At 68.8% G+C, this 115,343-nt stretch carries 98 protein-coding genes and 16 pseudogenes (2 of these 114 only partly in view); 64 read left to right on the top strand and 50 right to left on the bottom strand.

All coding sequences use genetic code 11. The features are described 5' to 3' along the window. Both OHB04_RS41080 and OHB04_RS41075 read right to left on the bottom strand, forming a co-directional pair. On the bottom strand, nt 1–454 hold the 5' portion of the coding sequence (locus tag OHB04_RS41080; protein ID WP_326693238.1) for an alpha/beta fold hydrolase. It extends 269 nt beyond the left edge of the window; 454 of the gene's 723 nt are visible here — the first part of the coding sequence; the start codon lies at nt 452–454; its stop codon lies beyond the left edge, outside the window. A gap of 603 nt (nt 455–1,057) precedes the next feature. Then, nucleotides 1,058–1,735, bottom strand: coding sequence for a GntR family transcriptional regulator (locus OHB04_RS41075; protein ID WP_326693239.1), 678 nt, complete (start codon nt 1,733–1,735; stop codon nt 1,058–1,060). Between the two features lie 122 nt (nt 1,736–1,857). Here OHB04_RS41075 and OHB04_RS41070 point away from each other — a divergent pair, with 122 nt between their 5' ends. Genes OHB04_RS41070 through OHB04_RS41050 form a run of 5 tightly spaced genes read left to right on the top strand, consistent with a single transcriptional unit; the run spans nt 1,858 to nt 6,903 of the window. Continuing rightward, nucleotides 1,858–2,625: a sulfite exporter TauE/SafE family protein gene (locus tag OHB04_RS41070; RefSeq protein ID WP_326693240.1), complete on the top strand. Its 768-nt coding sequence runs from the start codon at nt 1,858–1,860 to the stop codon at nt 2,623–2,625. Further along, nucleotides 2,615–4,009, top strand: a complete 1,395-nt coding sequence (locus tag OHB04_RS41065) for an amidohydrolase family protein (protein ID WP_326693241.1) — start codon at nt 2,615–2,617, stop codon at nt 4,007–4,009. Before OHB04_RS41070 ends, OHB04_RS41065 begins: the two co-directional genes overlap by 11 nt. Nucleotides 4,010–4,029: 20 nt before the next feature. Continuing rightward, the gene (locus OHB04_RS41060; RefSeq protein WP_326693242.1) at nt 4,030–5,274 is read left to right on the top strand and encodes an MFS transporter; all 1,245 of its coding nucleotides are present in this window, start codon (nt 4,030–4,032) and stop codon (nt 5,272–5,274) included. Further along, entirely contained in the window at nt 5,271–5,981 is a 711-nt protein-coding gene (locus OHB04_RS41055) for a fumarylacetoacetate hydrolase family protein (RefSeq protein WP_326693243.1), read from the top strand. The genes OHB04_RS41060 and OHB04_RS41055 overlap by 4 nt, the downstream gene beginning before the upstream one ends. Beyond that, nucleotides 5,971–6,903 carry a polysaccharide deacetylase family protein gene (locus OHB04_RS41050; RefSeq protein ID WP_326693244.1) on the top strand — a complete coding sequence of 311 codons (933 nt, stop codon included), beginning with the start codon at nt 5,971–5,973 and terminating at the stop codon, nt 6,901–6,903. The genes OHB04_RS41055 and OHB04_RS41050 overlap by 11 nt, the downstream gene beginning before the upstream one ends. Nucleotides 6,904–7,016: 113 nt before the next feature. On the opposite strand, the gene OHB04_RS41045 is transcribed toward OHB04_RS41050, so the two are convergent. From OHB04_RS41045 to OHB04_RS41030, 4 genes and pseudogenes are all read right to left on the bottom strand, one after another. Beyond that, nucleotides 7,017–7,178 (bottom strand): hypothetical protein, encoded by a 162-nt coding sequence (locus OHB04_RS41045; RefSeq protein WP_326693245.1) that lies wholly within the window; start codon nt 7,176–7,178, stop codon nt 7,017–7,019. 583 nt (nt 7,179–7,761) lie between these two features. Further along, nucleotides 7,762–8,619: a helix-turn-helix domain-containing protein gene (locus OHB04_RS41040; protein ID WP_326693246.1), complete on the bottom strand. Its 858-nt coding sequence runs from the start codon at nt 8,617–8,619 to the stop codon at nt 7,762–7,764. A gap of 331 nt (nt 8,620–8,950) precedes the next feature. Beyond that, nucleotides 8,951–9,109, bottom strand: a pseudogene (locus OHB04_RS42125) (IS701 family transposase); the annotation flags it as partial. Nucleotides 9,110–9,488: 379 nt separating this feature from the next. Then, the gene (locus OHB04_RS41030; RefSeq protein ID WP_326693247.1) at nt 9,489–10,949 is read right to left on the bottom strand and encodes an MFS transporter; all 1,461 of its coding nucleotides are present in this window, start codon (nt 10,947–10,949) and stop codon (nt 9,489–9,491) included. A gap of 156 nt (nt 10,950–11,105) precedes the next feature. Here OHB04_RS41030 and OHB04_RS41025 point away from each other — a divergent pair, with 156 nt between their 5' ends. Next, on the top strand, nt 11,106–11,375 hold the full coding sequence (locus tag OHB04_RS41025; RefSeq protein WP_326693398.1) for an ArsR/SmtB family transcription factor: 270 nt from the start codon (nt 11,106–11,108) through the stop codon (nt 11,373–11,375). A 9-nt stretch (nt 11,376–11,384) separates the two neighbouring features. On the opposite strand, the gene OHB04_RS41020 is transcribed toward OHB04_RS41025, so the two are convergent. Next, nucleotides 11,385–11,615, bottom strand: coding sequence for a hypothetical protein (locus tag OHB04_RS41020; protein ID WP_326693248.1), 231 nt, complete (start codon nt 11,613–11,615; stop codon nt 11,385–11,387). A gap of 374 nt (nt 11,616–11,989) precedes the next feature. Between OHB04_RS41020 and OHB04_RS41015 the strand changes: the two genes are divergently transcribed. Then, the gene (locus OHB04_RS41015) at nt 11,990–12,367 is read left to right on the top strand and encodes a hypothetical protein (RefSeq protein WP_326693249.1); all 378 of its coding nucleotides are present in this window, start codon (nt 11,990–11,992) and stop codon (nt 12,365–12,367) included. Between the two features lie 731 nt (nt 12,368–13,098). Here OHB04_RS41015 and OHB04_RS41010 read toward each other — a convergent pair. The 6 genes and pseudogenes from OHB04_RS41010 to OHB04_RS40980 all read right to left on the bottom strand — a co-directional run. Continuing rightward, nucleotides 13,099–13,608, bottom strand: coding sequence for a hypothetical protein (locus tag OHB04_RS41010; protein WP_326693250.1), 510 nt, complete (start codon nt 13,606–13,608; stop codon nt 13,099–13,101). A gap of 367 nt (nt 13,609–13,975) precedes the next feature. Next, nucleotides 13,976–14,455, bottom strand: a complete 480-nt coding sequence (locus OHB04_RS41005; RefSeq protein ID WP_326693251.1) for a hypothetical protein — start codon at nt 14,453–14,455, stop codon at nt 13,976–13,978. 815 nt (nt 14,456–15,270) lie between these two features. Then, complete coding sequence (gene cas7c / locus OHB04_RS40995; RefSeq protein ID WP_326693252.1) at nt 15,271–16,182, bottom strand: type I-C CRISPR-associated protein Cas7/Csd2; 912 nt, start codon at nt 16,180–16,182, stop codon at nt 15,271–15,273. A 44-nt stretch (nt 16,183–16,226) separates the two neighbouring features. Next, nucleotides 16,227–18,020, bottom strand: coding sequence for a type I-C CRISPR-associated protein Cas8c/Csd1 (gene cas8c, locus OHB04_RS40990; RefSeq protein WP_326693253.1), 1,794 nt, complete (start codon nt 18,018–18,020; stop codon nt 16,227–16,229). Between the two features lie 4 nt (nt 18,021–18,024). Continuing rightward, nucleotides 18,025–18,789 (bottom strand): type I-C CRISPR-associated protein Cas5c, encoded by a 765-nt coding sequence (gene cas5c / locus OHB04_RS40985; protein ID WP_326693254.1) that lies wholly within the window; start codon nt 18,787–18,789, stop codon nt 18,025–18,027. Nucleotides 18,790–18,944: 155 nt separating this feature from the next. Next, nucleotides 18,945–19,530 (bottom strand): annotated as a pseudogene (locus tag OHB04_RS40980) (transposase family protein); the annotation flags it as partial. 89 nt (nt 19,531–19,619) lie between these two features. Between OHB04_RS40980 and OHB04_RS40975 the strand changes: the two are divergent. Continuing rightward, nucleotides 19,620–19,796, top strand: a complete 177-nt coding sequence (locus tag OHB04_RS40975) for a hypothetical protein (RefSeq protein WP_326693255.1) — start codon at nt 19,620–19,622, stop codon at nt 19,794–19,796. Between the two features lie 442 nt (nt 19,797–20,238). Continuing rightward, nucleotides 20,239–21,363 (top strand): NAD(P)/FAD-dependent oxidoreductase, encoded by a 1,125-nt coding sequence (locus tag OHB04_RS40970; RefSeq protein ID WP_326809662.1) that lies wholly within the window; start codon nt 20,239–20,241, stop codon nt 21,361–21,363. Between the two features lie 571 nt (nt 21,364–21,934). Here OHB04_RS40970 and OHB04_RS40965 read toward each other — a convergent pair. The 3 genes from OHB04_RS40965 to OHB04_RS40955 form a co-directional block, all read right to left on the bottom strand. After that, the gene (locus tag OHB04_RS40965; protein ID WP_326693256.1) at nt 21,935–22,954 is read right to left on the bottom strand and encodes a DUF4331 family protein; all 1,020 of its coding nucleotides are present in this window, start codon (nt 22,952–22,954) and stop codon (nt 21,935–21,937) included. Between the two features lie 399 nt (nt 22,955–23,353). After that, a complete protein-coding gene (locus OHB04_RS40960; RefSeq protein WP_442815137.1) occupies nt 23,354–24,289 on the bottom strand; it encodes a ParB/RepB/Spo0J family partition protein in 936 nt (311 codons plus the stop codon). 155 nt (nt 24,290–24,444) lie between these two features. Further along, nucleotides 24,445–25,683 (bottom strand): ParA family protein, encoded by a 1,239-nt coding sequence (locus tag OHB04_RS40955; RefSeq protein WP_326693258.1) that lies wholly within the window; start codon nt 25,681–25,683, stop codon nt 24,445–24,447. Between the two features lie 233 nt (nt 25,684–25,916). On the opposite strand from OHB04_RS40955, the gene OHB04_RS40950 reads away from it, so the two are divergent. From OHB04_RS40950 to OHB04_RS40940, 3 genes are all read left to right on the top strand, one after another. Further along, on the top strand, nt 25,917–26,075 hold the full coding sequence (locus OHB04_RS40950; protein WP_326693259.1) for a DUF6207 family protein: 159 nt from the start codon (nt 25,917–25,919) through the stop codon (nt 26,073–26,075). 103 nt (nt 26,076–26,178) lie between these two features. Continuing rightward, on the top strand, nt 26,179–27,189 hold the full coding sequence (locus OHB04_RS40945) for an ArsR family transcriptional regulator (RefSeq protein WP_326693260.1): 1,011 nt from the start codon (nt 26,179–26,181) through the stop codon (nt 27,187–27,189). 144 nt (nt 27,190–27,333) lie between these two features. Further along, nucleotides 27,334–28,878, top strand: coding sequence for a DUF2637 domain-containing protein (locus OHB04_RS40940; protein ID WP_405807786.1), 1,545 nt, complete (start codon nt 27,334–27,336; stop codon nt 28,876–28,878). Between the two features lie 373 nt (nt 28,879–29,251). On the opposite strand, the gene OHB04_RS40935 is transcribed toward OHB04_RS40940, so the two are convergent. Beyond that, a complete protein-coding gene (locus tag OHB04_RS40935; protein ID WP_326693262.1) occupies nt 29,252–29,638 on the bottom strand; it encodes a hypothetical protein in 387 nt (128 codons plus the stop codon). Next, nucleotides 29,635–30,012 carry a winged helix-turn-helix domain-containing protein gene (locus OHB04_RS40930; protein ID WP_326693263.1) on the bottom strand — a complete coding sequence of 126 codons (378 nt, stop codon included), beginning with the start codon at nt 30,010–30,012 and terminating at the stop codon, nt 29,635–29,637. The genes OHB04_RS40935 and OHB04_RS40930 overlap by 4 nt, the downstream gene beginning before the upstream one ends. Before the next feature lie 2,691 nt (nt 30,013–32,703). Here OHB04_RS40930 and OHB04_RS40925 point away from each other — a divergent pair. The 3 genes from OHB04_RS40925 (at nt 32,704) to OHB04_RS40915 (ending at nt 34,800) form a co-directional block, all read left to right on the top strand. After that, nucleotides 32,704–33,051: a hypothetical protein gene (locus tag OHB04_RS40925; protein ID WP_326693264.1), complete on the top strand. Its 348-nt coding sequence runs from the start codon at nt 32,704–32,706 to the stop codon at nt 33,049–33,051. After that, nucleotides 33,048–33,881, top strand: a complete 834-nt coding sequence (locus OHB04_RS40920; RefSeq protein ID WP_326693265.1) for a relaxase/mobilization nuclease domain-containing protein — start codon at nt 33,048–33,050, stop codon at nt 33,879–33,881. The genes OHB04_RS40925 and OHB04_RS40920 overlap by 4 nt, the downstream gene beginning before the upstream one ends. A 106-nt stretch (nt 33,882–33,987) precedes the next feature. Then, on the top strand, nt 33,988–34,800 hold the full coding sequence (locus OHB04_RS40915; protein ID WP_326693266.1) for a hypothetical protein: 813 nt from the start codon (nt 33,988–33,990) through the stop codon (nt 34,798–34,800). A gap of 666 nt (nt 34,801–35,466) precedes the next feature. Here OHB04_RS40915 and OHB04_RS42120 read toward each other — a convergent pair. Both OHB04_RS42120 and OHB04_RS40905 read right to left on the bottom strand, forming a co-directional pair. Continuing rightward, complete coding sequence (locus OHB04_RS42120) at nt 35,467–35,592, bottom strand: hypothetical protein (RefSeq protein WP_405807784.1); 126 nt, start codon at nt 35,590–35,592, stop codon at nt 35,467–35,469. Between the two features lie 135 nt (nt 35,593–35,727). Next, a pseudogene (locus OHB04_RS40905) lies at nt 35,728–35,886 on the bottom strand (SAM-dependent methyltransferase); the annotation flags it as partial. A 1,572-nt stretch (nt 35,887–37,458) separates the two neighbouring features. On the opposite strand from OHB04_RS40905, the gene OHB04_RS40900 reads away from it, so the two are divergent. The 10 genes from OHB04_RS40900 to OHB04_RS40855 all read left to right on the top strand — a co-directional run bounded on the left by OHB04_RS40900 (nt 37,459) and on the right by OHB04_RS40855 (nt 49,569). Next, entirely contained in the window at nt 37,459–37,599 is a 141-nt protein-coding gene (locus tag OHB04_RS40900) for a hypothetical protein (protein ID WP_326693267.1), read from the top strand. Nucleotides 37,600–38,206: 607 nt separating this feature from the next. After that, entirely contained in the window at nt 38,207–38,638 is a 432-nt protein-coding gene (locus tag OHB04_RS40895) for an MFS transporter (protein ID WP_326693268.1), read from the top strand. 727 nt (nt 38,639–39,365) lie between these two features. After that, nucleotides 39,366–40,601: an MFS transporter gene (locus OHB04_RS40890; protein ID WP_326693269.1), complete on the top strand. Its 1,236-nt coding sequence runs from the start codon at nt 39,366–39,368 to the stop codon at nt 40,599–40,601. A 1,138-nt stretch (nt 40,602–41,739) separates the two neighbouring features. Then, nucleotides 41,740–43,011 (top strand): MFS transporter, encoded by a 1,272-nt coding sequence (locus OHB04_RS40885; protein WP_326693270.1) that lies wholly within the window; start codon nt 41,740–41,742, stop codon nt 43,009–43,011. Between the two features lie 834 nt (nt 43,012–43,845). Then, nucleotides 43,846–43,980, top strand: coding sequence for a hypothetical protein (locus OHB04_RS40880; protein ID WP_326809661.1), 135 nt, complete (start codon nt 43,846–43,848; stop codon nt 43,978–43,980). A 507-nt stretch (nt 43,981–44,487) separates the two neighbouring features. After that, complete coding sequence (locus OHB04_RS40875; protein ID WP_326693271.1) at nt 44,488–44,736, top strand: hypothetical protein; 249 nt, start codon at nt 44,488–44,490, stop codon at nt 44,734–44,736. A gap of 731 nt (nt 44,737–45,467) precedes the next feature. Then, the gene (locus tag OHB04_RS40870) at nt 45,468–46,757 is read left to right on the top strand and encodes an MFS transporter (RefSeq protein WP_326693272.1); all 1,290 of its coding nucleotides are present in this window, start codon (nt 45,468–45,470) and stop codon (nt 46,755–46,757) included. Nucleotides 46,758–47,651: 894 nt separating this feature from the next. After that, nucleotides 47,652–47,984: a hypothetical protein gene (locus OHB04_RS40865; protein ID WP_326693273.1), complete on the top strand. Its 333-nt coding sequence runs from the start codon at nt 47,652–47,654 to the stop codon at nt 47,982–47,984. 610 nt (nt 47,985–48,594) lie between these two features. Continuing rightward, nucleotides 48,595–48,771, top strand: coding sequence for a hypothetical protein (locus OHB04_RS40860; RefSeq protein ID WP_326693274.1), 177 nt, complete (start codon nt 48,595–48,597; stop codon nt 48,769–48,771). 645 nt (nt 48,772–49,416) lie between these two features. Further along, entirely contained in the window at nt 49,417–49,569 is a 153-nt protein-coding gene (locus tag OHB04_RS40855; protein WP_326693275.1) for a hypothetical protein, read from the top strand. Nucleotides 49,570–49,760: 191 nt separating this feature from the next. On the opposite strand, the gene OHB04_RS40850 is transcribed toward OHB04_RS40855, so the two are convergent. Then, on the bottom strand, nt 49,761–50,213 hold the full coding sequence (locus OHB04_RS40850) for a hypothetical protein (protein ID WP_326693276.1): 453 nt from the start codon (nt 50,211–50,213) through the stop codon (nt 49,761–49,763). Nucleotides 50,214–50,441: 228 nt separating this feature from the next. On the opposite strand from OHB04_RS40850, the gene mobF reads away from it, so the two are divergent. Then, nucleotides 50,442–55,538, top strand: a complete 5,097-nt coding sequence (gene mobF / locus OHB04_RS40845; protein ID WP_326809660.1) for a MobF family relaxase — start codon at nt 50,442–50,444, stop codon at nt 55,536–55,538. Between the two features lie 32 nt (nt 55,539–55,570). On the opposite strand, the gene OHB04_RS40840 is transcribed toward mobF, so the two are convergent. The 3 genes from OHB04_RS40840 to OHB04_RS40830 all read right to left on the bottom strand — a co-directional run bounded on the left by OHB04_RS40840 (nt 55,571) and on the right by OHB04_RS40830 (nt 57,412). Further along, nucleotides 55,571–56,737: a DUF5710 domain-containing protein gene (locus OHB04_RS40840; RefSeq protein WP_326693278.1), complete on the bottom strand. Its 1,167-nt coding sequence runs from the start codon at nt 56,735–56,737 to the stop codon at nt 55,571–55,573. Between the two features lie 145 nt (nt 56,738–56,882). Next, on the bottom strand, nt 56,883–57,203 hold the full coding sequence (locus OHB04_RS40835) for a type II toxin-antitoxin system PemK/MazF family toxin (RefSeq protein WP_326693279.1): 321 nt from the start codon (nt 57,201–57,203) through the stop codon (nt 56,883–56,885). Further along, nucleotides 57,200–57,412, bottom strand: a complete 213-nt coding sequence (locus tag OHB04_RS40830) for a type II toxin-antitoxin system CcdA family antitoxin (protein ID WP_326693280.1) — start codon at nt 57,410–57,412, stop codon at nt 57,200–57,202. Before OHB04_RS40830 ends, OHB04_RS40835 begins: the two co-directional genes overlap by 4 nt. Nucleotides 57,413–57,905: 493 nt before the next feature. Between OHB04_RS40830 and OHB04_RS40825 the strand changes: the two genes are divergently transcribed. Both OHB04_RS40825 and OHB04_RS40820 read left to right on the top strand, forming a co-directional pair. After that, entirely contained in the window at nt 57,906–58,457 is a 552-nt protein-coding gene (locus tag OHB04_RS40825) for a hypothetical protein (RefSeq protein ID WP_326693281.1), read from the top strand. A 3-nt stretch (nt 58,458–58,460) separates the two neighbouring features. Further along, a complete protein-coding gene (locus OHB04_RS40820; RefSeq protein ID WP_326693282.1) occupies nt 58,461–61,013 on the top strand; it encodes a hypothetical protein in 2,553 nt (850 codons plus the stop codon). 368 nt (nt 61,014–61,381) lie between these two features. On the opposite strand, the gene OHB04_RS40815 is transcribed toward OHB04_RS40820, so the two are convergent. The 9 genes from OHB04_RS40815 to OHB04_RS40775 are packed head-to-tail and all read right to left on the bottom strand — an operon-like array spanning nt 61,382 to nt 73,155. Beyond that, complete coding sequence (locus OHB04_RS40815) at nt 61,382–64,237, bottom strand: hypothetical protein (protein WP_326693283.1); 2,856 nt, start codon at nt 64,235–64,237, stop codon at nt 61,382–61,384. A gap of 36 nt (nt 64,238–64,273) precedes the next feature. Continuing rightward, nucleotides 64,274–64,837: a hypothetical protein gene (locus tag OHB04_RS40810; RefSeq protein WP_326693284.1), complete on the bottom strand. Its 564-nt coding sequence runs from the start codon at nt 64,835–64,837 to the stop codon at nt 64,274–64,276. After that, nucleotides 64,830–66,563: a type IV secretory system conjugative DNA transfer family protein gene (locus OHB04_RS40805; RefSeq protein WP_326693285.1), complete on the bottom strand. Its 1,734-nt coding sequence runs from the start codon at nt 66,561–66,563 to the stop codon at nt 64,830–64,832. Before OHB04_RS40805 ends, OHB04_RS40810 begins: the two co-directional genes overlap by 8 nt. Next, a complete protein-coding gene (locus OHB04_RS40800) occupies nt 66,563–68,116 on the bottom strand; it encodes a type VI secretion protein (protein WP_326693286.1) in 1,554 nt (517 codons plus the stop codon). The genes OHB04_RS40805 and OHB04_RS40800 overlap by 1 nt, the downstream gene beginning before the upstream one ends. After that, the gene (locus tag OHB04_RS40795) at nt 68,116–69,645 is read right to left on the bottom strand and encodes an SCO6880 family protein (protein ID WP_326693287.1); all 1,530 of its coding nucleotides are present in this window, start codon (nt 69,643–69,645) and stop codon (nt 68,116–68,118) included. The genes OHB04_RS40800 and OHB04_RS40795 overlap by 1 nt, the downstream gene beginning before the upstream one ends. 3 nt (nt 69,646–69,648) lie before the next feature. Next, on the bottom strand, nt 69,649–71,478 hold the full coding sequence (locus OHB04_RS40790; protein ID WP_326693288.1) for a hypothetical protein: 1,830 nt from the start codon (nt 71,476–71,478) through the stop codon (nt 69,649–69,651). Next, complete coding sequence (locus tag OHB04_RS40785; protein ID WP_326693289.1) at nt 71,471–72,229, bottom strand: hypothetical protein; 759 nt, start codon at nt 72,227–72,229, stop codon at nt 71,471–71,473. Before OHB04_RS40785 ends, OHB04_RS40790 begins: the two co-directional genes overlap by 8 nt. 6 nt (nt 72,230–72,235) lie before the next feature. After that, a complete protein-coding gene (locus OHB04_RS40780; protein WP_326693290.1) occupies nt 72,236–72,559 on the bottom strand; it encodes a hypothetical protein in 324 nt (107 codons plus the stop codon). After that, entirely contained in the window at nt 72,556–73,155 is a 600-nt protein-coding gene (locus OHB04_RS40775) for a hypothetical protein (RefSeq protein WP_326693291.1), read from the bottom strand. The genes OHB04_RS40780 and OHB04_RS40775 overlap by 4 nt, the downstream gene beginning before the upstream one ends. A gap of 605 nt (nt 73,156–73,760) precedes the next feature. On the opposite strand from OHB04_RS40775, the gene OHB04_RS40770 reads away from it, so the two are divergent. The 3 genes and pseudogenes from OHB04_RS40770 to OHB04_RS40760 form a co-directional block, all read left to right on the top strand. Further along, the gene (locus OHB04_RS40770) at nt 73,761–74,828 is read left to right on the top strand and encodes a peptidoglycan DD-metalloendopeptidase family protein (protein ID WP_326693292.1); all 1,068 of its coding nucleotides are present in this window, start codon (nt 73,761–73,763) and stop codon (nt 74,826–74,828) included. Beyond that, nucleotides 74,825–75,448 carry a hypothetical protein gene (locus OHB04_RS40765; protein WP_326693293.1) on the top strand — a complete coding sequence of 208 codons (624 nt, stop codon included), beginning with the start codon at nt 74,825–74,827 and terminating at the stop codon, nt 75,446–75,448. The genes OHB04_RS40770 and OHB04_RS40765 overlap by 4 nt, the downstream gene beginning before the upstream one ends. A gap of 254 nt (nt 75,449–75,702) precedes the next feature. After that, nucleotides 75,703–76,374: pseudogene (locus tag OHB04_RS40760) on the top strand (TetR/AcrR family transcriptional regulator); the annotation flags it as partial. A 590-nt stretch (nt 76,375–76,964) separates the two neighbouring features. On the opposite strand, the pseudogene OHB04_RS40755 reads toward OHB04_RS40760, so the two are convergent. Next, nucleotides 76,965–77,201 (bottom strand): annotated as a pseudogene (locus tag OHB04_RS40755) (response regulator transcription factor); the annotation flags it as partial. Between OHB04_RS40755 and OHB04_RS40750 the strand changes: the two are divergent. Then, nucleotides 77,192–78,599 (top strand): annotated as a pseudogene (locus OHB04_RS40750) (ISKra4 family transposase); the annotation flags it as partial. The pseudogenes OHB04_RS40755 and OHB04_RS40750 overlap by 10 nt on opposite strands. A 71-nt stretch (nt 78,600–78,670) precedes the next feature. Next, nucleotides 78,671–79,069, top strand: coding sequence for a DUF4440 domain-containing protein (locus OHB04_RS40745; RefSeq protein WP_326693294.1), 399 nt, complete (start codon nt 78,671–78,673; stop codon nt 79,067–79,069). A 45-nt stretch (nt 79,070–79,114) separates the two neighbouring features. Here the strand turns inward: OHB04_RS40745 and OHB04_RS40740 are convergent, their stop codons facing one another. From OHB04_RS40740 to OHB04_RS40730, 3 genes are all read right to left on the bottom strand, one after another. Then, a complete protein-coding gene (locus OHB04_RS40740) occupies nt 79,115–79,663 on the bottom strand; it encodes a GNAT family N-acetyltransferase (protein ID WP_326809659.1) in 549 nt (182 codons plus the stop codon). A gap of 504 nt (nt 79,664–80,167) precedes the next feature. Further along, nucleotides 80,168–80,545, bottom strand: coding sequence for a hypothetical protein (locus OHB04_RS40735; RefSeq protein WP_326693249.1), 378 nt, complete (start codon nt 80,543–80,545; stop codon nt 80,168–80,170). A 259-nt stretch (nt 80,546–80,804) separates the two neighbouring features. After that, the gene (locus OHB04_RS40730; RefSeq protein WP_326693296.1) at nt 80,805–81,383 is read right to left on the bottom strand and encodes a hypothetical protein; all 579 of its coding nucleotides are present in this window, start codon (nt 81,381–81,383) and stop codon (nt 80,805–80,807) included. Nucleotides 81,384–81,425: 42 nt separating this feature from the next. Between OHB04_RS40730 and OHB04_RS40725 the strand changes: the two genes are divergently transcribed. Continuing rightward, entirely contained in the window at nt 81,426–83,912 is a 2,487-nt protein-coding gene (locus OHB04_RS40725; protein ID WP_326693297.1) for a hypothetical protein, read from the top strand. An 86-nt stretch (nt 83,913–83,998) separates the two neighbouring features. After that, nucleotides 83,999–84,345 (top strand): annotated as a pseudogene (locus tag OHB04_RS40720) (IS701 family transposase); the annotation flags it as partial. A gap of 402 nt (nt 84,346–84,747) precedes the next feature. Here OHB04_RS40720 and OHB04_RS40715 read toward each other — a convergent pair. The 4 genes from OHB04_RS40715 to OHB04_RS40700 all read right to left on the bottom strand — a co-directional run bounded on the left by OHB04_RS40715 (nt 84,748) and on the right by OHB04_RS40700 (nt 87,721). Then, nucleotides 84,748–85,107: a peptidase inhibitor family I36 protein gene (locus OHB04_RS40715; protein ID WP_326809670.1), complete on the bottom strand. Its 360-nt coding sequence runs from the start codon at nt 85,105–85,107 to the stop codon at nt 84,748–84,750. A gap of 279 nt (nt 85,108–85,386) precedes the next feature. Next, a complete protein-coding gene (locus OHB04_RS40710; RefSeq protein WP_326693299.1) occupies nt 85,387–86,124 on the bottom strand; it encodes a hypothetical protein in 738 nt (245 codons plus the stop codon). 527 nt (nt 86,125–86,651) lie between these two features. Beyond that, nucleotides 86,652–87,197 (bottom strand): zeta toxin family protein, encoded by a 546-nt coding sequence (locus OHB04_RS40705; RefSeq protein ID WP_326693300.1) that lies wholly within the window; start codon nt 87,195–87,197, stop codon nt 86,652–86,654. Between the two features lie 143 nt (nt 87,198–87,340). Further along, nucleotides 87,341–87,721: a hypothetical protein gene (locus OHB04_RS40700; protein ID WP_326693301.1), complete on the bottom strand. Its 381-nt coding sequence runs from the start codon at nt 87,719–87,721 to the stop codon at nt 87,341–87,343. Between the two features lie 458 nt (nt 87,722–88,179). Between OHB04_RS40700 and OHB04_RS40695 the strand changes: the two genes are divergently transcribed. After that, nucleotides 88,180–88,548, top strand: a complete 369-nt coding sequence (locus tag OHB04_RS40695; protein ID WP_326693302.1) for a hypothetical protein — start codon at nt 88,180–88,182, stop codon at nt 88,546–88,548. A 184-nt stretch (nt 88,549–88,732) separates the two neighbouring features. Here the strand turns inward: OHB04_RS40695 and OHB04_RS40690 are convergent. Then, nucleotides 88,733–89,101 (bottom strand): annotated as a pseudogene (locus OHB04_RS40690) (TetR/AcrR family transcriptional regulator C-terminal domain-containing protein); the annotation flags it as partial. Here OHB04_RS40690 and OHB04_RS42115 point away from each other — a divergent pair. Continuing rightward, entirely contained in the window at nt 89,042–89,425 is a 384-nt protein-coding gene (locus tag OHB04_RS42115) for a WapI family immunity protein (protein WP_442815136.1), read from the top strand. The pseudogene OHB04_RS40690 and the gene OHB04_RS42115 overlap by 60 nt on opposite strands. Before the next feature lie 258 nt (nt 89,426–89,683). Then, the gene (locus OHB04_RS40680; RefSeq protein ID WP_326693304.1) at nt 89,684–90,850 is read left to right on the top strand and encodes a methyltransferase domain-containing protein; all 1,167 of its coding nucleotides are present in this window, start codon (nt 89,684–89,686) and stop codon (nt 90,848–90,850) included. A gap of 18 nt (nt 90,851–90,868) precedes the next feature. Here the strand turns inward: OHB04_RS40680 and OHB04_RS40675 are convergent, their stop codons facing one another. Then, nucleotides 90,869–91,234, bottom strand: coding sequence for a hypothetical protein (locus tag OHB04_RS40675; RefSeq protein WP_326693305.1), 366 nt, complete (start codon nt 91,232–91,234; stop codon nt 90,869–90,871). Between the two features lie 796 nt (nt 91,235–92,030). Here OHB04_RS40675 and OHB04_RS40670 point away from each other — a divergent pair. The 14 genes and pseudogenes from OHB04_RS40670 (at nt 92,031) to OHB04_RS40610 (ending at nt 103,894) form a co-directional block, all read left to right on the top strand. Beyond that, the gene (locus OHB04_RS40670; protein ID WP_326693306.1) at nt 92,031–92,345 is read left to right on the top strand and encodes a hypothetical protein; all 315 of its coding nucleotides are present in this window, start codon (nt 92,031–92,033) and stop codon (nt 92,343–92,345) included. 58 nt (nt 92,346–92,403) lie between these two features. After that, nucleotides 92,404–92,553, top strand: coding sequence for a hypothetical protein (locus OHB04_RS40665; protein ID WP_326693307.1), 150 nt, complete (start codon nt 92,404–92,406; stop codon nt 92,551–92,553). Next, nucleotides 92,550–93,275 carry a hypothetical protein gene (locus OHB04_RS40660; protein ID WP_326693308.1) on the top strand — a complete coding sequence of 242 codons (726 nt, stop codon included), beginning with the start codon at nt 92,550–92,552 and terminating at the stop codon, nt 93,273–93,275. The genes OHB04_RS40665 and OHB04_RS40660 overlap by 4 nt, the downstream gene beginning before the upstream one ends. A 99-nt stretch (nt 93,276–93,374) precedes the next feature. Beyond that, complete coding sequence (locus OHB04_RS40655; protein WP_326693309.1) at nt 93,375–93,575, top strand: hypothetical protein; 201 nt, start codon at nt 93,375–93,377, stop codon at nt 93,573–93,575. A gap of 200 nt (nt 93,576–93,775) precedes the next feature. Continuing rightward, nucleotides 93,776–94,126, top strand: coding sequence for a hypothetical protein (locus OHB04_RS40650; protein ID WP_326809658.1), 351 nt, complete (start codon nt 93,776–93,778; stop codon nt 94,124–94,126). Nucleotides 94,127–94,356: 230 nt separating this feature from the next. After that, a complete protein-coding gene (locus tag OHB04_RS40645; protein ID WP_326809657.1) occupies nt 94,357–95,523 on the top strand; it encodes a hypothetical protein in 1,167 nt (388 codons plus the stop codon). A gap of 239 nt (nt 95,524–95,762) precedes the next feature. Further along, nucleotides 95,763–96,401: a hypothetical protein gene (locus tag OHB04_RS40640; RefSeq protein WP_326693312.1), complete on the top strand. Its 639-nt coding sequence runs from the start codon at nt 95,763–95,765 to the stop codon at nt 96,399–96,401. 756 nt (nt 96,402–97,157) lie between these two features. Further along, nucleotides 97,158–97,580, top strand: a pseudogene (locus OHB04_RS42110) (WapI family immunity protein); the annotation flags it as partial. A gap of 9 nt (nt 97,581–97,589) precedes the next feature. Continuing rightward, nucleotides 97,590–97,781, top strand: a pseudogene (locus OHB04_RS40635) (integrase); the annotation flags it as partial. An 82-nt stretch (nt 97,782–97,863) separates the two neighbouring features. Next, entirely contained in the window at nt 97,864–98,625 is a 762-nt protein-coding gene (locus tag OHB04_RS40630; RefSeq protein WP_326693313.1) for a GNAT family N-acetyltransferase, read from the top strand. A gap of 102 nt (nt 98,626–98,727) precedes the next feature. Continuing rightward, nucleotides 98,728–99,732, top strand: a pseudogene (locus OHB04_RS40625) (Mu transposase C-terminal domain-containing protein); the annotation flags it as partial. 653 nt (nt 99,733–100,385) lie between these two features. Beyond that, entirely contained in the window at nt 100,386–101,597 is a 1,212-nt protein-coding gene (locus tag OHB04_RS40620; protein ID WP_326693401.1) for an IS110 family transposase, read from the top strand. 25 nt (nt 101,598–101,622) lie between these two features. Continuing rightward, nucleotides 101,623–102,213 (top strand): annotated as a pseudogene (locus tag OHB04_RS40615) (ATP/GTP-binding protein); the annotation flags it as partial. An 829-nt stretch (nt 102,214–103,042) separates the two neighbouring features. Further along, a complete protein-coding gene (locus OHB04_RS40610; protein ID WP_326693314.1) occupies nt 103,043–103,894 on the top strand; it encodes a class I SAM-dependent methyltransferase in 852 nt (283 codons plus the stop codon). 192 nt (nt 103,895–104,086) lie between these two features. On the opposite strand, the gene OHB04_RS40605 is transcribed toward OHB04_RS40610, so the two are convergent. The 5 genes and pseudogenes from OHB04_RS40605 to OHB04_RS40585 form a co-directional block, all read right to left on the bottom strand. Beyond that, a complete protein-coding gene (locus OHB04_RS40605) occupies nt 104,087–104,611 on the bottom strand; it encodes a GNAT family N-acetyltransferase (RefSeq protein WP_326693315.1) in 525 nt (174 codons plus the stop codon). Further along, nucleotides 104,605–105,090: a rhodanese-like domain-containing protein gene (locus OHB04_RS40600; protein ID WP_326687509.1), complete on the bottom strand. Its 486-nt coding sequence runs from the start codon at nt 105,088–105,090 to the stop codon at nt 104,605–104,607. The genes OHB04_RS40605 and OHB04_RS40600 overlap by 7 nt, the downstream gene beginning before the upstream one ends. A 160-nt stretch (nt 105,091–105,250) precedes the next feature. Further along, a pseudogene (locus OHB04_RS40595) lies at nt 105,251–106,060 on the bottom strand (helix-turn-helix domain-containing protein); the annotation flags it as partial. 302 nt (nt 106,061–106,362) lie between these two features. Then, nucleotides 106,363–106,536 carry a hypothetical protein gene (locus OHB04_RS40590; protein ID WP_326693317.1) on the bottom strand — a complete coding sequence of 58 codons (174 nt, stop codon included), beginning with the start codon at nt 106,534–106,536 and terminating at the stop codon, nt 106,363–106,365. Next, a complete protein-coding gene (locus tag OHB04_RS40585; protein ID WP_326693318.1) occupies nt 106,533–107,132 on the bottom strand; it encodes a TetR/AcrR family transcriptional regulator in 600 nt (199 codons plus the stop codon). Before OHB04_RS40585 ends, OHB04_RS40590 begins: the two co-directional genes overlap by 4 nt. Before the next feature lie 107 nt (nt 107,133–107,239). Here OHB04_RS40585 and OHB04_RS40580 point away from each other — a divergent pair, with 107 nt between their 5' ends. The 12 genes and pseudogenes from OHB04_RS40580 (at nt 107,240) to OHB04_RS40525 (ending at nt 112,851) form a co-directional block, all read left to right on the top strand. Further along, the gene (locus OHB04_RS40580) at nt 107,240–107,494 is read left to right on the top strand and encodes a hypothetical protein (RefSeq protein WP_326693319.1); all 255 of its coding nucleotides are present in this window, start codon (nt 107,240–107,242) and stop codon (nt 107,492–107,494) included. 73 nt (nt 107,495–107,567) lie between these two features. Continuing rightward, nucleotides 107,568–108,506: an alpha/beta fold hydrolase gene (locus OHB04_RS40575; RefSeq protein WP_331739483.1), complete on the top strand. Its 939-nt coding sequence runs from the start codon at nt 107,568–107,570 to the stop codon at nt 108,504–108,506. 330 nt (nt 108,507–108,836) lie between these two features. Continuing rightward, entirely contained in the window at nt 108,837–108,998 is a 162-nt protein-coding gene (locus OHB04_RS40570; RefSeq protein ID WP_326693321.1) for a transposase, read from the top strand. Between the two features lie 6 nt (nt 108,999–109,004). Continuing rightward, a complete protein-coding gene (locus OHB04_RS40565) occupies nt 109,005–109,136 on the top strand; it encodes a hypothetical protein (protein ID WP_326693322.1) in 132 nt (43 codons plus the stop codon). Next, on the top strand, nt 109,133–109,381 hold the full coding sequence (locus OHB04_RS40560) for a hypothetical protein (RefSeq protein ID WP_326693323.1): 249 nt from the start codon (nt 109,133–109,135) through the stop codon (nt 109,379–109,381). Before OHB04_RS40565 ends, OHB04_RS40560 begins: the two co-directional genes overlap by 4 nt. A gap of 112 nt (nt 109,382–109,493) precedes the next feature. Next, the gene (locus OHB04_RS40555; RefSeq protein WP_326693324.1) at nt 109,494–110,159 is read left to right on the top strand and encodes a hypothetical protein; all 666 of its coding nucleotides are present in this window, start codon (nt 109,494–109,496) and stop codon (nt 110,157–110,159) included. A 36-nt stretch (nt 110,160–110,195) separates the two neighbouring features. Next, the gene (locus OHB04_RS40550) at nt 110,196–110,816 is read left to right on the top strand and encodes a DUF2975 domain-containing protein (RefSeq protein ID WP_326693325.1); all 621 of its coding nucleotides are present in this window, start codon (nt 110,196–110,198) and stop codon (nt 110,814–110,816) included. Beyond that, a complete protein-coding gene (locus tag OHB04_RS40545; RefSeq protein WP_326693326.1) occupies nt 110,816–111,040 on the top strand; it encodes a helix-turn-helix domain-containing protein in 225 nt (74 codons plus the stop codon). Before OHB04_RS40550 ends, OHB04_RS40545 begins: the two co-directional genes overlap by 1 nt. Before the next feature lie 153 nt (nt 111,041–111,193). Next, nucleotides 111,194–111,637 (top strand): annotated as a pseudogene (locus tag OHB04_RS40540) (transposase family protein); the annotation flags it as partial. A 2-nt stretch (nt 111,638–111,639) separates the two neighbouring features. Beyond that, nucleotides 111,640–111,899: pseudogene (locus tag OHB04_RS40535) on the top strand (transposase); the annotation flags it as partial. Continuing rightward, nucleotides 111,882–112,016, top strand: coding sequence for a hypothetical protein (locus OHB04_RS40530; RefSeq protein WP_326809674.1), 135 nt, complete (start codon nt 111,882–111,884; stop codon nt 112,014–112,016). The pseudogene OHB04_RS40535 and the gene OHB04_RS40530, both read left to right, overlap by 18 nt. Further along, nucleotides 112,013–112,851 (top strand): annotated as a pseudogene (locus OHB04_RS40525) (ABC transporter permease). Before OHB04_RS40530 ends, OHB04_RS40525 begins: the two are co-directional and overlap by 4 nt. A gap of 1,041 nt (nt 112,852–113,892) precedes the next feature. On the opposite strand, the gene OHB04_RS40520 reads toward OHB04_RS40525, so the two are convergent. Continuing rightward, on the bottom strand, nt 113,893–114,792 hold the full coding sequence (locus OHB04_RS40520) for a dihydrodipicolinate synthase family protein (protein ID WP_326693329.1): 900 nt from the start codon (nt 114,790–114,792) through the stop codon (nt 113,893–113,895). A gap of 57 nt (nt 114,793–114,849) precedes the next feature. Next, on the bottom strand, nt 114,850–115,343 hold the 3' portion of the coding sequence (locus OHB04_RS40515; RefSeq protein WP_326693402.1) for a redoxin family protein. It continues 463 nt past the right edge of the window; only the last 494 of its 957 coding nucleotides appear in the window; its start codon lies beyond the right edge, outside the window; the stop codon is at nt 114,850–114,852.

The raw sequence follows: 115,343 nt of genomic DNA, 5'->3' as shown, positions 1-115,343 counted from the left end.
CCTCCGATGAGGCGGCGATCCCCTCGTGGCCGAAGCTGTCCAGGACCGCTGGGCTGAAGCCCTGCAGCGCGGCGAACTGCTTGAACAACGCGAAGTCGGCGATGGCCAGGTCGCGCCAGAATGCGAAGTTGAGCCGGGCGCGAGGGCCGGTCATATCGGCGATGCCGCCAACGAGAATGAGTCGGCGTATCAGCTCGGGATGCGCGGCTGCGGTGGCCGCCGCAACGGCGGCGCCCATGGAGAAGCCGAACAGATCCACCGGCCCTGGTACCTCGGCGCGAGTGGCTGCCATGACCTGCTCGACGAGCAACTCGATGCTGAGGTCGCCGCCTTGGTCGGTGGTCCGGCCGCTGCCGCTGAGGTTGGGGCGCACCACGGTGCGGTCGGTGGTGAAGCTGTCGACGACGTTAGCAAAGACCTTCTCGGCATCTCCGCCCACGCCGTGGACGAGCACCAGGCCAGGGCCGTCTCCCGCCACCTCGTAGTGGACCGTGCTCAGGGGGGTGGACGTGACTGGCATGACAGACCTCCGGTGGACTCGTGCTGCCAGAGCCGTCGGGCCTGGCTGAGTGAAGCCTGGAAGTAAAAAGGTTCCCCGACCAGTCCACTGCTGTGGGTACGCAACGGTTGAGCAGCCAGGCCGAGCTAGTGCCCCTCCCGGCAAGCTTTGCCCTGTCGCGTCGTCCGGCACGCACGCTCGCGGCGTTGGCCAAAAGCCCGGCACACCGCAGTACCACCAGGGGCAGCAGCTCACCGGACACCCCGGCACGCAGCGCCGCTTCGCGTACGCGCCCGTCGCTGTGGCAGAGCGCCACCGCGGCGTCCGCGGGGCGCTCGGGGACGCTGTCCGGATCCGGTATCCAGTACCTGTCGCGGCGAACGGCCAGGTCATACGCCACCCACGCGTACGCGGGGGCGTGCGGCGAGGGCAGGCAAGGGGCAGGGCTGATCATGCGGGCAGTGTGGTGAGGAGCCGGCACCGCGCCGTGCTGCCCTGGCCCGCCCTGAACCCCGTGTCAGCCCAACTGGCCGTGTCATGGCGCGGTTTGCGAAGGGCTCACTGGCTGTGGGCAGCGCTGTAGACGCGCATCGCCGACAGGACGTGGTTCTCCGCGGCACGGCGGGCGGCTTCCTCGTCACCGGCGACAATGGCCCGGCAGATGTCCCGATGCTGATCGAGTACCGTCTGCGCCCACTCGCTGTCGGAGAGGTTCGAGACGGTCGAGACCGCGATGCGGTCCCACACCCGATGCAGCGCGTCCGTCAGGAAGGCGTTGCCGGGTGCTTGCCCGAAGCACCGGTGGAACGCGAGGTTGGCCTGGGCGGAATGCTTCGGGTCGCTCTCGGCCACTGCTCGCTCCACCTCCCCGGCGGCGTTTTCAATGGCTCGGATCTCCGCGGGCGCGATCCGCCCGTCGGTCTGCAGACGTGCTGTCTGGGCAGCCGCGAGCCCTTCCAGCGCGGCGCGCAGTTCGTAGATCTGCTCCACTTCCGCGCGAGAGAGCGTCGCCACCGCGACGCCCCGTGCCATCGGTACGACAAGGCCGTCCGCTTGCAGGCGGCCCAACGCCTCCCGGACCGGAGTCCGGCTGACACCGAGCTCCCGGGCCAGTGCCGCCTCCGTGAGTCGCTCCGACGGTGCGAACTCGCCGTTGGCGAAGGACCGGCGCAGCGCCAGATATACGGCGTGGGCGCTGCTCAGGGCATTGCTGGGAAGTGCGCCTATGGGTTCCACGGCCACAGCATACAGAGCACACATTGCACACAAAGCCCTGAGGCGGCCTGCGGAATCTTCCGTTGACATGCTTTGCATGCAATGCATACGTTGAATGCCGATGGAGAGGAGGGAGACAGCGGATGGACGCGCTCGCACTGTGGCAGTACCTGGGACTGGCCGTGGTCGGCCTGCTGGCCGGCGCGGTGAACGCCGTGGCCGGCGGCGGGTCGATGCTCTCCTTTCCCGCACTGGTGGTCATGGGCGTCCCGCCGGTCACCGCCAACGTCACGAACTCGGTCGCGGCGCTGCCCGGATACCTCGGCGGATCGGTCGGGTACCGGGCCGAGCTGACCGGCCAGGGCCGCCGGATCGGCCGGCTGGCGCCGGTCAGCCTGCTCGGCGCGACCGGCGGAGCGCTGGCCCTGCTCGCGGTGAGCGCGGAGGTGTTCCGCGCCGTGGTGCCCTGGCTGGTCCTCGTGTCCGCCGTGCTGCTCGCCGCCCAGCCCCGCATCGCTTCCTGGGCCGCGCGGCACGGCGCCAGGTCGAGCCGGAGAGGGCTGCTTCTCTCGCAGTTCCTGGTCGCTTTCTACGGCGGGTTCTTCGTCGCCGGGCTCGGCATCGTGATGCTGGCGGCCCTCGGGGTGTTCCTGGCCGATACGACTCACCGGCTCAACGCGCTCAAGGGCGTGCTCTCACTCCTCGTGGGCTCGGTGTCCGCTCTCGTCTTCGTCCTTTTCACCTCGGTGGCCTGGGGCCCAGCCATCGTCCTGGCGGCGACCGGGCTGCTGGGTGGCCGCCTCGGAGTGATGGCCGCGCGGCGTATCTCCCCCTCGGCGCTGCGCGGGGCGGTCGCCGCCTGGGGTCTTGGTATCGCTATAGCACTGGAGGTAAGCCGACATGTTTCCTGAGCCCGACCTGTCCGCCCGTGATCCCCTGGTGATCACCAACGTCACCGCCGTCACGATGGACCCGCGGTTGGGTGACCTCCAGCAAGCGACCGTGACCGTGGACGACGGCGTGATCACGGCGGTCTCCACCGATGTCCCGGTGCCCCACCCGCCGGGGGCCAGGGTGATCGACGGCAGCGGGCTCCTCGCGCTCCCCGGCTTCGTCGACACCCACTGGCACCTGTGGAACAGCCTCCTGCGCGGCTCGGTCGGCGAAGCACCCGGCCACGACTACTTCACCGTCAAGCGCGCGCTGGGCCCCCATCACGCTCTGGAGGACTTCTACTGGTCCGCCCGGTTCGCTCTCGCCGAGGCGGTGACCGCCGGAATCTCCACGGTGCACAACTGGGACCACAACGTCCGCTCCCCCGAGGACGCCGACGTCAACGTGCGCGCTCAGCTCGACGCGGGCATCCGCGGCCGTTTCTCCTACGGGCCTCGCGACTCGACTCCCCCCGAGGAGACGATGGACCTTGAGGACCTGCGGCGCTTCGCCGCACGCTGGCCCGACGAGCGTCGCGACGGCCTCCTCCACTTCGGTGCGGCGCTGCGTGGTCCGTACCGGACCACGCAGCCGGTCTGCAGGCGTGAGTGGGACACCGCCCGCGAACTGAATCTGCCGATCACCACGCACTGTGACCGCTGCCTGCGCGAAGAAGGCTGCCGCTCCTGCGAACTCGTCCGGCACGCCGACGGGGACCTGCTCGGCCCCGACGTGCAGGTCGTCCACGCCGTCCACGCCTCCGCCGCCGACATCGAAGTGCTGGCCTCCACCGGCACCAGCGTGTCGCTCAGCCCGATCACCGAGCTGCGGACGATGGGCTTCCCCCTGGTCAGCGAGCTGCTTGAGGCAGGCGTATCGGTCTCGTTCTCGACCGACACCCTGGCCATGCCGACCGCTCCCGACGTACTGGGGACGCTGCGCGCGGTGGAGGCCATCGAAATCGCCCGCACCGGCAGGCAGTCGGTCGCACCCCGTCAGCTTCTGCGGATGGCGACCCTGGACGGCGCGCGCCAGCTCGGCCTCGGTGACGTGACCGGCTCGATCACCCCGGGCAAGCGGGCCGACCTGCTGCTGCTCGACCTCGGCGCCGCCAACCTCCAGCCGGCGGGAGACCCGGCCGAAGACCTGGTCAGGCAGGGCCACGCCGGCAACATCAGCACGGTCGTCGTCGACGGCCGGGTGCTGCTCGACAACGGCCGGCTGACACAGCCCTCGGCCCGGAACGCGATCTCCGGCGCGAGCGGTCGCCACGACGCGCTCCTCGAACGAGCCCGCGCCGAAGGCGACGGCCTCAACCCCCGCGCTCCCTCAGCCTTCCCACAGCCTTTCTCAGCCGAATGACGGACCTGGGCGGTAAACAGATGAGCACCAGCGCGATACCGGTCAAACCCCCGATCCAACGCGTCGCCGGAGCTCCCGCCGTCGCGATGTTCGGGCTGCTCCTGCTGGCGTACTCGGTGAACGCGATGGACCGGATGGTCTTCCCGGTCCTGCTGCCGGAGGTCCGGGCCGAGTACGGGTTCAGCCTCGACCAGTCGGGCCTGCAGTCCACGGTCTTCGCCCTCGGCATGGGCATCACGGGCATCCCCGCGGGGATCGCGCTCGCCCGTCTGAGCCGCAAACTCCTTGTCGTCGTCGGCACCACCGCCTTCTCCGCCGCGACGATCCTGACCATCGTCAGCACGGGCTTCGCCGACATGCTGGTCTGGCGGATCCTGTCGGGCGTCGGCGAGGCACTCCAGCTCGCGGCCATCCTCACCGTCGCTGCCGGAGCGTTTCCCCGGCACCGGGGCCTGGCCATCGGAGCGGTGAACATGGCCTTCGCCACCGGATCGGTGGTCGGGCCGGTCGTCGCAACCGCCCTGCTGGAGCAGCACGACACCTGGCGCTCGCCGATGGTCGTGTTCGGTGTGTTCGGTCTCCTGGTGACACTCGCGGTGATGGTCCTCGTATCGCGCCGGTTCACCGAAGCCACCAGTACCGAAGTACGGGCGCGAACCGTCGGCGGTTCCGACTCCGTACTGAGCTGGAACCCCCTCGTGCTGGCCGTCATCACCATGCTGTTCGGACTGGCCGACTTCGGCTACATCGGCCTCTACGCCACCTATCTGCGCGACGAGCTGGGATTCACCTCGGGCCAGGCCGGCCTCGCCGTCGGGCTGTCGGGGCTGGCCGCGTTCGCCTCACCTCTGAGCGGCTGGCTCACCGACCGGCTGGACCCGCGTGTCTGCCTCGGGTCCATGAACGCGGGGGCCGCCGCCGCGGCGGCGGCGCTGTTCCTCGGCCCGGCCGTCCCCGCCTGGCAGACCGCGTTCTCGTTCCTGTTCGGGCTCTTCGCCAGCGGAGGCGCCTATGTCGTCCTCGCGGGCCTGCTCGTGAAGTCCGTCCATCCCAGCATCGCCAGCCAAGGCTCAGGCATGTTCATCACCTGCGTCTACGTCGCCGCCGGTGCTTCGGGCTACCTCTTCAGCCGCTTCGTGGCCGGTCTCGGCTGGACAGGGGCCGGACTTGTGCAGATCACCGGCTTCTCCCTGGCCGGCGCTGCGCTCACTCTCCTCCTGCGCCCGGCCCTGTTCAGCACCCCCCGTCGATCGGAGTCGTCATGACCCTGCTGTTCACCCCGCCGACAGCGTCGGTGCCCATCGCCGGCAGTGACACGTTGTTCCCGGTACGCCGGATCTACTGCGTCGGCCGCAACTACGTCGACCACGTCCGCGAGATGCGCGAGGGCGACGAGCGGGACGACCCCTTCTTCTTCCAGAAGCCGTCCGACGCGATCGTCGCGGACGGCGCGCGAGTGCCCTACCCGCCCCGCACCGGCGACTTCCAGTTCGAGGGTGAGCTGGTCGCCGCGATCGGAACCGCGGGTACGAACGTCCCGCTTGAGCGGGCGCACGAACTGGTCCTGGGTTATGCCGTCGGAATCGATCTGACCCGCCGCGACCGTCAGAGGGACTGCCGCGAGAAGCGGATCTCCTGGGAAGCGGGCAAAGCGTTCGACGCCTCGGCGCCATGCGGTCCCCTCACGCCCCGTGAACTCGCGGGCGACCTCAGCACTGCCGAGCTGCGGCTGACGGTCAACGGAGAGATCCGGCAGCGCACTTCGCTCGGGCTGATGATCTGGAACGTCGCCGAGATCATCACCCATCTGTCCACCGACCACCAGCTCTGCCCAGGCGACCTCATCTACACCGGCACACCGGCCGGCGTCGGTGCGATCGTCCCCGGCGACCTCGTCCGCGCCGAAATCGATCACCTGCAGCCGCTGTCCGTCACCATCACCGAGAAAGGGAGCCAGAGCCATGGCTGTTAACGGCATGAAGCCCACCGAGCGCATCGACTACGACCCCATCGAAGGGCGCAGGCCGTTGCGGCTTCCGGGCGGGGCGAAGGTCGCCGTCTGGCTGATCGTCAACATCGAGGAGTGGTCGGACACCGAACCGATGCCACGCACCGTGCTCACCCCGCCGGCGGGCGGGGTGCCCTCCCCCGACGTACCGAACTGGTCCTGGCACGAGTACGGCAACCGGGCCGGATTCTGGCGGATGCTGCGGGTGATCGACCGCCACCGCATCCCCGCGGCCCTCGCCGTCAACGGCTCCGCCGTCGCCGCCTACCCGCAGATCACCGAGGCCGCCCTCAGCCGTCGGTGGGAGTTCCTGGGGCACGGCTTCTCGCAGAAGAACATGCAGAAGGTGCCGGACGAGCGCCGCGACATCCGCAGCACCGGCGACGCGATCGCCGCAGCCACCGGCAAAGCGCCCCGCGGCTGGCTCGGCCCCGGCCTCACGGAAACGTGGGAGACCCCCGACCTGCTCGTCGAAGAGGGTTACGAGTACGTCTGCGACTGGGTGCTGGACGACCAGCCGACACAACTGCGCACCCGCACCGACGCCATCGTCAACGTGCCCTACACCCAAGAGTGCAACGACGTGGCGATGATGCTCATCCAGCACCACACCGCCGACGAATACCGGCAGCGCGCCACCGACCAGTTCGACCAGCTCCTCGCCGACGCGCGTGCCGACGACTCCGCACGCGTCATGGCCTTGGTCGTACACCCCTACATCATGGGAGCCCCGCACCGGCTGAAGTACCTGGACCTGGCGCTGGAACACATCCGCGGTCACGACGAGGCGACCTTCTGCACGGGCGAACAGATCCACGACTGGTACACCGCCCAGTCCACGGCCCCGGCCACGGACCTCGGTTCGACCGCCCCCGTGAGCGGCTGAAGGGCGGTCGATACGCCGCTCCAGCCGCTCGGGACGGCGGCTCCCTCCAGCAGCACGAGTGCTCCCCCGGCCGCCGCCCCCTCAAGTCCGGGCTTCCGAACCGGTGGCCGGGGTCAGCCTGCCGAGAGGCCGAGGCCGGTCACGTACCAGCTCTTCCCGATGCGGGATGCCTCCAGCTGGACGTCGACCTGGCCCCTGTCCAGCCCTTCGGAGTTGGAGAGAACGACGGCGTTGAGGGCTGTCCGTCGACCGTCGAGACCGGTTTCGGGGTCCAAGTCGGCGGGGGTCAGTGAGCGCGCAGGACCGTCGCCGCCGTGGGTCAGCCCCTCCCGCCGGGCGACCCCGAGCAGCGCGGCACAGCCGCCCTCGTCCTCGCCTTCGCCCAGGAGATCCTGGGCGAAGGAGCCGAAACCACCAGGGCACGGCGGAGTAGACCTTGGGCAGGCGGGCGTGCCGGAACAGTCCGGAGACCGTCGCGGGGAGCGCACCGGGCGGCGGCTGTCCGACGAGCTGTCCCGGCTGCTCCATCCCTACCAGGACGCCGTCGGCCCACACGACCCTGAACCGGAATCCGTCGGGCAGGAGGTGGACCACATCTCCTACCTGGAAGTGGGCCTTCCGCTCCCACGAGGGCGGTTCATGAATGGGAAGGCCGTCTTGCGGCGGCGGAACACATGCGGGGTCTTCATGTGCTTGGTCCTCCTCATCGAATGCGTCAGTAATCAGGCTTGGCCGTCGATCTCGGCGTACTTCCTGCACCCCGACTACTCACGCCCGTGTATTTCCGCAGCCGCCCTAGCCTCGATCTTGCATGACCGTCCACCGACTCCGTCGGTGGACGGTCATGCAAGATCGAGGCTAGTAGGCGAGGTCGGCGCTGGCTTTGCGGTCGGTGGTCGAGATGAGGTAGTCGAGCGAGGCCTCCGAAGCGGAGCCCGGTTCGGCTACGAGGAGTTCCAGCTCGCTCAGGTCCTCGTCACCGGGGAGCAGCATCGTTTCGCCGGAGAGCTCCAGTACGCCGACCAGCGGATGCGTGAACACATATGCACGGTGGCTCCACAACTCCACTCCGTGCTCGTTCCACAGCCGTCGGAATTCCTCGCTCGCCTCCCGCATCACGGCGATGTGGGACTTCAGCTCTGCGTAGTGGGGATTGCGGGCGAGGAGCACCCGCAGGTAGGCGACATGCGAGCCGGCGAATTCCTGCCAGGCCGCACCGAGCATTTGCCGGTACTCATCGTTCAAGAAGACCTGATGCGACCACGTGCGCTGCGAATTCGGTACAGCCGCGAGATCGACGAGCACGGCAGCAGCCCGGTTCCAGGCGACGATGTTGGTGTAATGCCCGAGGACGAACACCGGGTTGGACACCATCGAATCCAGCAGCCGTTGCAAACTCACCCGAAGTCTCGGGCCCGGGGTCGGCTGCGCGTGTTTCGGCGGATGCGCCAATCGATGCAGGTACGCCGTCTCGTCCGCGTTGAGGTGGAGAGTGCGCGAGACCGCGTCGAGGACCTCCGCGGAGACATTCTCGCTGTGGCCCTGTTCCAGCCGGGTGTAGTGGGCCACGCTCACGCCGGCCAGCTGAGCGAGCTCCTCCCGGCGCAGCCCCGGCACTCGCCGCTGTCGGCCATGGTCCACTACGCCCACGTCCTCGGGCCCCAGCCGGGCGCGCCTCGATTTCAAAAATTGACTCAATTCAGCACGTACGTCCACATCACGCGACCTTAACAGCAGGTCGTGATCCCCACTCCGGTTAATACTCCAGTTGCAGTTTGCTATTCCTGCTGGTCGGAGGCTTGTTTTCGAGTGCAGCGGGCTGGCTGTGCGTCATGTGGCTGGAGTTCGTGATGGCGGGTGCGGCGTTCGTAGTGGCAGTGTTTGGCGGTGGCCTGGTGGCGCCGCCGGAAGCGGGACCATCTCCGGGCATGTTGCGTGTGCTGGCGGTGACCTGTTCCAGGGCGGCAAGCTGCCATGAGCTTGCGGATTTCTGCCAGGCTGAGCGGGATGAGGGCAGATCCGTTTCTGCGGCCCCCCTTTCAATGGCTTCGGCGGCGGCCATGGCGGCGAGGAAGGTGTGAGCGAGTATCGCGAGGGTGATGTGCCGGTACCAGCCCGGGTAGCGCCGGACTTCGTACTGGTCGAGGTCGCATTCGTTCTTCGCGCTCTGGAAGCAGGACTCGATCGCCCAGCGGCTGCCGGCGACGGTGTAACTGCCGGTGACGATCAGCCTGCCGTCGTCTGCGACGGAGAAGATGAAGTCGCCGGAGACAGCGACTCCCTTCACCCCGTTGGTGTGCAGGGGCAGGTCCCGGACCTGCTCGGCCCGTCCGTCGCTGGTCAGCCGCAGCACCACACCCTCGCCGGTATACGCACCGACGACCGCGTGCCGGGCGCCGTCGTGCTCGAAGGCCGCCGCGTCGATTGTGTCCCATGGTGTAAGACCCGTGGCGGACCCTCCAGGGGCCGGCGGGAGGCGTGACGGATGCGGCGCGGCATGCCGCGCACAGGTGCCCGGCCGGAGCGCTGTCGCCCTCCGGCCGGGCACCTGTCGCTACCGTCCGCGGGGGATCCGGGGGTCCCGGTCAGGCGGTCCGTCCCGCTTCTTTGTTAAGCGGATCGGTCTCGGTGGTGGTGTCCTCCTCGGCCGGATCGGCTTCCGGGGCGCCCCGCACCACGGTCCGAAGCCCCGCCCCGATGCCCAGCAGGGCCGCCAGTGCGGTGATGGTGAAGACGATGCCAAGGGCGCTGTGCCGCCCCCAGCTCTGGGCGGCCCCGAAGGCGCTGACGGCGGTGCCCAGGCCTGTCATCACGGCCACGGACAGGGTCTCGGACAGCTGGAGGTTGGAACTGGCCGCGCCCTCTTGGCCCTTGGGGGCCAGCGCCAGGACGATGGTGGTGACGGCGGGGTACACAAGCCCCATCCCGAAGCCGGCGATGGCCCAGCCGATGACGGCGAGCGCCACACTCCGCAGCTCGGTGCCGATGGACACGGCGATCAGCGCGTCACCAGCCAGCAGCAGCACGAAGCCGGCGACGACGCGGCTGTGCCGCCCCTGGCCGCCGCTGCGGGTGTCCAGCTTGGCCTGGACCCAAGCACCGCTGACCCAGGTGAGCGCCCCCGCGGAGAGCGCCAGGCCGGACTCCAGGGTGCTCAGCCCTAACACCTGGGTCATGCTCAGCGGAAAGAAGGACTCGGCGCCGTAGTAGGCGGTGCTGACGAGTCCGCGCACGATCATGCCGGCCGGCATACCGCGCCGGACGGTGAGCGTGCCGGACGGCAGCAGCTTGCGCAGCATCGGCAGCGCCAGTGCGGCACCCACCGCCACGAGCGGCAGGGTGAGCGCCAGATTGTGCTCCTCCAGCCCGGCCAGCACGGCGCCCGCGCCCACCACCAGGAGCAGGGTGAAGGGAATGCGGCGCTTGTCGGGGGCCGAGACCTCGGGCGGTCCCAGCTTGCGCAGTGCGGGCAGGGCCAGCACCACGCCGATCGGCACCAGCGGCACCAGGACGAGGAAGACCACCCGCCAGTTGCTGGCCTCGGCGATGGCGGCGGCGACGGCCGGCCCGAGCAGCGCGGGCAGCGTCCAGGCGGAGGCCACCAGCGCGAGCATCCGGGCGCGCAGCTCGTCCGGGTAGGCGCGGCCCACGGTCAGATAGGCAAGGGCCAGCACGCCACCGACACCGGCTCCCTGAAGCGTCCTGCCCAGCAGGAACACATACCAGTTGGCCGCGATGGCGGAGACCGCACAGCCGACGATGAAATAGAGGAATGCCCGGAGGTAGGGACGGGCCGGACCCGTCCGGTCCGCCCCCTGGCCGGCGAGAACGGTGCCGAAGATATTGGCCAGCATGAACGCGGTGAAAGCCCAGCCGAACAAGCCCAGCCCATCAAGTTCCCCGGCCACCGAGGGGAGCACCGTCGCGACGCCCAGCCAGAGGAACGCGACCAAGGTGACCGAGAGGATCAGTCCGATGGTGAGGGACCGATATCGGGGGGACCAGATGCCCTCTTCTGAGGCGCTCGTGCGAGCGGACTCGCTCATGAGCTCTCCAAACCTGTACAGCGCGGCTGCGCGATGGCTATGGGGCGCTCGTAGCCCGCCCCCGTTCATATAGGAGATTCCCTATACAGTAAAGCAACTATATAGAGAGTCCTTGATACCCTGTCAAGCGTGACAACCAACCAGTCAAGTGCCGCAATGCTGAAGTCCCTCGGCCATCCCGTGCGGCTGGGCATCGTGCGCGCGCTGGCCGCTCAACCGGAGACCTGCGCCTGCGACTTCACCGAGCTCTTCGCAGTGTCACAGCCGACCATCAGCCAGCATCTGAAGGTGCTGCGCGAGGCCGGCGTGGTGAGCACACGGCGCCGTGGTGTGCAGATCTGCTACTCGGTGCGGCCGGAGGCCATCGCAGAGCTGCGTGAGCTGATGGAGGGGCTCGCACCGGCAGCCCTGGCCGACGTGGGCTGAGCCGACACCTCAGCTCCGGGCTTCAAAGAGCACGATCGGCGGGTTCGCCAGGAAGTCCTGCCAGAAGTCATCGCCGAAGCGGCGCGCGGCGTCCTCCCCCACGGTCATCTCGACCCAGCGCAGCTCACTGAAGCCGGACGCCGCGAAGGCATGCGCGTACACCTCGGGCCGGATCAGACAGGTCTCGAAGCTGATCGGCGGCTGCAGTGCGGCCGTGGCCTGTATGCGCCGAGAGCGCACCCACTCCGCTGTTTAAGGAGGTTGAGGGAGCGTTTTGGTCAGTGAGGTCTCCCGCCCGACTTCGCCTCCTGAATCGCGGGCCTGGCCGGGGACAGTCGCACTATGCCGCCGCTGTCGCTCCGTTGGTGGCTTGCGTGCCGCCATCGGCCCTCCTCTCGTCCTGGCCGCAGTAGCCAGAGAGCTGCCTTGTGAGTTCCCGCTCTGGGCGAGGAGCTCGCGGGCCACCGCGCAGGTCGGACCGGAGGCGCTGTCGCGTCGCGCGGGTTCCAGGCCCACATCGAGCACACCGGGGCCTGGTGGTGTGGCGTGCCACACCGGCTTGTAGCCTTCCCGGGCTCTGTTTCCTTCTAGCAGATGATCTTTTGAGGAGAACCATGAGGAAGACAGCCCGGCGGGCCGCCGGCCTGCTGGTGGCGACTGCCGCCGCCGTGTCGGTCATGAGCGTCACGGCGCCGGGAGCGCAGGCATACGACTGGAACTGCAATGGCAAGAAGGTCAGCCGCTGCATCACCAAGTCCGGCGGCAAGTTCACCGTGAAGTTCAGGAACAACACGAACAAGAAGGTGAAGGGCAGCTTCGGCATCACCTGCGCCGGCAGCAAGGGACAGAAGCTCTACACCGTGCGGACGAACCTCGCCGCCAACTCGGGCTACATCCCCGCACTGCGAACCTGCCCCAAGGGCTACCGCTACAGCGCCGTTGGCTGGCAGGTCAGCGCCGACACGTACTACACGCCGTACATCCGCTTCTGACACCTGGCCCTGTGCGGAGCCTGCGCAGGGGCCCCGGCTTGAGGAATCGACGGACTGTGGACCAGCGGCAGACCACAGCACATGCCCAACAGCCTGCCAAGGGAGAAACCGCAGCTCAGAGCGCGTAGCGCAGCTTCGGTCACAGCGGTCTTGAAAACCCTCGTAGCAGCGATGTCACCGTGGATTCACATCCCACCGCCCCCGCGCCGGTAGAGAACATGCACGTCAGAAGGGGTAACCGGACATCCGGGTACCCCTTCTGACCTGGTCGCGTGTGCCGGCCTGTCCCACCTGATCCCAGCTTGGATCAGCCTGCGTGGCCAACCTGCGGCCAAGCGGTTCGGCGCGGCTGCGACTGCGGTACGTGCGAGGTGCTGGAGCACCGGTGCGTGCGACCGGCGGTCGTCGTGGAGTTCGAGCGCGACGTGGCCCGGGACAGCGGCCGATGGAGGCATCCAGCGCGGGTACGACGCCTGCGCCCGGACCTCTCCCCGACCACTTCCGTGAGCCGGTCGGGAACGAGCTGGCCGTCAGGGTTCCGGTGCGCCAGGGGTGATGCCGCGCAGTGGGCCGCCCTCACTGTGGCCTGCTTGTCAGCGCAAGCCGCGTTGGCAACGGCCCTGCCTGCGCCTGCACCGATGTGGAGAGCAACTTGACTTGGCATCGTAGGCAGCCGACGCGGGACGGGACGGCGTCCCCGCGCGGTTGAGAATGGAATGACGCCCCAACATCTACTTGATCTTCGCCGCGATGGTTCGTACGAATTCGGGCAGAACGTCGTCCCGCCAGACCCAAGGAGCCGGGGCATGCTCACCCTTGAACTTCGCCGTGGTCTGCCCTCCCAAACTGAAGAGGACGGAGCCCTTGCGGCAGAACCAGATTCCGTCGGCGGGCCCGGTGAGGGCACAGTGGTCCGCCCCCCGTGCACCCTGATTGGTATTGGTTCCTGACCCGACACGCTCCCCATAGCCTGTGATCAGCTTCGGAGCGGCCACGGCCTCGATGCGGATCCACAACTGGGTAGATTCGTAGGTCTCACCCGGAAGTTTCATGCTGTAAAGACACCGGCCCGACTCTGTCCTCTCGGTCTCTTTCCATGATGGGTCCCTCGCGAATTCCTTAATCGATGAACTGTAAACTCTCTGGCTCTCCTGCTGGATGTCCTTGGCTTCGGGAAGAATCGCCTTGATCTCCGCCTGGTCCACGAACGAGCAGGCGTCGGGCCACTCGTTGGTTGCCATGACCGAGTCGCCCTTGAGTCGGGGATCCCGGTGGGCGCGCCACGTGGGGCGGCCTTGCCTATCGTTACGCCACCCCCGAACGACGTGCTGTTGCTCCACAGAAACACCAGAAAGGCGGCATTCGAGATCAGAAGGAGGCCAATCGTGAGTATCAGACCCTTGTTTTTCGGCATGTTGGCTGATTCTGCCCATGAGCAAAGCTGATCGTCCACCGTGGCCGGCGAACCTCTCTGACAGTCTGAGAGCACGCCATATAGGCGCAGCCTCACTCCCGTCGGCGCTCCGTGGATACCGGCATGGCGCACGTCCTTCACCGCATGGATGCCCGCCCCAGGAGGAGGGCAGGGCATCCATGCAGTGAAGGGGATCAGCCGATGTGGTAGACGGTGACGGTCACCTTTCCGTCTGCACCGGGGATGGTGTACGTACCAGGGCCGTGGAAGGGCGCGCAGCCCCTGGCGAGGATGTCGTCGGCGTTGATGCCGGTGTCGTCCTCACCCACGAAGGCGCATACCTCGCTGATGGAGTGGTCGGCGAACCTGTGCGTGGGGCCGGACTCCGGGTAGCGCGGCAGGGTGGGGGTGTTGATGTCCAGGTCCGGGTGCTCCCACAGGGTGGTCTGCCGGAAGCCGTTATCCTTCACGAAGACTTGGCCGTAGGGCTCGGGCAGGTCATTGTTGTCGTTCTCCTGGGGGTTGGAGAACTCGATCGAGTAGGTGATGAGCCCCCCGGGATACCGTGCCTGAGCAGCGGACTGCGCCTGAGCCGATCCGGCACTCACCACGCCGGCCAGCAGCAGGGCTGTCGAGGCGAGGGTCGCCAGTCGACCCATGGCCATCGGATGCATCCCTCTCTCCTTTCACTTAAAGTAGCCGTGCGGTCACACTGTGAAGGTAGGTGAGGCATGAGGTCGATCGACGGGTACACCGGGTAAACCACTCGGGCGTATGGCGCTGAGGCTCTCTGGCCACGGTGAGTGCGCGGGGTGGCCAACCCCTGGCAGCAAAGAGAAGATCCTGATCATCAGCGGCTGAGAGTCGCAGGGCCCTGGTTGAGCAGTTGATCAGCCGTCGGCCGTCGCCGGCTTCCTCAGCCGGCTCGTCGAGGTGGCCCCGTTCCGGGCCAGGCGCCTGGTCATGAGGGTGATGGCGGCCCTCGTGAGCGAACGAGGGCTGGCCCACGACGGAACGATTGCACGCGAAGGCGCACTGGACCGAGTGCCGGAGGCATTCGTCCCCGTCGTCGATGCGGCCCGAGCTCAGATCATCGAGACGTTCGACAGTGTGCGGCTACACAACGAGGCATTCCTGTCCTCCCTGGTCGCCGCAGGAGACCCGCATGTTGCGATCCTCGGCCGCCCCGGAGGGCGGCCGCCACCTGTCGCTCATGTCCCGTTTGTAAACCGACTCGTGCAGGTTGCGATCCTCGGCCGCCCCGGAGGGCGGCCGCCATCAGAGGAGTGGCACCTCATGATCACACAGCGCCAGCCGCAGTTGCGATCCTGGGCCGCCGCGGGCAGGGGGCCGCCACCGCCGTACCAGAGGACGGGTTGATGTCCGACAAAAGAGGTCTCTAGAAGACGCATTGGCCGACGACACCGCCACCGTGCGCGGGACCCACATGGTGGCAGGATGAGCCCTGGAGGCGGGTGGGCGGGGTGGGTCACCCGATGAGCGTGGTCAGGGTGACGCCGCCGGGCAGGTTCTTGTCGCGGATCGCAATGTTCTGCTCGTAGTCGGCGAACCGGCGCGCTGTGGTGTCGCCCAGGGGGGCGACGGTGATGCGGTCGAAGAGGGTGTGTGCGGGGGTGCGTCCGAACGCGTCGTCGTGGCTGAAGACGTAGAGGCCGCGCAGGGCGAGTCCGGCGCGGGCTGCGGCGCGGTCGTGCTCGAACATGAGGGTGAGCGCGCGCCAGAAGATCTCGAGGTCTGTGGAGGTCACTCCGGTCTTCTGCGCCAGGGGGGCGCTGAAGTGGCCGGTGCCCTTGTAGAGGCCGTAGGGGATGAGGTGTTTGGAGCCCATCTCGGTCTCCTTTCCCCTGTTGGTGTCCTTGTCGTTGTCGGTCTGGGTGTTGTTCCAGGCGTCGACGTCCTCCTGGCGGGTGGGGGTGACGCGGGTGATGCCGATGTCGAGGGGGACGACCGGGTCGATGGAGCGGGAGAAGCCGATCTGTACTGGTCCCTGGACTCGGCCGGCTTGCTTGTCGCGCTTGCCGGTCGACATCACGGCGCCGAACATGCGGACGTCGAAGAAGGTCTTGCACATCCACTGCTGAGCGGTGTGCCGGTCGGTGACGGCGGCGTCCTGGTACGCCCGCTCATGCTGGGCGTTGAGGGCGACGCCGGCGTCGACGTAGATGTCGTACCCGCTCTTCTTCTCGACGGTGTTGAGCAGGTCGACGGTGTTGCGGAGCTTGCGTTTGATGGCAACGTCGGTGATCAGCCCCTGTCCGGTGGTCGGGTCGGTGCGGGGCAGGCCGCCGTTGTCGGGGTCACCGTTGGGGTTGGAGTCGGTGGCTTCGATGAGGAAGACGAAGTCGTGCTTGCGAGCCGGGTCGAGGTGGGCTTCGGTCATGGTGGTGGTCTCCTGAATGCCGTGGTGGTGGGCGGCGGAGGGGCTCACGCGGCGGTAGGACTGCCGTGGATGTCGGCGGCGTCGGTGTGGTGGGCTTCGGCCGCGGTGCGGGCTGCTGCGAGGTCCTCTGAGCGCTGGTGTGCGTAGCCGATGACGAAGCGGGCCTGCTGCAGCGGGGTCAGGTGGGTGGGTAGGTCCTGTTGGACCTTCGCGTAGAGGTCGACCAACTGCCTCTCCATCGCGCTGCCGGCCCCGGGCTTGTCCTTACGCAGGCGTTTGAGGTGGGCACCGGAATCGCTGAACAGCCGGGTCAAAGTGGCGGAGGGAGAGGTCGCCGCCGCCCGGAAGTACTTGTCGCGGACCGTGGCGTTGAGGTTCTTGCCCAGAGCGCGGCGCTGGATGTTCTCCATCACAGCGAACAGGCGGCCCGAGAGGTAGGCGGGCTCGTTGCTGTCCTGGTCGAGTTTCGGTGTCACGTGGTCCTCCGGGCGGGGAGAGCGATTCAGGATCAGCCTCAGCAGCGCCAGGCGGGGGCTGTCGGTCTTTTGGTCGGCGTGGATGCGTTGCAGGATGAGCGGCAGTACGCGGGCCGGCAGAGGAGTGCGGCGCAGGGCGGCGCGCAGCAGGTCGGCCTCCAGGCCGCGGGGCGCACTGCCGGGGGCGTAGCGCTCCCCTGTCCAGCGTCCGCAGCTGAGCGCAAGCAGCCATAGCGGCGAGTACCGGGTCTCGCCGGTCCAGCCGTCGTGAACACCGTGGTCCTCGTACCAGGCTCCGAGCGCGGCCTTGATCTCGGGAAGCGGAACGTCGATCCATTCACGTACGACCAGCCGGGCGTTGTTCAGCCCCAGGCCGAGGGCGCAGAAGGAACCGTCCTCGATACGGGAAGCGCTGTGCGGAGTAGGCGTGGTGTGCAGCACCTCGATGAGGTGGGCGACGCTGGCCGGGTCCGGATCGTCCTGGAGGACGTCGAACAGTTCCCTCTCGCCGTCTGCATGGCGGGCCCACCACAGCAGCACACCGTCGTCGCGGAAGCGGCGGCTGTGTTCCTTTGAAGCGATCAGATGGTTGAGCACGGCCATGGCGCGACGGCCGCACTGGATGCATACCGGGGTGTTGGCGAGCTGGGTGATGCCACCGCGCCCCTGCGCGGAGGTGTTGATGCTGATCAGCGCGCCCTCGTTGGTGCCGCCCGCGGAAGGTACGGAACCTTTCTTCACCGTCTCGGGGATCGTCGCGAGCAGGCTGCGCTGCTCACCGCAGACCAGGCACAGGCCCTCACCTCCGTCTCCGCCCTTGCGCTCGCGGACCACCTCGGCCCACAACTGCTGGACGGACGGCAAAGCGTGCAGCCAGCGGGTCCCGGCCATGACGGCGACCGTGTCGCCGGCTTCCACCTCGTCGAGCTGCTCAGCCGGAATCAGCGCGGGCCCGCCGCAGGAGAAGTAGGTACCCAGCGCCCGGGCCGACGCGTCGTCCGGCTCCCGCTCGACCCACCGCAGGGCCAGTTCCCGGTAGGCGCCGTGCCGCCGCTCGGCTTCACCGCGCGCCTTGTCCGTGACAGCCCCGTCTTTCCCCGCCTTCGGGATTCCGAGCGCGAACTCCGCTGTATCGACGATCAGGTTGGGCGGAACACGGATTCCCGACCGCTGGGCGTACGGCACCCTCTCCGAGCGCGCCTGCTCCCGCTTCCCGGCCGGCACCCGGTCGCCGATCAGGCGGGCCCTCTGCCCGCCCTCCCGGATATCGAGTACCCACGTGATCACCCTGTCCCGATAGAAGTCCGGCGGCAGATCCTCGGCGATCGCCTCGCCGTACTCGTTCAACCGCTGCAGCAGCATGCCCTCACCCCTCGGCCCCGTCGGAGCGCCACGGCCCGTGCGGCATGGCAACCGCGTCGTCCGCAAGGGGGTCCGTGACCTCCAGGACACCGCCATCCAGCGCCGCCCTAAACCACTGGTACCGCTCCCCCTGGCTGGTGTAGGCGATGGAGTGCAGCATCACGCCGAACTCCTCGCTGTGCGCGATCGGACGCCGCTCCACCTCGGCGGCGCCGAAGTGGGCGGTGAACTCCCGGCAGCCGAAGAAGGGCTGCGAGAAGCAAGCACCCCGTTCCACGCGCCGCCGCAGCTGGTCGCGGTACTTCTCCTCCGACGCCGCCGGATACTTCCCCGAGCCGGCGCGCGCCTTCGGGTCCACGACGATCTGCGCATGGATGCGGTACCGCACGTCCCGCAGGCCCATCGTGCTGCGCTGGTCCCGGTCCTCCTCCACGTCGTAGCGCTCGGCAGCGCCGGCGCGCAGCGCCTTGACCCGCTGCGGGCTGATCACCGACTGCACCTCGTTACGCCGCACCAGCATCCAGCGGATCGGCTCCAGCACCTCGATCCTGCGGATCACGTACTGGAACTGCGGCTTCCAGAAGATCGCACGCAACAGCCCCTCCGCAGCCGACGGGGTCATCACCTGGTAACTCACCCGCTCGGCCTTCAGCTCCGGCCTGGTGAAACACGCGAAATCCCCCCACGTCTCCACCACCAGGTCCGGGAACGACCAGCCATCGTTCCCACGCGCCGCGCGCCGGCGGGGCGCTGTTGATGCGGTTCGCACTCTGTTTCTCCCTCTCCAACGGAAACCGTCGATGAGGAACGACCCCGCAGCCCTGTTCTCCGGATACGGAAAACGCCAACTGGCGTGCGTGCCAGGCCGGATGGTCGTCCTCATGTCTGCCGCACACTAAAGGGGTCCACTGAGCCTTTCCAACCTCAGTTTGAGCAGGTCAGGTGCAGGGTGAGGACGGCCTTCACGAGGCTGGTGATCCGGGTGGTCGAGCAGCGCAGTTTGCGCAGGAGCCGCCAGGTCTTGAGGGTGTCCATGGCCTGCTCGACGAGCGCGCGGACCTTCGCGTGTGAACGGTTGACGGCTTGCTGGCCTGCGGAGAGCGTCTCCCAGCGCCCCCGGTAGGGCACCCGTATGGTGCCGCCGGCGCCTCGGTAGCCCTTGTCCGCCCAGCACTCCACGCCGGTCCAGGGCGTCGATGATGCCGTGGGTTCGCGCAGCCTTGATGTCGTGGACTGCTCCGGGCAGTGCGGGTGAGGCCCACAGCAGCCGCCCCGCCGGGTCGGCGATGATCTGCACGTTCATGCCGTGCTTCTTGTGTTTCCCGGAGTGGAAGGGCCGGTCGGCGGCGATGCGGTCGATCGGCAGTAGCGTGCCGTCCAGGATCACGAATGCCTTGGCGGAGGCGGTCTTCACCGCTTCGGTGAAGGTCGGCGCGTGGGAGGCCAGGATCTCGACGGCCTCGGTGATGTACCGGTGGACGGTGGTGGTGCCGATGCCGGCACCCGGAGCCCACACCGTCCAAGGAGACCCTGGCCTCGCCCTGGGAAAGCGACCGGTTCGCCAACCGCATCCGGGCCAGGCACGCCACCGTCCACGCGGTGCTGGCAGCCGGCCACAGCCGCCGCTCCATCGGCCGCCAACTCCACATGACCCACCGCACCGTCAAAAGCCTGGCTGACGCTGCCAAGCCGGAAGATCTCTTTCGCGGCCAGTGGCAGTACAACCGGACCTTCGCCTTGGATGAGTACAAGCCTTACCTGGACGAGTTGGGCTGAGGGCTGCACCAACGCCTGGAAGCCTGGGAGGAGATCATCCCGCTCGGCTACAAGGGCAGCTACGGCATTGTCAGCGCCTACATCAGGAAGAAGCGCACGTCACCTCGGCCGATCACCGCGCAACCCCCGGCAGCCCGCGTGGTGACCCGATGGATTCTCAGTCGCCCGGAATCGCTCACCGAGACCGAACATCTCCGCCTCAAAGTGAGCCAGAACCTTGAGACGGACTGCAGTTTTTCGTCTGAAATGATCCAGTTGACCCGGTTCTGACGCGGCGTTCGTAGAGCGTCGCCGCGCCGTGTTCGCCGATGCCGCTCCAACTTGAAACCGCTTGGCTGGGGTTGCGTCTGTGGACCGAGCCCGACATCGACGCTCGTCACCGAACGGGGCGAATGGCATGCTGGAAGCGGGAGTTGGCCCGCGGCGCTGAAAGGGGGCGTTCGTGAGCGCCGGGTGTGTGCAGCGGTCTGAACGTGTTGCTGTCATCGGAGTGGGCATTCTCGGAGCCTGCGTGGGATGGAACCTGTCGCGGCACGGGGCCGAGGTGGTCTTCATCGATGCGGGCCGGCCAGGCGAAGGGGTCACCAACTGGTCTTTCTCGTGGGTCAACGCCAGCAACAAGACCGAGCGCAGGTCCTACTTCGACCTGAACGTTGCGAGCATGGCGGCGTACCGTGAGCTTGCGGAGACCATCGGACCAGGCTCTTGGTGGCATCCCAGCGGCCACCTGCGCTGGGCTGATGATCCCGCAGCGGAGGCGAAGCTCCTGGAAACGGCCGAGCTGCTGGCTGGCTGGCACTACAGGGTCGAGGTGTGCACCGGGGCCGAGGTGCGCCGTCGTCTCGAACCTGCTCTCAGGGTGCCCGGCAAGACCTCGGTCCTGTTCTACCCCGACGAAGCATGGGTGCACGGACGGCATCTCGTCGGCCGCCTGGTCGGCCGAGCCGTTGAGTCCGGCGCCGAACACCGTTCCGGGACCGCGGTCTGCGACGTCGGCATCGGCTCCGATGGGAGCATCCGGACAGTGACTCTGTCGGACGGGAGCTGTCTCAACGTCGACGTCGTCGTGAACGCAGCAGGACCCAGCGCCTCCCAGGTCGCCGGGCTCATCGCACGGCACTTGCCGATGCGCCGAGAACCCGGCGTCGTCACCCGGATCGGCGGTGCTCAGGTCCCGGTTCACCGAGCCATGCACGCGCCCCACATCGAGATCCGTCCTGACGGAGATGCGTCAGTGGTCCTCCACAGCCGCGAGATCGACGCACTCATCGACACAGGTGAAGATCCAGCGGAACTCGCACGGCTGCTCCACGAATCGGCGCGGCACGTCGTTCCGGAACTCGGCAGCTCCCGCATCGCGCAGACACAGGTGGCCTACCGGCCCATCCCGGCCGACGGATTCCCCTCGGTGGGAGCGGTGCCTTCTGTGCCTGGCTACTACGAGGCTGTTTCCCACAGCGGCATCACGCTCGGGCCGGTGATCGGCAGGCTGCTTGCTTCAGAGATCCTCAGCGGGAAGAGGGACGAGATGCTTGCGGACTTCCGCCCGGAGCGTTTCCCCCCGTGACAGCGTGCGGAGACGCCGGTACCGAACACACAGATGCGTCTCCGGCGCCCGAATCAGGCTCGCGACCAGTGCCTCCGCTGATACCTTCTGGTCACGGTATTAGCTTGGGGGCGACCGGGCTTCAGTAGCGGTAGTAGGGGTAGAACGGGCTCCACCGTGTTTCGGCGACGGCTTCACCGGGCCGACGCGGTCGCGGGGCGGTTTCACGGGGGAAGAACGCATCGTAGATCCGCCTGCTTCGGTCAAAGCAGCGAACTTGCGGGTCGAGAAGTGCTGCTCAACCCATTGGATCAGGGGGTCCTTGCGGTCTTTAGGGACGTGGCCGAGAAGGATGTTGCGGGCCGTGACCTGCCTACCGACTCACCTGCTCCGCGGCCGACACCGTGGTCGCTCTCGGATCCGAGCCCGGCGAGGACGACGACTGGTCCCGTACAGGCTGGTACCAGGAGCTGACAGGCGCCCTGAACCGCTGGGACCGGTAGCCGGACCGGTTCAGGGCACCCGCGCGGGCGCCTTGGAGTGCAGTCGCTGCGGTGATCGAAGCAGTGACAGACCTGCCGCCCATCGGCCGTCAGGAGGTCGCTGCCGAGTGCGGTTCGCCGAGGTACGGGAACCTGTCAAGGGTGTCGGTGTGCGGCGCCAGGCCGGTGGGCGGCGCCTCGTTCTTGGTGAGGAATGCGACGCGGATGTCGATGACGTCTTCCGTGAACGTCCGGCCATTGGGGTACGCGGCGGGCTTGGAAGGGTCGAAGTGCAGCACGTCCGGCAGGATGCCGTGCTCGTCGAGCGCGGTGACCGCCGCTTCGCGTGTGTAGTCACCGGTGTGGCCCAGCAGGTGGACGAACTGGTCCGTCCACCTGGCCCGGTCGTTGACCGGCTCGCTGGCGTTGTACTCCTCCTTCGTGTCGTCGGTGTTGAAGAAGCTGCTCACCGACGGGTGCCCGGCCCGGTCCACGTGGACGAGTTCACCGTCGCGCAGGACGCTGCACCGGCCCCAGATGCGCAACTCGGGCTCGGGCGCCAGCTCCGCGGTCGGCAGCTCGATCGCCATGGAGAAGACGTTGGCCGTGCTGTTGGCGTCGACGCCGGTCCACGGGGACTGCCCGCCCAGATGGGGTGCGGTGAAATTCCGGCCGCCGCTGGTATCGAACAGCGCCTGGATGCCGTCGGCGTCGAAGAAGAAGGCGTCACTGCGGCTGCCGGCGGCCACCCGGTAGTCGCCGCTGCTGACCACGTTTGCCTGGGGACCGAACGAGACGGCGGCATCCGAAACGATCTTGGTGCCGACCGCCTCGGCCTTGCGGGCCTCCGCACCGGTTGCCATGAAGACGCTGTAGGTCTGGGAGCCGTCGGCTGCCGACGGGCTGAAGACCCAGCTGAAAGCGACATCGGTCAGATGGTCGCCGTCGTTGTCGATGTTCAGGCGGTACACGGCGTCGGGGTGCAGGGCATCGGCGTTGGGGTTGGCGTTGAGGATGAGAACGGTCCTGCTCGGATCGCTGGATACCCCGAAGGCGTACAGGTCGCACAGATCGAGGCGCTGGTCGCCGAGCGGCGGCCCAAGGCTGAGGCCGGTGAAGTGGTTGGACATGCCAGGCCCTTCCTCTGCTTGCCCGCTGGAAAACCGCCAGGACGCTCGGAGAGCCGTTCCACGGCTCGTGAGGTGCACCTGCGTCTGCTCGGGTACAGCCACGCTAGCCCGCCACGGCAGTCCGGCCGTCGAAGGAGAAAGCGCCGCCGCCAAGCAACCCTCGAATGGGTCACCGGCAGGTGACCAGCGCTCCCCCGGCTATGGCGAGGCTCTTGATGCCTGCTCTTCCTGCGGTCCCGCCCCCTGACGAATAGCGGTGTCACGGCGAAGCGACCACTCCCGGCGGCGGCGCTCTGTCGGTCCGCCCCAGGGGCATGCGTCTTCTACGGGCTCCTGCCCAAGAGCCCTGTGGGTTGGTTTACCGCGGTAAACCAACCCACAGGACGGGCCCCGGGCCGACTACAGCCAGGCGTTGAGCTTGACCGTAAGAGCGGCAAGCACGTCCCGCGGCAGGTTCTGGCCGAGCACGTCAGCGATATCGCCCGCATCCTGCTCGGTCGCTCTCATGATCGTGTGCACGGCCTGGGCGAGTGCCTCTCCCCCATCGGCCGGTGAGTCCTGCCGCTGCTCCCTGCTCCGGGGCTGGCCGGGTAGCGCCGGAGCACCGTCCTGCAGGGCATTGATCGGAGTGTCGCTCTGGTTTACCGCGGTAAACCCTGGTGTCCCGGAAGGGGAACCGGGCTGGTCGGAGCCCTGTTGCCGCGTTGTCTGCGCTGTGCCGGGTGCCGCTTCCTTCTTCTTTTTGCGGGGGCGCGGGGTCTCCTGTGCTTCGGTGCGTCGCCTGAGCTCCGCCTGCCAGGCCGCGGCCTGCTCGGCCGGAGGCCGCGCGGCGATCTCCCGGCCGACCCTCACCGGCATCGTGCCGTCGCTGATCAGGGCCTGCAGCTCGGGTGTCAGCTTCAGCAGGCTGCGCTGCTGGCTGACCCAGCCTTTGGTCTTGCCGTAGTGCTCGGCTACCGCGCCGGCACCGCCGAGCTCCTTGGTCATCGTGTCGATCCCGATGGCCCGCTCGATGGGGTCCAGGTCCTCGCGGTCGTTGTTTTCGGAGAGGACCGCGTCGAGGAAGTCCGCCCGCGAGCGCGCCAGCTCGTCATCGACGACGACCTCGAGTGTCGTCAGGCCGACCGTCTTCGAGCCGCGATACCGCCGCTCGCCGTTGGCGATGACGTAGGGGGCGCCACCGAGTCGCTGTTCCTCTTCGGGCCACAGGAGCAGATAGGCGTCGCGGGTGACGGCCGTCGCGGGCTGCAGTTGCTTCTTCTTCAGCTTCAGCCCGAACTCGTGGAGTTCCTCCTCCGTACCGAAGTTGAAGCGCGGGTTGAACCGGGTGGGCACCAGCTGGTCCAGCGGAAGGGTGCGCAGCCGGCTGTCGGGGGCGCCCGTGGTGGGGGCGCCGGTGGTCGCCGCGACCGCTTGACGGCGCGCGCTGACACCGCCACGTGTCCTGCCGAAGGAAGCGCCGGTACCGAGCTGCTCGGAGACACGGCCGCTCATGACAGCCCCCTCGCCAGAGCGCGCATCGTGACGGACTGTTCGCCGCGCGGCGCGAAGGACAGCAGGGGCTGCTTGACGCGGACGGCCTTGCGCTGGTCGGTGAGATCGCCGATGACGGCGACGACCTTCGGATCCTTGATGTCTATCCAGGCTTCCAGGGAAGAGGTGGCGATGAAGCCGCGGCGCGGGTCGTAGAGGTTGACGACGATGCCGAGGTAGTCGACCTCGACGTTCATGTCGCCGCGAAGGTCTTCAATCTGAGTGACGAGCAGGTCGTAGGCGTCGGCGCTGCTGTCCTCGGCCTGCACGACGATCACCGGCCCGGAGGCGCCCGGCTCTTCGTCCTCGCGGCGGCGCCCGTAGTAGATGGCGGTGTCCATACTCAGGCCCAGGCTGGGCGGGCAGTCCACGATGATCTCGTCGTAGAACGGTTCGAGCGGGGCCAGGGCCCGCTCCAGGGCTGCTTCACGGAACCGGACCTTGGAGAGGGCGACGTCCAGGAGGAAGCCGTCCTGGCAGCCGGGCAGGAGATCGAGCCTGCCGCCGTACCGGTCGTCACTGATGGGGACGATCAGGTCGCGAATGTTCCCCTTGGCCTCGCCCGTCATGTGTTTGCTGAGGCTCTCAACTTCAGCGGACATGGGGATCTCGCTGTGCCCCAGCTGGGTCGTGAGGTGGCGCTGAGGGTCGAAGTCGACCATCAGCGTGCGGCGCCCCAGCCCGGGGAGATCTTCGACTTCAAGGGCGTTGTTTCCCTCGATCTGCGCGGCGAAGTGCTTGGAGATCCGCACCGGGTGAAGAGAGCCGGGGTCCTCCGCGAGGGCTTCGCCGAGCCCGGCGGTCACTGCGGTCTTGCCCACGCCGCCCTTCTGGTTGCAGACGATGCGCCGGCGCGGGTGGGTGCGACGGGGGACGCTGGGCGCTGGATTCTTCTCCAGCCACAGGCGTACGGACTGGGCCAGCCCTTGGATGAGGGAGACACGCCGGTCGGCCGCCACCTGCCGGAACGTTTCCCACTGGCCCTGCGGCAGGAACGTCGAGAAGGAGTCGGCCCCGGAGGTGTCGACCGGGTCACCGGTGGAGGCAAGGGCGGCCCAGGCGTTGATGCCGTCCTCGACGGCTCCCTGGATCTCGACGCCGTGTTGGGCCGCCCGGATCTTCAGGTCCTGCCGGAGCTGGGCCGGCAGCTTGGAGACGACCTTTTCGCGGTCGCCCGATGTGGCTGGAGAACTCATGGGGGAACCTTACTAACGTCGAAGACCGAAAGTCGCATTGACACGTTAGCTATGGAGAGAAGATTGGGGTCTGTGGTTTACCGCGGTAAACCACAGACCCCAACTCTACTTCCGTGCAAGCCGCCCGGGGGGTGTCCGAGGCGGCCCCCGTCCGAGGGAAGAGGGCGCGCGGCCCGAGCTGTCGGGCTGGCCCGACCGTCGAGGCGGGTATGAAGCCGGTCAGGGAGGCGCCCTTGACGGAGTCCGGTCTGGCGGTCGTGGAGGTCGCAGCCGTGGACGAGTCGACGGCGTTCGCCGTTCGGGAGGCGCTGGCGGGGCCCGAGGGGCGACTGCCCTCGCGGACCATGCAACCCGAGAGCCGGGGCAGCCCGGGTTGTGCGGCTGCGCATTGAGTAGCGCGCTATGGCCAGTTCCGAGTGTCTGCGTCAGCGGGTGGACGTGAGTGTCCGGAGATGATTCGATCTTGCCTCAAAGTTGGACATGGAAGGCAGAGGTGTGATCACCATCCCGCTGAGCGCGAACCAGTTGGCGGCCACCCGTTTCGCGGTTTCCCCGCTGATGCAGGCAGCTGCTGTGCTGCACCCGCACCGGCCGCGGGTGATGGGCGACGGTTCCTTGTCATATGCCGAGGTCAGCCGTGTGCTGCAGGATCAGCGGCTTCAGTTGCTGGCCGCGATGCGTCAGTTGGTGCATGCCTTCGCTCCGGTCTTCTACGCCCCTGTCTTCCTGACGCCTCCGGCTCCCGCGGGTCGGACGCCGGAGCCGGAGGAGGATCTGCATCGTGTCGCTTCCGCTCCTAGTCGGCTGGTGGCCTCGCAGCTCGGCAGCCTTTTGGACGTGCAGCCCCAGCACAGTCACGCCGATTTCACGGCCCGACGGATCCTGCGCAGGGCCGCTGATCGTGGTGAGGTTGACTTCGCGGACCGGCTGGCCCGAGAACTGGACACATTCTGGCTTCGGGGTCTTTCCCGATCCTGGTCGGCAGTCGCGGCACGGGCGGCGGACGACATCGCGCTGCGCACCCAGTTGCTCGCGGAGCACGGTTTGGGGTACGCGCTCGGTTCGCTGCACGAAACCGTCCGCCACGGCAACGGCGCTCTGCGTCTGCTCGACCGGCACAGTGCCGAGGTCTCCGCCGGCGGGAACCTGGTCCTGTTTCCCTCGCCTTGGGCGCACACCTGGCTGTTGAGTGTCGACCCGCAGGGGCGGCGCCCCGTGTATCTCATCTACCCCACAAGCGCCGGCACCGCCTCCGCCCCGTCCGGGGCAGCGAACCGGTCACGGGGAGGCTCCACCACCCGCGATGTGCTGCTGGCCGACCTCAAGGTGCCGCGGACCACCACTCAGCTCGCGGCCATGCACGACCTCCACCCTTCGACCGTCTCCTACCACCTCGCCTTCCTCCACCGAGCAGGGCTGATCACACGCGTCCGAGACCGCAACTCCGTGTACTACCAGCATGCCAAGCCTCTTGACACGCTCGCATCGGCAGAGGGTACGCAGTGATCAGCGTGTCGGGACGTCTCAAAGAGACACATGCTGCACTCGGGCCGGCCCCGTGGAAGGCGCCTCAGCCAGCACGCTGAGACGAGTGAGACACTGACCCCTCATCCGGGACGACAGCGGGGAGCTCTGGTGCTGGAGGTGCGCATTGGCCGCGTGCACCGCATACTCATCGCTGTAGTGGTCACCGGTGCTGTGGTGATCGCGGCGATCGGCTTCGCGGGCTCGTTCTCGGCAGTCCGCGACCTGGCGGAGAAGAAGGGCTTCGGGTCCTTCTCCCCCTTCTTCCCCATCGGTGTGGACGCGGGCATCGTCGTACTCCTCGCTCTCGACCTGCTGCTGACCTGGATCCGCATCCCCTTCCCCCTGCTGCGCCAGACGGCCTGGCTGCTGACGGCGGCCACCATCGCGTTCAACGGCGCCGCGGCCTGGCCGGACCCGCTGGGGGTGGGAATGCACGCGGTGATTCCCGTTCTCTTCGTCGTCACCGTCGAGGCGGCCCGGCACGCCGTCGGGCGCGTGGCGGACATCACGGCCGACAAGCACATGGAGGGCGTCCGCCTCTCCCGCTGGCTCCTGGCCTTCCCCTCCACCTTCCGCCTGTGGCGCCGGATGAAGCTGTGGGAGCTGCGCTCCTACGACGAGGTGATCCGGATGGAGCAGGACCGCCTCGTCTACGAGACCCGGCTGCGCGCACGGTACGGACGAGCCTGGCGCCGCAAGGCACCCGTCGAGGCACTGATGCCGCTGCGGCTGGCCCGCTACGGCGTCCCGCTGACCAAGACCGCGCCCTCCGGACTGGCAGCCGTAGGGCTGCCTGCGGACTCCCTCACGCCGCTCGGAGATGACGCCCAGCGAAGTCACTCCAGCCAGGGGGAAGAGCCGCCGCGCTTTGCCGGCCCCGGCATCCCGAGGCCCCGCTCGGGCACGGAGGGCCACATCCCGGAGGAGACTCCGGCAGTCCGCCACGCACACGGAGCCGTTCCGGCGTCAGAAGCAGATGCCTCCCGCCCCGGCCCCGGGCCATCGGAGCAGGAGAAAATCCGAGCACCGCAGGCAATGCCGGCCGCCGGGCTGAAGAAGCTGTCCTCGGAGCGGAGACCGGTATCGGGGGAGCCCGGCGTGCCGGACAACGCCACGGCGCTTTCGCAACCGTCCGAGGCGGGTCCGCACCAGCCTCACCACGCGGCCGCCCTCTTGACCACGCAGACAGACGCAACGGCTCCGCCACCGGCCCAACAGGACGTCATGCACGGCAGGCAGCGAGGAGCGAAGGAGGCGAAGCAGCCTGAGCGCCCGGCGGGGGAGGGGAACCCGACACTCGTCGACCGCTACTACCAAGCATGGGCCGAGCTCACTGACAAGCTGGAAGTCGAGCCCACGGTGCAGGAACTGGCCGACCACCTCTGGGTGAGGGGGATGGCAGGCCGGGGCGGCGGCCAGATAAGCCCCAGCACGCTGCGCCGGTACCGGATGGGCTGGCGCATCTACCGAGTGTGGGCACAGCACCTCGAGGCCGAGGGCAGCGAACCTTCTCTCGGAGAGCTGGCGGAGCTGTGTGCTCAGCACGACATCCGCTCCAAGGGCGGCCATGGCAACCGCCTCGGCCAGGCCGGTCTCGCGGACTACCTCATCGACTTCCGGCGCCGTCACGCAGCCCTCGGTGGCCAGGAAGCCACTGCCACGAAGTGACGTCCGGCAGGCTACGCAGTGCTCGTTGTACGCAGCGACCGGCGTGAGGCCGAGCGGCGAGCAGCAAGGCATCCAACCTGGCCCGCATCCCCAGGCCCCGTCTCGTCGGGGTACCGGGCGTCCCTCGACCGCGACGGCGTCTCCATGGGCGGAACCCCGGTGGGATTACCTGGCACACGGGTGGAAGAAGCGGTCGGTATCGCCGCCGTATGCGGACGCGCGCCGGTCAGCCCCCAGCATCCCGTACCCCCGTGGTCCCGGAGCCGGCGGCAATGTCTCTTCGTATACGGCGTCGCCGGCCCCGGAAGGAGGGCCGGAGGGGCTTCGCGGCACTCGCTGTCAGGCTCGCGAGGCCCATCCGGCGCCGGCGCTCCTACTGGTCCTGGCCCCCGTATGCACATGGCAGGTAGCTGATGCTGGCGAGCGCCTGCTGCGAACCTTCCTCGGGCGGCTGGGCGGCCAGGGCGATGACTCTGGGACCTGCTCGGTAGAAGGTCACCCGGCCCATCCGGTAGGAGACCTCCAGCCAGCCGTCCTTAACCAGCCGGCGGGTGCTTTTGCCGGTGTTGGGGGGACTGAGCTGGAGGGCCTGAGAGATCTCCTTGAGCGTCTTGCGCACCGTCTCGCCCAGCGGCACTGCCGTCGCGTAGTAACTTAATACCCTGAAGTCGGCTCCGGGCGCGTCGGCGGTTCCCACGAGAAGCGCGTGCATGAGCTGCGGGGTGAAGAGCAGCTCGGACCGCTGCGCGGGAAACGTCATGAGATCTCCTTCTTCCTGGACACCGGTGCGGATTGTGGCGCTGGCACGACCGGGTAGCGGGCGTCCTGAACGGCTCGCACCTGCTCGGTCGCTGAACCGTCGAAGGCAGCCCGTGGGTTGATCCGGTAGAACTTCATCCGGCCCACCTTCTCGGCCTCCAGTAACAGCCCGCCGGCATGGAGCCTGCCCACCGACCGCGCCACCGTATCCGGCCGGATGCCCAGGGTCTGCGCGATCTCCTTGAAGGTCATGCGCAAGGGTTCGGTGCCCTCGGGGGAGTGCGCCACATAGAAACCGAAGATGTCCCGGTCGTTCTGGCGATACCCGCTGTCCTTGTGCCAGACCTTCTTCATCAGGGCCTTGCCGACGTTCACATGGCGGCCCGGATGGGGCTGCCAGTCGTACCTTGCTCCTGGCAGTACCCGGTTCTCCCCGGGGCCCTTCCGCCGGAACGTTTCTCCGTCCAGCAACTCGAGCTGCACGATCTCCCCCGTCCCACGGTTCACCGCGGGTAGCCGGGACGCGCTCGGCTCCCCCATGCCCCACCTCTCACCCGGGGGTATTTCCCATAGGCAATACGAATGCGAGGACTCTACACAGGAGGTGCCTCTAAGCACGTCACCAAGGTGTCACAGCCCCTTATGTTATCGAACATATTTCGAACGGGAATTGCCTATAAGCAATAGCAGTTCCCGGAAGCGCAATTCGAAACACGGATGAGAGCTGTTCCGTACAACTCTGACCTGCGGAAACACCAACTGCCTCTTACTACGTTCCCAGACACCGTGGGCGGAGTCCGATCCCTCTGAAGCGCGCGAAGGCACGCTCAGCGCGGGCCGCCCTGGTTCCGCATCACACAGGCGGCTTCGCCGCGAACCCCTGTAACGGCAGCGTGCACACCTGCACCGCAGTGCCCGCCCGGGCACGATGGCGGCTTCGCCGCGACTGGAAAAACCACGCCCCCCAACTGCGTGCCGCGATACGTGTACTGACTGGCAGCCAGGGCAGGACGGAAGCGCCTGGAAGGCACCGGACCTCCGTCCCCGAGGGGCAATGAGGTCCGGTCGCCGGACTCGATGAAGCCCTTACAGGCCCTGGGGGTGCCCATTCCCCCTCATAGTTGGCTTCAGTCCGACAGCTACCGTGCGGCAGCGCACACACAAGCCCTCGCTTCCAACCGCAGCGCGCCCGTCGGGACACCCCGAACCGTCCGAGCCGGGGCACCGGTCCACCCCCGGTGTGGCTTGCGCGGGAATCCCGGGCCCGCCCCGGTGGCCCCGGCGATGCGCACGTGCAGACAGACGAACCTGATCTCCGGGGCCGATCTCGCCTGCCGCCTGGGCGCGCCGGGCTTCCTCGAGAGCGGCCAGCCGCGCGGCCAGCGCTTGCCCGGCGGGGGCAGCTCCGGCTTCGGCGGCGTCCGCGTGGGCTCGCGCGACCACCGACTCCACCTCCGCGCGACTTTCAGCCGCTGAGGCGCCCGGCACCGCCTCCCAGTTCCGTACGGCCGAGTCAATCAGCGCAGCGGTTTCCTCGCGGACCGCCTCCGCCCTTCGCACACATCCTGCGCACGGTTCCGGGCCCGCGCCCAGCTCGGCGCCGCAGTACGGACACCGCGCCCAGGCTGCCTCCCGCGGCCGAGGCGCAGGTTCGACGTGCCGGTCCTTCTCGCGTTCTTCACAGGCCCGGCAGACCGCCCCATCCTCGAACCAACCGTCCTCGCACCGCGGGTTCGGGCACGGCCCTGCCTTGATCATGGCCACCGCCGCTCCCACCGGCCTCTTGAGCGTCCCCTCCGCCAGCAGACGGGCATACCCGTGCGAGATCCACCGCCGCCCCACCCGCTCGACCAGCCGATGCCGGCCCACCATGCGCAACTCCCGCTCAACGGCGGTGACCAGGGCCCTGGGCCGGTCCGTGTGCGCCGTGGCCCGCATCGCTTCACGCAAGCTCCCCGGAAATGCCAACAGCACCTGCTGCACCTCATGGCCGACAAGGAACCCCCCTTCGGCCGCCACCGCATGACGCCTCGACACCCCGCTGTCCCCGGTCGGCGTGGAATCCCCCGCGTCCCCACACGCGGCACCGTCCATAGCCGGTCCGCGGTGTTCAGCCGCGCCATACCCCGAAGGCGCGGTCACCGCCGGCGGCTGGGCACCGTGCAGCGACGCAGACCTGGCCGTATCCCCGGTGGAATACGTGACCGGTGCGCCACCGGTTCCTCCGGACTGTTCGCGCATCAGATAGCCGAAGTGCTCCAGCTCTTGCAGAGCGGCCCTGACCGCCGGCACCCCGTCGGGGGACCACTCCGCGATGCGCTCCGCAGTGACACCGGCGCCGTCCCGGTGCATGAGGATCAGCCCCAGGACGCCCTTCGCTTTCAAGCTCAGTCGCCTGTCCCGGAAGAAGACGTCGCACATCTGCCTGAAGGTGTCGGTCCCTGTCGGGCCGTGGCGGACGGGTGACCCGGGTGGGATCGCTCCGCGGAGTGCATAGGAAGCGGTCACGGCATCTTCTCCTCTACGCTGAACTGCAGCCGCGGAGGAACGACGTGGGGGAGTGCCGCCCGACGGACCGGAGACCCCTGGGGGAGGGTGCCCGCGGCCCGGGGCCCACGCCAGCACCTTGCGTACTGAGCTGTTTCTGTTGTGCCTGCAACTGCTCGGAGCGCGGTAGGTGCGAGGGCAGCCCTTCCGGCACTGCGCGACCCCGCTCGTCGGGCCTCACACTTTCCCGAAGCCCGGCGCCGGCGGGCGGACCACCGAGCCCCCCGTCCCCGGGCATCCCGGAGCGCTGTCGGGCTTACCGATCACTCCCCGGCGGCCTATCCGACCACACGCGCCATCACGGACGGACCGCCCGGGCCAGGTCCCTCCCCGGCGCCCTCAACACGGCCGCACCCGCCGTATCCTGCCTCCAGCCCCTTCGCCCACCTGCCCAAGAGCGCCTTCGAGTACGGGGATTACGGTTGGGGCCGCCGCATCACGCCAGTGATGCACCGGCAGACGAGCCAAGGGGTGGACGGCGTGGTGCGGGGAAATTCGGGAAGCAAGCGCACGCGCTGCGTGAGCGTGCGCCTGAACGCCGAAGAACTGGAGCGCTGGCAGCAGGCCCGCCAGAAGACCGAGCGCAAGGAACTCGGCGCCTGGGTACGGGCGGTCGTCGAGGAATCCCTCAACGGGCATCCCGGGGTGCCCGGTGACATCCCCCGCGTACCAGAGGTCAACGAGAACGCCTACGCACAGCTCGTACAGGCGGCAGAGAACCTGCGGGATCTGGTACGCCTCGCCCGGGAGAACGGCGGTGCCCTGCCCGAAGGCGCCGATGCGGCGATGGCCCAGCTCGGCAACGCCGCGCTCCATGTGCGCGGCCTGCCCGTGGCACCTGAGCGACCCACCGGGCAGCCGCGGTGATCGCGAAGATCACGAAGGGCCGCCGCGCGGACCGCGCCCTCCGCTACGACTTCGGTCCCGGCCGGGACGAGGAACACGTCAATCCCCGCCTGATAACAGGAAACGTCCCCGGCGCCGTCGACCAGCTGGCGCACCTCATCGACGCCCACACCGCCCGCCGCAGCGACGTGGCCCGCCCCATCTGGCGCTGTGCCCTGCGCACCGCCCCCGACGATCCCACCCTCACGGACGCGACCTGGGCCCGAATCGCCGAGCGCTACGTGACGCGGATGGGATACGGCAACTGCCCCTGGGTCGCCGTCCGCCACGGCGAAGACCACATCCATCTCACCATCAGCCGCGTCGACTGGACCGGCTGGCTGGTGCGGGACGCCTTCGACTACCACCGCTCCTGGCCCGTCGTCCGCGACATCGAACGGTCCTGGAAGCTCATCAACGCCGAAGACCGAAGCAACCGTATGGCTCCCCAGGTCACCCGCCCCGAACGCGCCGCCAGCGAGCACAGAGGAGCGCCCCGTCCTGAAAGGGAGGAACTGCGCGCGCGGATACGGGCAGCACGCGACGCCACCCGCGGTCACGGCAGAGACGCCTTCGAACGCGCCCTCACCAATGCCGGAGTGGAATGGCGCGTCCACCACACCACCTCCGGCGGAGGCATACGCGGCTATTCCTTCAGCCTTCCCACCTGGCGGGACCACGACGGCGCACAGATCTGGGTCGCCGCGTCCAAGGTCGCCAAGGACCTGCGCTGGCCTCACCTGCACGCCGTCCTCGTCCCTGCCCCCGTCTCCTCTCCCGCTCCCCATCAGCCGTCCATCAGCCCGAACTGAACAGCCGGCCCGGACCATTGTCAGTGGGCCAAGCGAAACTGGAAGAACGCTGTTCTGCGCCCTGCCGCCGCACCGCGCGGAACCACGCCCAGCGGAGGGGACCACCATGAGTCAAAACCGTGCCGATTTCGGCCCTGTGCAGCTCGCCCGCTGGCTGGGCATCGAGGAATCGCAGCTGCGCCGTGCCCAGAACCGAGGGCTGATCCCCCCGCCGGACATCGACGACAAGCGCTGGTCCTACACCCTCGCCAAGACCTTTCCCGACCGTGTCGACGACATCGTGGCCGCCCTCGCGCCGGAGCAGAAGCCCGCCGCTCGCGCCGACGTCCCCGATACCAGCGGACGGCCTGCTGCTCCCCGCGTGCGGGGGGCGCAGCGGCGCGAGACCTTCGGCCCGGTGCAGCTCAGCAGCTATCTGGGTCTGAAGACCTGGCAGTTGCAGCGTGCCCGGGAACGCGGCCTGATCCCGGAACCCGACACCGAGAAGCAGCGCTGGTCGAAGGAGCTGGCGAAGACACTTCCCGACCGGGTCGAGGAGATCATCGCCGCTGTCGGCGACCACCCCGGTCTCGGTTCCGAGAAGGCCGCCGAGCACCTCGCACAGCACACAGGTCTGGAGGTGGAGCGATCCGACATCCAGCTCCTGGCCGAGCGCGGCGTTCTGCGCCCGGCCGGTGCTTTCCGCGGCTGGCCGCTGTACGCCGTCGAGAGCCTGGACTCGCTCGACCCGGCGGACGTCACCGCTGCCATATCCGACCGCCACGCCTGGATCGAGGCGAGTCTCAGCAGCGCGGAGGCCGCACAACTGCTGGGGTGGCCTGCCGGAAAGTTCGAAGTGACGGCCGAACGCAACGGACTGACGCCCGGCCGCTTCGGCCGCTATGCCCGTACGGCAGTGGAGAGCCTCTCCGCACCGTAGCGGTTCCTGCGTCGGGTCGTGATCAGGACGCGGTCGTCGCTGTGGTCGCCGTCGTCGCTGTGGTCGGGGTGTGGCGCGTGCCGGGCGCCGGGCGGGGCCGTCACACTCCCCGCCGGCGACCGGAGCGCGTGGGCAGAGAGACAGGGGTGGTGAGGGGCGGTCTCCGTGGGCCGGCCCGCGGTGATCGGCGAGACGGGCGCCCGGTCACGCCGCCGGGCCCGACCTGCCGACGGCTCACTCGTTCCGCGAGGCGGGTCATCGCGCGGGACCACTCGGACCGCCGTGCCGAACGGACGATCGCCGGACCGTGCCCCGGGACGCGGACCCGGACACCGCCGGGTCAGCGCCACCCTGGTGCCGCCGCCATCCCGATGACCAGGAACCGGCTCTGTAGCCAGCACCGGCCCGGACCGGCCTGACGAGGCCGCACAGGTGTGCGCGGAAGCCGTACTTGCTGCGGGCCAGCGCCTCGCCCCGGTCTCCCGTGACCCGCAGCACCCGCACCGTCCGCATGGCCGGCCGGAAGCGCCCGAACTCGCTCTCCAGTTCTGCCATCACCGCCCACACCTCCTCGAACGGGACGGCATGCCTCCTCGGCGAGCCGCGCGACGCGGACCCGGGCCGCCATGATGTGCAGCCGCTCCACCAGGGTCGACTCGTGCGTCGTCATGAGGACCATGCCTTTCGGAAGCTCATCCGAGCCCGGTGCGGACGGGACTCTGCGGTGCCGGCCGGGACGCCGGGCAGCGCGGCCGTAGCCTCCTCGTCCAGGCCCTCTGTGTCCCGCAGCACCAGGTCGGCCCGGTGGGTGGGGGAGAGCCGGGCCAGTACGTCGTCGATGTCCGTGGCGAGCTGCGGATCACCGCGCTCGGGTACGCCGGCCGGCTCGGCGGGGGTGGGCCCGTGCCGCCCGCTGGCCGCTGGGCGATCCGTACCGCGCACCAGCTCGGCGAAGGTGCCGATCATGTTCCGCGCGAACGGCTGCGTCTCCAGTCGGCTAGCGAACATCGACGCATACAGCTCGACGCCCCCGTCGTAGGCCGCCCTGGCCTCGTCTTGGTGCTCCGCCGCGGGAAGAAAGTGAATACGCCCGTTGGCAGCTGTTCTCCGGCCCCGTGCCGAATCCCAGGTCCGCCGTAGCGGACTCGCTCGGCTACCACGACTTCCTCCATTCCACACGGCTCTGCAACGAGACCACCGGTACCGCGGAGTCGGACACGGGCGCCGAGCAGCGTTCATCGGATCAGGACTGCCTCAGCACTACTCAATCCCATGTCCCCCTGAGCGGAGAGGGGAAGACGCCCCGGGCCCCGTCTCCGATGCCAACTCGTAGGAGGAGAGGAGGGACTGAGAGGGAAAGGGTAGGGGAGTGGGGGAGCGAGCTATGCAATAGGGCTTCGGTTATCGGTGGTGCGGAGGCTGACGGCTTGGGTGGCTCGGAGGTGCGTCGGTGGTGAGCGGGGCCGGGCCGGGGGATGCCATGGCCTCCGCCCGGGGCAACTGGCCCTGGCGCCTTCCCCGTCATGCGCCCTTCTCCGAAGCGCCGCGAGGCTGAGCCGGACCTGTGCGGGCCTTTCAGGTTCTCGGACGGACCGATTCCGGTCTCCGGCAGCCCGGAGTCCGAGTGAGTGTTTTCCCGAGCGGGGTAAACCTTCCGCCGTTCAGCCGTCGGTTGCATCGGACCGGTGGGCACGCGGAGGGGTTTCGCCCTGCTGACGGATGCCCTCGTGGCGAACCTGGTCCGTCAGAAGCGTCACTTCGCAGCCCGGCCGATGGCGGGTGGGCCGCCACACGGTGACGGGTGAGCGGCCTGGATGCTTCCGGCCCATCCGGGGACGCGGAAGCATCCGGCAGGCCCCCGCCTTGTGTTCCTTCTTGGCGGTGCCGGGCTGTGCTGGCCGTCGGGAGGGGGTCCGTGGTGGTCCCTGTCCGCCGCTTGCAGCCTGCCCCAGGGGCGGGGTGGGGGCAAACCAAAGAGCGCGGTTTGCCCCCACCCCGCCCCTGGCGCGGATCGGCTGCGTCGGGCAGGGCCCACCACGGACCCCCTCCCTCATGACGGAGGCACCGCCCGGCACTGCCGAGAAGGAACACACCATGACGGACGAGATGCCGACCGAGGCCCCGCGCCGCTGCGACAGGTGCAATGGCACTGGTACCGATCCGGATCGGGTCATCACCGGCGACGGGACTTCGGGTACCAGGACGTGCACCGGGGGTTGCAACGGTTCGGGCGAGAAGTAACCGTCTCTCGGTGAACCGCCCTGTGGCGAAGGGCCCCGGTGCCGTCGGTCCACGACGGCACCGGGGCCCTTCCGCATGTGGAGGCGCCGAGGAGGGGCGAGCAGTCCGGTGGTGTTCACGTCGTGTGGGCCGTCCGGCGCTGTGCCCGGTTGCCGAGGCATGCCTTGTGCCGGACTTCGTCTCTTCTCTTCTGCTTTCCTCGTTCTGCTCTCCGCGCCGGTCCTGACCGCCCAGGGGTCCGTGGTGGTCCCTGTCCGCCGCTTGCAGCCTGCCCCAGGGGTGGGGGGCTGGCAAACCAAAGAGCGGTTTGCCAGCCCCCCACCCCTGGCGCGGATCGGCTGCGTCGGGCAGGGCCCACCACGGGCCCCCTCCCTCATGACGGAGGCACCGCCCGGCACTGCCGAGAAGGAGTGCACCATGACGAACAAACCGCGCGGCATGTGGACGGACGCTGGCGGGCACAAGCCCCGGGCCGCGCCACCCCAGCCCGCGCCTCCCCAACCCGCGCCTCCCCAGCCCGAGGACGGGGACGGGTCCGGCTCGGAGAATGACGACTGAGCCCTGACTGAGTCGATGGCCCCGGTACCGCGCACCTGGCGGTATCGGGGCCATCGGTGTCTGGCTGGGGCAGTGCGGATGCACGGTTTCGGCTATGGGCTTCGCCCTGAACGTCGGGCTCGGCATGTGTGGGAAGGGCTGCCGTAGCTGATGGCGTGCCGACTGTTTTCGTGTAGTCAATCGGCGTGCGTTGTTGTGCGGGCTGGGGTGGCGGAGCTTCGCGGTGCTGGTGCGGCGTCGAGTCGGAGCGAACGCTGCGGCAGCGGGCTGCTTGCATCTGCGGTTCTGCTTGCATCTGCAGGTCGGCTGACGTGTTTCTCGAGCCTGGCCGGTAGCCCTTCATGGCCAGGGTGTGTCCCTTTGTGTGCCTCGTGAGCCGCGGCTCGACGTGTCCGGGTGGAGGCCCTGGGCGTGGGCTGGGGGCCCGATGCCCCGCCGGTGGCGTCCCGGCTTAGGAGCTTGACAGATGCCGGAGGTACCGGGGCTTGCTTCGCGGCGCCCCGGTACCTCCGGCATCTGTCCGGGGGCCCCTGCCGGGACGCCCCCGGCGGGGCATCGGGCCCGCTGTCAGGGACCCGAGCCTCCTAGGTTCGGGAGGTCATGACTGATGTCACGACTGCGGGCAAAGTACGGGCCGTTGCTGTGGATGCTCATCTCGACGCTCATGGAGCGGGTGATCATGGAGTGTCTGAGGGCATGCGTCTGGGTCTTGATGCCCTGGTTCGTCTTTGCGATGACCGGTAGTACGAGTCAGGCGGGGTGGGTCCTCTTAACGGTGGCGGGTGCGTCTGTTGCGGGGCGCTTTCTGGCTGGTCCGGTGGTGGACCGGGTGGGACTGCGGCGGACGTTGTGGATCGCTGGTGTGGTTGAGGCGATCAGCGTCGCGCTGATCGCCCTGCTCGTCGTGACGGACAGGCTGTTTCTTCCGGCGCTGTTGGCACTCGTTGCTGTGGGGCGTGCCGGGAACGTTACGAGCCTTCTGGTTCCGGGAGCGGCGTACTTCGCTGTCGACGAGGGCCGCGGGCGCGGAAGGACATGAGGGGGCTCACCCCGGAGATCCGTGAGGACCGTCCGGGGGAGGGGCCCCGGTAGGGGCCACGCGGTCAGTCAGCTGTTGCCTTCTTCCGCGGGCAACAGCTGACTGATCGGTGTCCGTCCCTGGTTCCGCAGGGCGCCAGGGCCGTTTTCCGTGTGCGGACGCGTGGTGCTATTGCCGGGAACCGCTCCTGCATCGCGCGTTGGCTTGTGATGGGAGCCGACACAAAGGATGCAGTTGTTGCTGAAGGCATGGAAGCGGGGCGGGTCGTCGCACGGTGGGGGAGGGGTGTAGGGGGAGAGGCTGTGACGGTGTCGGCTGACCCCGGTCTCTCACGCTGGTGAGGGCCGGGGCCTTGTTGTGTGTTGCCCCTCCAGTCTTGAGCGTCGTCTGCGGCGAGACCGGACAGCTCGACCGCCGTTTCTCGAACCCGGCCAGTAGCCCTTCAACGCGGCGGCGTACCCCTTCGCGGGACTTCAGGATCCACCGGCTCCCCCTTGTCCGGGTGAAGGCTCCCCGGGTGCGGGCTGGGGGCCCGATGCCCCGCCGGTGGCGTCCCGGCTTAGGAGCTTGACAGATGCCGGAGGTACCGGGGCTTGCTTCGCGGCGCCCCGGTACCTCCGGCATCTGTCCGGGGGCCCCTGCCGGGACGCCCCCGGCGGGGCATCGGGCCCGCTGTCAGGGACCCGAGCCTCCTAGGTTCGGGAGGTCATGACTGATGTCACGGCCGTTGGACAAGTACGTATTGTTGATGTGGATCCTGGTATCCACCGTGGCCGGGGGCCTTTCCCTGTCCATTTTGACCTTTACCCTCCCCTGGTTTGTTCTGCAGACCACGGGAAGTGCTGGCCGGGCGGGACTGGTTGTGTTCGCACAGCTGACGCCTTTGCTGGTGGCGCGGCTTCTCGCCGGGCCGGTGCTGGATCGAGTCGGGCTCGGCAAGGTGGCGGTGATCTGCTCTTTTATCGAGACCGGCAGCGTCGGAACGATGACTTTGCTCGCGGCCACGGATCAGCTCACGTATGCCGCCCTGGTGGGGCTTGTCGCCCTGCTCGGTGCGGCAAGCGGCGCTGGGTCGTTGGCGAAGTCGTTCCTCGCTCCCTCTGCGGCCAAGCTCGTCGGCCTGAAGGAGAGCCGGGCGATCAGCATGAACACCACGGCCATGACGGCCGGTCGTGTGGCCGGTCCGCTGGCCGGTTCCATGATGGCGGCGGCGAATCCTGCCATCGGGATGGGGATCGTCGCGGCGCTCCAGTTCCTGGGCGCCGTGATCATCATGAGGCTTCCGTCCGATATGGAGCCGGACTCGGCTCCGCAGGATAAGGAGGGGTACTGGAAGAGCCTCACGGGAGGGATCGTGTACTTCGGGCGGGACAAGCTGCTCGTCCGGCTGCACCTGATGCTGGCCCTTCTGGGGGTCTTGATGTCCCCCATGAACGGAGTGGTGCTGCCGCTGTGGGCCGAACAGGCCCACAGCGGGCCGCAGATCATCGGCGTCCTCACCACCGTCGCGGCATGCGCCGGACTTGTGGGTGGCTTCATAGCCATCCACGCCACGGAGAAGGTGCGGCCGTCCCTGGTCTTTGCGGGGGGCTATCTGTTCCTCGTGCCGCAGCTCTTGGTGATGGCGCTGGGCGTTCCCCTGTGGGGGGTGTCGCTGGCCTGGATCGTCGCTGGTTTTGCTGGGGCTTTTCCTCAGCCGGTGGTGGAAAAGGTCACCTACCACCACCCGGAGTTGGAGTTCCGGAGCCGGGTACGGGCCCTGGGGAGCTCGACGACCTACATGGGCAACGCAGTGGGAAATCTTGTGGTGGGTCTGGCTGTCGACCGCTACGGGTTGACCGGTCCTCTGATCGGGGCGGCAGTGATCTACGTCGGCGTGGTGATCTGGTTCCTCGCCCAGTCGGACATCCGGCAGTTGAAGCCGGACATCGGTAGGGAAGTGGCGGAGGACGACAGCCGGTGAGCGTCAGCCGTCGTCTCCGGATGGAGGCGACGGCTGGCTGTACCCGGTACCCGGTACTCGGGCCCCGGCGCCGCAAGGCGCGGGGGCCCGCCTTTTGTGTACGCACGCGCGCAGGGGTCTCGCCGTTGCCCCTCCGTGAGTCGGCTGCCTCCTTGATGGGGGCAGCCCGTCCGGCACCGCCAGGGGCGGGCGCGTAGTGGTGGATCTGTCTGGGGGCCGGACTTTCCCGGGCGGCGGTGTTCCCCGAAAGGGAAGCGGTCGCAGAGCTTGCGCACGATCTGTGGCGGCTTGAAGACCAGGCAGGGGACTCGGGTTCATCCTCCGGTTGCTCCGGTTGCTCCGGTTGCTCCGGTTGCTCCGGCTGGTCGGAGAGTCGGAGCGTGGCGGGACCGCGTGAGTCCCGTCTGAACCAAGCGCCGGGGGTGTGGGAGCGCGACGGTGTCGGCTTTCGTCGTGGGCCGGGTGGGCTGGGTGGGCTGGGCTGGGCTGGGCGTTCTCTGATCGTGTGTGGCTTGATCGGGCCGCAGTGGGGGGTGCGGGGGATCCAGCGGTCACTGGCGGGGTGACGTGCGCGTGTTGTTGTGCTGGCCGGAGTGGTGAAGCGTCGTGTTGTAGCGGTGTGTCGGTGCGGGGGGACTGCGCGGTGAGTCTTGTGTTCGCTGTTCTGCGGACGGGTGTGCCGGGGCGTTCCTGGTGGGCGCGTCGTGTTGAACGCTTGAACGACTTGGCGAGCGCTGTCTGCTGGACGGTCGTCGCTGCGCAAGTGCTTCGTCAGCTTTGGGCGTCGTCTGTGGCGTTGCCGGACGGGTCGGCTGACGTGTTTATCGAGCCTGGCCGGTAGCCCTTCAAAGCCAGAGTGTGTCCCTTTGCGTGCCTCGTGAGCCGCGGTTCCACGTGTCGAGTCAGGCCCCTGGGCGGAGGGCCGGGGGCTGGGGGGCCCGATGCCCCGCCGGTGGCGTCCCGGCTTAGGAGCTTGACAGGTGCCGGAGGTACCGGGGCTTGCTTCGCGGCGCCCCGGTACCTCCGGCACCTGTCCGGGGGCCCCTGCCGGGACGCCCCCGGCGGGGCATCGGGCCCGCTATCCGGGACCCGAGCCTCCTAGTTCGGGAGGTGTCTGGCCGTGTCTTCTGGTAACGGCTTGGCCCTGCAGTGGTCATGGAAAGAGCACGTCAACCGTCTGACGTGGGTGCTCACCTCGACGTTCACGGAGAGTCTGGGCGCCTGCGTCTTAGTCCTGATCATGCCCTGGTACGTCCTTGAGACGACCGGCAGCGCGAGTCAGGCAGGGCTGGTCGTCTCCGCGGAGATGGGTGCGTCCGTTGCGGCGCGCTTTCTGGTCGGTCCCGTAGTGGACCGGGTGGGACTGCGGCGGACGTCGTGGATCGCTGGTGTGGTTGAGACGGTCGGCGTCGTGCTGATCGGTCTGCTTGTCGTAACGGACAGGCTGTCCTTTCCGGTGCTGCTGGCACTCATCGCTGTGACGGGTGCCGGGAACGCTACGGGCCTTCTGTCGAAGGGCTTTCTGGCTCCGGAAGCGGCGAAGTTCGTCGGTGTCGCCGAGAGCCGCGGAATCAGCCTGAGTTCGGTGATGGTGAACGTCGGACGTGTGGGCGGCCCGTCGCTCGGTGCGTTTCTGGCGGCGTGGGAGCCTGTGGCCGGTCTGGCAGTGGTGGCTCTGTTGTTCGTCGTGAGCTGTCTGATCAGCGTCCTGGCGGTGCCGATCGGCATGGAGCGGGGCCCGGTCCTGGTGGGTCGTGGTGAGGAGAAGCAGGGGTACTGGCGGAGTCTTGGCGGAGGAATTCGCTACTTCGCCGGTGAGGGCGTGCTCGTCAGGCACTTCGCGATGTTCGGCCTCATGAGTTTCCTCGTCGCGCCGATGGCCGGTGTGTTTCTGCCTCTCTGGGCCGAGGATGCCTCCGCGAGTCCGGGGGTGACCCGGTGGATCATCACTGTCGGGGCGTTCGTATCCGTGGTAGGCAGCGTTGTCGCCGTATCTGTGATTGAGCGGGTGCGGCCCTCAGCGGTCCAGGCGGTGGGTTGCCTCCTGCTGGTGCCTCAGCTGGTCATGATGGCCGTGGGCGCACCGGTGTGGCTCGTCGCGATCTCCTGGGCCGTTGCCGGTTTCGCTGGGGCGTTTCCCCCTCCGCTGGTGGAGAAGGTCAGCTACCGGTGGCCTCCGGAGGAGTTCCGGAGCCGGGTGAGGTCGCTCGGCGGTGCGGCTGTCCTCGTGGGGAGTGCCCTTGGCAACCTCGTGGGTGGGCTGGTCGTGGAGCGCTTCGGGCTGACGGTGCCGCTGATCGCGGCCTCGGTGCTGTACCTCCTGGTGGTTCAGCGGATGGCGTTCCGGAAGGACATGAGGGGGCTCACCCCGGAGATCCGTGCGGACCGTCCGGGGGAGGCGCCCCAGTAAGGGGGTCTACGCGGTGAGGCTGTTGCCCCCTCCCGGGGGCAACAGCTGACTTGCCAGTGGTTCGGGTTCCGGCGCCGCAGGGTGCCGGAACCCGTCTTCTGCGCACGCACGCGTACGGCCGGGTTCCGCGCGGACTCTGCGCGGCTGTCCGGGGCGCCGTCTCTTCCACCGTTCATTCCACCGTCGGGCAACGCGCCAGCGGTCCGGTCCGGGTCCGCGTCGGGTGTCTCTGCTGCGTCCGTGGCCGCTGTGTCCGCAGCCGATCCGACTCCGCCGTCGTGCTCCTTCTCCTCGGCGTGCCGGTGTCTCCGGGGTTCCGTAGGGGCTACCTCGGGCTGGGGCGCGGGAGGCGCGGGCCGGAGGTCGTGACCGCCGACGACTGTCCGGATGCCGCCCTGCTTCCCGCTCACGGTGTTGCGCCTTCTCGACCATGCCGGGCGGTGCCTCCGCCGTGAGGAAAGGGCTTGTGGTCGCGGATCCGGCTCGGAGGAGGGCCAGCTGAACCTGGGCCGAGCCGACCACGCCAGCCCCGGTACCGCCGAACTCGGCGGTACCGGGGCTGGCGTGGTCGGGCTGTCAGCCGTCTCGTCCTCGTCTCTCGTCGGTGGCACAGGCGTTCAGCACGCCGCTCTTTTCTCCGCGCCGGCGGTGGTCGCCCGGCGGCCCGTGGCGGCCCCTGCCCGCCGCTTGCAGCCTGCCCCAGGGGTGGGGTGGCCGCAAACCAAAGAGCGGTTTGCCCCCACCCCACCCCTGGGGCTGATCGGCTGCGCCGGGCAGGGGCCGCCACGGGCCGCAGAGAGCGGCCCTCCCTCTCCGGCGGAGAGGTAAGAGATCATGAATAACGCCCTGAAGAAGTTGCTTGAGGCGCTGGCGACCCTGGGGATGGCGTGCGTGATGAGTAAGACGAATGCCGACTGCGCGTACTACCAGGGGAAGTGCCTCAGGTGCGGCGGGGCCGAGCCGAAGTGATCCGGTCGTTGTGAGTTCCGGCGTCCGTCGTCGTGCGGCGGGCGCCGGAGCTGTTTTTGGTGTCTGTGAGGCGGGCTGCTGTTCGCTTCGTGTGCCGTGGTCTCGCTGAGCTTTCCGGTTCGGTGGGTGGGAGTCGGCCTCGGTGCCGCCGAGAACGGCGGCACCGAGGCTTTCGTCGTGCTGGGTACTGTCCGGCAGCGGCAGGGCGTTGGGAATTCCTGCTCGCTGTTCTGTTGGCTTGGTGCGCGTGAGCGGCCAGGAGGAATTGCTCCGACTGAGACGTCACGGCTTCACGTTTCAGCTGTCCCTTTGTCACGACCGCTCTCTGCGGCGGGTGGTTGTCCCCTGTCCGCCGCTTTGAGCCTGCACTACGCCGAGACGGGAGACAACCGGGCGAGGAACGAGCCCGGTTGTCTCCCGCCCCAGCGCAGCGCGGTCGGCCCGCGCCGGACAGGGGACAACCACCCGCCGCAGAGAGCGGCGAGTCCCCTTCCAAGGGAGGGAACCATGCGCAAAGGCCGTAGCTCGATCGTGAAGGTGGTTGTGGCAATCCTGGTGGTGCTCGCCATCGTCTTCGTGGTCGTGGGGTGCCAGGACAACGACGATGAGTGCGGCGAGAGCAGCCTCGGTGCCAGGACGGTGACGACCGCGGCGTTCTCCCCGTCGAAGGCCGGCGGAGCGTCCTTGGCCAAGGGCAAGGGGGGAAGGAAGAAGAATCGCCGCGGCATCTCCAACCCTTTCGACAACAACTGCTGAGTCCCGTCCCGGTCGACGCTCAGCTACACGATGATGTGTAGCTGAGCGGCCGAGATCCCCCGGTGCCCGCGAGCCACTTCGGCGGGCACCGGGGGATCTGTGTGGAAAGCAGGAGGCCCGGTGTCCGCCAGTTCTCTGGCGGACACCGGGCCTTTTTCGTGTGCTCGGTTTGCCGTCCGTGGCGGCCCCTGCCCCGGCGCTTGCAGCGATCCGGGATCGCTGTGCTTCGAGGGTGTTGGGCGCTGGTGAGGTTGCTGTCGCGGTGTTTTGCCGGTGGCCGAGGCGTCGATGACGAGTCGGGGTTCGCACAGGGGCGGCGGGTTGCCCGGTCGGCCTGGCGCTCGGGTCCGAGGCCGACCGGCCGGGTGCCGGAATGCCTGTCCGGTCTTGAGCGGCGTGTGCGGGGCGGGTCATACCTGACAGCTTGACCGCGTCCTTCTTCGTGGACTCGGCCGGTGGTTCTTCATGGCCGCGGCGTCGCCCCTCCTCGGATTCTCGATCCACGGCCTCGCGTGTCCATGTGTCGGCCTGGGCGCGGGGGTCTTGATGCCCCGCCGGAAGCATCCCGGCACAGGAGCGTGACGGGTGCTGGAGGTACCGGGGCTTGCTTCGCGGCGCCCCGGTACCTCCAGCACCCGTCCGGGGGCCCCTGCCGGGACGCTCCCGGCGGGGCATCAAGACCCGTTATCCCGGGTCTGAGCCTCCGATGGAGTTTGGGAGGTGTCATAGCCGTGTCTGTTGGAAGCGGCTTGGCCCTGGGGTTGTCGATGGCAAGGCATTACAGCGCTCTGCTGTGGGTGCTCGCCACGACGTTCACGGGGTGTATCAGCGCATGGATCATGATCTTGACCATGCCCTGGTTCGTGATCGCCACGACCGGTAGTGCGAGTCATGCGGGGATGGTTGTCTTCGCGGAGTTGGCGCCGTACGTCGTGGTGCGGTTTCTGGCCGGTCCGGTGGTGGACCGTGTGGGGCTGCGGCGGACGTCGTGGATGGCTGGTGTGGTGGGGACGATCAGTGTCACGCTGATCGCGGTGTTGCTTGTCATGGACATGCTGACTTATCCGGCACTGCTGGCGCTCATCGCGTTGATAGGTGCTGTGGACGGTGCGGGCTCTTTGGCGAAGAGGTTTCTGGCTCCGGAAGCGGCGAAGTACGTCGGTGTCGCTGAGGGGCGTGGTATCAGCCTGAGTTCGGCGATGGTGACTGTCGGCCGTGTGTTCGGTCCTTCAATCGGCGCCTTCCTAGTGGCGATGGAGCCTGTGGTCGGTCTGGCGGTGGTGGCTCTGCTGTCCACCGTGAGCTGTCTGATCGTCGGCCTGGCGCTGCCGAGCGGCATGGAGCCGGGCCGGGTCAATGCGGGTCACGGTGAGGAGGAACAGGGGTACTGGCGGAGTCTCGGCCAGGGGATCGGCCACTTCCGCAGGGACGGCCTGCTCGTCAGGCTCTACGTGATGTTGGGCCTCATGAGTTTCCTGCTCGCGCCGATGACCAGCGTGTTTCTGCCCTCTTGGGCGTTGGAGACCGATGCGGGTCCGGGGGCGATCGGCGCACTCCTCAGCACGGCGGCGGTCGCGTCCTGCATAGGGAGCGCCGTTGCCGTAACCCTGGTCGAGCGGGTGCGGTCCTGGGTGATCCTGATAGTGGGTTACTTCCTGGTGGTGGCTCAGTTACCCGCGCTGGCCCTGGACGCACCGATGTGGCTCGCCATGGTTGCCTGGGCCGTCGCCGGTTTCGCCGGGGCTTTCATCGAGCCGGTGATCGGGAAGATCACTTACTCGCGGCCTCCGGAGGAGTTCCGGAGCCGGGTGAGTTCCGTCGGCGGTTCCCTTGCCGCCTCGGGGAGTGCTCTCGGCGGCCTCGTCGCGGGACAGGTCGTGGAGCGATTCGGGCTGACCGTGCCGCTGCTCGCGGCCTCGGTGCTGTACCTCGCGGTGGCCCTGGGCACGGTGTTACGGAAGGACATGAGGGAGCTCACCCCGAAGATCCGTGGGGACCGTCCAGAGGAGGCGCCCCAGTAGGCGGGTCCAGGCGGTGAGTGTCGGGCTGTTGCTTTCCTCCGGGGGCAACAGCCCGACCGACCGGTGTTCGGCCCCGGCTCCCTGGGCGCCGGGGCCGCTTCCCGTGTGCGGAGGTGCCGCGCCGCCACCGGGACCGCTTCCGCACCGTCGGCTATTCCTCTGTCGGGTTCCGGACTTCATCCCCGGCCGTGTGCATCCGGGGTGAGACGGATCGCCCGACGAAACGTCCTTCGCCAAGAGCGACCGGAAGTCGAAGCCCCGTGGACACCGTGGCGGCTCCGGCGGCATCGCCGTCTTCACGACGACAACTGCGACTGAGCCCCGTCCCGGTCGCCGCTCAGCTACACGATGATGCGCAGCTGAGCGGCCGAACCCTCCCCGGGTGCCCGTGAGCTACTTCGGCGGGCACCGGACCTTGTTTGCGTGCTCGTTCGCGTGCTCGGTTTGCGGCACAGCGGGGGCGGGGCGAGCGTCCTGGCCGAGCCTGCGGACCGGCGCCGACCGATGCGGATGACCCCGGCTGCGCACGGGCCGCCGTCTTCCGGGGCGTCCTTCCTCCGGTCCTGTCTCGTGACTGCTTCGTGCCATCGCGCAGCGCGCCGATTCTTCCCCGGCTTCACGCCCGGCGCCGTCTGCCTTCGGTCCGTATCCGGCGCCTCGTTCGTCCTGCTCCTTCTCGACGGTGCGCCGGCGGCACCTGCCGTCGGGAGGGGGTCTGTGGTGGTCCCTGTCCGCCGCTTGCAGCGTGCCCCAGGGGTGGGGTGGGGGCAAACCAAAAGGCGGTTTGCCCCCGCCCCACCCCTGGCGCGGATCGGCTGCGCCGGACAGGGCCCACCACGGACCCCCTCCCTCATGACGGAGGCACCGTCCGGCACTGCCGAGAAGGAGCACATCGTGGAGAAGCAGGGCGGCATGTGGACGGACGCCAACGGCGAGCCTCGGCCGAAGCAGGGGTATTGGCGGAGTCTCGGCGAAGTGATCGGCTACATCCGCAGTGACAAGGAGCTCGTCAGGTTCGTTGTGGGGTGGCTCCTCATGGATGTCTTGACCGTTGGTGGCGCCACCCTTTCCATGGGGTTGGGACTCGTGGACCACGAGCTGATCGTGCCGCTGATTGGGTTCTGGATGCTGTACGTCGCGGTGAGGGGGCTGCTGTACCGGAGGGTCGTGAGCTGGCTCGCCTTGGAGGCTCGTGAGGCCCGTCGTCTGTACGAGGCGTCCCAGTAAGGGGGGGGCGACGCGGTGGGTGTCAGGCTGTTGCCTCCTTCCGTGGGCAACAGCTGACGGATCGGTGTTCGGCCCGGGTGCCGCAGGGCGCCGGGGCCGTTTTCTGTGTGCGGACGCGTGGTGCTGCCGGGGCCGGTTCGGCATCGTCGGTTTTCTTCTGCTGGATCCTGAACTTGATCCTCGGCTCGTGTGTCCGGTGGTGAGAGGGGGCGCTGGGTACGGAGTCGCGTCATTGTGCCGCGCGAGTATCCGGCTGGCGTTCCGGCTGATGTTCTGGCCGGGCATGCTGCACCGTCTCGCGGTTGCGTGGGTGGGCCCCGGCGGCTGATTTCGTCGTTGCGTTCTGCCGTTTTCCACGCTGCAGCTTCCGCGGCTTCCGTCTCGCTCCTTCTCGCTGGTGCGTGGGTGGTATCGGCCGTCGGCCAGGGGGTCCGTGGAGGTCCCTGTCCGCCGCTTGCAGCCTGCCCCAGGGGTGGGGCGCTGGCAAACCAAAAAGCGGTTTGCCCCCACCCCACCCCTGGCGCGGATCGGCTGCGCCGGACAGGGCCCACCACGGACCCCCTCCCTCACGACGGAGGCACCGCCCGGCACTGCCGAGAAGGAGTGCACCATGTCGAACACGCAGAAGGATCCAGAGCCCGTCAGCGCCGTGATGGACCGTCTCGGCCTCAGCATTGATCCTGTCGCCCCCGTCAACGCCAAGTCGGACGAGGCCGAAGAACGCGCGATAGCGTTCGGCATCGCGGCGGAGGGGCGCGCGCCGGTTCTCCCCAGCGAGAACACCTGAGGCCGGTAAGGTCGGCGATAGCTGGCCCCGGTGCCGCCATCACGGCGGCGCCGGGGCCTTCTCGTGTTGGTTCTTCTCCGCGCGGGAGTGTGCGGGGAGACGTACGCCGACGGGGGGTGAAGTCGAGTTGGTGGGGGGCCTGTCGGTGCTGACCGCGCGGCGCGGGAGTTTTGTTGCGGTCGGCGTGTGCGGAAGAGGCGCAGAGGCGGCGTGCCATTCTCCGGCCCCGGGAGCGTGGCGGCCCGCTGTGTGAACGCGGCGGCCCGGCCTGAGGGTTCTGCGGACGTGTTCCTCGCGATGTCGTTGCTTCAGCCGGAGGCGCACGGGGCTCCGGTAGGTGCCGCGTTTCGTGGGAGCTCCGGGCCTCTGCGGCTGTTTGTCTCTTCCGGTTTCCGTCGGTGTTCTTCCGTCTTCCGGCTGGTCTCCTGGTCGGGTGCCGGGCGGTGGCCTCGGCGGTGGGGTGGGTCGTGTTCGGCCCTGCCCGCCGCTTGCAGCCTGCGGTGGGAGCGGGGTGGCCGCAAACCAAAAGCGGGTTTGCCCCCACCCCGCTCCCACCGCTGATCGGCTGCGTCGGGCAGGGCCGAACACGGCCCACCCCGGGGCTCCCCGAGGCCACCGCCCGGCACACACGAGAAGGAGAGCACCATGAATCTGAGGAGTGCGACCCCCCACGCGGACAAGGAGCTGCACAAAGCGGAGGGGAACGCGCCCGCTGCGGAGGTGAACGCGCCCGACGCCGGGCACACGGGCACCGAGAGCGAGCCCACGCACGTGAAGGACGAGGGGGACCGCAAGTAGCGGTAACCGCTACCGGGTGAGCCCCGGTACCGCCGACTCCGGCGGTACCGGGGCTCTTGGTGTGTATGCGGAGCGCATTCGCGGAGTGCGCCGACGGGGCCGGTGACATCCGTGGGGTTGCTCGAAAGTCCGTGGCCGTCGCTCCCGAGCGTTTCAGGAGAGGTCTTGTCCGGCGCGCTGGTGGGGTGCGGCTAGTGAGGCGCGGGGTGAGCTCCGCTGAGCGAGGGCTGCGCGGGTTGTGAGGCAGTCGGCGCCGCGCCGTCGGCTTCGGTTTGTGTCTCCCGGCCCTGGGCCGGTGCGGCGGGGGCCGGTTCGGCTGCTCCGGCCGTCTCGGCGGTCAGCCCGGCATCGGAGGGCGCGGCAGCGTGCCGTTCATGGGTGTTGAGGTACTCGCGCACCTCGGCCGCGGTCAGGCCGAGGGCGGCGGCGGCGTCGCGCCGGCCGCCGAAGGCGGCGACGGCTTCGGAGACCGCCGCGGCCAGGTCGCGCCGGGCTTCCTCCAGCTTGGCTATGCGCTGGTCGAATGTGGTGACCGAGGCGAGCTGGGCGGCCTGGCGCCGCTTGGCGTCCTCCAGTTCGCGTTTGTGCTGTTCACGCAGCGCGTGGCGCCGTGCCTGGAGTTGTTCGTTGTGTCGTGACGTCATGTCCGCACATGCTTCACGATCACCACGCCCGCGACAAGAGGCTTCTGATCGTCTGTGTGACCGTCACAGGCAAGGAAACGCCGTTGGCTGGCGTTGGCTCAGCTCCCAAGGGGAGCTGAGCCAACGCCAGCCAACGGCGTTAAAAAAGTGAACCACACCTCTTGCTATTCGACTCCGAGCGCTGTGAACTGCCGTTGTGCCGAAGCTGCTTGCTCCTCCGACGTCGCGGTGCAGTGTGCACGCGGCGGGGCTCCGGGGGCGCTGGTGATCACGCTGCATCCGATATCGGCGGGGTCCGGTATCGCCTATCTGATGCGTACCGTTTCCGGTGACGATGTAAAGGCCACTTTGAAGGGTCTCCCCGACCACTGGACCGAGGGCGGGGACACTCCGGGTGAGTGGATGGGGGCCGAGGCGGCGGCACTCGGGCTGTCAGGAACGGTCACCCAGGAGGATGCCGACGCGATCTTCAGAGATGCCGTGGACCCTGTCAGCGGACAACGGATGGGCCGGGCCTGGCCTCGCTACACGCCGGCCGACGAGCTGTACGCGAAGTACCTGAAGGGGGAGCCGGAGGCATCCGAAGCCCGCCGTCAGCAGCTGCGGGCCAAGGCGGATCGGGAGGGGAACCGGACGGCGCGGGCGGGCTGGGAGATGGTCTTCTCGCCCGTCAAAAGCTTCTCCGTGCTGTGGGCCATGGCCGATGACGAGCAGCGCGCACGGCTGGAAGCGGTGGAGCGCGCGGCGTTCGAGAAGGTCTTCGCGCTTATCGAGAAGGAGGCGTGCTGGACGCGGGTCGGGCCGACTGCGGCAGCACAGGTTCAGGTGCCCGGCCAGGGGTTCATCGGCGCGGTCTTCTCCCATCGCAGTTCACGTGCCGGCGATCCGGATTTCCATCGGCATCTGGGGGTCAGCTCGAAGATCCGCACCGAGGACGGGCGCTGGCTGGCGCTCGACGCCCGGCCGTTGCACGCCCGCCTGGTGGAGTTCTCCGAGATGTACACCGCGGAGACGGAGCGGGGGATGGCGGCGGTGTACGGGGTTCTCGCGGAGGTCCGGCAGAACTCGCTGCGCCCCGCCCGCCGGCCGGTGCGGGAGTTCCTCGGGGTGGACGATGATGTGGTCCGGGGCTTCTCGAAGCGCCACAGTGCGACCGAGGCCGCACTGGCCTCCATGACCGGTGATTTCAGGGTCCGGGAGGGGCGTGAGCCGTCCCGTGCGGAGGAGTACAAGCTGGCTCAGGCCGCCACTTTGGCAGTCCGTCCGGACAAGGAGCGGACCGCCGTCGAGGAAGAGCGCGAACGGTGGATCGAGCAGGCCCGGGAGATGGGCATCGAGCACCCTGATGCACTGCTGCAGCACGCGATGGATGTCTCCCGGGAGGCGGCGGGAACCGCTTCGCGGGCGGACGTTCCGCTGTCCGATGTACCCGCTCGGGCACTGCGCGTTCTGGAGGGGCAGCGTGCGCAGTGGACGCGTTCCAACGCGGCTGCCGAGATCTACCGGCAGCTCGTGGAGACGGGCTGGCACGTGCGTCTGAGTGACGCCGCGTTCGCGGAAACGGTGGAGCGTGCCACGGACGCACTGCTCGATCCGGACCTGTGTGAGCGCCTGGACGCGCCGGACGCCGTGGCGCTTCCGGAGCGCTTCCGCCGGGCCGATGGCTCCTCCCTTTTCGAGCCGGTCGCCACCGGTCAGGTCTTCACGTCGCACGGAATCCTGGCCGCCGAACAGGAGCTGGTGGAGGCGGCGATCCGGCCGGCGTCGGTGCGGATTCTGAGCACCGAGCAGGTGGATGCGGCGATCGCCGCGGGGGATGAGGAGCGCGGTTTCACCCCCAGCACGGAGCAGCGCCAGGTCGTGCGGAACCTGCTGGGTTCGGATGTGCGGGTGGGGGCGGTCATCGGTCCTGCTGGCACGGGGAAGACCACCATTATGCGGCTGGTGCGGGAGGCCGCGGACGCGCACGGGCTCCCCGTGCTGGGTCTGGCGGGTGGTCAGGTGCAGGCCGACAACCTCGCCGAGGAAGCCGGGATCCGGGCGGAGAACATCGCCCGCTGGCGCTACATGAGTGAGCGGAACAGCGGCTCTCAGTGGTCTTTGAGGCCGGGGCAGATCGTCATCGTCGACGAGGCGGGCCAGGCGTCCACACCTGATCTGCGCGCGCTGGCGGAGCAGGTCGAAGCCGTCGGTGGCCGGCTGCTGCTGGTCGGTGATCCGCGTCAGCTGGGCTCGCCGGGTGTGGGTGGTGCCCTCGCGCTGATCGAGGCGGATGCGGGTGCGCAGTATCTGTCCGAGGTGCGCCGTTTCCGGGACGCCGACAAGACGGTGCGTCACTGGGAAGTCGAGGCCGCGGCGGCGGTCTCGCGCGGCGATGCGGACGCCTCTTTCGACGTCTATGCGCAGCGCGGCCGGATCCGGCACGGCAGTGCCGATGCCATGCTCGACGCCGTCTACACCGCCTGGCGGCAGGACACCGCAGACGGCATGAACTCGGTGATGATCGCCTCCAACAACGCGCTCGTTGCGCAGTTGAACGAGCGCGCACGCAGCGACCTGGCGGCCCGTGGCGAGGTCGACACCGGCGTCGAGGCCGACCTGGGGGACGGCAACCGGGCAGGGGCCGGAGACCGGGTTGTCACCCGCGCCAACGACCGGCGGTTGCGCACTCACGACGGCCGTCAGTGGGTGCGCAACGGAGACACCTGGACGGTGGAGGCTGTCGAGGGTGGCGGCGGTATCACCGCCGTGCACGACCGCACCGGCCGCCGGGTCACGCTGCCCGCCGCCTATGTCGGTGAGGCGGTGGAGCTCGGTTACGCGGTCACCAAGGACCGCGCACAGGGCCTGACTGTCGACTCGGGTCACGCCTTGTTCGACAGCTCCATGGACCGCAACGGTGCCTACCCGGCACTGACCCGTGGCCGCTGGGCCAACCACGCGTATCTCGTCACGGTCAAGCCGGGCGATCCGGAGACCGGTGAGCCCGGTGAGCGGCTGACGCACCGCCAGGTCTGGCAGGCCGTGCTGCGCCGGGACGGCACCCAGCAGTCGGCCACCATGACTGCGCGCCGCAGCGAGGAAGCGGCCTGCTCGGTGCGCACTCACACGGGCCGGCTGGCTTTCGTTCTCGACCAGATCGCCGACGACCGGGCCCGTCATGCGGTGGTCGCTCTTCTTGGCCAGGAGGCCGCTCAGCAGTTGCTCTCGGCGCCTGCCTGGCCCGCGCTGCGCGCCCAACTGGGGCAGCTGGCCGATGACGGATTCGACACCGACCGGCTGCTGGAGACGACCTGGCGTCAGCGGGACTTCCTCGACGGCGACGGCACTCTGGTGCGGGACATCGCCGCTGTCGTGCACGCGCGCAACGCCCGGGCCGTCGACGCGGACGAGGGGTCCCCGGAGGACTTCGAGCGTGCGCAGGACGCGCCTCGCCCGGCCACGGCACCTCAGCTGCTCACCTCTGTTCCGGTACCGGGCGACGACCCGCTGGCGGCGCTCGGGCTGGTGCTGCCGGAGGCGGAGCCGGGCGACGATCCGCAGACCGTTCAGGCGGCCCGGGAGCTGGCAGCCGCCGCGCGCGTGCGCGCCGCTCAGCTGGGCGAAGCTGCCCAGCTCGACGCCGAGGCGGGCCAGGGGTGGGCCGCCGTCCATGGTCCTCGGCCCGCCGGTGCGCAGGAGGCGGCGGTCTGGGAAGAGCGGCTGATCGCAGCAGCTGTCTACCGCGATCTGGCCGGTCATGACGGGCCTGCCCCCACCGGGCCGGCCCCTTCCGCCGGGGGCATGGACGCGGCTCTGCGCGGTGTGTGGCGCGCCGCGCAGCCTCTCGACGATCCTGCCGGGGCGGCTGAGGAGCTGGCGGCCGGGGCCCCCGTCTGGCTCGACACTTTGGGCCCGCGTCCGGGTGCGGACGAGGCGGCGCGGAAGCTGTGGGACCGGGCGGCGTGGGCGGCGTACACGTACCGCAGGCTGTGGGATTTCGGGCACGAGAGTGTCGCGCTGGGGGAGCGGCCCGCTGATCCGGTGGCTGCCGCCGACTACGAGGCGGCCAGCGCCGCGATCACCGCCTGGCGAGCGGGTTCGGGTATCGGAGTAACGGGGCAGCGGCTGGGCGAGATGGAGGGCGAGGAGCTGCGCCGGGCGGACTGGCGTGGCCGCAGCAGCGCGGATCGCGTCCAGCGGGTGGAGGAGGCGCTGGCTGTTCTGCAGCGTGCGGAGACCGCTCGGGAAGTGGCCCGGCAGGCCGCTCAGGACGCCACCAACCGTGCCCAGGCGCTGCGGAACGCCGGCACTCCCCAGCGGGCGGAACGCGCCCGGGAAATGGCGGAGCGGGCTGCCGAGGCGCACGAGGAGGCGGCTGTCCAGGAGCAGCTGATCGCCGATGCCCGTGAGACTCTCGGCGAGCTCGCCCCCGGTGTGCTCGAGGACCGTGAGCGGGTCCGGCGGGGAGCGGACGCCCAGCGGGAACTGGCCCGCCGGACCTTGCGGGGCACCCCCGACGAGGAGCAGGCTGCCGCGAGCGCGCAGGTTCCGCCTTGGCAGGAGAGGCCCCATGGGCGGCTCACCGACGTGCAGTTGCGGGAGGCGCACCGCCGGGCGCTGGAGGCCGCGCGGGCTGCCGAGAGCAGTGCCACCGAACAGGAGGCGCTCTCTCAGCGGCTGGCCGCCGAAGCGGTTCCCGGTGGCCGGATCGAGCAGCGGGTCACGGCTCAGGCGGCGCGGGTCGAGGCCATCCACCGGTGGCGCACTGCGCAGCAGCAGGCCGAGACCGTGCGCCGGCAGGCCGCGGAAAACGCCGCTCACCGCCAGGAGCCGGCCGCGCGGCTGGCAGCGACTCACCGCATGGGCGTGCCCGCGGTGCGCGGTGCTGAGCGGCGTGCCCTGGAGGAGCGTCTGCACCGCTTGGAGGAGCAGGCGGCGCGGCTCGCTGAACAGCTCGCGCAGGCCGAACAGGCCGGGGAGCAGGCTGCGGTGACGGCTGGGGAGCCCGCGCGGCATGAGCAGTTGCTGGCCGACTGGCAGGAGGCGGGTGGCGAGTTCGATGCGGCCCTCGCGCGTGCGCGGACCACTGCCGGTCAGGACGCGGAGGCCGCCGCGGGCGAGGCCGGTCGGATGCGTGAGCGCTCCCGTCAGCTGCGTGATTCGGCTGCTGCGGTGCGCCGCGAGCAGAGTGTGCGTGCCACCCTTCCGGACGACCGGCGCGCTGCCGAACAGGCTGCTCGTGCACAGCAGCCCCGTCCGCCGCAGCAGCGTCCCGCTCCGCCCGCTGGGCCTCAGCAGCGTCCGGACTTCCCTCGCCGTGACGGGCCGCGCCGTGCGACGTGACCCTTGTTCCCGACGGCCTCGGCAGGCGGGGGTCAGGTCAGTGGCTTGCGCTCCTGGCGCCCGTCGGTGAGTCGGCCGGTCACGGTGCGGAAGCGCCGTTCGTCCGGGTCCCAGGTGGCCGCGCTGTGCGGGGTGTCCAGCGCTTCGGCCGCCGCTGCCAGCACTGCCTGGTGCACCGGTCCGGCCAGGGCGAAGTCGTCCACCAGGTGGGCCCATTCGCAGGGCCGGCACACGATCTGCCAGTAGTCCGGGGAGGTCTCGGTCACCGACGCGACCGCGATGTCCGGCGGCCTGACGTGGGTGTCGCACATGTGGCAGAACCACTGCCACCGCGGCACGGTGATCCACTGCGGTCCGCCTCCGGGGGCCGGCCGGCTGAAGACGGTGTCCAGCGCGCGGGCGAGCTCCTCCTCGCTCACTGTCCGCGCCAGGGGTGCCTTCGGTACCTCGGGTGAGGGGGCTGCGGGCCGGGCGGTGGCAGGGGGAGCAGCGGCTGCTCCGGTAGCCCGTTCCTGCCGTGCGGTCTGCCACGCCGCCTGTTCCCGTTCGGGGGCCGAGGGCGGGGGAGTCACGGTGATGCCCGCGCCGGTGAGCATGCTCAGATCCAGCCTCCACGCGCGGGCCGAGCGCGTGCGCCACAGTGCGAACGCGGCCCGCACGTGGCGTTCCGCCGCGGCTTCCGGCATCCCGGTGACGGACTGCAGATGGGCCAGGGCAGCACTCCGTCGGCCGTTGACCTCGGCCAGTCCGAAGTGGGTGACGGTGTGGCAGGTGGTGCACAGGCACACCAGCCGCCGCAGCTGCTGCACTCCGCGTTCTTCGTCGTACTCCCAGCGTTCGTGGGCTTCGAGCCACCGTCGTGCCGTGCGGTCCTCGCCCTGCCCGCACGCCTCGCACCGCTGCCGGGCCCTTGTGGTGATCATGCGCCGCAGCCTTTCCCAGTCGCGGGGGGCCACGCATGAGCGGACGTTGGTGAACCAGCACGAGCGCGGGATGAGGTCCACGAACAGCCCGGGTCTGAATTCCCGGTCCTCGCCGGGGAGCAGGGCGGGAAGGTCCGGCAGCGCTGCCCACCGCTCCAGGCCCGGCATTCCCGGCCGCGGTGCGAACCAGCGTCTGGCCGCCGGGTCCCAGCGGGCTCCCTGTGCCTTGGCCTCGTCCTTCTCCGCGAAGGGCACGTCCAGCCAGAAGCGGGCCATCTCCCTCACTCCTCGACGCTCGCTCGGGCCGGCCCTCCCCGGTGCCGCCGACCGCGCTCTTGTTCCCGGCTGAGAAGCCGTTGCGTCCCCGGGGCGCCCAGCCCGCGCCCCGGCGCCCGGGCGCCGGGGCGGCTGGGCCTGTCTGTCAGTGGAGGTCCAGGGTGACGCGCAGGGCGGCGGAGATCCGGTTCATGGTCTCCGCGTCGACGGTGCCGAGGAACTCGCCGTCTCTCAGCCGCTTGTCGGTCAGGGCGGTGAGGTCGACGGCGACGGCGGCGCCGCGCACCGGGCGGGTCAGGGGGATGGTGACGACGGTGTCCGGGGCGCCCTCGGTCTCGTCGATCATCATGCACACGGCGGTGCCGGGCAGGGCTTCGAGGGCGGCGTCCGATTCGACGATGACCACGGCCCGGCTCTTGGTTGCCAGCCGGACGCGCCGGACCTGTCCGCGGGCGAGGGGCGTCACGCGACGTCCTCGCCGAAGACGTCGGCGAGCTCTTCGGTGTCGTTCGCGGCCCGCTCGCGCCAGGCCCGTACGGCGGGGGCCGCGTCGCGCAGCTGCTGGGCCCTGAGCGCGTGCTCGACGTAGGCCGACAGATTGCCGCCGGAGGCGGCGCGGGCATGGGCGACGAGATCGGCCGGCAGGCTGACCGTGGTACGCGTACGAGTGCTCATACGGGTGAGCATACTCACGTATGCCGTCGTGCCGATGGCGGTCCAGTGCACTGCCATCGGGTTCGCCCGGCCCGCGCGGCCGAAGACCGCCGGGCCGCCGAGCCAACTGCCGGATGCGGGCGCTGCCCGCATCCGGCAGGCTCGACAGCCACCCCACCCGGCCGGCGAACGCCCGCATCCTGGCGTGGGGCCCGGTGGGCGTCGTCGCCGTCCACACCCGGCCGTAGGCGTCGGTTTCCGCTTCCAGCTCCGGCAGTTTTGACCACGGCGAGGTCCGGGATGCTCCGTGCCGTAAAGACCTTCCAGGGCACGCTCAGACATCAGCGGCCTCCAAAAACGTGGGCCGATTGGTGGAACGCCCACTGCTTACCGGCGGGATTTTGCCAACCCGGTAAGGTCCCGCTGCGCACAGCCCTTTTCGGGCCCCCGGAACCCTTCACCCGACTAGAGTGGGACCCCGGGGGAATACCGCCTGTGGGTGCTGAGGAGTGGCGTGGCTGCGATACGTAGTGCTCGAATTGAGGAGTCCCGGCCGGATGGCGGCTGGGACGTGCTGTCAATTGGTGCTTTCGACGCCATGTGGGCGTTGATGGACCAGGCTCAGAAGATTTGTGCTGCCCGGACGGAATTTTCCGTTTCCCTGTTCGGCGCGGGGGAGGCGGAGGGCGAGCGGTGGCTGGCTGTCAGCCGCCGGATTTCCGGGTGGCGTACGACGATTCATCCGGAAAACCACGAAGCCGTCGACGCGGCGCGTGTTTTCTGTTCTCAAGTCATTGACGACTACGCGACGGTACGGCCCCTGTATGACGCCCTGGCCGGGGGCAGGGCGCGTTCTCTGACCCCGGATGCCGCGGCGGTCACTCTGGACGGCCGTTGGTGGATCGCCCGTGACGACCGTTATGTTCCGCTGGATCCGGCGGATACCGAGCAGGCGGCGCTGATCGCCAGGTTCGAGCGGCATGCGGCCCGGCTGGACGAGCCGGCCCGGGAAGAGGCGGAACCGGTCGCCGGCAGTGAGCAGCAGCGGGAAGACGGGGAGCGATAAACGATGGCCGACGACAACCGGACAGGGGCCGGTATCCCCGCTGGCATCGATTACTTGGAACATCTGCGAGCCGAGAGGCAGCTGTTGCGACGGCTGTGGGAGCACCCCCAACTCGTGAACAACGCCATAAGGAGGGGTCTCAAAAGCGATCACTTCCTCGACGACGGGAACCGGTACCACTTCGAGGCTTTGAGCCATGCACATCGCAGCGTGTCCGGGAACGACAAGTGGGGGGACAATCGCAGAGCCGCAGCGAAGGAATGGCTGAAGCTCAGGGACCAGGCGTTCGATGTGGACATCGAACGGCCGCCCTCTGCCGGTACCGTCGCAAGCGCGACGGCTGTGATCCGCCGGAACGCGCTCGAAAGGCGCGAATACGCCGGCTCCTCTCCGGACGCGCGAGCTGCCGCCCCCGTGAATCGCACCGGTTCCGAAGCCCGGGTGCTGGAACAGCTGGTGCGGTATCCCGAACTCGTCGCCGACGCCACCTTCTGGGACCTCTCCTCCGAGCACTTCAGCATCCCTCACGACGCGGCAATCCTCCAGGCTCTGATGGCGACCCATCCTGGAACCGCGCCCGAAATAATTGATGATTCGTGGCGCCGGCGCCGCAAGGGCCAGGTCGAGGACTGGCTGAGGAGGGAAGCGCCCACGGTGCCGGCGGGTGCCGTGGAGGACCTGCTCAGCGACGCCAGGAAGCACCGCCGTGGGGAGCCCGAGCAGCCAGCCCGGGGGCTCCCCCAGGACGACCTCGGCGGGGTCCTCGGGGGTTACGACGAACGCACCGCGACGGGGCTCTCGGCCGGGTCGCCTACTTCACTCGATCGCGAGAGGGAGCTGCTGCGGCAGCTGTGGGACGCCCCCGAACTCGTGCTCGATGCCGAGAGGTCGGGTATCGGCTTCGAGCACTTCACCGACGCGAAGCACGCGGCCCTCTACCGGGCTTTGCTGCAGACTCATGATCCCGAGACACCCGCGCCCGAGGACCCGTCGGCTTACGCGCGGTGGAGGTCGGGCCGCCGGGTCGACACGTACGTCATGCTGGACAAGCACCGCCTGTGGGTGAACGACGCCGGCGAGTCGTTGGACCCGGTACCAATGGTGCTCAAGGACGGGGCGCCTCCCACCGGGCCCTTGGTCGCGGTGCCCATCGGCCTGCAAGACCAGGTGAGCGAAGCGGTCGAGCGCCTTGGCGCAACTGCCAAGAGCGAGGCCAGGACTCCCCTGGATGCTGCGGGGGACACCGTCGACGGCGCGATTTCGGGGCCGGGGAAGCCGTCCTACCAGCCGTTCCAGATCGCGCCGACCGCCGAGGAGCGTCGGCCGGTTCTGGTCGTCGTCGCCGGTGCCAAGGGAAGTGGTGCTGAACCGATAGCCAACATGGCGAAGGCGCAGCTTGCCGGCAAGGACGGCGACGGCAAGTTCGTCATCCTCGGCGACAAGCCGCTGGAGCCGGGACAGCACCTGGAGGCTGCCAAGAAAGCCATCAGGGAGAAGAGCAATACCATCCTGCTCACGGACGGCCGCGATCCGGAGGCACTGGCCCAGGACATGCAGAGCTTCGCCCGGGACTACCGCATCGTCTTCGCGGCTGCGGCGACACAGGATCCCCTGCTCGACCTCAACAACCTCGAAGCCAAGCTCGATCCCCGCTCCGAGAAGCAGGAAACCCTCACCACGCGGCCCAAGCTGGCGGAGTGCGCCAGTCGCGCCGTGGGGCTCGGTGCCGAGACGTATGTCTTCGAGGCGGACGAGAACGGCCGGGTGGTGAACGCCCCCGCCCCACCGGGTGAGCGGACGCCGGGCCAGAGGATCGAGGAGGCGTGCAAGAAGGAACTGAGCGAGGAGATGTCGCTGAGGTCCCTGGCAAAGGCCGCCCGGCTCGCCACCATGACCAAGAAGCCAGCCGACCACGTTGAGATCATGCGCGTCACCGCGGATATCCTCCGGGCCAGCCCGGACAAGACAGCAGATTCCTTGGGCGGGGTGGTCGGAGCGGCCATCGCTCTCCACCCCCGGCGCGTGCCCTTCAACCTGGCCAAGGGCTTCGACCTGTCCGCCTTCACTCCCTCCAGCCAGTCCAAGGACTCGCCTTGGCACGTGGACGGCCGGGTCCGCCCCGACAAGTCGCTGAAACTCATCGGCTCCAAGGACCTGGAAACCATGCTGTTGCACCGTCTCCGCGTTTTCCGTAAGGCCGCCGAGGAAGTGGAGGACTTCCAGAGCAAGCTCAACGAGCGACTCCGGAAGGGTCCCGGCGAGACCCCAGAAGAAAAGCGGGAGTACGAAAGACACAAGCACACGCTTCGATACCTGCAGCGTGAATCCAAGGACAGGCTCAGACTCCACGGTGAAGGTGTGCAGTCCGTCCTGGCCCAATACCGTCGTCGCGCCCGTCTCTCTCCAGACCAGTACCTGGTACTGGAGCGGAAAGCGCGGGAACACAAAGCGAGGACGGCGGTTACCGGCATCGGGTATGGCACGAAACGCCCACAAACCGCACAGCATCTGAAGCAGCCACACCGGCGGCCCGTTGCCGTCGGCAGCAAACGCTGATCCGCGTGCCGGATACGGGTCCGACTCGGAGCCGTATCCGGCGCAATCAGCCTGACGGCAGGGACCAACCCAGGTGCTCCAGAGGATCTTCGGGCAGTCGGACTCGACCATGAGGCTGTGGCCGCCCGCCGGGCCGCCCCGGGGTTGTGTGCCGATATGCCTGGACTCCCGCGTATCGGTGACAAGTGGCGGCAAGGCCGGGAAGCGAAGAGCAGGGAGCGATAAGCAACGGCCGACCAGGACATCAACAGAGTGCAGGCGCCTGGGTCCCCCGCGCGTCGATTTCTCCACGGAGCCGCTGAGACGGCTGTCGGCGGTGAGCCGTGTGCTGGATGACGGCGGTGCGCCCCCATCCAGCACGGGCCGGGTCAGGCGCGGGCCGCCGCTCTCTTCTGCACCGTCGGCGTGGTGGCCACCCGGGGTGTCGGGCGCGGCGGCATTCGCATCTGCGTCCGCCTCTGCGGACTCGGCGTGTCGGACTTCGATGCCTGCCGCGCCTGTGAGGCGGGCTGCGCGGAACTCTGGCTCTCCTTCCGCCTCTGCTCCCGGAGCTTCTTGGGGCTCTCCCCGAGGGACGGAATGGCCCCCTGAGCCAGTCGCGCGCTGTGCTTGGGCGCACCGTCAGCTACCGGGCGGAGCTTGTCCAAGCCATCGATGATGCTGTCGCCGGCCTTCGCATGGTCGGCGACCCCGGAATACTCCTTCAGCAGTCGATTCGCCGCCACACCGACCTTGGCCATTCTGTCGGCGGCCGTCCACTCGTCATAGGGGGTCGGATTCCGTCTGTCCCAGGCGGAAACGAGCTGTTGCACGAGGGGATCCCGTGGCTCGGCGTCGAGCATCGACTTGACCCAGTCGGTTTTCCGGAATGCTTCCCACCGACGTAGCATCTCCTTGTCGCCCGTCTTCCTCCTGTCCGGTGATTCGTAGGCAACCCCGTTCGGAGCTATTCCCATTTTCCAGCTGCGGCCCAGGCGCTCCGCGTGCTGGAAGAAGGCGTCGGCCAAAGAGTCCAGCTTTTCGAGGTCCTTCGCCGAGTAACTGCCGGGATCACGTTCATTGCTGTCGCGGGCCACCTCTCCGAGCAGGTGGGCCCACTGTGCGACCTTGGCGTACTGGTGTGCTGCTTTCTGGGGCCATTCCCGCATTCCGGGGGGAGGGAGATGGTTCAACGCCTTGTTGAGTTCCTTCAAGGCCGCGTTCCCCTTTACTTCGAGCCTGTTGAACATCGGGGTGTCGCGCCACGGTTTAATGAGCGTGTAGACGTGCTCGGATGCCTGCACGGCTGCTTGCCGGGTGATCTTCTCCTCCTCCCAATTCTGCGGCACCCCTTTGTGGGGCCCGTAACCGGGAATGCGGGGACGCGGTGCTTGCTGCTCCTGCGAAGGCGGCCGGACCCGTCGGGCTGAACGCTGCCAGGTCTGTTGCCGACTCCGCTGCGGATTCTGCTGCCGTGGTCCCTGCCTCTGCGATGTCCTCTGTGGTGCTTCCTGCACCCACGGTGGGTTCTGCGCCTCCGCCACCACTCCCGGTGCTACCGCCGTCTTGGGCGTCCCGGCCGCCTGCTCGGCGCTCGCCGAGGGGCCCGGGGGCTGTACGGCGGGCTTCCCGGCGGTCCGGCCGGCTTGCGGTTTCTCCGGGAAGACCGAGCGGGAAACGAGTGCCCGGTTCAGCCGCGCGGCGTTATTGGTCGCGGTGGCCACCACTTTGCGGAGCCATTCCTTGTCATTCTCCGAGTAGCTGCGCCTGGTTCCCCAAGCGGCTTCGTACGCTGCTTCGTCCAGCACCCCCTGTGCGGCCTTCGCGACCCTGAGCACTCGGTAGCTGGCTTCCCACTGGTCATATTCGTACGCCCCGCCCCTGGCCACGTGCTCGCCCTCGGCCTTTGTCTCCCGGACGGAGAACGGCAACTGCGCACGTAGGGCGTCAGTCAGCTCGACCACCGCCTCGCTCCGGGGGCGGAGGGGGTTATACAGCAGGTCCTGGCCCATCTTGCTGTCCCGCCAGGCGTTGAGCTGCCCGGCCAGCTCCAGGTTGGCAGCCCTTGCGTCGAGCGGTGTCGCGTAGGGCTTCGCGTCCGGACGGTTTCCAGGTGTCATGGTGCGGGCGAGGCGCTCGGCGTGGATGCGGGAGGTGTCGCCGAAGTCCTTCAGCAATCCGATGTCGTGGGCCGAGTACGAGCCGGGCTCGAGGCGGTTGGCCTTACGGGCCAACCGCATCAGCTCGTAGGCGTGGCCCGCGTGTATGCCGTACCACTCTGCTCCCTTCTTCGCCCGGTCGGCCCACTCCACGAACTCGCTGGGTCGGCGGTGCAGGAGGCCCCACCAGAGCGACTTTCCCTCGCCGAGTCCCCACATCAGCTCGAGTGGAGCGCCGTCCTTTAGGTGATCACTATGTTTCCGGTATGCCTCAGATATGAGCCTCTGGAGCTCGGCCTTCGGTCCCTCGAGCTCACCCTTCGGCTCCTCAAAATGCTCCTTAAAGAGCTTTTGGCCCATGTCGGTCAGGAACCATGACTTGAACGCCTCGTTGACGCGTCCGCCGCCCTCCCTGACCTCCTCCTCGATGAGCTGCCCATCTCCCTCTTCCCGTACCGCCCCTCGGTGCGGTCCGTATCCGGGGTGGAGGTTCAGTGTTGCGTTCGTCTCTTTGCCCAGTGCGGGGGGAAGGGGCTCTTTGGGGCGCCGGCTGTATCCCGCCGCCGTGCGGCTGAACTCACGCAGCGCATCGACAGCGGCGGCCGTCCTCGTATCCTTGATCCCTTCCCGCTCCATCTGGTCGGCAAGCGCGGCGGAGAGGCAGGCGCGAGCGGAGCTGGATTTCTGCTCGGTGTAGGCCCAGAGCTCCTCCCACGCCGGGTTGCCCTCAACGTGGTTTTTCCACCCCTTCTGCAAGCTTGCCCGGGCGCGGAGCTGCCACTGGTCCTTCACCTCGCCTGCCTGCTGCACCTGCCTCCACAGCGGACTCCACAGCGGATTGCTGCGCAGAAGGGCGGCGTGCTCTTCGACCTGGCGCCAGGCGGAATCCAGCTTGTCCTTTGCCGGACGCTCTTTGCCCTTGAACAGGCCATCATTTGCGGGCGCGAGATTCCATGTCGCCGCCATGACCCAGAAGGGCTTACGCACAGCCTCCTTGTCCTCGAGAAGGGATTTGTCGAGGCTGCGCATAGCCTTCCCCAGCATATTGCGGTCTTCTTCTGTGACCAGCGTGGGCTGCTTCGCCATTTACATACTCCTCAAGGTCGTGCTGGCGGGAGCGGGTCAGAACGCTGTCGCCTGTCGCAGCGCTTCGGCCTCGGCCGGGTGGGCGGGGTCGGCGGCGCCGAAGGTGGAGAGGGTGAGGTAGTCCTCGAAGGCTTCCTCGGCTTCAGGGCGGGGCGCGGGGCGCGGCGGGGGATCGTGGTGGATCAACGCGCAGCCGGCGACCTGGATGCGGGGGAGGAAGCCGTGCAGGGTGGAGAGCCATTCGGCTTCGGCCAGGTCCCGGCCCGGCGTGGGCTGGCAGTAGGAGCGGACCCAGCCCGCGTACAGGGCGGTCAGGTGCTCGCGCGCCGGGGGGTGCCGGTACCAGCACTGGGGTATCTGGTTGTGCAGCTCGAAGGTGGTGCGCAGCCACTCGACCCACTCGCCCAGCTCCCGCATCCTGGTGCGGCGTTCGGCCGGCGTCATGGCCGTCCACACCCAGCCGTAGGCGGCCGACTCCACCTCCGCCTCGTCGTCGGCCAGATCAGGCAGATCGGGCCAGAGCGAGACAGGGTCCGTCAGGCCGTCGGCCAGGCCGTCACCGAGGCTGCCGCCCAGTTCTGCGAATGCGTGCTCAGACATCAGCGGCCTCCAAAGGGGTCGTGCCGGTCGGTGGGTTCTTCTTCAGGGACGTCCGGGTCGGCGCGGGCGCGGCCAGGAGCTCCTTCAGGTCCTTGTCGCGGAAGGTCAGCCGCATCTTCACCTTGACCGGGGGCAGGTTGGTGTACTGCGCGATGGCGGTGAACTCGGGGAGCTGCTGGAGTGCGTGGACCGGTGCCAGGTCGACCTCGGCGATGGACACCTGGGTGGAGTGGTCGCCGCCGCGGCCCCGGGTGGTCGACTCGCGGCGTACTTCGGTGCGTCCGTACAGGCCGGAGAAGTAGCGCAGTGTCTCCAGGTCGCCGCAGCCGGGCAGCAGCATGCGCATGCCGGAGGCGGACAGCACCGTGTTGGCCTTCTGCTGGCCGAGGCGGTCGCGCAGCTGGGACAGGTCGTGCCAGACGGTCAGTAGGCTGATGCCCATGCCGCGGCCGGTGGTGAGGATGTTGGGCAGCCGCGGGTAGCGCAGCATGTTGCCCGCCTCGTCGACCATCACGCCCAGGGCGGGGTCGAGCGGGACGCCGGTGGAGTTGTAGCGCGCCTCGGCGCCGTGGATGATCGAGGCGACCAGGGAGGTCAGCAGCGGTGCGAAGCGTTCTGCGTCGGCCTCGGAGGCGATCAGGCACACGGTGCCGTTGCGGTCGAGCAGTTCCTCGACGGTGAAATCGGTTTTCGAGCTGGTCTCGCGTACTTCCTCATCGGCGTAGACCCGGGCAAGGACGTTCAGGGTGAACTGGATGGATCCGATGCCGTCCTCGTGCAGCCGCAGCCAGGGGGAGGCGTAGTCGTCGGCCGTCTCCTGGTAGTCGTGGGCCAGCAGGACCGCGCGTACGTGGTCGACGGCGTCCTTGCCCAGCGACAGCCAGCGGCGCATGTCGTTGACACCGCCACCGTTCAGTTTTGCCGCCAGCAGTACGCCCTTGAGGACGTTGCGGGCCTGGTCGACCCAGGGGGCGGCGCGTTTGTCGTCGCCGGAGGCGGAGGCTTCGGCCATCCAGGCGGCCATTCGCTCGGCGGACTTGGCGTCGGTGCAGTAATCGACGGGAGACCAGTGGTTCGTCTCGCGGCCGGGGATACCGGCCGGGGCGATCACCCAGACCGGGCCCAGCGCGCTGCGCCGGGCGTAGATGACATCGAGGTCGGCCGCCTTGGTCGTGGTGACCACCAGCGGGCCCTGCCACTCGGCGGCGTTGGGCAGCACCAGCCCGGTCGTCTTGCTGCTGCCGGGGACGCCGAAGACGGTGGCGGAGATGTTCGGCTGCGTGGCGACGAGCTTGTTGGTGCGCATCCCACGGCCCGCCGTGATCCGCCCGGATCGCTGGGGCGCGTCCTGGGGAGCGGCCAGCCTCCGCTCGATCTTCGTCCCGCCCCACTGCGCACCGCCGGTGTGGTTGAACCTGATCAGGGACACCAGCTTGACCACCAATAGCATCAGCGCCGCCATCAGCAGTGCGAAGAGCAGGTAGAAGAGCCAGGCCGGCGGGGCCGGGCTGAACGCGGCACCGGGGCCGTGGATCAGGGCACCCAGCACCGCGAGGACAACCCCGGAGGTGCGGGCGGCCCATCCCAGACCGCTCAGCACCGCGGCCAGCGGCCCGGCCAGCAGCACCGATACGCCCACCATGGCCGCCAGCCCGGCCGCGTAGACAGCGAGGAGGGTGCCGTCGGACAGATCGCTCGCGCCGCCCCCGCCCGGTCGTTGGGACATCACATCACCATCCGCTCGTCGGTCTCGAACAGCTTCTCCTCGATGTGGGAGAGCATCAGCTGCACCGCATGCCCGCTGCCGCGGCCCACCTTCCACAGGGCCCGGCCCCGCTGGCCCGCGCCCCAGGAGGCGATCAGATCGCACTCCGCGTCGGTGAGGCCGATGGCCTCACGAGTGAGATTGAGCGGTGCGGTGTCCTGGGCGAGCTGGATACGGGTCTCGCAGCTGGCGATCAGGTCCTTGGCGATGGCCACCGCCTCGGAGCCGGCCGCGCCCACCGCCTCGAAGTCGGACAGCCGGTGGGTGGCCAGCACTTGGATGGTGCCGCTTGCCCGGCTCAGCCGCAGGTCCGCGTCGATCTTGCGGACCATGGCCGCCCCGCCGCTGCGCATCTGACGCCACAGCTCGTCGCGGATCACCAGCCACGGGCGGTTACCGGGGCGGTCGATCGCACTCTGCGCCCAGGAGGAGACGCAGGTGAGCACCATGGCGATCGTGTCGTCCCCGTACGACTCCAGCGCGGAGACGTCGACGGACTGGATCGGGGCGTCCCAGTCGAGGCCGATCGAGGTCTCCTTGTCGAACAGTCCCGCCAGATGACCGGTGATCATCCCGCCGAGGGCGGCCCGGAGCGAGGCCATCTGTTCGCGGGCGAGCTGGACGTCGTCGCCACGCACCCGCATCTCGGCGGCCATCTGCGTGGTGGGGTCCTTGAGCTTCTCGTAGACCAGCGGGAGGGTCGGTATCCGCAGCCGGTCCTGCCCGTACAGCTCGCCGGTCACCTCCCGTACGGCGACATCCAGGCACTCCTCTTCCTGCGGGACGAGGTTGCGCCGCAGCTGGAGTTCCAGCAGCGCTTTCAGCAGTGTCAGGCGGCGGCGGTGGATCTCCTTGAGCCCGGCTGTGTACTCCTCACGGCTGGCGGTCTTCTCCAGCTCCTGGCCGAGCGGGCCCGCGTCCAGCGGGTTGAGCCGGCCGGGCATGCCGGGGCCGAGCCGGACGGGCTCGACTCCCAGGTGCCGGCACAGCTCCCGGTATTCGCCCTTGACGTCGCCCGCGATCAGCGTGCGGTGCCCGAGCGCCATCATGCGGAAGGCCAGGGCCTTGATGTGCGCGCTCTTTCCGGAGCCCGGGATCCCGGTGATCATCACGTTGGGGTTGGTGCACAGTCCCTCGCTGACCCATGCGGTCGGGTGGGCGCTGAACGCCTGCTGGGTGAGGGTGTTCCAGCCGATGTACACCCCGATCGACGGCAGCGAGGCACCGTGCAGGAATGGGTAGATGCCGCTGACCCGCCCGGTGTCGGAGCGGAAGACGTCTGCCTTGTTGAGGGAGGCGGCCCGTCCCGCGAGGGGCTGGTTCCACCCCTTGCGCGGGGCCACCCGCATGGCGGCCTCCGGGTCCTCCAGCAGCCGGGCCCGGCGCTGTTCGCGGGCGCTGAGCTGCCGGGCGGGGGCCGGGGCTTCGGACTGCCCACCGGGGGCGATCAGATCCGCCACGGCCTCGGCCTTCAGCAGGCTGTCGTCCTTGAGGTCACGGCTGAAGAGCCCCATCAGATGCCCACCCGCCGCTCCGGCAGCCCCTGGCCGAGCGGCAGCGCGGACGCCGCGAAGGCGTCGTCCTGCGCGCCCCACACCCGGCGCAGCTCCAGCCCCGCGGCCGAGGCGTCCGCCTGGAGATCGGCGCACGCGATCTCCAGCTCGTCCAGGTCGAGGACCGTGACGGCGACCAGTGCGGTGAGCCGCAGCACGCCATGGCCGGCAGCGCGGGCCATGTCCTGGGCGCGTGCGGTCATCGCCTCGCGCCGCTCGTCCTCGCTCTCCGACCGGCCGGTCTTGGCCCGCAGCCCGCGGGCCGCGTCCCGTTTGGTCTTCTCCCTGGCCAGCTCTTTGCGTGCCTTGGCCGGGCCGACGGGCTCGTAGGTGATCGACATCGAACGCCGGGCGTTGGGCCGGGGCCGCAGCAGCGGCTGGAGGAACGTCGCGTACACCGGGCTCTGCGGAAAGCCGCGCACCTGGTAGCTGACCGTCCACGCACCGTCGTGCCGGTAGACGCCCCACTGGGCCTCGGCCGCCGCCGGGCCGGCCAGCTCCGGGGCGACACCGCGGGAGGTGCCCTGCCACCCGGCAACGGTGGCCGCCACCTCGTTGCGCTCGGCGAGCATCACATGGGCTTCCGGGTCGTAGGCGGTGCGGATCGTCTGCGCCACCCCGCGCGGGGTGAGCCACTCGGCGACCTGGAGCCCCGCACTGCTCAGTGCGGGCTGCATGGCGTTGAGTTCCCGCACCAGCACGGCGGCCGCGCCGCGCTGTCCGCCGCCCGCGCCCTTGATGGCCAGCCGGGCGCGGAAGGCCGAGAGGGTCACGGCCAGATACGTCTCCCGGATGGTGGCCGCCGGCCCGGCGCCCGCCATCAGCTGGTCCAGGGCCTTCACCGCCGGTGCCGGGGCGTCTTCGGATATGTGCCGCTCCGTCCAGGAGCGCAGCGCGGCGCCGTCGTCCGGGAGGGAGCGCTGGTGAACGGCGATCCGGGTGATTGCCCCGTCTTCTTTGCAGTGGCTGCGCAGGAACGCCGCCCAGGCGCCGACCCGGTTGTTCTGCCGCGCGGTGTCGACCAGCGCCAGCCCGGAGTGGGAGAGGCGGCATACGGCGGTGTAGGTGTGGTCGACGGGGTTGTGCATGAGGCCCAGCTGTCCGCCCAGGCCGTCGGGGGCCTCGAGCAGATGCAGCCGGGCGAGCGTTCCCGGCAGGTCCATGGGCTGCTGCCCGTCCTTGGTGCGGGGGGCGAAGATGCCGGAGAAGAACAGGTTTTTGCTGGTGGCCACGGCGAACTGGTGCCTTACTGCGAGGACGATCCACTGGTCGGCTGTCAGCCCCAGCACGCGTCCGTACGCGAGCAGCAGGAGCACGGCCGCCACCGGAAGGGCGAAGAGCGCACTGGAGAGAGAGTGGATGTAGAGCGGGATCAGGGCGAAGACGCAGGCCGCCGCGACCAGCGCGAATCCGGGCCCGCTCAGATTCCCGATGAACCCGCTGCGTTCCGACTGCCAACCGCTGTACGTGGCAGGCTCGGTGGTCGTCACGGATCAGTCCCCTTCCGGGCTCTGGGGCTGCGGCGCGGGGGGCGGCTCGGACGGCTGGGGCGGCTGCGGCGAGGGGGAGGGGGAGGGGTCCTGCTCCTGAGTGGGGGCCGGCGCGGGTGCGGGGGCCTGTTCCTCCGACCCTCTTCCCCTGTCCTTGTCGGGGGTGATGACGTGGCGCCCGCCCTGAGCCGCGTGATCGAGACCGGCGTGCGCGGCGACGTTCTGCGCCGAACTCTCGAGGATGTCCTTGCCCATGGCGGCAACCTGCATGCCCATACCGACGGTGGGGCCGGCCGCCTTGACTGCTGCCTTGGTGTTCGGCCAGAGACCGGCGCCCTTTTGGTGCTGGGCGCCCATGAGCCTCCTGTTCCAGGAGGAGCCGCCGCCTTCCGTCCCGCTCTCGTTCTCGGACTCCAGGGCCTGGGTGTAGCCGCTGCCCCCGCCGGACCCTCCCGCGCCGCCACCACCCGATGTCGGCTGTCCGAAGTAGCTGGAGACCGAGGAACCGATCGAACTGAGCATGCCCGAGGCCGCGCTGTTCCCGGCTCCGGCGGTGGTGAACGTCATGAACTTCGCCAGGGTCGGCCAGGCGAAGCAGGCCAGCAAGAAGATCAGCAGTCCGACGATGACGTTGCCGACGCCTTCGCTGTACTCGATCGAGGAGAAGCCGATGCAGAAGCAGAGGACGATCACAGGCTTCATGAGGATGAGTGCGATCAGCGCGTTGCGGGCCTTGGGCCACCACTCGTTCGTCGCGTCAGCGATCTGCCCCGCCAGGGCGAGGGGCATGGTGACGAGCAGGATCATGATGCCCGCCTGCCGGAGCTGCATCTCGAGCCACAGCGCGGCAATCGCCAGGAAGCACAGGATGCCGATGACGATGACGAAGCCGATGGCGGCGGGCACGATGGCACCGCCGGTGGCCACTGCGACGCCGGCCGTGGTCCCGCCACCGCCCCCGATCAGGGCGGCGAACGCCCCCGTCAGTTGTGCCTTCATCGCGGCGGAGGCGTCCGCACTTGTGCCGTCCCCACCGTTGAAGGTGTAGTTGATCAAGGCTGTACTGACGGTGTCCGACCAGTTGAGGGCGACCTGGGTCGCGGTCACGTAGAAGGCCAGGATCACCCCCCACTTGGCCAGCCCCGTGATCGCGGTGACCGCCGGGGCACCCTTCTGTGTCACGGCGAGTTTCCCGAACTGGATGAGCAGCAGGAACGTGGCCACCAGGGCGGAAATCCCGGTCATAATGCCCATCATCGGACCGATTCCGGTCTCCGACAGGGTGATGACCGAGGTCTTGTTGAAGATGTTGGCGAACTGTTTGACGAGCCAGACGACGCCGTTTCCGATCGCGCCGGCAGTCTCCTTGAGCGCGCTCGACGCGGCCTCGGAGATCTTCCCGGCAGTCCACTTTTCGAGCAGCGACTTCCGGTCCCCTCGCTTGACGCAGGGATCCAAGCTGTCGTGTTCCTTCAGGCACTTGAGGAGGAAGCGCCTGTTGTCCTTGTATTTGTCGCTCTTGGGGTCGTCGGCTCCATTTTTCTTCATCCACTCGTCGACCGTGCGCTCGTCCGAGCTTTGGCCTCCCTTCGGGCAGGCCTTCTGTCCGGGAACCTCGCAGTCCTTGGGCCAGCGGCAGTTGTCGGCCCCGACAACGCAGTACTCGCCGTTGTCGGTGTTGATGCCGATGGGCCGGTCGCCCGCCCGCTTTTTCAGTTCCTTGGGGACGGGGTCCGGCGGCTTGGCGTCCGAGAAGGCAGGCGTGGCCAGAACCGCCAGCGCGATGAGAACCGCGCCCAGCAGAGCCCCCAGCCGGTAAAGCGCCCTACGCATCGGTCACCTCCCGCCAGCCCGCCTGGAAGGCGGAGAAGCTGTGCGGGTCATAGGCGGGCGGCCAGACCGACCTACGCACCCATGCCGGTTCCTGGGTGACTCTCCAGTCACCCCCGCGCCAGGTCAGGATCAGGTTGTCCGTCTGATTCTTGAGGGGGTTGTCGTCGGTCCCCTGTTTGGGGCTGGTGGCATAGCAGTCGTAGGCCATCCACACTTGGACGACGTCTCCACGGCTGTCGAGGCTGCGGGCGAGGACGGCTTTGACGTCGGTGGTGAAGGTGATTTCGTTCGGGGGGCCTCCGGAGGGCGGCAGCCCGACCTTTTCCCGCAGCGTGCGCACCTCGGACACCCTCTTTTGCACAACTGGGTCCGAAGGCTGGACCGCGACGGTTCGCAGCTGCCGCCCGGCGGCCTGGTCGTCGATGAGACTCAGGTCCTCCCAGTACGAGACAGCCGCTGAAGTGGCGCCAGTTGCCGTATGGGGGAAGCCGGTGCCGATGCCGTTCTTGGCGGACTTTGGCTTCACTATTCGTGTGGAGCGGGCGGTGGCAGGGGTGTACTTCTTTCGGCGGTTCGCCGGATCGCCTGCTGTGTCCCGGCCCGGTGAAGGTTTGGCCTTCGAGGCCGGTGCGGAGTTGCCCCCGGCGTTGTCGAGAGCCAGGACGCCGCCCCCGGTCACGAGGGCGGCGACCGCTGTGCCGAGTACAACGAGCCGCAGCCGGGCGCGCCGGGCCTTGGGCCGGTAGTCCACAGGTCCTCAGCCGCCCTTGGACATGTTGTAGAAGGCCATCACCAGACCGGAGGTCACTCCGACTCCCACGCCGGATATGAGGCTCCAGACGACTGCCTGCTTCCCACGTGCCGCCAGACCGCCGCGTTCGCTGTTGTGCCCGATCGCCACGCACGCCCAGCCGGAGAGCCCGCCGAGGACCGCCATCGCCAGCCCCCCACCGGCCGTCCAGCTGAGGATTTTTCCCGTAGGGCCCCGAAGGGTCGTGGGCACCTCCGGGCTGAACTCCGGAATGATCGGCTTCGGCTTCTCGGCGGCGAGGAAGTTCAGCGTTTCGAGCAGCTGGCTCATGCGGGAACCTTTTCGGAAGTGATGCGGTGATCGACGGACAGGGGGGCCGGCGCAGGGGCCGCCGGGAGCGGATCGCCCCACTTCTGATGGGCGGAAGCGAGCACAGCCCGCGCCAGCTCGTGGCCGGCCTCGAGCGTCTTCGGCCTGAGGCGGTGCGCGTCACTCATTCCGTATGTGCGGATGTGCGGGTCGCAGGGCACGGAGACCACGGCGAAGACCTGCGACCGGAGCATCGTGGCCGCGGCCCGTACGGGAGCCGGCGGTCGGCCCTCTCCGGTCGAGATGAAGGCGATGACCATCCGCTGCAACGGCAGCCCCTCGGCCTTCGCCGTCTTCACCGCGACCTGGAGGGCCTGCACACCCGGACCGGTGGCGGCCGCGCACAGAACGGGAACGGCGAAGGGAAGCGAGCACCAGGAAGCGGTCTGGCCGGTGCGCCCGGCGCACCGGGCCGCGATCACGTCCTGAGCCACGGCGTGAGGGGTGTCGGCGATGACGGTCTGCCAGCCGCCGACGGCCGCGAGCTGATACCAGGCCGCCGGGTCCGTCGGCAGTGGGAGAGGCGCTCCGCTCCATTCCTGATGGTCGGTCAGCACCTGCCACTCGCGGCCCGCGGGCGCCGGGCACCTGGAGGCGGCCTCCCGTATGCGCTGCCGGGTGGCGGGCTGGTCGGGAGGTATGGATGCCAGGCCGCCCCCGGGCTCCGCACACCAAAGCGGCCAGGGCGAGGCCAGACGCGGCGTGGTGTCGAGGACAACCGAGGGCCCCGCTGAGGAGAAAACCGCCGCCAGGAGGCCCGCTGTTGTGGACCGTCCGCTGCCGCCCGCAGGCCCCAGCACAGGTATGAGAAGGCGAACATGCGCCGGAGGTATCTCCAGCGCCGGCGGTCTCCTGGACAACTCCACCCCAATTGCGGTTGCACCCTCTTGGAAAAGAGCACGAAACAGTCAGCAGCAGTGGCTCCGACGCTGGCGCATTCTATGGCCGCGTTCGCGGACTGAGCTGGTGCCCCCCACTTTCATCTCATGGACGGGAGAATGGAAGCTTTGAATCAATTGGTTTAAAACATTCGCCGCACGGGACGCCCAGGAAACGTATGTGAGAATGTGGGCCGCCATTCGGAGCCTGGTCGTGGTGTCCCTGGGAGAGGGGTTCCCGCGACTCCGGGGACAGCGCTCAGCCGCTGCAGGGAGGGACGGCGTTGGGCACCATTCGTTTGCTGTGGATCCTTGGTGGCGCGGCGGTGGCGTTCGTCCTTGCTCTGGCACTCGGCGTCGTGCTCCTCCTGGTGGTGTCCCAGAGCAAGGACGACGGACACGGGGGTGACACCGAATTGGCAGCAGGCACCTTGAAGGTCGGGAAGAGCGGTGTGCCGAGCGCCTACGCAGGGCTGATCCAAAAAGCCGCCGCCGACTGCGAGGCCGGGCTGTCGGCGGGTGTTCTGGCCGCGCAGTTGAAGCAGGAGTCGAACTTCGACCCCAAAGCCGGATCGCCCGTGGGGGCCCAGGGGATAGCCCAGTTCATGCCGGGCACCTGGAAGACCTGGGGGCGGGGCGGGGACGTCTGGGACCCCAAGGACGCGATACCGGCACAGGGCAGGTTCATGTGCTCACTGCTGAGGAAGGCCAAGAACCCCGCCAAGTACCCCAACGATTGCCCGAGGGAGACCGTCAAGCACCCCTCGGAGTACAACGGCTCCCCGACCGAGTTGGCACTGGCGGGCTACAACGCGGGGTGGTGCGCCGTTGATCGTTTCGCGGGTGTACCCCCCAAGTCGTTCGCGAAGGGCGAGACCTACAAGTATGTGAAGATCATTATGGGCAGTGTCGCGGAGCTGACCGGCCCTGGTGGTGAGCTGTCCACCTCCGGGTGGGCCCGGCCCGTGGACGGCCCGCTCGGGACCCCGTACCACCAGCGCGGCGGCGCCTGGTCCAGTGGTATGCACACGGGCATCGACTTCACCGTCCCGACGGGGACCTCCGTCAAGGCAGCCGGATCCGGCACCGTGCATATGGCCGGTGAGGGCGGTGCGTACGGCAACCAGGTCGTCATCAGGCACTCGGACGGCACGTACAGCCAGTACGGCCACCTCTCCAAGCTCTCTGTCTCCGCCGGTCAGGACGTCAAGGGAGGGCAGAAGATCGGCCTCTCCGGCGCCACGGGGAACGTATCCGGCCCGCACCTGCACTTCGAGATCCGCAACGGCCCGGAGTACGGCTCAGACATCGACCCGGCCTCCTACCTGCGCAAGCGAGGGGTGAAGCTATGACGGAAGGACCGCAGTTCGCCGCCTGGGGGACCGTGTCCGCACAGTTCTGGATCCCCGAACAGCTGCCCTATCTCTCACCCGTCGTGAGGCTCCATGCGCCTGCCGGGCCGGTACTCCCCGACGCGGGCCCGCCGGAGGGAACCGGGCAGCCTCCCCCTCCCCCGGAGGAGTACCGGGAGCGGGTCGACGCCATCACGGCCACGTTCGCGCCACCCCACGACCGCCGGCGTCTGGCCTGGGCGGCTGTCCAGGCCGAGAACCTCGACCAGGAGGCGACCGCTACCTACGGCCAGGCCCACACCCACACGATCAGCATCAGAGAAATGCGTGGCTGGATCGCCGGCCTGCAAGGCGAACCAGAGGTGGCGACCCACTGGGACCTGCATGTCGTCCGGCTCCAGGCGACCGTGTGGGGAATACGACATCCGGTGACGCTGGCCGGCGCCCGGCGCGCGGTGCAGCACTGGATGGAGATCGCGGACCCGGCTGCCCGGCTGGCACTGAGCAAGCAACTCCTGAGCATGCTCACCGAAGTCACCGGCGACGCAAGCAGCGTCAGTCGGCATGTGCGGAAACTGGTACGCAAGGCAGAGGCTGCGGTGACCCCGGTGCCCCTGTGAGCCGTCTGCGCATGCGGCGAAAGCGGATTGATTTGAAGGCTGTCCCGTAATCCCCGACGCCGACTACGGCCGCTCGCCGGTTTACTGCGGATTATGGGACAGCCCTTGCGGAGAGACCTCACCGACGGAGGTTGCCGGTCGCTGGGAACGAATGGCGGCGGAAGAACTTGAACTGGATGGTCGATTTTGATGGTCGATGTCGCTCGGGGTGCGGAAAGACAAGGTGACGAAACATAATGAAGCAGACGGTCGTAATGGAAGACGCGGCCCCGAGCGAGAAGCTCGTCGATACCCCGGTGAGACGGGCGACGGTCGCCGCTACGCGGGAGGCGTTGCTGAGTGCGGCGGAGCGGCTGTTCGCCGAACGCGGGATACATGCGGTGGCCAACCGCCACATCAGCGAGGCCGCCGGACAGGGGAACAACGCAGCGGTCAGTTATCACTTCGGTACCAAGGCCGATGTGGTTCGCGCGATCGTCCGCAGGCACGCCGAGCAGATCGAGGGGATCCGGGCGCGGCTGCTGGCCGAAATCGGTGATTCCGCGGACCTGCGGGACTGGGTGGCATGCGCGGTCCTTCCGACCACCGAGCATCTGGACGCTTTGGGCAGCCCGAGCTGGTATGCGCGGTTCATCGCCCAGGTCGCGGCCGACCCCTCTCTCCACGCGATCACGACTGAGGAAGTCTCCGTCACCGCTCCATCGATGCATGCGTTGCAGGAGGGCATGAACCGCTGCCTGCCCGGCTTGCCCGCAGAGTTGTATGCGGAACGCGCTGCGATGACGCGCCACCTGATCACGCAGATGTCCGTAGAAAGGGAGCGAGCCCTCGCCGGCAACGCCTCCACCACTCCTGGGATGTGGGGTGAGGTCGCCGCCGGCCTCATCGATGCGATCGTCGCGTTGTGGCAGGCGCCGGTCATGCGAGCCGTGACCGGCGGGCGGTCCGCATCGGCCGTACGGGCAGCCAGGCGCGGTGCCACACTAGTCACATATGCCTCAACTACTCCTGTTGTGAGCGCAGTCGGGCTAGCAGGAGTATCGGGGCCGGCACAGCAGCACACGGCGAAAGCAACGCCGCTGAAGACGCCGCCAAGGGGAGAGCAGCGCGCTCTCGATGAGCAGGACTTACTCGCCTACCTGAAGTTTGTACAAAACGTGCCGCACTCTATGACGCCCGGGGCCTGGCCACTCACATGAGCAACCTCATCAACGGACGCGACGGCGGCTGCACGGACGAAGCGCCGGGCCGTAGCCTGCTGGAACCTCAATGACAGACCACGAAGCGCGGCCCGTGTCCGCCGCGGGTTCCGGAACCTCCGACCGGAGATCCTCGCTTCAGCTTGATGCAGTCCTCATCGTCCTGGCCCTGCGGGCCAGGACAGGTCCAACGACCGACTGATCCAAACGAAACCGCCTAGCCGCGAGCGGATGGCGGCCTACGGCTGAAGATCAGCCGACTGAAGCACGTGCGGGCCGAGCCGGGAGGGCTGAGCCCCCGGCGCCCGCAGGCGGCGTCACCCGTCGAGCGCACCCAGCCGGTGCGCGATGGCTGCCGCCTCTCCCCGGCCTGCGGCTCCCAGCTTGGCCAGGATGTGGGAGACGTGCGTGCTCGCCGTCTTCGGCGAGATGAACAGCTCTTCCGCGATCTGCCGATTGCTGCGCCCGGCGGCCACCAGGCGCAGCACGTCCCGCTCCCGCGCCGTCAGCCCAAGCGCCGCCGCCGGTTCCGGCGGCGGGGCCGCTGGAAGTGGCGGGGCGGGAGATCATGCGCCAGCTGCTGCAGGACCATCTCGACCTGCGCGCCGCACGGGAGGAGACACACCTCCGCGCCGGCGGGCGGCCTGTCGTGGTGGGACCGGGGGGACGGGTGCGGCCCTGGCGGGAGACAGGACATGCACGCTGGCTGGCCTGCCTGTTCGGCCTGGTGCGGGTGGAACGAGTCGCCCACCGAGGTCTGGACCTGTCCAACGTCCACCCCGCCGATGCGGTGCTCGCGCTGCCCGCGGGTCGGCACTCGATGGGCCTGCGCCGGCTCGCCCGTCACCGAAGCCGTGCGCGGCTCCTACGGCCAGGCGACAGCGGCGATCGAGCGCCGCTGCGGGAAGGTGCTGGGCAAACGGCGGCTGGAAGAACTCGTGGCCGCCGCGGCGGTGGACGTTGACGCCTTCTACCGAACGAAGATCCCCATCCCGTGCAGCCGGAACATGCCGCTGGTACTCCAGGTGGACGGCAAGGGCGTGGGCATGCGGCCCGAAGCTCTGCGCGGGGCCACCCGCAAAGCGGCCCTGAAGGCTGCCGCCCAGCCCCGCCGCGGCCGGCTCGCCCCGGGCGAGAAACCCAACCGCAAGCGGATGGCCATCGTGGCCTGCGTCTTCGACACCCGCCCGGCCCTCAGGAGAGCGCACGATGTGATCCACCCGGCCGGCGGCCGCAGCGGCGAACGGACCCTCCGCCCAGGGCCGAAGGCCGAGGACAAGTGGTGCACCGCCTCCTTCGTCCGCCCGCCCGAGCAGGTCATCACCGACGCCTTCGACCAGGCCCAAGCCCGCGATCGCGCTCACCAGCGGCCCTGGGTCGTGCTCGTGGACGGCGCCCGCCACCAACTGGACCTGATCGAAGCCGAGGCCGCCGGGCGGGACGCCCCGGTGCACATCCTGCTGGACTTCGTACACTTCGCGGAGTACTGCTGGACGGCCGCGCACAGCTTCCACAAGCCCGGCACCGCTGAGGCCGAGGCATGGACCGCCGGCCACCTCACCACGATCCTGCACGGCCAATCCGACCGCGCCGCTGCCGAGATGACCGCCCAGGCCGACCGTGAACACCTCACCACGAGCAAACGCGAAGGCGTGGACACGTGCGTCCGCTACCTCACCGGTCACCTCGACCAGCTCGGCTACGACACCGCCCTGGAGCACGGCTGGCCGATCGCCACCGGGGCGGTCGAGGGCGCCTGCCGACGTCTGATCGCCGACCGCCTCGACATCACCGGTGCCCGCTGGGGCCTTCACGGTGCCGAAGCCGTCCTCCGACTCCGCACCGTGACCGCCAACGGCGACCTCGACACCTACTGGCACTACCACACCGCCCGCGAACACCAGCGGCTTTACCCCACCCCCGACCAGCAGGAAGACCGCCTGACCGCCTGAATACGACCGTCACTCAGGAATGCCGCACACATCGCGCAAGGGCGAACCGGTGCCGGTGCTACGGTCCTAGCATGTCCAAGGCCGAGATCGACGGCGTCGCCGCCGAGTTCTTCAGTGCGTTCGACAACAGGGGCGGCAAGGCCGCAGATGTGGATCGGGTCCGCCGACTGGTAGTGCCTGGGGGCGTCCTCATCAAGGCAGGGCCGGAGTTCACGGTGTACACCGTGGAGGAGTTCATCGAGCCACGCCAACAACTGCTGGCCGAGGGCCGACTGGTGAACTTCAACGAGTGGGAGACTTCGGAGCGCACCAAGACCGTTGGCGCCATCGCATCGCGGTTCAGCGAGTACCGGAAGTCCGGGATCCTCGACGGCGTGCCCTTCGAGGGCGGCGGGACGAAGACGATGCAGTTCGTACTCACCCCGGATGGCTGGCGGATCGCTGCGGTCTCCTGGTGCGACCGGCCATGAGGTCAAAAGCCGCACCGCCGCACGATCTGGAGTACCCCTCCAGGGTCAGCCCGAAGGGGGCAGGCGCAGTTGCATCCAGACTGAGCTGATGTAACCGCCGTTCTTCGCGGCGTACTCGTCGAAGGTGCCCACGTCGGTGAAGCCGAACTTACGGTGCAGAGCCACCGAAGCATCATTGGGAAGTGCGATCCCAGCCAGCGCGACATGGACCGGCTGCGAGCGCAGCGTTTCGATGAGGGTGCGGTACAGGGCCGAACCAATCCCAGCGGCCCGCGCATCGGGATCCACGTAGACGCCCAGTTCAACCGTTTGCTCGAAGGCCGGATGCGTCCGGTAGGGACTGCTTGTGGCACACCCGAGTACCCGATCGTCGGCAGTGGCCACAAACAGCTGGTGCGGGCCCGTGTCGGAGAATCCCTCGAACCACTGCAAGCGGCTCTCTACCGTGACCGGTTGGGTATCGAAGGTGATGATCGAATGGGTGACGTAGTGGTTGTAGATCCGCACCAGCTCGGGAAGATCATCTTTGCGTCCGGTGCGCACTACCAGCCCGTCGACGGCACGACGCCAGGCCTCGCGGTCTCTTCCTGCCATGGGCCGCATCATGCCATGGTCGTTCTCCCAGATCAGCCCGTCCCTGCAGAAGAGCTACACCCAACTTAGTTCCGCATCAGCTCGCATCCCAGCGGCGACGGAGCAGGCAAGCCCCGGGCCGAGCCGGCCCCCACCGGCGGATGGCGAACGCAGCCGCAGTCAAGCCGCTTGGCCGCAGGTTGGCCACGCAGGCTGATCCAAGCTGGGATCAGGTGGGACAGGCTGGCACACGCGACCGGGTCAGAAGGGGTACCCGGATGTCCGGGTACCCCTTCTGACGTGCATGTTCTCTACCGGCGCGGGGGCGGTGGGGTTTGAGCCCACGGTGACATCGCTGCTACGAGGGTTTTCAAGACCGCTGTGACCGAAGCTGCGCTACGCGCTCTGAGCTGCGGTTTCTCCCTTGGCAGGCTGTTGGGCATGTGCTGTGGCCTGCCGCTGGCCCACAGTCCGTCGATTCCTCAAGCCGGGGCCCCCTGCGCAGGCTCCGCACAGGGCCAGGTGTCAGAAGCGGATGTACGGCGTGTAGTACGTGTCGGCGCTGACCTGCCAGCCAACGGCGCTGTAGCGGTAGCCCTTGGGGCAGGTTCGCAGTGCGGGGATGTAGCCCGAGTTGGCGGCGAGGTTCGTCCGCACGGTGTAGAGCTTCTGTCCCTTGCTGCCGGCGCAGGTGATGCCGAAGCTGCCCTTCACCTTCTTGTTCGTGTTGTTCCTGAACTTCACGGTGAACTTGCCGCCGGACTTGGTGATGCAGCGGCTGACCTTCTTGCCATTGCAGTTCCAGTCGTATGCCTGCGCTCCCGGCGCCGTGACGCTCATGACCGACACGGCCGCGGCAGTCGCCACCAGCAGGCCGGCGGCCCGCCGGGCTGTCTTCCTCATGGTTCTCCTCAAAAGATCATCTGCTAGAAGGAAACAGAGCCCGGGAAGGCTACAAGCCGGTGTGGCACGCCACACCACCAGGTCATCCAGTGGGAGACGGCCGGGATATATCCGGCGGCGCTGCCGCACCGGCAGCAGCGGCTCTATCCGCTCCCACAGGTCGTCCGACACCACCCACGGCGGGTCCTTGCGCCTCCCCTGGCCGGTCCAACGAGTCACTGGAACGGACATGGACCGACGCCCATTCTGTTAGCTCCTCCTACGCGCTGCCCCCGGAGTCCTCTCGGTCCCGCGGCGAGTTGATCCCGTCGATATCGGCGAGAACTCTCCGCTTCAGCTCCAGTGCGGCGGTGATCTCCTGGCGAGTGAACCGTGTCGGGTCCTTCGCGTGCATCTCCCGCCCTCGCTCAGAGGTGAAGCGGTCCTCCGAGATCTGGTCGGCACCCTCGGGCAGGAACTTGGCGACCTCTTCCAGTGCGGCGATCGCGTACGCGGTGGCGGGACGGATCTCGTGGTGCTCGGCGAGTGGCGTGTTCAGCAGCCGCAGCCCGGATTGGGTGGAGACCTGGTCACTGATCCACAGAAACTCGCCCGGGTCGATGATCCGCGAAGGCTCGGGGCCACCGAACGCCGGGGGAGCGGGGGGCCGGTCGTCGGAGATCGTGAACTTGAACGAGCGTGTGCGGCCGCACTGTGGACAGCTGCCCTCGTACACGCTGACCAGGACTCCGTCCCAGTTCTCCAGCCGGTGCTCCCGATCGAACTGCGTCGTTCCGCATACGCAACCGTGCAGATCTATGTAAAGGTGCGATTCCTGTGGGGAACGAGCAGTCAGCATGGCCTGATCTTACGGGGGGCTCATGAATTGCCGGGGGTTTCAGTGGACCTGAGTACCGCGGAGAGACAGCTGCTCGCCGAAGCTGAGGCTGCCTTGCCGGCGCTGCTTCGGAACCTGTACTCCGACCGGTTACGTGCCGAGGCCGTAGTGGACCAGGACGGTCGACGCTTCTTCCTGCTGAGGGACCCGGTCGGCGAGCGGGTGGAGCTGCGTCTGGACACGGCGCCGCTGTCGCAGCCGCTGGTGGCACGCACTTTTACCAATACGACGACCGATCGGTACGTCGTCCAGCTCGCCGACACACTGCCGTCGGAGCAGGTGGGACAGGTGCTGTCCCGGGAAGTGGGCGAGCTGCTCGCGGTACGGGACCGGGCCGCCGTCAGCGGGCGGGTGCCGCTGGAGAACCTCTTGGCCTTCGGCACCGTAGCTCCCGGGCACCGGGAGCTGTCTCACGCGGACATGGGCCGGATAGGTGAGTTCAACTACCTGGCGACCAGGATGCACGACACGGGGCTAACCGCCCCGGAGCAAGAGGAAGCCCGCAACCGGTTCTCGGCGCTCGTCGACGAGTTGGGCCTGAGACCAAGAGCCTCCGCCGAGGACGCGCAGAGCCGCGCGGCCGAGCAGCGCGCGGCTCACCTGCGCTTGGACGTCATGCGCTCGCGCTTGCGGGCCGAGGCGCGTGAGGCGATGGCAGAGCTTGCCCTGCCTTTCGAACTGCTGAGTGCGGCTGACGCGCGGGCACTGGTCGAGGCGCGGTCGGCGCGTGCCACTCAGGAGCAGGTGTCGTCGCCCTTGGGTACGTTTCCCATGCCGGGACTGCGACTGGACGGGACGCCCGTGCGGCGCGAAGAGCTCAAACAGTTTGCCGCCGCCGCCGCCCAGCGGCGCACCGCGCTCAGCAACCGGACACTTGCCAGACTTCGAGCGAAGCAGGCAACCCTGCCCGAGGGCCGGTACCCGCAGCTCGAAATCATGATCGGTGGGGGCGCCGCGCTCACCGGGCGTGACCCGAATGTACTGCTGGTCGATGCGTGCGGGCGTTGGCACATCGACCCTGCTGAAGCGATCGTCCAGTCCGCTGAGCAAGTACGCCATCTGCGCCAGAGCGGCCTGGGCGACCCGTACCAGTTCGCTGATCCGCAGCAGCGGGTGCCCCTCCCAGCACTCCAGCTCTGGGAGGACACCGCTGCGGCACGCGGCCCCCTCATCGACGGACGGGCGGAACTGAGCATCGGCGTCGGAGGCCGCCTGATCGCCGAGATCACCCCGGCCGACGGCTCCGATCCTGTGAAGGTCGAGGTGCAGGGCTCCCCGCTTGTCGCCACCGGTATCCCGCCTGAGATCATCCCCGGCGCCAACCGTCAGGTGCCGACTGCGCGAGAGGCAACGGACGTCCTCACAGAGTGGCTCACCACAAGGGGCACCGCCGAGGCCGCCGCGGCCTGTGAGCAGCTTCTCGCCACGCCTGAGACCAAGGGCCGTGCCGCCAAGACCCTGGAGGTACTCGCCGGCCCGGAGGTGTCCGACGCACTGGGGGCCGCGGAGAATACTCGGGTCGCGGCCGCGATCGAGACTCTTCAGGCGACCGAGGCATGGGAGCAGGCCCGTGCTGACGCGCCTGGCCGTGTCCTCATGGGCGACGAAATCGCGGACGGCAAGTGCGACCCTTCCATAGCCAAGGATTGGATCCTCGCGGGGGCCGGCGGCGCTGCTAAGGCCAACGCGGAGATCATCCTGCAGGGCAACCAGGACGCCAGGGTCGTGCTGGTGGGTAAAGAAGCACCATTCGCGCTCCACAACGATGCCCAATACACGGAGCTGCGCCGCACGTACGACGCTGAATACGGCGGTGACGGCCGACTGGCGGTATACAGCGGACACTACGTCGGACACTACGTCGGGGCGATCGGCACGGTGGCCGCACCTGACGGCGGGGTCCGTCTTGCGGCACTCGACAGCGGAGGCAACCCACTCGGCATCGACGGAGATGCCTACGTGGCGTGTCTGGGCCGCATCGCCCGCCCTCCCCAGGCCCTTGCCTCCTTGGAATCTTGGGCACGGTCGTCGGGCGGTCAGGTCCGCGGAGAGCTGATGTTCGACAAGGACCGGCAGTACCTCGGCTACCGCCTGGCGTTCGAGGCCAAGGGGCGTCAGCACACGGTCGACGTGACCGGAGCTGCCTCTCGCGTACTCCCCACCAATGTCTTCAGCCCCGAGGACATATCCCGCCTTGCAGCTTTCGACAGCAAGACGATCCCGCCGGAGAGCGGCAACGTTGCCCCCGGCTTCATGGCAACGGCTCTTCAGGGCGCCAACCTCGCCAAACACCGAGCGACGGAACGCCGCTCCCACGACCCCGCCCAAACACGGCCGTCCGCAGCAGCCGCGCGTGCCCGCAGCACCACCTCCCGCAAGGGGCCTTCCCCCCAAGAGGGACCTGGTGCCACGTCGCGCAACAGTCCCGGCTGGCCGGCACATCGCCCGGGACCTGAAGGCCCCAAACCTCGCCGTGGGCGTGGCATGTAGACATGCGCCACGTGGCGGGTGACGCCAGCAGGTGAGTGGGTTGGGGCGTGGCAGGTTGGGTGAGAACGGGCGCGCGGTGCTGATCCGCGATCTACCTCGGCTACGCCCCTTTGGAGACCATCGGTGGGGAACTGGTGCGGATCGCCGGGTCGCGCTGGGCGATCGAGGAGTGTTTCCAGGCCGCGAAGAATGAGTGCGGCCTGGATCAGTACGAGGTCCGTCGCTACGTGGGCTGGTATCGGCTATCACCCTTGCCATGCTCGCGCATGCCTTTCTGGCGGCCACAACTCACCAGGCCCGGGAAAAAGGGGCGGAACCGGTGAGGCGGCTGGGGCCATCGACCTCACCGTGGCGGAGGTTCGGCGACTCCTGGCAGCTTGTCGTCCCCGGCCCCCGCACCTGTGCGGACATCGAGACCGGCGCCACGCGATGAACTGGTCGAACTGGCGCCGACGACGCCAGGCAGTCGCCCGTCGCTGCCATTACCTGATGAGGCGTTGTTGCTCGTTCGAGGGGCGGCCTCCGTGAGACCGCCCCGCATCACTCCATGACCCGCTGCACTCCGGCCGCCCAGCCAAATCCGCAGGTCAGGCGGCGAAATCCTGCTGGACTAGGGCCTCCGGCGGGTCGGTCCGGTGAAGGGGCACCCCCTGCCCGGCGTCCGCAGGCTGCGGGGGTGCGTGGTCGGAGGCGCCCACGCGGCGGAGCTGCATATGAGGACGGCCCCGCGCCCCTTGGCACCCCTCGCCGCAACGTCCCGCGCGGCCGGTCGGCGCCGGCCGGGCTGGTTGGGATGGCGGCTGCACGGTGAGACGAGGTGAGGGGACGGACGGCCTCAGTCCTTGTACTGGAGCGAACTGGCCTTGTTGTCGAAATTGTTGTTGGTCAAGTCGCTGTCCAGACCGTTGCCTCTATCCACGTTGGAGACGTAGGTGGCGCCCGAGTAGCTCGCCTTGGTGTACAAGGTCGCGTCGTACTTTGTCAGATTCGCTATCGAGCTGGCCTTGTTGTCGAACCCCTTCGCCGCGAGGCTCGGCACGTTCTTCCAGTCGGGGATCACGAGCCTGTCCCCCTTGTAGTCGTCGTGCTCGTAGAGACAGATGCTCATGCCCACGCAGGAGGCGCCCTGCAGTTGAGAGTCGTTGGCTGTAGCCCTCTCGCTCTCCTGGGCCTGTGCAGTTGTGCCCGACCACATCAATGAGGCCACACCCAGAGACAGGGCGCCCAGCGCCCCAACGACCTTGCGCTTCATGCGAGCCATCCTTCATTTGCTGAGGGGAACGAAAATTTGCCTACTGGTGGCGGCTTTGGAAACGGGAGTCTCATTTGCCACCGGTGCCGTAGCTGAGTAGAGCAGCAAGACGACCGCAGGTGAACAAGATTCGATGGAATTCGAATGTGGAGATGGCTGGTGCGTCGACCTGAAAGACTGATATAGTTTCGATTCGGCCAGCGCAGTTTCCACGGAACGCGCTCAGCTCTCCTCCAGTACCCGATGCGCGGCGCCCATCCGTTGCCGCTGTACCTGCTTCAGTTCCTTGAACGCGCCGGGCTCGGCCTTGATCGCTCTTTCCTGAATGCGGTCCTCCGCCGCGTTCCAGACCGACACGAGATCCGTCTGCTTCTTGCAGCGCACATCGACGCGTGCCTGTTGTATTTCTATGCGGGAGACCCGGTCGCCCTTCAGCCATCGCTTGTCCGTGATGGCCTTCATCGGGTTGGTGTAGTGATAGCCCTGCTCTTTCATGCAGGCGCTCCAGGCCCGGAAGACCCGTACTACCGCCCGGTCCTTCATGGACTGCTCGTAGGTCGCGCCGATCGTGTTGTTGAGCAGCCCGAAGTCGGCGTCGGGGAGGCCCTGCGCCAACTCCTTCCTGGCCCTCTTCGCGCAGCCGCCCAACTTGCGGCCCGAGCCATAGGCCGCCTTCTTCTCGGCCGTACCGAGTCCCTTGTCCCTTGCCCTCATCGCCGCTGAACGCTTTGCGACCGTCGGACGGTCAGCAGGGAGATGGTAGCCGTAGATCTTCGCGATTACAGGTTCGACGACCCCGTAGCGACGGCGGTTGCGCGGCTCGGTGTCTTTCGCGGATGCCCTCGGCGCCAGCTTCCACTCCAGGCCCCTTCGGCGCATGCACTTTCCGGTCAGAACGTCCTCGGCGGCCTTGATGACCCCCATCTCATCGGGTGCGGGCGCATAGCGGTCGAGCGGCACGACGATCGCCTTTGCCTCCTTTCCGGGCGCAGGGACTGGAACGGTCGGCCTGCTCGCCTCCGCAGAGCCGACTCCCGATGCTCCGGCCTTCGGTTCGGAATTCTCCTCCTGCGTGCAACCGGTGACTAGGCAGAGCAACACCAAAGCGGTGGCAGCCCTCGGACAATCAAACACTGTGCCCTCCCTTGGCAAGAGAGTGGGGTCGCCGGGACTTCCGTCGGGCGCCGCACCCGTCCGCATTCTTACCTGCGTCTGAGCACATCCGCCACAAGGGATCCGCTGCTGGTCTTTCGATGTGCCGAGTTACGGCAGCGGGTGAGTGCATGGCCGATGTCGGCGCCGGGAATGGGCCGGCCGCGCATACGCAGTGGCAATAGGCGCAACGGAAGACGGCTGGCGCGGGCGGCCGACCGGTGCTCAGGACGAAGGGGCGGCCAGTTCGTCGGCGAAGGCCACCGTCTCCGGCAGGACCCCTGCGAGGGGCCCCGGCTCCGTGCTGTCCAGTTGGCGGTACTCCGTACCGATGGTCACCACCAGCCGCTCCACCGGTCCGAGTTCGGGTCGAAGGCCCTCGCGGACGATGGCACGGGGCCCTTGACGGCGGGTACCCCGCGAGCATGCAGGGCGTGCGTGCGGTCGCGCAGGTGGCCCGAGGCAGTCCATGTGGGCGCGCAGTCCGGCCGGGTCGAGCACCGGCCCGTGGCCGGGGACGATGATGGAAGCGCCGGTACGGTGATCCGGTCCGCCAAGTGCTCGGCTTCGATGACGGCCAGTGTGCGGCAGACCCCCGCGCAGGTGTCGTGGTTGCGCCAGGTCCTAGCGGCCCTCGGCCAGTATGTGGTCCACGAGCCCGAACTGGCTGAGGGCCTCCGGGGTGGCCAGGGCCACGATCTCGACCCGTGGGCGGAACGTCGGTACGCGCGGGCGCTGGCGCGGAATTCGTCAGCGTCGGCGAGCGCGGACTCGATGACGGCGTCGAAGCCGTGCTCGCGCACTTCGGATTCGACCGCTCCTTGCCACCGGCGTGTGTCGGGGCGGACTTTGGCTCCTGCGGTGCGGCAGTCCTCAGCCACCAGACGCGCGTAATCGTGCTCGGCCTTGTGTACAGGTCCCGGCCGATCCGGACGGACGGCCCCACGGGTTCGGTCGGGCGTCAGGCCCGACCTCGCCCGTGCGGGCCGGGACCGGTGATCAGGCGGTTCCGGCTATCGATTCGTCAGGCGTTGACGCAGGTGGCCGGTACCCAGCCCTTGGTGTTGCCGTAGGAGACGTAGAACCACTTCTTGCTGGTCCCCTTGGTGCACAGGCCGTGGGTTCCTCCGTTCTTCTTCACACCGGCGTAGCAGAGGTAGCCCTTCTTGCCCTTCGGCCACAAGCCACGAGCGGTGGCGCCCGCGCTCTTCGACGCGCGGATCTTCACGCTTTCCTTCGGCGTGACCGGGCCGAGCTGCTCGCTACAGGCCGACGCGGCGACGGTCTCGGCCGCTGCGGTGGAGGGGGCGGCAGCGACCGTGCTCGCCGAGGCGACACCACCGGTCATGGTGGCGCCGATGAGGGCTGCGGCGGCCATGGCGGGCCCCAGCAACTTCAGCTTCATGTGGTGTTCTCCGTTTGGGTTCATTCGCGGATGCCAACTGGCCGGGGACGGTGGCTGGGCGGGCGCCAGGCGCGGGCCCGGCCCGCAGAAGACGCCCTTACACCCCGTCCCGTGCGAGCCGTTAGCGGCACACTGTGCGGTCCTCGGAGACGCTACCTGCTGTACCGAACACGGCAGTTGGCGCATGGGTGGCCTTGACAGAAGTGTTACGACCGTGAAGCCAAGTACATGTCAGGTGAGGCTCCCCCTTGGCGACATCCGGGGAACGGGTCTGGCCCCGCCCGAGCCGCATCAAGGTGTCATCGGCCCTGCTTGCGCACGGCGATGACACCTGATGAGGAACGCGTGAACACCCAGCGGCAGATTCACACCCCTGGCCGAAGCAGTGATCGCCAATGGCTAGACTCCGCGCCACCGCGGGCGCACAGGGCGCTCGCTCGAGCGAACGGGGTTTGTGTATGCGCAAGGTGGCTTCACTGCTTGCTGTCGCGGCGATGACCGGGGCAGCACTGTTCACCACGGGGACGGTCTCAGCCGGGGCTGTCGCGCCCGCGAAGGCTTCCGCGACGGTGAAGGGTGCTGCATGCGACAAGGGCATGGCGCTCTGGGCCAAGGAGAGCGTCAAGATCCGCGCGACCAAGAAGCTCAACTCGACGGCGCGGGGCCTCTGGCCCAAGGGCAAGAAGGCCAAGCAGGCGAGCTGCGCCGATAGCAACGGGCAGGGGTACGACCTGTGCGGCTGGGAGAAGAAGCTGTGGACGTATGTGAACTACCAGGGGACCAAGGGCTGGGTCCCGGCCGGCTGCACGCTCACCGTCAAACCGTGAGCTGAGCCTCTTCACGCACTGCGCGGCAGCAGCACGCAGCATGTGAAGGCCGCCTTGGAGGCGGAAGGTGACCGCGAGCTGGAGGCGGGGCAGATCCCCGGGCGCGGCCCAGGCAGTAGCGCTGGGCCACCGTCAAGAGGCTGCCACCGTCTCCAGCAGGGCGGAGCCGCCGCGCGCGGAGGGGTCACTCGGTGTCCTCGGTGTCGAGGCCGTCGATCAGGCGGTTGAGGAAGCGGGTGAAGGGGGGTTCGGGGGGTTCGGGGGTGAGGGGGCGGCCGGGGGTGGAGAGGGCTTCGGCGAGTTCCGGGTGGTGGCCGTCCGCTGCGACAGCGGCGAGGTAGCGGGCTTCGGCCGCGGTCCGGTCGGCGGAGCGCGAGGCCGCTGACTGGGCGATCTCGTGCGCGGCGTGCCCGGCCACGAACGCGGTGAGCTGGGCGAAGATCTCCATCTTCGTCGCACCGTCCAGCCCGGTGGGCCGCAGGACGGCGAGCGCGTGTTCCAGGAAGGCCGGGGTGTTGGGGCCGGGGGTGCGGCGGGTGGACAGGGCGCTGGGGTTCCGTCGCCGGGTCGTCTGTTCCGGTCAGCGCAGCCGCTCGGTCTGCGCCACCAGTGCCCTCGGCCTCGGTGCGGACCAGGTCGGACTGGGGGCCTCGGCCTGGATTGCTTTCTGGAGCCCGTTCTGTCCTTCAGTCACGCTTGCTGGCGCGATGGCTCTGGCCTGGTGCGAGTCCGGCTCTTCCGGGAAGCGGCGCCGCCATGGCTGGATGGCGATGAGCGCTTGGACGAGCACGTGGTCAAGATCAAGGCCACTGCCGCCTGCCTGCAGCAAGCGGCGGCCGAGTGGGACCGTCATCTGGCCTCGTTCCCTCCGCGCTGACCTCGGCATATCGCCAGGAAGCGCTGCTGCCACTCCGCGCCACCCCGCATCCTTGCCGTGTCGCACTGCACCTACCCGCGTGGGTTGGGGGGCGTCACCATGAGAGCCAGGGACTCCGCAGGTATTGAAGGGGGGTGGATGTCGTGGGACGGCACGAGGAACCGGAGCCGGACCTGGGCGGAGGCACACCGCCTCCAGACAACGCTGACGGGGCGGTGGAGTCGCTCCCTGCCACTGGTCAGCACCGGCAGGACGAGGATGACGACGACTGAGCCCGCGCTCGCCGCGCGCCGCCAGGCGCTGTGGGAGGAGATGGAACGGCGTGGCCTGTGGCCGCGGACCCGGTGGGTACGCGAGGCGTTCGAGGCACTGCCCCGCCACGACTTCGCGCCCGCACGGCTATGGGAGTGGGGCGGGCACGCTTATCAAGCCGTCGACCGCGACGCGGACCCGGTGGTGTGGGCGCGGCTGGTGTACGGCGACCCGTACGCGGCCACCATCACCTCTCTACGCGAGGGCGTGCCAGCCTCCAGCCTGTCGTGTCCTGCGGTCGTGGCGGACATGCTCGCCGCGCTTCGGCTGCGGCCCGGCCAGCGGGTGCTGGAACTGGGCACCGGCACCGGCTGGAACGCCGCCCTGCTCGCGCACCGGGCGGGGCGCGGACAGGTCACCAGCGTCGAAGTCGACGACGAGCTTGCCGCCGCGGCGCGGCGGCGCCTGGAACAGGCCGGGGCCGACGTCCACGTGCGTATCGGGGGCGGCGAGGCGGGTGACGTACCCGGCGACGGGTACGAGCGGATCATCGTCACCTTTTCCGTCGAGACGGTCCCCTGGAGCTGGGTGGCCCAGGCCCGGCCCGGCGCGCGGATCGTCGCCCCCTGGGGGCGTCTGGGACACGTTGCGCTCACCGTCTCCGAGGACGGGCGCCAGGCCGTCGGGCATGTCCGCGGCCTCGCCCAGTTCATGCCCGCCCGCGACACCGCGCCCCGCCACGTCGGCTTCCGTCGGCTGCGCGCCGACCACGAGCCCGCCCACGAACACGGTCTCGCCCGCGATCTGACGCCACTTCACCAGGACTGGCACCTTCGCTTCGCGCTGCGGGTGGCCGTGTCCGGACTGCGCCTGACCACCGCCACCGACGCGGACGGGACCAGCGCCTGGCTCCACGACGGCATCTCCTCCTGGGCATCGCTCACCGCCGCCGGCGACGGCACGCTCCTGGTACGCGAGGGCGGGCCGCGACGCCTGGCCGAAGAGGCCGTGGCCGCATGGGACGCGTGGCTCGCCGACGGGGCACCCGACCTGTATGCCTACGGGCTCACCGTGGCCGAGGGCGAGCAGTACGCCTGGGCCCGTGACCCCGAAACCGGCCCTCGATGGTTCCTGGCGCCGGTCAACTCACCCGCCGGCCTCGGTAATGGCTGAGCGATCCGGCCTGGGGTTCTACTGCTCTGCGGGCTCCGTGGTCGTTGGGCGGTTCGTTCCTCGCCCCTCGACCCGGGTGAGGAAGCTGAGAACTGTGCAGCCGATGGCGCCAGCCAGGATGAGGCCGACGTACCCGATCTGGCGGATATGCCGTGTGTTGCACGCGACGTAGTCGGCGGTCTGTCCGTAGCGCAACTCGTCGGCCGGGGCGGCGATCGACCCGCACGAGGGCGTCTGCTCGTCTACTCCCTCGCTGCTGACGGGCACGAACAGCATCACCACGGCCGCCGCCACCAGGGCGAGCGCGGACACCGTCGCGGCGCGGGAGAGGTCTCCCGGCTTGAACCCGGATACCGACGGGTCGACTTCGCTTCTCCTGGCCATGCTGCCCCTCCACCGGACCGAACGACGATCACACGATCGCCCAGGAGCCTACGGTCACGTGTCAGCGCCCCGGTCGGTAGTGGGTGATGCGGGAGCGTGCTGTAGCCGTGCTCGGTCCGAGTGTCTTCCCGGGCCACCTGCGCCAGTACCTCGTCGGTACGGGCCGCGAAGCTGCCGTGCGGCCGACGTCGACGTCCGGGTGCTGCAGCGCACCCGGGCGAGACGAGCCCCCGGCCAACTCGCCGCGCAACAGGGGCATGGTGAGCGGGCGGTGCGCCGCGCCCAGCTCGGCCGTGCCGCCTCCGTCATCCTTTAGTGCGTCCTGCCTTGGCGCGTTCACGCGGCCCTTTCAGGTGCCGGTTCGGGCCCGGCCCTGCTGTATCGCGGTCGTGGCAGGGCTGATCGGTCATCCCCGAGGCTGTCGAGGTTGCCGCCGTGGGGGCGGGAGCCGGAGGGGGGCGTGTGGCGGCAGCGGCGGGTCTTGCGCGGGTGGTTCGGCGCGGGCGCGCGCCACCCCCGGGGGAGGGCAGATCATGCGCCCGTGCCCCTGTGATGTGCGTCACGGAAAGTGAAGAATGGGTATAGACCGCTCGCTTGAGTGATCTTCGAATGGCCAGGTCACGCAGCATTACCGGCGGGTATCTTGTGACGCCGTGCAGTCTTTCATGATCACTGTGTGATTTTCGATGGCGGGCGCATGCGTGTCCGCCCGTTTCGGGGAGTTGAGTGGCCGTCACCAACGGGCGGAGGGGCTTGACCATGACCTTTCGCTTCCGGCCCTCAGCGAAGAGGACTTATGAGCGAAGATGCCCACCACTGGGACGACGTCGGCAGCCCTGTGGCCGAGGCAGCACTGCCGCTGCCGCTGGAGTTCGAGGCCCTGTACGTGGCCAACCAGGAGGCGTACCACCAGTACGCCCGCCTGATAACTGGCAGTCAGCAGGCCGCCGAAGCCGCCGTGCACCGGGCGTTCCTGGAGATCCTGCGTCACTGGGACGCCCTGCTCACTGAGAGCAACATGCAAGGCCAGATCTGGGCGATCCTGCGCAAGACCGTGGTCTCGCAGGAACTGAACTCCTTCCGGGAGAAACTCGCGCCGCCTGGACGGTGAGATCGGCCTGTTCAACGGGCTCAGGAAGCTGCCCCCGCGGCAGTTCGACGCCCTCGTCATGCGTCATGTGCTGAACCTGGAGACCAGCAAGATCGCCTGGTACCTCGGCGTCACGAACAGCACCGTCGACTACCACTGCCGCAAGGCCAAGGAACGCCTGGAGCAGGCCGTTCCCTCACACATCAGGACGGAGGGGAACCCCAAGTGACCGCCGAGCCCACCACCGTTGACCACCTCCTCGCCGCCGCCGCAAGCGCGCTCCGCGCCGAGACGCATGCCTTCGACGCGGGCGCCGGGCTGCGCCGGCTGGCTGAAGACGCCGGCTATGTGACACCCCCCAAGGAGGCACCGGCCGTCTCCCAGGCCCACCAGCAGCTGACGGTCGTCGTGCGCTGGGCCCTGGACCAGCCCGGCGCCGCCGAACACGTCGAACGCCTCGCCGAGGCCATCGGCAAGAAGACCGACCGCGGCGGCATCGAGGACGGCTGGGTGCTGCTGGTGCGCGTCAGCGACTTGGAGGAGATCGATGTGGACGGCGCCCACGTCTTCGCCTGCATGCTGCACCTCGCCGGAGACCCCGAAAGCGCCCAGTTCTGGTGGCAGTTCGCCGCTGGTGCCGGCAACGGCATCGCCGCCTGCTGCCTCCACCTCCACCACCTTGGCCGCGGTGAGACCGACGAGGCTGACCACTGGCTGGACGTGCTCATCTCCGTGAGCACTCCGGGCCAAATGGATGAGACCTTCCTCCACGGCCTGCGCCGTTTCGCGATCTGGGAGTGGCGCCATGCCCCCCGCGTCCGGGAGTGGCAGCCGGCCCTGACAGAGGAGGTCTACCGCCTGGCCACCCGCGGCGACACCGGCGAGGTCCTCGTGTGCCGGCCTGACCACGACCTCGCCGTGCGCCTCCAAGGGTGCGGCCAGGCCCAGTGAGAACAGCGAAGAACCCGCACAGCGGTCTCCGGTTCCGAGGCCATGGACCGCCAGCAGGCTCCTCAGCAATGACAGCACCTGTGAAAGGACGTCACTGCCATGAAGCGTAGACCTCCGGGCACCGCCCTGCCCACCAACTCGTCGAGCACCACGGCCGGACCGTTGCGTCCCGGCCGGATACAGCGCCGGAAGCGCCGCTACCGCGACGAAGCCTCCCTCCACCTGCTGCGCGGGCTGTGTTACGGCACAGGCACCGGCGCGGCCGGCCTCCTGCTCTACTACCTCCAGCAACACCTGTAGCTCGGCGGACAACGCCAGCGCCCGCGGAACGGTCACCGCGACCGTTCCGCGGACGCCGCGCTGAGCCGCCCCGCTCTGCACCGCCAGCACCAGCTTCCGTCCGGGGAAGGCGTCTTCACCGACGGCGCCCAGCTCCGAGTCCGCGACGAGTGGACCAGCTGCCGGCCGATGTCAGCCGCGCTCCGCAGGGCCGCACAGCAATGAGCCCGCCGCCCCCGAACAGATTCGATCACCATGCGAAAATCGCCGGGCATCAGGGCGCCACCTACCCCAAGATCGGCGCCGCTTGGAGCATCACCCGGCAAGCCGCCCGCACCAAGTGGCCTGACGCTGTCCCTGCCCGGGGACAGGGCCACGAGGCGATCCCCTTCGGGTACGCGGACGGATCCGCCGTCGTTCACCACGACCCGGAGGCGGTCGCTTGGTGGTACATCGCCACCGGCGCCGACGGCCAGTACGAGGAAAGCGAACCCGCCCACGACACCTCCACCGACGCCACCGCCGCCGCGACCGCGTTTCTCATCCAGCACTCGGCGCCCCGCGCCGAATAACCCATGCCGTAACCCCAAGCGCGTACTTCTGAGCGGAACGAGCCGTGGCGGCCCCACCACATGCGAGGAATACTCCTGGGGCCCAGCGAGGTTCACAGGCTGCCTCCATGTGGGTGGAACCCGGTTGTGTGGAGGCTGCACATGGGTGACCTTGGCCTCACGGTTCCGTTGAATGCGGCATGTCGAGCTCCGCAACTTCTCTCCCTGCCCCTGCCACGCCCTGTGCGAAGGTGCCGTACCTGCTGACCACGAGCCAGGGAGCGGCGGCCCGGAGGCTGCTGGACTACGTGGCCGGGCTCCCGCTGGCCGGCGCCGACGCGCAGCTGCTGGCCGTCGTGGTGGCGATCCGTTCCGCCCGTGGCGGCATGGGCAACCTCACGGGGACGGATCTGCGCTCTCTTCGGCTGGAGGATCCGCGCGACGCCACCGACGCGCTGCGCGGCATGGGATGGGATCTCCCCGAGGCGCTACTGGCGGGGGATCTGGACGTACCCGTCGCAGTCACGGTGCCCGAACTCGCTGCCGGCGTGGGTCACCCGCTGCCGTTCGGGAAGATGGTTCGCTCCCGGGTTTCAGGGTGGACCACCAGGACTCTTACGGCCAAGCCGGTGAAGAAGCTTGCTCCCGCCGCGCGCCTGGCAGCGCTGTTCATGGCCGCGCACAGCACGTCGACGCGGGACGGCGCTGTGCCCGGGACGCTGCCGGAGGCGTGCCGGACCGTACTGGTGCAGCTGGTGGACAAGGGGTTCTTGGAAGATGTGTCCGGTGACCACTACCGGCTCTCCGCTGCTGTGCGTCATCTGTCCGGCCTGCGCCCGAAGCCCGAGGCCAGGGAAGGGCAGACCGTAGGAGAAGTGCCGCCACAGCAACCCTCGGCGCAGGAGCGCGGTGACGCTGGACGAGCGGTCGCCCGCACGCGGGTCATCGAATTCGATGCCGCAGGGTGGGAGCGGTGGAAAGCGGAGGCGAGCCCGGCGCTGCGACGGCATGCCGAGGCGGTCCAGAACTGCGCGGTGTGCGCCCGCCCGGTCGAGCAGGTGGCAGAAGCTTTCATGACCGTCCAGGGTGCTCCGCACTTCCGCAAGCGCATGCTGGCCGACTACGGCAAGTGGAAGGAAACAGTTCCCGACCGTGGGCCGCTGGCGGCCCGCTTCACCGTGGCATTTCGTGCGGAGCACGGGCACGGGCCTTCTCACCGGCAGTTGTGCGACGGGCTGGGCTGGGCCCTGTCCCGCGATCTGTGCGGGCTCGTCGTACGCAGACTGCTGGCGAACGGCTGGCTGATGGACACAGGAGCGGTGCCCTGGACGCTGCGCCCGGGGCCGCAGGCACAGGTAGAGGGAATCGTCGTGCCCCAGCAGGCCACGGCGCCGGCCGGGGAAACGGCGGTCCGCTGACCGGCCCGCTCCCGCGCGACGTCGTCGAATAGACACACACGAGCCTGCTCCCACCGGTCACCGACCGCGTCACGAAGATGCCAACGCCAGAGGGCCCAAGGACCCCGCATGGCCGAGCAACAACTGGGCGCGATGCTCGTTGGCCTGCTCAGAACGGACGAGCGAAAAGGACAACGCCGATGGGCAGGCAGAAGGCCAACAAGCCGCGGCGCCCCCGCCTCCCGCGACAGGAGCGCTTCGTGGCAACCCCCACTGCCGGCCTGGCCTTCGACAAGCCGACCGGCTACGTCATGCCGATGATCCGGGCCTCCATGACCGACATCCTGCGCGAGGGACGACCCCGTGCCGAGGCACCCGAGATCGCGGTCCTCTCGGACTGCCACAAGCAGTTCGCCCACGAAGGGCTCCAGCGGATCGTTATGGACCTCGCTTGTACCGCGGCCGAGGCGACCACCATGTTCTCCGAGGTCAGTCCGCTGAGTGAGCTGGAGCTCCTGCAGCAGTTCTCCGCCAACCACACCATCGACGAGGCACTCGACACCGGTCTCATGTCCGGCGACGTGGTCTGGGGCTACATCCCCGCCATGCTCCGGCCGCTTTTCGAACCCAGCGCCAAGCCCGGCATGGACGAGGTCCTGTTCGAGATCGACAGGAAGTACGGATTCAGCACCTCAATGGATTTCATCATCGCCCTCGCCCACTACACCGGCTCCATCATCAAACGCGTGGCAGAAGCCACCAGGCGCTCGACGCCGGAGGTCACCCAACTCCTCGAAGGCCGGGCGAAACCCGCCTGGGCCGGGCTCGATGCCTGGGACAAGAACAGCTACATGACCGGCGTCACAGCGGCCGATCCGCCTTCGGCCGCGCAGCTCTGACCCGCGCTGATTTCCCACCTCCTCCCGCACTGCTGCGCGTGTGGACCGTGCCCTCCACCCCGCCGAAGGTGCCAGCCGAGCTGGAGGACGCCCAGCACTTCGCTGCCATGCCCGAGGCGCTGCCCCGACGCCTCATCCTCGGATACGCCCCCGCCCCTCGGAATCGTCCTGGACCCCTTCAGCGGCACCCGCGCCACCGCAGCGACCGCCAAGGCCCTCGGACACGTCGGCATCAGCACCGACCTATCACCCACGTACATCCAGCTCGCCGCCTGGCGCAGCCAGACGCTCCCGGACACTGTCCGCCGCTGCGCCGCCTCCCGAGGCCCCATGGCTCCTGCCGGTCCAGGTCCAGAGCGCTTCCGGGACGCAGCTCGAAGTCCCAGGTGAAGGACAGGCCGGTGTGTTCGGAGCGTTTCCAGAGCTGGAGAGCCTCTTCGTGGGCGCGTGCCATTCGTGTGTCAAGGATGTTCTCGCCCCGCGCACAGCTCGCCGAGAAACCACAGTGCTGGACCGGTTGCGGCGGCGTGATGGGGGACGTGCCGGGTGCTGACGTCGACCGCTGGCCGAGCCGCACGATGGTCTGGTCCTCGCGTTTCCTACTGGACGCCTTCGCATTCTGAAGCGTCCAGGCTGTCGGTGTCCGCCGCACTCGCCCGACGGGCCGCTGCTCGACCCACAGGGGCGCTCGTGAACGTCCTGGGCACTCCGGCTTCCCCGTCGCGCGGCGCGAGATGGCCCTGACATCCTTGGGCGGTGCTACTTGCTGATCACGAACATCGCTTTGAGCTGCGCCCGCTGCGCTATCAGTTCCCGGCGGTCAGCGGCGACCAGTACGACGACAACTGGCTGGTCGTTGCAGGTGAGGTGACAACGCCGGAGGGCAGTTGGTCGTTCACCGACCCGTGCCTGCTGACCGACGAAGCACGCCAGCTCTCGCTGTGGCTGCGTGCTGTCGGCGGAGCATCGTCGGGGGACTCGGAGCCGGACCTCTGCTTTCTGGAGCCCGTTCTGTCCTTCAGCCACGCTTGCTGGCGCAATGGCTCTGGCCTGGCGCGTGTCCGGCTCTTCCAGGAAGCGGCGCCGAAATGGCTGGATGACGATGAGCGCTTGGACGAGTACGTGATCGAGATCAAGGCCACTGCCGCCTGCCTGCGGCAAGCGGCGGACGAGTGGGACCGTCAGCTGGCCCCGGTGCTCCGGCCGACCACGAAAGCCGTGGATGCCAGCGTGCTGCTGGCCCGCACCGTCACTCCCGAGCTGATGCGGCCGGGCTGGTCGGACGCGCTCAGGATGTCCCGCTCGGTGCTGCCGCACCGCAGGCTGCTGGCTCTGGACAAGCGGCTGGCCTGTCGGCGGCCACTTCACATTCCCCAGGTACGGCCAGATACGTGATCACAGTCGGTGCTCGATGAGGGCTGGGTCACAGCGGGCCTCCAAGCACGCCTGGTAGGCACGGCGTATGGAGGAACTTGCACGGCTCAGCGATATCGAGCAGGCCGCGGCTGGCGACGGACATCTGGTCTGGGCCACCCAGGGACAAGGCGGTGACGGCCTGGGGCCGGGGGTACGGGCCTGGTGCCACGGCGCGGCGCTGGCGGTGGCGAGCCCGAACCTTCACCAGGACCGGCTTGCGGTCAAGGGTGACGGCGCCGACGTGGCCGTGTTGGTGCGGCGGATTCTGGAGGAGATCGGCCCGTCCTACCGAGTCTTGGGGGAAGCTGCCTTGATCGACGCGCTGGTGCGGCAGCTGCCCAACCTGGCGCCGGTCCACAACTTCTTCTGGATGGAGGCCACGTCCCCATCCGGTGCCGCCGCCGCAGGCGTCCGGTGGCTGAACGCCCGCGAGGAGAAGGAGACGACCTCACTGTTCGACCGCTTCTTCCCTGACTCCTACGCGCAGCCGGGACGCGCGGGCATGCGCCGCTGGGCCGGGGTCGTCGGCGAGGTGGACAGCAGCGTCGGGACGAAGCCGCTAGCGGTGGCGGCGGACGCCTGGTCCGCGGCCGGGTGCGGGTTCATGGGCGGGGTGGTCACCCACCCCGCCGCCCGCGGACGCGGTCTTGCGCGGGCCGTGTGCGGCTTCGTCGTGGACGCCCTCGTCAACCAGCACGGCCGCGCCGCGCTCATGGTGCTCACCGGTAACGCGCCGGCCATCGCCACGTATGAACGCCTCGGCATGGCCAAGCGCCTGTTCGGGGCGGCGCACATCGCGGCCCGGTGAGGCCAGGGCTCCACCGTGGCAAGCCGACGCGGAGTGATCACTGGCGGTCAGGCAACTCCCCGCTAACTGGCCGCCAGGGGGAATCCCAACTGGCCGCGATCACTGGCCCATGCGGCGGCCCGGTCGGTGATCGTCCCGGAGGTCATCGTCTGTGACCATGGCAAGGCCTTCCTCTCCCGAAACTTCGTCTCCTCCTGCCGGTTCTTGGAGATCGAAGTGCAGCCGGCTCATCAGGGCTCGCCCTTCGAGAAGGGGCACATCGAGAAGATGTTGGGCTCGGTGGCCACGCTGTTCGCGCAGTTCCTGCCCACCTACACCAGCCGCAGCAGTGACCATCGCGGTCGGCACCTGGAACGCGAACGGGTGTGGTCCCTGCTGGAGTTGCAGGAGCTTCTGGATGAGTGGATCGTCGCGAAGTGGCAGAACCGCAAGCACGACGGTCTGCGCGATCCGGTCCACCCGGGTCGGCTGTTCACGCCGAACGAGAAGTACGCCGCCTTGGTGGAGGCTTGCGGCTACGTCCCGGTCGCACTCAGCGGCGACGACTACGTCGAACTCCTGCCCGCGGAATAGCGGGTGGTCAACGACTACGGCATCCGGATCAAGAACCGCACCTACGATAGCCGGGCGTTGGGGCCGATGCGCCGCCAGAACTCCGGGGTCCGGGCGAAACGCGGCCTCTGGGAGGTCCACCGTGACCCCTACGACGTCTCCCGGATCTGGGTACGCAACCACCGCGGTGACAACGAGTGGGTCCTGGCCACCTGGAAACACCTGAACCGGGCACCGGTCCCCTTCGGTGACCTGGCCTGGGACCACGTCAGCCACCAGCTGCCCCGGGCCACCGAGGCGGAGATCGCCGACGCGGTCGCCGCCCTGCTCACCCGGGCCCACGGGGGCCCGCAGACCGAGCAGGGACCGGGGCCCGGCAAGCGCGACCGGCGGGTGGCGGCCCGCACGAAAGCCACAGGCCCGCTCACCCCAGCATCCGTTGCCGGTGCTCAGGCGGAGCCAGAGGACGAAGCGGACGAGAGCGAGGAGTCGGTGGCCGAGGTGATCCCGCTCGGGCTGTTCGACCCGCTGGAAGCCCCCTGGAAGCGCTCATGACAGCGTCGTCCGCTCTGCCCCAGGACTCTCAGCGGCACCTGACCACGATCGACGGCTGGCGCCGCTTCGTCGAAGGACTGCCGGGTCCGCCGCCCCGGCTGACCGATGCTCAGTACGACGCGCTGGGCGAGGCCGGCCAGGCGGCCTTCGACGAGGCCCGTCTTGACCATCACGGCCGTCTTCTGGTGGTCGCCACCTCTGTCGTCCGGCACACCGTCGCCACCGGACGCCGCCTGGTCGTGCTGAACCGACACGCGATCAGTGCCCGCCGGGGCCTGATCGTCTCCGGCCCCGCCGGCACCGGGAAGACCATCGCGATCACCCAGCTCGGTCTGTCCCACGAACTGCTGGACCGGGCCCGGCACCCACCGCCACCGACCGCAAGCCGGTCATCTACATCACCGTCCCGCCCGCCGCGCCCCCCCCATTACGGTTTTCATAGCCCCGCAACGGGGTTACCGGCCCTCGGAGTTGGCATGACTACCTCCCCTTGTCGAGTGCATGGCCCGGGGGGTGGTGTCACCGGCTCCGGAGGCACTGACAGACCGCTGATTAGGGACACGAGCACCGGCCTTTCCGCAGGTCGGGAGGCTCTTCGTAATGTGGATGTGGCGATCAGTGCCGTGGCAGGGCCGGGTGAACAGCACCGAAGGATGCCCGACGTGATCGATACCAGCAGCATCGATGTCTACCTCGGCCTGGACGTCGGCAAGGGCGAACACCACGCCACCGCACTCACCCCCACCGGCAAAAAGACCTTCGACCGCCGGCTGCCCAACAGCGAGCCCAAGCTCCGTGAGGTCTTCGCCAAACTGCAGGCCAAGCACGGCACCGTCCTGGTCATCGTCGACCAGGTCGCCTCCATCGGAGCCCTGCCGCTGACCGTCGCCCGCGACCTGGGCTGCCACGTCGCCTACCTGCCCGGCCTGACCATGCGGCGGATCGCCGATCTCTACCCCGGCGAGGCCAAAACCGACGCAAAAGACGCGTTCGTCATCGCCGACGCAGCCCGGGCGATGCCGCACACGCTGCGCTCGGTCGACCTCGACGACGACACGATCGCCGAACTCCACATGATCGTCGGGTTCGACGACGATCTCGCCGCCGAGGCAACGCGCCTGTCCAACCGGCTCCGCGGCCTGTTCACCCAGATCCACCCGCACCTGGAGCGGGTGATCGGGCCGCGCATCCAGCACCCGGCTGTGCTCAAACTGCTGGACCAGTTCGGATCCCCGGCCCAGATCCGCAAGGCCGGCCGCCGCAGGCTGAACACCCTGATCCGCCCGAAAGCCCCGCGGATGGCCGAGCGACTGATCGAGGACGTCTTCACCGCGCTGGACGAACAGACCGTCGTCGTTCCCGGCACGGATGCCGCCGCACTGATCGTCCCCAGCCTCGCCAAATCGCTCCAGGCGGTGCTTGACCAGCGCAAACTGCTGGCCCACCGGATCGAGGAACTGCTGGAGGCCCACCCTCTTTCCAGGGTCCTGATGTCCATGCCCGGCATCGGCATCAGGACCGGAGCCCGCATCCTCATCGACGTCGGAGACGGCACCCGTTTCCCCAGCGCCGCCCACCTCGCGGCCTACGCCGGCCTCGCCCCCGCGACCCGCAGCTCGGGTTCCTCGATCCGCGGCGAACAACCCTCCCGCAGAGGAAACAAGCAGCTCAAACGGGCCTTCTTCCTCTCCGCATTCGCCGCCCTGGCCGACCCGGCATCCCGCACCTACTACGACAAGAAGATCACCCAGGGAAAGCACCACACCCAAGCCCTCCTCTGCCTCGCCCGCCGCCGAGCAGACGTCCTCTTCGCCATGCTCCGCGACGGCACCTTCTACCAACCACCAACCCCGATTGCCCCTTGACCAAAGTCATAGGGACACCCCCCCCCGCATGATCGCGGCCGAGTTCGCCCGTTTCCTCGGGCTGCCGGTGATGGCTCGCATGAACATCACCGACCTCATCGAGTCCGTCGTCGGTGTCTGCACCGACGCCCGCACCGGCATGATCCTGGTCGACGAACTCCACAACATCTCGCTCACCACCCAGCACGGCGCCGAAGTCGCCGACACTCTCAAGTACTTCTCCGAGCGGATCCCCGCGACATTCATCTACGCGGGCATCGACATCGAGCACGGCAGCCTGCTGACCGGCACCCGCGGGGCCCAGATCGCCGGCCGTTTCACCCTGATCCCCACCCACCCCTTCCCATACAACAGTGAATGGCGAGGCCTGGTCGCCACCATGGAGAAGACCCTCGCCCTGCGGCGGCACCGGCCCGGCACTCTGGCGAAACTGGACCGCTACCTGCACGACCACACCGGCGGCATGATCGGCGCCCTCTCCCACCAGATCCGCGGAGCCGCGATCGACGCGATCTTCAACGGCACCGAGAAGATCACCAAAGCCGGGCTGAAGGCCGTCCCGCTGGACGTCGCCGCCGAATCGCCCCACTTCCGCGGGCCCAGGTCCTCCCGATGACCCACGAGAACGTCCGCGTCCTGCCCTTCCAAGTCCGGCCCCGGTCCGGCGAAGGCATCCGGTCCTTCATCGTCCGCCTGGCCCACGCCAACCATCTTCCGCCCCGCTACCTGCGGACGTACCTCTGCGAACCGCCCGAACATCTCGGTCTTCCCAGCTGGACACGACTGGCCGCCGCGACCGGCCGCGACTCGGAGGCGCTGCTGGCCACCCTGGAAACGAGGCGCTGCCTGGAGTGCGACGCGGAGATACCGCCCTCCAACGTCATCGGCCGCCAGGCCCTGCGCTGTTCCCAAGCTTGCCGCGAGAAGGCATACCGGAAACGGCATCCTCGGGCTCCAGTGCAGAAGGCCCCCTGCAGAGAGTGCGGCAAGACCATGAAGATCCAGCCCGGACAGCGCTACCGCCTGTGTTCATCCGCCTGCCGACGGGCCAACTACCTCAAACACAAAGAAAAGTGGTTAGCCGAGGCAGACCCGGCCGACCCACCGGAGCCGCGCGTCTGCCCGATCTGCGACGGCCCGATGTTCTCAGCAGCACGCCGGACATGCTCAGACCGATGCCGCCAGCGAGCACGTCGCCAACAGCTCAGACAGCCTCCCGCGAAGCCACCTTCTCCACCGCCGGTGGCATCTCCGACACCACAGCCCGCAGCACCGCCCCAGCCACCCGAACCAGCCCCCACGCCATCAACGAGACCCTGCGAGACCTGCGGAGGACCACTACCAGCAGGGCCCTGCCAGCAACAACGCCGGACATGCTCACAGCGCTGCCGCCAGAAGGCATACCGGCAGCGGAAGGCGCAGCTGGCTCCGCCTAGGCTGGCGCGGTGACTGATGAACAGGAGCGGGTTCAGCCGTCGGGAGTGTGGGCCACGGCGGTGGGGGTGGCCAGGGTGCGGGCGCTGGAGACCGAGCGGGAGAACGCGCTGTTCCGCGACCCAATGGCACAGGCCTTCGCCACCGCCGGCGGCCTGTGGCCCTCCTCGCCGCCGCTGCCCGATGACGACGCCGCGCGCCGCCGCCAGCTGGCCGTGTCGTTCTCCATCGTCATCAGGACGAAGTTCCTCGACGACCTGTTGCAGCAGGCCTCCGCGTCCGGGGTCCGGCAGGTCGTGCTGCTCGGCGCCGGCATGGACAGCCGGGCCTTCCGGATGGACTGGCCCGAGGGCACCCGGCTGTTCGAGGTCGACACCGCCGCGCCACTGGACTTCAAGGCTTCGGTGCTGCGCCAGGAGCGGGCCGTCGCACGCTGCGAGCGGATCACCGTCGCGGTGGATCTGCGTGAGGACTGGCCAGGCGCGCTGGCCGCCGCAGGGCACGACCCGGCGGTGCCGACCGCGTGGATCGCCGAAGGACTGCTGATCTATCTGCCCGAGGACGCGGTGGAGCTACTGCTGGCCCGGATCAGCGCGCAGTCGGCGGCAGGCAGTCGGATGGGGCTGACATTGGGCTCGCGCGGCGTGATCGAGCGCTTCGGCGCGGACGCCGAGCCGGGATCGGCAGCGTCCATGTGGGTCTCGGAGATGCCCGACGACCCGGTGGGCTGGCTGGCCGGGCACGGATGGAGGGCCGACAGCCACACCCTGCGCGAGCGCGCTGCCGCCTACGGCCGCCCGATCAGCACCCCTCCGCAGCGCGAGGAGCGGCCCGGCGGACTGATCTCGGCGGTCCGCCGGTAGAGCGCCTCCAGGCGGTCAAACTTCAGTGGCAATCGGTCAAGGTTCACTGTCACAGGACACCCGCCCGCCCGGTTGAGGCCGCTTCGGCGAGTACTCCGCCCACGGATGCAGCCTGGAGCCCGAGGCGTATGACCCGCACCTGGACGTCGACTTCAGCCCGCTCCGTGGCGAGGACCGGCAAGGTCCAGACGGCTACAGCCAGGCGGCGTGACCCCCCACAGGCGCTCGGGTCGGGTTTTCTGTTGGGCGAGCGGGGAGTGAGAATCTGACCTTGGGCCGGGCTTGGGCCCCCGCGCGGTGGTAGAAGCGGATGGCGTCGGTGTTCCAGTCGGGCGTCTGCCACTGTATTTGTGCGGCGCCGCAGGCTGCTGCCGCGTCCTTCACGGCGTTGAGCAGGGCGTGGCCCCAGCCCTCTCCTCGGTGGGGTTCGGTGACGAACAGGCAGTCCAGGTGGACGTAGTCGGTTGCCTGCCAGGTGGAGAACTCCCGGGAGTAGGTGGCGTATCCGATCAGTTCGCCTCCGTGGTCGACTACGAGGCACCATGCTCTCGGATGTGCCGAGAACAGCACGGGCTCCAGGCGGGTGGCGAGATCAGCGGGCACGGGTTCGGCGCGCTCGAAGGCAGCGTGGGCGGCGCACAGGTGGGCTGTCGCCGGCAGGTCGGCCGCGGTGGCCGGACGGATCACGCCGCCCGGCCGTGCGGTGTCCTTCAGCATGCGCAGGAGATGCCCGAGCGCGGGGCGGCCAGGTCGTCGACAGGGCGCTGCTCGGCACCGGTGGCGGAGTCGTAGGCGAAGCCCTCGCGTGCCCAGTACTCGAAGCCGCCGAGCATTTCCTTGACCTGGTAGCCGAGGCGGGCGAAGGCCAGCGCCGCGCGGGTCGCGCCGTTGCAGCCGGGGCCCCAGCAGTAGGTGACCACGGTCTGGGCCGGGTCGATCAGCTGCGGTGCCAGGTCGGCAATCTGTGCGGTGGGGATGTGGAGGGCGCCGGGGATGTGACCCTGGTCCCAGGCGGCATTGCTGCGGGTGTCGACCACCACGACGCCGGGTGAGCCGGATGCCAGATCGGCGTGGACGTCGGAGACATCCGCCTCGAAGGCGAGACGGGCGGCGTAGTGGGCGGCGGCCTCGGCCGGGGCGGCGGCGGGCACGCTCAGGACGGCACTGGTGATCGCGGCGGAAGCGGTGGCAGGCATGGGGAGTACCTCTTGTTCCTGCTGGTCGGGACGGGGTCCGGTGGGCCGTGCCGGGTATCCCCGGCCGACGACGTCTCCATCCTTTGATCCCTGGGCCCGCCCCACGAGTGGCGTAAATGCCTGAAGTCGCCAAGATTCCGCCAGTCGTACGGAGTGACCCTTACGGGTGCGCGGGGACGCGGGTGAACGTCTTGCGGTAGGCCGTCGGCGTCGTACGCATCTGGCGGGTGAAGTGGTGCCGGTACGTCGCGGTGCTGTCGAAGCCGACCGCGGCGGCGACCTCGTCCACGGTGCCCTCGCCGGACTCGAGCAGCGGCAGGCTGACAGCCACCCGCTGAGTGATGACCCAGCGCATGGGGCTCACGCCGTTGCGGCGGGTGAAGTGCCTCAAGTACGAGCGTTCCGACATGCACGCAGCCCGGGCCAGGGCGGGCACGGACAGAGGTGTGTGCAGATGACGCAGCGCCCAGTTCATGCTCTGCGTGACGCCGTCGTCCTCGGGGCCGATCTCTCCCACCGCCGCCTCGATGAACTGGGCCTGCCCGCCCTCGCGGTGCGGCGGAACGACGAAGCGGCGCGCCACCGCGTTGGCGACGGCCGCACCGTGATCAGCCCGGACCAGGTAGAGGCACAGGTCGATACCGGCCGCGCTGCCCGCGCTGGTGAAGACATCGCCGTTGTCGACGTACAGCACGTCGGGGTCGACCTCGATCCCGGGATGCCGTTCGGCAAGCGCGCGGGCATAGCGCCAGTGGGTGGTGGCGCGCCGGCCCTCCAGCAGGCCGGTCGCGGCCAGCACGAACGCCCCCGAGCAGATCGAGACCAGGCGCGCCCCCCGCGCATGGGCCCGCAGCAGCGCCTCCACCAGGGCGGGCGAGACCTCCGCCCCGGCCTTGGCCACCCCCGGCACGATCACCGTGTCCGCCGCGGCCAGCGCATCGAGCCCGGGTCGGCGATCCGTCGCACCGCCAGTCCGGGCAGGTAGTAGGCGACCTTGCAGTCGGCGTCGCGGGCAACCATGATCGGTCAGGGCGTCGAGTCCCGGCAGTTGGCCAGGACGGGCTTGAGCTGGAGCTGTTCTATCTCGGTCAGTGTCTCGGGTTGGCTGAGATCCCATCTCGTCACCAGGCGGGGTGCTGGCGGCTGTGCGGTGACCGGCCATGGCCAGGTGTGCTTCTCCCGAGGGCAGGCGCTGGCCCGGCCGTAGCTGCCTCTGTAACCCAAGGGAGCGATCTCCTCCCAGAGCTGCCAGGCGTTGGTGCAGCCCTCGTCTCAACTCTCGTCCAGAGAGAGCTTGTACTCGTCGAGGACCGAGGTCCTGTTGTGCTGCCGATGGTTGCCTGCCAGGTGTTCCTCGGGCGCGTTGTACCTGGCACTGGAACCGGCCCTGATCGCGACGTCGGAAGTCCTGTCCGCGCGGCGAGGGGCCTCGCTCGCCGTGCTCACGCCCCTCTCAGCGCGGCGATACGTTGGTGCACTGCGGCCAGCGCGGAGTCGGGTGTGTGTCGCCCGACCAGGATCTGCACATTGAGCCCGTCGGTGAAGGTGACCAGTGAATCCGCCTCTTGATCGGCGTCGATGTCGGGCCGTGCGTGGCCGCGCTCACCGGCCACCCGGACCAGAAGGGCGAAGAGTTCGGTCAGGCCCGTGTACTGCACACGCTGCACGACCGCCAGTTGAGGGTTGATGGCGGCCTGGGCGGTGAACGCCAGCCAGACCCGCGTCTCGGCGAGGCTCTGCTCGTCGACCGCCAGAATCCCGATGAGGGTCTGCTCGAGCATCGTCAGGGCTGATTCCGGGTCCCTGGCACCGGCGATCTTTTCCTGCACGCGTTCGGTGACCCGCTGGTTCATGTACCCCAGGACGAAGATGATCATCTCCTCCTTGGTGGAGAAGCACCGCTGAACGGCACCCACGGAGACACCGGCCCGCTGCGCGGCGTCTCGCATGGATGCCCCCTCGATGCCGCGCTCGCTGATCAGGTCGAAGACCGCCCGGGCGATCAACCTCCGTCGGCCTTCGTGATCCACCTGTCTCGGCATAACCACCGAGTTTAAGCATTGTGTCGGTGCCTGCTAGATTGCGATACGATCGTATCAATACGAGCGTATCGGGGGTGGATTCCGGTGCGCGTGGACGGGAGGGTCGCATGGCGATGGGCAAGAGCCGGCACCAGGACACGAGCGGGCAGAGCGTCCGCTGGATACTCGGCGCTGTGCTGTGCCTCCAGGGCTTCGGGACCGCCGTCACCGAGGCGCTGTGGGCCACGGGGTTCGGTGTGGCGGGCCTGTTCAGGGCGGCGGGATTCCCGTCGTGGACCGACTTCGTGGTGGGCGCCGCCGGTCTGGCGCTGCTGATCTGGGCCATGGTCCACCGCGCCGGGAGGAGGCCCACCCGTGCCTGAGCTCGCGAACGCCCCGGATCCCGGCCGTTTCGTCAAACGGCTCGCCGGAGCCACCGGGCCCGGCCGCCGGGGCATGCTCCGGGCAGCTGCCCTGGCTGCAGTCGGTGCCGGCGGAGCGGCCGCGCTGTCAGTAGGCACGGCGGAGGCTGGAGCGGCGGGCCGACCGAGCGCGCCCCGGTCGACCTTCGTGCTCGTGCACGGCGCCAACGGAAACGCAGCCTCCTTCGCCCCGTTGGTCACTGCTCTCACCCTGGCGGGCCACCGGGCGGTGGCAGTGGACCTCCCCGGCCATGGGCCGGTGGCGAACTTCCCGCTCTCCTACCAGTCGCCGCAGGACCTCGACGCCTTCGCAGACGCCCCCTCACCCGTACTGGCCAAGACAACTCTGGCCGACAACGCCCGCCATGTCGCGGGCATCGTGCGCCGCCTCGCGGCGCAGGGTCCGGTGGTCCTCGTCGGCCACAGCATGGGAGGCGCCACGATCACCCGGGTCGGCAACCAGATGCCCGAGCTGATCGCCCGGCTGGTCTACATGTCGGCGTTCTGCTGCGTCCGGCTCCGCAGCGTCCTGGACTGGTTCACCACGCCCGAGGCGGCGATGACGCTGCTTCCCACGATTCCCAGCGTGGGCGACCCCGAGCGGATCGGCGTCGGCCGCACCAACTGGCGGTCGGCGGACCCCGAGTTCATCGCCACGGCCAAGCGCGCGCTGGCGGCGGACTACGACAACGCGGCGTTCCTGGCCGCCCTCAACACCTTCGAGCCGGACGAGGCGAACGCAGTCTCCACCGACGACGCCCGTGGGGTGCCGGCGACCTGGGGCAGGATCCTGCGTACCTATATCCGCTTCACCCGGGACCGGGCGATTCCCCTGCCCCTGCAGAACCGGATGATCAAAGAAGCCGACGAGGCCACCCCCGGCAACCGTTTCGACGTCCACTCCGTGAACGCGCCTCACCTCGGACCACAGAACCCCCGCGACTTGGTCGCCGTCCTCACCGGCCTGGCCTGAGCCCCCCGAGGATGGCCTCCCGGGGCTTCCGGGAGCCTCGCGGGGCGGCGACTCAATGCTTCCCTCACCGTTCCCGCGAGGAGGAACTGGACAACCATCTGGCGGGTCCGCCTCACCGGGCTGGCTGGCCATCGTCGACGAACTGCGCGCCCTCACCCCGGTGTGAGTTGGGGGTGTGGTGGCAGGGGGTTGGGCATCAGCAGGGATGACGGATTGTTGTTCTGGTAGGCCGCTGTTTCTTCTTTGGCTATGGCTGTCGGGCCTTGACCCTTGATCCTTGACACGCGAGACACTGGATCCTGAGGATCTGAGAACGGAGATCTCGTGGTCATGAAGAACTATCCGCCGCAGTTCAAGGCGGACGCGGTCGCGCTGTACCAGTCGCGGTCCGAGACGACGATCCGGCAGGTCGCTGCCGATCTGGGAATCAATCCGGAGACCTTGCGGAACTGGGTGCGGGCAGCCGGCGCGAGCCGGCCGCAGGGGCGCTGAGCGGAGGTGCCGACCGAGCCGCCGACGCTGTTGGAGGCGGAGAATGCCGCTCTGCGCAAGAAGGTCCGCGAGCTGGAGGAGGGACGCGAGATCCTGTGCAAGGCGGCAAAGTATTTCGCCGGGGAGACGCGCTGGTGAACCGCTTCCAGTTCGTCGCCGACCACCAGCGCCGCTACGGCGTGAAGCGGCTGTGCACCGTCCTCGGCATCGCCCGCTCCAGCTTCTGCTACTGGCGTCGGACGGCCGCGGACCGGGCCGCCCGGCAGGCGGCCGACGCCCCCCTCGCCGCCCGGATACGGTCCGTGCACCGCGAGTCCGACGGCACCTGGCGGTACTGCTTGTATGCCCAGGCGCGGCCGGTGGCGGTGTTGGTCTGCCGGTAGACCTCGACCGGGATCGGTCCGGTGCCGGGCCGCATCCGGGAGAGGTACAGCAGGCCGTCGAGGTGCTCGACCTCGTGATGGATCAGCCGGGCGAGGCCGCGGCTCGTAGACCGTGATGATGGTGGCGCCGTCGAGCGCGGTGGTCTCCACGGTGATCCTCAGCGGGCGGGGCACCAGGCCGCGGACGTCGAAGAAGGACGGGCAGCCTTCCTACTGCTCGTCCATTTCGTCGCAGGCTGCGGTGATGCGGGGATTGAGGAGCACGATCGGCCTGGCGCCCGGGTTCGGCGGGCCGTACGGTCGCGGCTGCGCGGCCGATGCCGATCTGTGGGGCCGCGAGTCCCATGCCCTTGCCGGAGAAGTCGTGTGCCTGGGCGATGCGGTCCGTCGCCTGGGACAGCTGGTCGAGGGCGTCCGTCGCGGCGTCCTGCTCGGCGGGCAGGTCGAAGGGGGCGGCGGGCTCGGCGAGGAGGCCGGTGTCGTGCTGGACGACGCCGAGGTCCCGCATGCGCCGGCTGGGCCGCACCTCGCTCACTGCAACTTCCCGGCGCGAGCCGACCGCCATGCCGCCTGGGCGGCGGTCTTCGCAGCGGCCTTCCGGATGGCCCTGCGCGGGCGGGGCTTCGGGCCGCATGACCACGCCCTTGCCTTCGACGTGGAGACGGGACAGCGCAAGGCACATCCCGACCCAGCGTTACCCCAGCTCACACTTCCCTCCCAGAGGCACGAACCCTCTGAGCTTGACAGCGTACATATCGCTTATCGATATTATCGATAAGCGATATGTACGCTGCCGCGAAGGGCAAGGACAATCATGGGTACGAAGTCTTGGTGGAGCCGGACCGACAGCCGACTGCTGGAGGCAGCTCTGGGCCTGGCCACTGCGCTGGTCGGCGTCTTCGGAGTGCTGCTCCCGGCCCTCGGAGTGGCCGGCCTCATCGACCCGGTGGACACCCGCGAGGTCGAGGCCAAGGCCACGACCCGGATACCGGGCACCGTGGCCGGCCCGGTGGCGGGCCACGGTATGACTCTCACCGGCACTCACCAGGCCGACCTCGTCTTCGCCAGTCCCGACCTGGGCCAGCGCCTGTTGCTCGTCCTGCCGAATGTCATCGGCAGCCTGCTCCTGCTCCTCATCCTGGCCCTCCTCCTTCAGATGGCCAGCACCCTGCGCGGCGGCGACGTCTTCGTACCCAGGAACACCCAGCGCCTGAGCGTCATGGGGCTCACGGTGCTGGCGCATGCCACCTTCTCCCCGATACTGCTGGCGATCACCACGCAGGCGCTGGTCAGCGGCACCCCCATGGCCGACCAGATCCCCTTCTCGGCTGCCTTCACCGGTGAATACGTCCTGCTCGCCCTCCTCATCCTGGCTCTGGGTGAGGTCTTCCGGCGCGGCACGAAGCTACGGACCGACACCGAAGGGCTGGTCTGATGCCGCCGGAGGAGGAACACCGGGTCCAGGCCCACCTGGACCGGCTGCTGGCCGAACGCGGCATGACCCTGTCCGAACTAGCGGCCAGAGTCGGGGTGTCGGTGGTCAACCTCTCCGTCCTGAAGAACGACCGGGCTAAGGCGATCCGCTTCACCACCCTCACCGCGATCTGCCGCGAACTGGACTGCCAGCCCGGCGACCTGCTCAGCATCCGCGAGGACTGACCCCGCCCACTGGAGTGTGAGGTGTTGGCGGCGGCCGAGGGCCTCGGCCCGGGCGAAGGCGTCAGCGACGACCTGCCGGGGCGGATCACTGAAGGAGCTCACTGCATCAGGCATGTGTGAGGGTGATCCGCCGGGGACTCCGGGCAGATGTAGAGCTTCGTGTCGGGGAAGAAGAAGCAGAACACCATGAAGGCCACCGTGATCGCCGACTGGCGCGGCCGCACATTATGGATCGACGCCCTGCGACCTGGACGTATGCACGACGCCATGGCCGCCAGCAACGAAGGCATCGCCGTCTGCTTCCAGCACTTCCCCGACGTCGAGGTCCTCCTGGACGACGGCTACCTGGGCCTCAGCCGCGACCACCGTGGGCAGGCGATCACACCACCCAGAAAACCGCGTCCGGGAGCACTGCCCGGCAGAGCCGAACAGTGGGAACGCGACCGCCACTGGCACTCCTTCGACCGCATCACCGTCGAACACGCCCTCGCCGACCACAAACGCTGGAAACAACTGATGCGCTGGACCCACCGCCGCGACCGCCTGCCCGACACCTACCGCGCCATCGCCGGCCTCGTCTCCGACCGCACCAACAACGCCTGGTCGACGTCACCCGCGTCGTCCTCGACACCGCCCACGTGCGCGCTAAATAGGGGACGAACACACAGGTCCGAGCCCCGAGGACCGGGGCAAGCCGGGTTCCAGGACGCACATCCTGTCGGACGCGAACGGACTGCCGCTCCTCGTTGGCCTCTCCGCGGCGGACACTCACGACAGCCAAGGGCTGAAGCCCATGGTTCAGGGCCACCAAACGAGACACGAGCAGCGCTTCACCCGGTCGATGCGGCAGTCGACCGACTTCGTACGCCAGCTCTTCCAGCAGCACGGTGAGGAGATCAGCGAACTCGAAGTCCAACGCGCCTCGCTGGAGCAGACCTATCTGGCACTGGTGCACGAGGCGGAGGCTCCACGATGACCTGTGCGATACGCGCCGGCCTGAGGCGCGGCATGATCGAGTTGCGGCAGTCGTTCACCAACGGAGCGGAGCTGTCCAGCCACCTGTTCTGGCCGCTGCTGATGCTGGGCTCCCTGTGGTTCATGCGCGACGCGGAGTTCGGGAGCACGGGGCTGCTGCTCGGCACCTTCGCGCTGCCGAGCATCCTGGGCATGAATGCCTCGTTCGGCATGGTCACCATGGGCCAGCTGCTCACCGCGGAACGCGAGGACGGCACTCTCCTGCGTGCCAAGGCCACCCCGAACGGTATGGTCGGCTACCTCGTCGGCAAGGTCGTCTCGGTCTCCCGGTGGACTGCTGGCCGACCTGGCGATCTTCCTGATCCCCGGGCTGTTCCTCATCGAGGGGCTCGACCTCGGTGCGGACGCGTGGCTGGGCCTTGCCTGGGTGGTGGCGCTCGGCATGGTGGCCACCTAGGCCGATCGGCGCGATCCTCGGCTCGGTGTTCACCAGCGCACGCTCGCAGGGGCTGATCCAGCTGCCCGTCCTCGGGACGATCGCGATCTCGGGCATCTTCTACCCCGTCACCGCGCTGCCGGAGTGGCTGCAGTGGATCGCCCAGGTGTTCCCGGTCTACTGGCTCGGCCTGGGCATGCGCTCCGCCCTGCTGCCGTCCGACGCGGTGGCCGTCGAGATCGGGGAGTTGTGGCGGCATTTGGAGACGGTCGGTGTGCTGGGCGCCTGGGCGGTGTTCGGCCTGCTCGTGGCGCCGGTGGTGCTGCGCAGGATGGCGCGCAGGGAGTCCGGCTCCAGTGTGGCCGCGCGACGCGAACGCGCATTGCAGAAGGTCGGGTGAGGTCAGCGCGGGGTAATCGCCGGGACGTCGAGCGTCCATGGCTGCCAGTACAGCGGCACGTCCACGGCCCGCCCCGGGCCAGCCTTGACCCGCGGCCCTCATCGGATGAATCTTCGGTGGCAGATGGTGCGTGAGGAGCGGTGGCCGGTCCGACGAAGCAGAGACGCTCGCCGGACTGGTTGAGTGCACCTACAGCGCGAGGTGCTCACGCAGTTTGCCGCGCTGGGCGGGTAGTTCGTCCCCGACCGAGAGGCCGAGGGTACGGTCAGGTATAGCGTGCGGCGCAGGGGGCCGGAGGTGAGGATGCCTATGAGGGTGCGGGTGGGGCGGGGGACCTCTGCTGCTGCGGCCAGGGGTGGGCTGTAGGGCAGGAAGCGGATGACGGCTGCGGCGATGAAGCATCCGGCTGCCAGGACCAGGGCGGCGGTCATGGGGGAGGCCCAGGCGGAGACGGCGGCGACGACGGTGGGGCCTTCGGTGCCGCCGATGCCGTAGGTGGCCACGTCCCAGCCCTGGGCTCGGCGTTGGCGTCGTTGTCCGTGACCAGCGATGGCGGGCAGGCGGCTACTGATGCCTCCGGTGAGCAGAGGTCCGAAGAGACCGGAGATGATCAGGAGGACGGCGGTGACGGCGGGGTGGGTGTGGGGGTAGCAGGACGGCGGCTGCCAGGGTGGTGCCGTGAGCGAGGGATGCTGCGGCGATCACGGTGCGGCCGTCTCGTGCGGTGTCCAGGCTGCGGGCGACGAAGGGGCCCAGCAGATGGGGTGCGGTGATGCATGCGCCGAGCACACCGGCAAGCCAGCCCGATCTCCGCTGGTATTGACCACCAGCACGATGGCAACGACCGCGCCGCCGTCGGATGTGCGGGCCAAGGTCGCGGCTATGACGTAGCGGGCGAGCGGGCCCCAGCCCGGGTTGTCCTTGTGGCGGCGGGTGGCCTGGCGCATGGCCGAGTGGTCCTCCGGGCTCAGTGGCTCCGGGTGGTTGGTTCCGCTGCCCTTGCTTGGCGGGAGGGCAGCGGCGGGCTTGTGACGAGCTCAGTCAGGCGTGGAGGCCCAGCGTCTCGATCACTGCGGCGACTTGAGCGCGGTCTTCGGTGTCGAGACCGCGCAGCGGCAGCGGGAGGTTGCGGGGCGGGGTGAGGCCGAGGTGCGCGGCTGCTGCCGCGACGACTCGCAAAGACCCTCCGTGCTGGGCGAAGAGGTCCCACAGCGGCTGCAGGCGCTCTGACTCTTGCTGGGCCCGCTCCGGCTGGTCGGACTGTGCGGCCCGGGTGAGGGCGAGTGCGGGTTCGGGGAAGGTGCCGCCGATCACCGAGTACCAGACATCGCATCCTGCGCTCAGCCCCCTGGCCGCGTCCGCGTCGCCGCTGACCCCCACCGTCACCGTCTCGGGCAGGATCTGCCGCAGGTGCTGGATGCGTGCCCGGGCAGCCGCGGGGTCAGCGGGGACCCCAGGGATCTTGATGGACGCCACGCGAGGCAGTCGGGCCAGCCGGGCGTACAGCTCGTCGGTGAAGGCGAAGTGGGTGGTGCCGGGGTTGTCGTAGATCACCAGAGGAATGGAGAGGTGCGCGGTGACATACTCGTACAGCCCGAACACGTCGTCGTCGGTCAGCGGCTGGTACGACACCGGCGCCAGCAGCACCCCGGCAGCCCCGGCATTCTGCGCGTCCTCGGCTGCCTCCAGCACGTGCCGGGTGCGCAGCGCCCCGATCCCGACGATGACCGGGACCTCGTCGGCGTGCTCCACTGCGATGCGGGCGACGCGCGCCCGCTCCTGGCGGGTCAGATAGGCATACGATCCCGTGGAGCCCAGTGCACCGATCGAATCGACGCCTGCGGCAGCCAGCCGGCGGACCAGACCCGCGAGCCCTTTCTCATCGATGCCCCCGTCGCCGGGGATCGGGGTGAGCGGGAAGGCGCTCAGGCCGGTGAACATGACGGTCTCCCAATGATGGTGTGTACGTGCGAGGGGTGCTGGTGCAGAGGCGTGGTGCTACTGCGGGTTGTCCCGCAGCCATGCCAGCACCTGCCCGGCGTGCTCGTTCGGCGGAAAGACCGGATAGAAGACGTGCTCGACCCTCCCGTCGTGGACGATCAGCGTCAGCCGCGAGTAGAGCGTCATTCCCTCGACCGTGAACGTGGACAAGTCCAGCGCCCGGGCCAGATTCCGCCCGGGGTCGGAAAGCATCTGGAACGGCAGGCCAAGCCGCTCGACGACCTCGCGCTGGTAGTCGGTGTCCTGGCTGGAGAGGCCGAACACCCGCACCGCTCCGGCGTCGAGCAGTTCCTGGTAGTGGTCGCGAAAGCCACAAGCCTCGGGCGTGCAGCCGCGCGCTCCCGGGATCGCCTTCCAGCCCTTGGGCAGGTCGGTGCCGGGGCGGCCGGTAAGCGGGTAGATGTAGAGCACGGTCCGGCCCGCGCCCAGCCCATCCAGGCGGATCGTCTCCCCGCTGGTACTCGCAAGCGCCAGCGACGGGACCACTGTTC

It is taken from the genome of Streptomyces sp. NBC_01775 (assembly GCF_035917675.1).
GTDB lineage: Bacteria > Actinomycetota > Actinomycetes > Streptomycetales > Streptomycetaceae > Streptomyces.
This window is presented reverse-complemented; position numbering and strand designations above follow the sequence as displayed.

Coding starts and splice junctions, on each gene's coding strand:
- OHB04_RS41070 (WP_326693240.1), top strand. CDS start 1,858: ATGGACGCGCTCGCACTGTGGCAGTACCTGGGACTGGCCGTGGTCGGC.
- OHB04_RS41065 (WP_326693241.1), top strand. CDS start 2,615: ATGTTTCCTGAGCCCGACCTGTCCGCCCGTGATCCCCTGGTGATCACC.
- OHB04_RS41060 (WP_326693242.1), top strand. CDS start 4,030: ATGAGCACCAGCGCGATACCGGTCAAACCCCCGATCCAACGCGTCGCC.
- OHB04_RS41055 (WP_326693243.1), top strand. CDS start 5,271: ATGACCCTGCTGTTCACCCCGCCGACAGCGTCGGTGCCCATCGCCGGC.
- OHB04_RS41050 (WP_326693244.1), top strand. CDS start 5,971: ATGGCTGTTAACGGCATGAAGCCCACCGAGCGCATCGACTACGACCCC.
- OHB04_RS41030 (WP_326693247.1), bottom strand. CDS start 10,949: ATGAGCGAGTCCGCTCGCACGAGCGCCTCAGAAGAGGGCATCTGGTCC.
- OHB04_RS41025 (WP_326693398.1), top strand. CDS start 11,106: ATGCTGAAGTCCCTCGGCCATCCCGTGCGGCTGGGCATCGTGCGCGCG.
- OHB04_RS41015 (WP_326693249.1), top strand. CDS start 11,990: ATGAGGAAGACAGCCCGGCGGGCCGCCGGCCTGCTGGTGGCGACTGCC.
- OHB04_RS41010 (WP_326693250.1), bottom strand. CDS start 13,608: ATGGCAACCAACGAGTGGCCCGACGCCTGCTCGTTCGTGGACCAGGCG.
- OHB04_RS41005 (WP_326693251.1), bottom strand. CDS start 14,455: ATGCATCCGATGGCCATGGGTCGACTGGCGACCCTCGCCTCGACAGCC.
- cas7c (WP_326693252.1), bottom strand. CDS start 16,182: ATGACCGAAGCCCACCTCGACCCGGCTCGCAAGCACGACTTCGTCTTC.
- cas8c (WP_326693253.1), bottom strand. CDS start 18,020: ATGCTGCTGCAGCGGTTGAACGAGTACGGCGAGGCGATCGCCGAGGAT.
- OHB04_RS40965 (WP_326693256.1), bottom strand. CDS start 22,954: ATGTCCAACCACTTCACCGGCCTCAGCCTTGGGCCGCCGCTCGGCGAC.
- OHB04_RS40955 (WP_326693258.1), bottom strand. CDS start 25,683: ATGAGTTCTCCAGCCACATCGGGCGACCGCGAAAAGGTCGTCTCCAAG.
- OHB04_RS40935 (WP_326693262.1), bottom strand. CDS start 29,638: ATGACGTTTCCCGCGCAGCGGTCCGAGCTGCTCTTCACCCCGCAGCTC.
- OHB04_RS40915 (WP_326693266.1), top strand. CDS start 33,988: ATGAGTCAAAACCGTGCCGATTTCGGCCCTGTGCAGCTCGCCCGCTGG.
- OHB04_RS40900 (WP_326693267.1), top strand. CDS start 37,459: ATGACGAACAAACCGCGCGGCATGTGGACGGACGCTGGCGGGCACAAG.
- OHB04_RS40895 (WP_326693268.1), top strand. CDS start 38,207: ATGTCACGACTGCGGGCAAAGTACGGGCCGTTGCTGTGGATGCTCATC.
- OHB04_RS40880 (WP_326809661.1), top strand. CDS start 43,846: ATGAATAACGCCCTGAAGAAGTTGCTTGAGGCGCTGGCGACCCTGGGG.
- OHB04_RS40875 (WP_326693271.1), top strand. CDS start 44,488: ATGCGCAAAGGCCGTAGCTCGATCGTGAAGGTGGTTGTGGCAATCCTG.
- OHB04_RS40860 (WP_326693274.1), top strand. CDS start 48,595: ATGTCGAACACGCAGAAGGATCCAGAGCCCGTCAGCGCCGTGATGGAC.
- OHB04_RS40855 (WP_326693275.1), top strand. CDS start 49,417: ATGAATCTGAGGAGTGCGACCCCCCACGCGGACAAGGAGCTGCACAAA.
- OHB04_RS40850 (WP_326693276.1), bottom strand. CDS start 50,213: ATGACGTCACGACACAACGAACAACTCCAGGCACGGCGCCACGCGCTG.
- OHB04_RS40840 (WP_326693278.1), bottom strand. CDS start 56,737: ATGGCCCGCTTCTGGCTGGACGTGCCCTTCGCGGAGAAGGACGAGGCC.
- OHB04_RS40830 (WP_326693280.1), bottom strand. CDS start 57,412: ATGAGCACTCGTACGCGTACCACGGTCAGCCTGCCGGCCGATCTCGTC.
- OHB04_RS40820 (WP_326693282.1), top strand. CDS start 58,461: ATGGCCGACGACAACCGGACAGGGGCCGGTATCCCCGCTGGCATCGAT.
- OHB04_RS40815 (WP_326693283.1), bottom strand. CDS start 64,237: ATGGCGAAGCAGCCCACGCTGGTCACAGAAGAAGACCGCAATATGCTG.
- OHB04_RS40810 (WP_326693284.1), bottom strand. CDS start 64,837: ATGTCTGAGCACGCATTCGCAGAACTGGGCGGCAGCCTCGGTGACGGC.
- OHB04_RS40805 (WP_326693285.1), bottom strand. CDS start 66,563: ATGTCCCAACGACCGGGCGGGGGCGGCGCGAGCGATCTGTCCGACGGC.
- OHB04_RS40800 (WP_326693286.1), bottom strand. CDS start 68,116: ATGGGGCTCTTCAGCCGTGACCTCAAGGACGACAGCCTGCTGAAGGCC.
- OHB04_RS40790 (WP_326693288.1), bottom strand. CDS start 71,478: ATGCGTAGGGCGCTTTACCGGCTGGGGGCTCTGCTGGGCGCGGTTCTC.
- OHB04_RS40780 (WP_326693290.1), bottom strand. CDS start 72,559: ATGAGCCAGCTGCTCGAAACGCTGAACTTCCTCGCCGCCGAGAAGCCG.
- OHB04_RS40765 (WP_326693293.1), top strand. CDS start 74,825: ATGACGGAAGGACCGCAGTTCGCCGCCTGGGGGACCGTGTCCGCACAG.
- OHB04_RS40745 (WP_326693294.1), top strand. CDS start 78,671: ATGTCCAAGGCCGAGATCGACGGCGTCGCCGCCGAGTTCTTCAGTGCG.
- OHB04_RS40740 (WP_326809659.1), bottom strand. CDS start 79,663: ATGGCAGGAAGAGACCGCGAGGCCTGGCGTCGTGCCGTCGACGGGCTG.
- OHB04_RS40735 (WP_326693249.1), bottom strand. CDS start 80,545: ATGAGGAAGACAGCCCGGCGGGCCGCCGGCCTGCTGGTGGCGACTGCC.
- OHB04_RS40730 (WP_326693296.1), bottom strand. CDS start 81,383: ATGCTGACTGCTCGTTCCCCACAGGAATCGCACCTTTACATAGATCTG.
- OHB04_RS40715 (WP_326809670.1), bottom strand. CDS start 85,107: ATGTGGTCGGGCACAACTGCACAGGCCCAGGAGAGCGAGAGGGCTACA.
- OHB04_RS40700 (WP_326693301.1), bottom strand. CDS start 87,721: ATGAAGCTGAAGTTGCTGGGGCCCGCCATGGCCGCCGCAGCCCTCATC.
- OHB04_RS40695 (WP_326693302.1), top strand. CDS start 88,180: ATGCGCAAGGTGGCTTCACTGCTTGCTGTCGCGGCGATGACCGGGGCA.
- OHB04_RS40680 (WP_326693304.1), top strand. CDS start 89,684: ATGACGACGACTGAGCCCGCGCTCGCCGCGCGCCGCCAGGCGCTGTGG.
- OHB04_RS40675 (WP_326693305.1), bottom strand. CDS start 91,234: ATGGCCAGGAGAAGCGAAGTCGACCCGTCGGTATCCGGGTTCAAGCCG.
- OHB04_RS40670 (WP_326693306.1), top strand. CDS start 92,031: ATGAGCGAAGATGCCCACCACTGGGACGACGTCGGCAGCCCTGTGGCC.
- OHB04_RS40665 (WP_326693307.1), top strand. CDS start 92,404: ATGCGTCATGTGCTGAACCTGGAGACCAGCAAGATCGCCTGGTACCTC.
- OHB04_RS40655 (WP_326693309.1), top strand. CDS start 93,375: ATGAAGCGTAGACCTCCGGGCACCGCCCTGCCCACCAACTCGTCGAGC.
- OHB04_RS40650 (WP_326809658.1), top strand. CDS start 93,776: ATGAGCCCGCCGCCCCCGAACAGATTCGATCACCATGCGAAAATCGCC.
- OHB04_RS40630 (WP_326693313.1), top strand. CDS start 97,864: ATGGAGGAACTTGCACGGCTCAGCGATATCGAGCAGGCCGCGGCTGGC.
- OHB04_RS40620 (WP_326693401.1), top strand. CDS start 100,386: ATGCCCGACGTGATCGATACCAGCAGCATCGATGTCTACCTCGGCCTG.
- OHB04_RS40605 (WP_326693315.1), bottom strand. CDS start 104,611: ATGCTGAAGGACACCGCACGGCCGGGCGGCGTGATCCGTCCGGCCACC.
- OHB04_RS40600 (WP_326687509.1), bottom strand. CDS start 105,090: ATGCCTGCCACCGCTTCCGCCGCGATCACCAGTGCCGTCCTGAGCGTG.
- OHB04_RS40585 (WP_326693318.1), bottom strand. CDS start 107,132: ATGCCGAGACAGGTGGATCACGAAGGCCGACGGAGGTTGATCGCCCGG.
- OHB04_RS40580 (WP_326693319.1), top strand. CDS start 107,240: ATGGCGATGGGCAAGAGCCGGCACCAGGACACGAGCGGGCAGAGCGTC.
- OHB04_RS40575 (WP_331739483.1), top strand. CDS start 107,568: ATGCTCCGGGCAGCTGCCCTGGCTGCAGTCGGTGCCGGCGGAGCGGCC.
- OHB04_RS40570 (WP_326693321.1), top strand. CDS start 108,837: ATGAAGAACTATCCGCCGCAGTTCAAGGCGGACGCGGTCGCGCTGTAC.
- OHB04_RS40550 (WP_326693325.1), top strand. CDS start 110,196: ATGGGTACGAAGTCTTGGTGGAGCCGGACCGACAGCCGACTGCTGGAG.
- OHB04_RS40545 (WP_326693326.1), top strand. CDS start 110,816: ATGCCGCCGGAGGAGGAACACCGGGTCCAGGCCCACCTGGACCGGCTG.
- OHB04_RS40530 (WP_326809674.1), top strand. CDS start 111,882: ATGCGGCAGTCGACCGACTTCGTACGCCAGCTCTTCCAGCAGCACGGT.
- OHB04_RS40520 (WP_326693329.1), bottom strand. CDS start 114,792: ATGTTCACCGGCCTGAGCGCCTTCCCGCTCACCCCGATCCCCGGCGAC.